The sequence below is a fragment of the Kitasatospora sp. NPDC096140 genome, from assembly GCF_040303045.1.
Classification (GTDB): Bacteria; Actinomycetota; Actinomycetes; order Streptomycetales; family Streptomycetaceae; genus Kitasatospora.
Genome location: NZ_JBEOUW010000018.1, coordinates 56298 through 171640 on the forward strand (window position 1 = coordinate 56298; position 115343 = coordinate 171640).

Consider the following 115343-nt stretch of genomic DNA (forward strand, 5'->3'; position numbering starts at 1 on the left):
ACCAGCAGCAGGTTGGACTCGGTGATCTCGTCGAAGCCGAGTCCCAGGCGCTGCGTGTAGTAGGTGCCCGGGCGCTCGGCCCGGGCGGTGATCTGCCCGGCCAGGCCGGAGTCGTGCCCGGCGTCGAACAGGATGCGGCAGGTCAGCGCGAGCTTCTGGCGCACCGTCCAGCCGCTGTCGGGGATCGCGGCCTGCATCCGGCGGTGGGCGAGGTCCACCAGCTCGGACTTGTCCGCGTCGAACGTGTCGGCCATGCCGTGGTTCTCCTTCACTTCCCAGGGGTGTTCGGCCCTGCGGGGCGGGACGGAGGCGCAGCGGAGCGGGCAGCGCACGGCAGCGGGCAGCGCACGGCGGCGACCCGCGCCGGCCGGACCGCCGGGCGCGCCTCGGCGAGGACACGATGTTCACCATAGGACACAACGTGTCCTGCGTCGACCGTCGGTTCCGGACCGGTGCCGAACCGGTGCCGGCCCGTACACGGCGGTGCTCCACCGAAAGTGACGACGGCTCAGTTCGAACACGGCGCGGGCACGGCTCGGCGCGGCTCGGCGGAGACGGACACCGGGGATCATCATGGGTCCCGGGAGAAGGTTCACCGGGAGGCAGCACATGACCGATGCCGTCGTCGTCGGCTCCGGGCCCAACGGCCTGGCCGGCGCCGTCACGCTCGCCGAGCACGGCCTCACGGTCACCGTGCTGGAGGCCGCCGAGGAGATCGGCGGCGGCGCCCGCAGCGGCGAGAGCACCCTGCCCGGCCTGCTGCACGACCACTGCTCGGCGGTGCACCCGTTCGGCGTGGTCTCCCCACTGCTGCGCTCCCCCGACCTCGCCCGGCACGGACTGGAGTGGGCCTGGCCCGAGGTCGACCTGGCGCACCCGCTCGACGGCGGGGAGGCGGCCGCGGCCGTGCGATCGGTCCGCGACACCGCCCGCGCCCTGGGCGCCGACGCCGACGCCTGGCTGCGGGTGTTCGCCCGGCCCGGCGAGCACTTCGACGCCCTGGCCGAGGACGTCCTGCGCCCCCTGCTGCGGTTCCCCCGGCACCCCCTGCTGCTCGCCGACTTCGGCCGACGGGCCGCCCTGCCCGCCACGCTGCTCGCCCGCACCTGGCGCACCGCCCGGGCCCGGGCCCTGTTCGCCGGCGCCGCCGCACACGCCTTCCGCCCGCTCGACCGGCCCCTCACCTCCGCCGTCGGCCTGCTCCTCCTCGCCGCCGCGCACCACCGCGGCTGGCCGGTCGCCCGGGGCGGCTCCGGCCGGATCACCGCGGCCCTCGCGGCGCGGCTCACCGAACTCGGCGGACGCATCGAGACCGGACACCCGGTCCGCGCGCTGGCCGACCTGCCGCCCTGCCGGATCGTCCTGCTGGACGTCGCGCCCGGCGCGGCCGCCGACCTCTGCGGCGACCGGCTGCCCCCACGCGTACGGCGCGCCTACCGGCGCTGGCGGTACGGGCCCGCGGCGTTCCGCATGGACTTCGCCGTCCAGGGCGGCGTCCCGTGGCGCCACCCGGACTGCCGCCGGGCCGGCACCGTGCACCTCGGGGGCACCCTGGAGGAGGTCGCCCACGCCGAACGGCAGACCGCCCGCGGCCGGCTGCCCGCACGCCCCTTCGTCCTGGTCGCCCAGCAGTACCTCGCCGACCCCGGCCGCTCCCGCGGCGACGTCCACCCCGTGTACGCCTACGCCCACGTGCCGCACGGCTACGACGGGGACGCCTCCTGGGCGGTCCTCGCCCAGATCGAACGCTTCGCGCCCGGGTTCCGCGAGCGCGTGCTGGCGACCACCACCCTGCCGACCCGCCACCTGCCCCGCCACAACCCCAACCTCGTCGGCGGCGACATCAGCACGGGCGCCAACACCGCCCGCCAGACCGTCCTGCGCCCGCGCGCCGCCCTCGACCCGTACGCCACCGGCATCCCCGGCGTCCACCTCTGCTCCGCCGCCACCCCACCCGGCGCCGGCGTCCACGGCCTGTGCGGCATCCACGCAGCCCGCTCCGCCCTGCGACACGCGGGGATCCCGGTGACCGGCTGAGCAGTCGGCGTCGGCTTCGGGGTGTCCAATGCCGACGCCGTCGCCGTCGGGCGGGCGCAGCCGACCGGGCGTGGCAGCGCCCAGCCGGACGGTGGTCGCCGCGAGCATGGGGACTGCGCCGCCGTCCGCCCGGTCGGCGGCAGCGGCAGGCTCCCGGCCCCGAGGAAAGGCGTCGTGCCCGATGAACCGACCGCCGAGGACCGTGCGCCCGCCCCGGCCCGCCGCGCCGGAGGCCCGCGCCAGGCGACGGTGGCTCCTCGTCGCGGGCGTCGCCGCCGCGCTGTTCACCGCCCTCGCCGTGCTGCTGGCCACCCGCGCCTGGGCGCCGTTCCCCTTCGAGCGGGCGGCCGCCGACTGGGCCGCCGACCACCGCCCGGCGGTCGCCCGGAGCTCGGCCGTCGCACTCACCCGGCTCGGCAGCGCCGTGGTGCCCTACCTCCTCGCCCTGGCCGCCGGGGCCGTCAGCGTCCGCGCCACGCCCGCGCCGCGGCCCGTCCGCCGAGCCGCCCTCCAGCTGGCGGCGCCGGTGCTGTGGCTGATCGCGGGCCAGCTCCTACGGCTGGGCCTGATGCACGCCTGCGGACGGCCCCGGCCGCCCCAGGCGGAGTGGGCGACGGACGCGTCCGGATTCTCCTTCCCGTCCGGCCACTCCTTCACCTCCGCCGTCAGCTCCGGCCTGCTCGCCCTGGCCGTCGCCCGGGCCCACCCGGCGGCGGCCCGGACCGCCGCCGGGTGGGCCGCCGTGTTCACCCTGGTGGTCGGCCTCAGCCGGATCTACCTCGGGGTGCACTGGCCCCTGGACGTCCTCGGCAGCTGGCTCCTCGCCGCCGGATGGCTCGCGATCGGCGCCGTGGTCCTGCACCCGCTCCAGCCCACCGCCCCACCGCCGGACACCGGCGGCGCAGCCTGACCCGCTCGGGCCGCGCTCGCCGCGCGCACCCCCGGACCGCTCGCCGGACGCCCGACCGCCGGTGGCGCCCGCCGCGGCTCAGACCGGCGGCTGCGGCCGCGTCAGCCCGCGGTCGTACGCGAAGATCACCGCCTGCACGCGGTCCCGGGCGCCGATCTTCGCCAGGACCCGGCTGACGTGCGTCTTGACGGTCGACTCCGCGAGGACGAGACGTGCGGCGATCTCGCCGTTGGTCCAGCCGTGGGCGATGGCGACGAGGATCTCCCGTTCGCGCTCGGTCAGGGCCTCCAGCTGCGGGTCGGCGGCGGGTACCGAGCCGGGCGGGCGGACCGGCAGGTGGTGGGCGTAGGTGTCGAGCAGTCGACGGGTGATGGCGGGTGCGACGACGGCGTCGCCCTCGGCGACGGAGCGGATCCCGGAGAGCAGCTCCTCGGGGCGCGCGTCCTTGAGCAGGAAGCCGCTGGCTCCGGCGCGCAGGGCGGCGTGGGCGTACTCGTCGAGGTCGAAGGTGGTCAGCACGAGGATGCGGGAGCGGCCGCCGGTGGCGACGATCCGGCGGGTGGCGTCGATGCCGTCCATGCCGGGCATCCGGATGTCCATCAGCACGACGTCGGGCCGCAGGTCGGCGGTCAGCCGGACGGCCTCGGCGCCGTGGGCGGCCTCGCCGACCACCTCGGTGTCGGGTTGGCTCTCCAGCAGCATGCGGAAGCCGTAGCGCTGGAGTGGCTGGTCGTCCACGATGAGGACGGTGGTCACGTCGGGCCGCCTGTCGGGTCGGGGGTGAGGTCGAGTACGGCCTCCACGGTCCATCCTGCACCGGGGCCCGGTCCGGCCGTGACGCTGCCGCCGTACAGCGCCGCGCGTTCGCGGATGCCGGCGAGGCCTTGGCCCTCGCCGCCGGGGTGGGCGGGGGTGCGCACGCCGGGGGGCGGGCCGCTGTCCTGGACGCGGACCCGCAGGCCGTCGGTGACGGCGGTCAGGGTGACGTGGGCCCGGGTGTCGGGGCCGGCGTGCTTGAGGGCGTTGGTGAGCGACTCCTGGACGATCCGGTAGGCCATCAGCTGCATGCCCGGGTCGAGGTGGCCGAGGTCGCCGGCCGCCGTGTAGACCACCTGCGGGCCGGCGGCGCGGATGCGGGCGCACAGCCCGTCGAGGTCGGCGATGCCGGGCTGCGGGGTGAACTCGGCGGTCTCCTCGCCCTGCTCCCGCAGGACGCCGAGCATCCGGCGCAGTTCGCCGAGGGCCTGGCGGCTGGTGTCGCCGATCAGCTCCAGGGCCTCCCGGCCGCGTTCGGGGGAGGCCTGGGCCGCGTAGGCGCCGCCGTCGGCGAGGGTGACGATGACGGACAGGTTGTGGCCGATGATGTCGTGCATCTCGCGGGCCACCCGGGCGCGCTCGGTGGCGGCGGCGAGCCGGCTGCGCTGGTCGCGTTCGATCTCCAGGCGGGCCGCGCGTTCGCGCAGTCCGGCGAGCTGGGCGCGCCGGATGCGGACCGCGATGCCGAGGGCGACGGCCGCCGTCGCGGCGCTGAACAGGAAGAACAGGGCGTCGCCGACGGGCAGCCCGCCGCCGGAGACGGCCACCGCGACCAGGGCGATGGCGCCGACCATGGCGCCGCAGGACCAGGCCAGGTGCCGCAGCCGGCCGTGCAGGGCCAGGCTGTAGAGCGCGACCAGCAGGGCGGCGTCGGCGCGCAGGCCGACGCCCAGCGACCACTGCAGGACGAACACCGCCATGATCGCGACGAAGGCCTCCGTGGGCCGGCGGCGGCGCCACAGCAGCGGCACAACCAGGCCCGCCTGCAGCGCGAGCATCGCGGCCAGCGGCGGCCGGGCGAGGACGATCCGGTGCTCGCGCGGGCCGTCGTCGCCGTGCCAGGGGAACAGGTCGGGCAGGCAGAAGACGACGAAGACGGCGACGACCACGGCGGCGTCGAGCACCCACGGGTGGTCACGGTCGGCCTGGCGCACCCGTTGGCCGATCCGGGCCAGGCGGGCGAACACCGGGCCGGAGAGGATCTCGGCTCCGCCGGACGGGTCCGTGGAGGTGACGTGGTCGCTCACCGGGGGCACCTCCGTGGTTCTGCAAGCGCTCGGCGATCGCGGGGACGATCGCGGAAGGGATCCGGCCCGGGATCGTGGACGGTTTCGCGGACGGGATCGTGAAGGGCGGCGCCGGTCCGTGCCGACGCCGCCCTCCGAGTCTCTCAGGCCCGCGGGTGCCGCGGGCCTCGTGGGTGCCGCGGGTGCCGCGGGCCTGATGGGTGGGTCAGGCGTCGGTGCGCACCAGGCGTACGGCGGCTCCCGCCAGGGCGAGGACCGTCCAGCCCAGGAAGACGACCAGCCCGGCCGTCGGCGAGAGCGTGGTGGCGTCGTGCTGGAGGGCGAACATCGCCTGGCCCGCGTGGCTGGGCAGGTAGGGGCTGATGTGGTCCTGCCAGGAGCTGGGCAGCAGCGCCGTGAGGCCGGGGATCAGCATCAGGGAGGCCACCAGGACCGCGATGCCGCCGGCCACCGAGCGCAGCAGGGCGCCGAGCGCGACGCCGATCACGCCGACCAGCGCGAGGTAGAGCCCGGCCCCGAACAGGCCGCGCACGACCCCGGCGTCGGAGATGGTCATCGCGGCGCGGGTGCTCGCGAGGATCCGGCTGTCGACGAGGAAGGCGGTGAACGCGCCGGCGGTGCCGAGCAGCAGCGCGATCACGCCGTACACGGTGGCCTTGGACCACAGCACCGGCAGGCGGCGCGGCACGGCGGCGAGCGTGGAGCGGATCATGCCGGTCGAGTACTCGCCGGCGGCGACCAGTACGCCGAGGACGCCGAGTGCCAGCTGGGAGAAGTTGGTGCCGAACAGCGACAGGCTGAGCGTGCTCGCGGCGGCGAAGTCCCGGTCCATCGGGCGGCCGTCGCTGATCCGCGACTTGAACTGGGACGCGGCGATCAGGCCGAACGCGACCAGGAACAGCAGGGCGAGGCCGAGGGTGATCCAGGTGGAGCGCAGCGACCACAGCTTGGCCCACTCGGAGCGCAGCACGCGCAGCGCCGTGACCTTGTACGCGGGACGGGCGGCGGGCAGGTCCGTCGGAGCGGACGTGGCGCTGGGTGCGACGGTACTCATGCCACACTCCTGGTGGTCTCGGTGCCGGTGGTGCCGGCGGCAGTGGTGGTGGTGGTGCCGTGGTACTCGACGGCGTCGCGGGTCAGCTCCATGAACGCCTCCTCCAGGGAGACCGTCCGGGGGGTGAGCTCGAACAGGGCGATGCCCTGCTCGGCGGCGGCGAGGCCGATCTCGCGGGCCGTGCGGCCACTGACGAGGAGCTCCTCCGAACCGGCCCGGCCGGTGATCTCCACTCCCGGTCCGGCGAGCGCGGTGCGCAGCCCGGCCGGGTCGGCGCTGGCGACCTTGACCACGTCGCCGCCGGCCTCGCGGACCAGGTCCTGCACGGTGGTGTCGGCCAGCAGCCGGCCGCGGCCGACGACGATCAGGTGGTCGGCGACGAGGGCCATCTCGCTCATCAGGTGCGAGGACACGAAGACGGTGCGTCCCTCGGCGGCGAGCCCGGTGAGGAGGTTGCGGATCCACAGGACGCCCTCGGGGTCGAGGCCGTTGACGGGCTCGTCCAGCATCACGGTGGCCGGGTCGCCGAGCAGGGCCGAGGCGATGCCGAGCCGCTGGCCCATGCCGAGCGAGAACGCCCCGGCGCGCTTGCGGGCCACCGACTGCAGCCCGGTCATCTCGATGACCTCCTCGACCCGGCGGCGCGGGATGCCGTGGGTGTGGGCCTGGGCCATCAGGTGGTTGAAGGCGGAGCGTCCGGGGTGGATCGACTTGGCCTCCAGCAGCGCGCCGACCTCCTGCAGCGGCGCCGCGTGCTCGGCGTAGCGGCGGCCGTTGACGCGGACCGTCCCGCCGGTGGGGGCGTCGAGTCCGACGATCATCCGCATGGTGGTGGACTTGCCCGCCCCGTTGGGCCCGAGGAAGCCCGTCACCGTACCGGGCCGGACCGTGAAGTCCAGCCGGTCGACGGCCGTCTTCTCGCCGTACCGCTTGGTCAGCTGGTGCGCCTCGATCATCGGTCATCCCTGTGCTCCGGGGCCGGGCCGTCCCGGCCGCCCTGGTCTTCCACGCTAGGGGGCGGGGACGGCCCGGACCGTGGTACCGGGGGCCGATCATCGGCGCGCCCGTAGTACCGCGGTACCACGGGCTTCGCGGCGTTCCGGGGCGCCGCTGCCGCGTGGCCGGCGGCCTCCGGTTCAGTGGGAGCCGGTGCGCCGTTCGAGGCGGGTGTCGCCGCGCCGTTCGAGGCGGGTGCCGGTGCGCAGGGTGATCGACATCAGGTCGCTGGGGGTGTCGAGCTCCAGGCGGTGCCAGCGTCCCCGCGGGACGATGACCGCGCGGCCGGCCGTCAGCCGTACCGTCTCCTCGGCGTCCCCGGGCGCGGCGGGGCGGAAGTGTACGCGGACTCCGCCGGTCAGGCAGCAGACCGCTTCCTCGGCCGCGGGGTGCATCTCCCAGTGGTCGGCGTGGACGTCGGCGTCGGTCTCCACGTGGAAGGTGGCGACCTGCCAGGCGCCGGGGTCGCCGCCGGTCATCCGGCGTCCGGTGGCCAGGACGGTCCCGTCGGGGTGGATGTGCAGGGCCGAGGCGAAGAGGTCGACCGCGGTGGTCGGGGTCGTCGTCATGCGGGGGTTCCTTCCGGTTGCTTCTCCGCCGGGGTGGCGGGTCGGGGGCCGGGGGTGTCCGGCCGGCGGCGGGGCAGCACGACGGTCGCCACGACCGCCGCGAGGACGAAGAGGGCGGCGCAGACGGCCAGCCCCAGGGCGTAGCCGTCGTTGAGCGCGCCGGGGTCGGTGGAGGTTCCGGTGCGGTGGGCGGCGACGGTGGCGAGGGCGGCCAGCCCGACGCAGCCGCCGAGTTGGCGCGAGCTGTTGAGCAGCCCGGAGGCCCGGCCCGCTTCGTGCGCGGCGATGCCGGTGGTCGCGGCGGCGGCGACCGGCGCGAGCACCAGCCCGGTGCCGATGCTGGTCACGAGGGACGGGCCGAGGACGTCGGTGAGGAACCCGCCGTCAGGGCTGATGCCGGCGAACCAGGCCAGGCCCGCGGCGGCCAGGAGGGCGCCGGGTACGAGCGCGGCGCGCGGGCCGCGGGCCGCCGTGACCCGGGTGGCGACGACGGTGCCCGCGACCAGCCCCGCCGAGAAGGGCAGGAACGCGGTACCGGTGGCCGCCGCGCCCAGGCCCAGCACCTGCTGCAGGTAGAGGGAGACGAAGTAGAAGGCGGTGAACTGCCCTGCGGCTGCCAGGAACACCAGCAGGTTGGCCCCGGCGACCCAGCGGCTGCGCAGCAGGCCGAGGCGTAACAGCGGTGCGGGCGCCCGGGTTTCGGTGACGACGAAGGCGGCCAGCAGTACGGCCGCGGCGGCGAGCGTGGCCAGGGTGGCCGGGGAGGTCCACCCCCGGGCCTCGGTCCGGACGACGCCGAACACCAGCAGCCCCACTCCCCCGGTCGCGAGGACGGCGCCGGGCACGTCCGGCCGTTCCCGCCGGGCGGGCCGTTCCTCGACGGACCGTACGCCGACGGGCCGTTCGCCGACAGGCCGTACGCCGACGGGCCGTTCGCCGGCAGGCCGTACGTCGGCGGGCCCGGCCGCGGGGAGCAGCGCGAGGGCCACCGCCACGACGGGCAGGTTGACCAGCATGACCCAGCGCCAGCTCGCGTACTCGGTGAGCAGTCCGCCCGCGAGGACGCCGAGGGCGCCGCCCGCCGCGTTGGCCGCGCTCCACACGCCGAGCGCGCGGACCCGGCGGGGGCCCTCGGTGAACGTGGTGGTGAGCATCGCGAGCGCGGCCGGGGCGGCGGCCGCGGCGCCGATGCCCTGGCCGGCGCGGGCGGCGACCAGTTGCCAGGGCTCCTGGGCCAGCCCGCCCGCGAGGGAGCAGAGTCCGAAGACGGCCAGGCCGGTGACGAGCAGGCGCCGCCGGCCGTAGAGGTCGCAGGCGCGGCCGCCGAGCAGCAGGAGGCCGCCGAAGGTGAGTGCGTAGACGTGCACGACCCAGGAGAGGTCGAGTGGTGCGAATCCCAGGGCGGTGCGGATCGCGGGCAGGGCGACGTTGACCACCGACATGTCCAGCGCGAAGACGAACTGCGCGACGGTCACCGCCGCCAGCACCAGGCCGGGGCGTAACGAGTTTTTGTACATGTAAGGAAACTACCCCGGACGATCTCCGCTGTCGAGCGCCGGGGGATGATGGGGGCATGACGCAGCAGCCCGCCGCACCGCGCAAGGCCACCGGCCGCCCTCCCCGCATCTCCCGCGAGGAGGTCGTCGGCGCGGCCCGCCGGATCGTGACCGAGGAGGGCGTCGGGAAGCTGACGATGCGTCGCCTGGCCGCCGAGGTCGGCAGCACGCCGATGGCCCTCTACCACCACGTCCGCGACAAGGAGGAGTTGCTCGTCCTGCTGCTCGACGACCACGCCGCCCGCACCCTGACGCCCACCGGGCTGCCGGCCGAGCCGCGCGAGCGGGTCGTCACCGCGGCGGCCGCCATCCACCGGGCGCTCGCCGCCTGCCCCTGGATCGTGGAGGTGCTGACGGCCGACGACCTGATGTCCACCCACGCCCTGTGGTTCGTCGAGCAGATCGTCGACGGCCTGGTCGACTGCGGGCTCCCGCCCGAACGGGCCGTGCAGGGCTACCGGGCGATCTGGTACTACACCGCCGGCGAGATCGTGGTCCGGGCGACGGCGGCCCGCCGCCGTGCCGCGGACGACCGCCCGACCTACCGCGAACAGGTCTTCGCCGGACTCGACCCGGTCGCGCTGCCCCGGCTCGCGGAGGTCGGCGAGCACTGGGAGCGACTGACCGCCGAGGACACCTACGAGGACGGGCTGCGCTCCCTGGTGGCCGGACTGCTCACCGGCCGCTGAGCCGGCGGGCTCAGCCCTCGCCCTGCTCGCCGAGGATCCGCTCCGCCGCGCGGACCCGGTCCTCGATCCGCTGCCGGTACTCCGCCAGCGCCGGGCCGTGGCTCTCGATGTACCGGGTGTCGTAGGCGGACTGCACGGCCAGCGAGATGCCGACCAGGTTGGTCGACAGCTTGCACGCCACGTCGTCGGAGGCCTGCCCGAGTTCCCGCGCCGAGTGCCGGACGGACACCACGCCGTTCACCTCGGCCGTCCCCGGCAGCAGGGAGGTGTCGGCGAGGACGTCCTGCGGCGTCGGGTAGCGGTAGCCCTTGGTCGCCATGCAGGAACTCCACGCGGCGAAGGCGGCGCGGACGCGCGGATCGTCGGTGGGGACCCCGGGGCCGTGGTCCGGCAGGGCCTGCGGGTCGGGCAGCGGGAGGGCGCCACCCGCGCCGCGGGTGCTCTCGCCCTTGCAGCCGCCGGCCGGAACGGCCTTGCCGGCGTACGCGGGCACCGCCTTCCCGGTCGGGTCCACCCCGTGCTCCACCGTCATCGTCTCCGGCGAGGGCGGGGCGGCCGCGGGTACGGGCGCGGCCGGCGCGGACTGCTCGGGAACCCGGTCGTACCCGCTCACGGCGGCCCGCTCCGGGTCGAAGAAGCCGTACAGCGGGGCGTGCGTGCGGTCGTACCGCAGGGCCTGCTCGTCGAACCCGATGAGGTCGGAGGCCACCGGCGGCAGTCCGAACTCCCGCATGCACCGCGCGTTCAGGGCGTTCGCGGCGGCCTGCAGGGTGGTGACCTGCTGCGGGGTCACCAGGTAGGTGTCGATGGGCCGGACGATCTGCTCCACCGTCGTGATGGTCGCGACGGGGCCGATGGCGGGCACCGCCGCCGCGGCGCCGCCGCCGGAGGCCGGCCCGCAGCCCGCGACGGCCGCCGCCGACACCGCGACCGACACCGCCAGGGCGAGCAGCCCGGCCGCGCGTCGGGTCGTACCGCGCAATGCGTTCATGACGAACCGTCCCTGGGAGCGGCGGCGGGCGCCGGGACCGTGCCCGGCGCCCGCCGCGGTGGAGACTAGGACCAGATGTTGACCGAGTACGTGGTCGAGTTCATGTCGATGTAGGGCGTGATGCTCCACGGGTTGAAGCGCGCGCCGGTGTCACGGCCGCCGCTGGTGTAGTAGTTGGTGTAACCGGTGTTCACACCCGAGCCCACGGCGGAGGTGCCGGTCATCCAGACGCTGAGCGTCTGGGAGCCGCTGCCCGTGAAACCGAAGCAGCGCACCGCGTGGTAGTTGTTCGGGCCACCGGAGTAGACGGTCACCCCGCGGTACTGCGAGGCAGCGCAGTCGATGGGCTTGACCTCGGCGCTGGCCGGCGCGGCGAGCGCGACGGTCCCGGCGAGGATGCCGCCGGCGACGGCGCTGACGACGAGCTTCCGGCTGATCTTCACGCGCGTTCTCCCTTGATCCGCTGTCCTGGAAAGTCCTGGAAGGCTGTTCACGGCAGGCCCGGCCTGCTGGAAGTGCGGTGGTACGGAGTCGGAACCGCGGCGTGTCTCCCACCGGCGGTCTCCGGCCCGCCATCAGGGAATCGCATCGCCGGAGCCCTGGCGAGCGGGCTCCAGCGATCGTCGGGGCCGGCTCCACAGGCCGTCCGGCCGGGCACTCGGGATCCGCGAGAGGTTCCGTCCCGACCAGCGGTGGTCCGCTCCCGTCGAGGGCGCGCCCGGGCGGTCAGTCCCGTGCGGAAGCGGCCTCGGCGGCCAGCCCGACGATCGTCGCGGTCAGGATGCGGGCCAGCCGGGGTTCGACCTCGATGACGGCGTGGGCGAGGCGCGGGTCGCTGCGGTAGAGGGCCGCGACCTCCGCGCCCGGGTTCGCGATCTGCCACATCGCCCCGGCGAGCGAGACGGCGGTGGCGACCAGGTCGACCACGTCCTGGTCGCTCAGGGCGGGCACCTGCGCCCGGACGGCTGCGGTGATCGGCTCGCGGGCCGCGCGGGTGGCGAGCTTGAAGTCGCGCACCGCGTCGAGCGAGACGTGGCGTTCGAGGTTGAGCGGCGCGTGCGCGAGCAGGTCGCAGAACAGCCCGCGAGCCGCGAGGGTGCCGGCGAACGCCCGGGCCACGGCCGCCGGCCCCGGGTCCTCGGCCTCCCGCAGCAGGGCGGACAGCGCGTCCGACCACTCCTGCCAGCCCTCCGCGGTCAGCCGCAGGAAGATCTCCTCGCGCGTCTCGAAGTACCGCAGCAGCGCCGACTTGTGCATCCCCACCGCGGCGGCGATGTCGGTCAGGGAGACGTCCCTGATGCCGCGCTCGCGGCCGAGTGCCCGGGCCGCCTCCAGGATCGAGGCCTCGCGCTGCCGCTTGGCCTCGGGCGAGCGCGCCCGCCGGAACTCCGATGCTGCTGCTTCCACCCGGCCATCGTAGAGCAACGCCGTTGCCGTATTACCGCAACACTGTTGCGCTATTACCGCAACGGTGTTTTACTAATGGCATGGAACAGATCGTGGAACAGATCGTGGAACAGACCGCGGACCAGACGTGGTTCATCACCGGCAGCTCCCGCGGCTTCGGCCGCACCCTCGTCCGCGCCGCCCTCGAAGCCGGCGACAGGGTGGCCGCGACCGCCCGCCGCCCTGATCAACTCAGCGACCTCGTCGAGGAGTTCGGTGACCGGGTGCTCCCGGTCGGGCTCGACGTCACCGACCCGGAGGCCGCCCGCGCGGCCCTCGCCGAGGCGCACGCGCACTTCGGCCGGATCGACGTGCTGGTGAACAACGCCGGCTACGCCAACGTCTCGCCGATCGAGACCACCGAGGACGCCGACTTCCGCGCCCAGTTCGAGACGAACTTCTGGGGCGTCTACAACGTCACCAAGGCCGCCCTCCCGGTGCTGCGCGAGCAGAAGGGCGGCCTGGTCATCCAGTTCTCGTCCATGGGCGGGAGGGTCGGCGGCTCGCCCGGCATCGCCTCCTACCAGGCGGCGAAGTTCGCCATCGACGGGTTCAGCCGCGTCCTGCGGGCCGAGACCGCGCCGTTCGGAGTGAAGGTGCTGGTCGTCGAACCCAGCGGCTTCCGCACCGACTGGGCCGGCTCCTCGATGCTCGTCCACGACATCCCGGAGGCCTACGACGAGACGGTCGGTGCCGTCCACCGGCGGCTGCGGCAGGGCGGCGACGGAGCGAGCACGGCCGGCGACCCCGTCCGCGCCGCCGAGATCCTGGTCCGGATGGCCAAGCGGCGCGACATCCCCCACCACCTGCCCCTCGGCGTCAACGCGGCCGAGGGCTCCATCGCCATGGACCGCGAACTGCTCGCGGACGACACCAAGTGGCGCGAGGTCTCGCGCTCGGCGGACTTCGCCGAGGCCTACCCGGTGCCCTTCCCGCCGGACCAGGCCGACTGACCGACTGACCGACGGGCTGACCGAGCGCCGGGCCGACGGGCCGATTCACCGCCGGACCGGGGCACCGGCGGCCGGCCGCAGCAGCTCCCGCCGCGGCCGGCCCGTGCCCTCAGGAACGCGTCGCGGCCCCCGCCGTCAGCTCCGCCACCAGCCGGGCGGCGAGCGGCACGGGGACACCCTGCCGGTCCGCGGCGCGCAGCAGCGCACCGCCGATCGCGTCCAGCTCCAGCGCGCGGCCCGCCTCCGCGTCCCGCTGCATCGAGGACTTCGCCTCCGCCGGGAAGGCGTCGTACAGCGCCAGGGTGCGGTCCGGGTCGACGGCGGCGCCGCAGAACCGGCCGGCGGCGGCGGCCTCGGCGACCAGGGCCGTCAACTCGGCCCGGTGCTCGGTACGGACCCGGCCGATCGGCAGCCCGTGGCGGGTGGTGAGCAGCGCGAACGGCGCCAGGAAGGCGAGCTTGCCCCAGAGCACGGTCGGCTCGTCCTCGATCACCCGGGTGCGGACGCCGGCGGCCCGGAGCATCCCGGCGAGGTCCGCGAGCCGCCCGGGCGGGCCGGCCAGGTCGATCTCGGTGAACGGACTGCCGTGCTCGACGGCGCCGGGGGCGACCCGGGTCGACTCGACCCGCACCACGCCGGGGACGACCCGTTCCTCGCCGAACCGCCGGCGCAGCTCGGCCACGTGCTCGACCCCGTTGAGCAGCGGCACGACCACGCCGTCGGCGACCGCCTCGGGGGCGATCCGCTCCACCGCCGCGGTCAGGGCGGTCTGCTTGACCGTCACCAGGCAGAGGTCGACGGGTTCGTGCAGTTCGGTGCGCGCCTCGACCCGTGCCGTGAACTCCCCGAACTGGGGGCTGCGGACGTGGATGCCGTCCCGGCGCAGGACGCGTGCGGTCGGCTCACCCGCCAGGCAGATCACGCGGTGGCCGGCGCGGGACAGCACGGCGGCCAGCAGGCCGCCGACTCCCCCGGGGCCGAGCACCGCCACCGTCCGGCGGGGGACGGCGTCGGTCTGCTCGGCGGGGGTGGTGCGGTTCTTCTCGGACGGAACGGACACGGTGGTTTCCTCTCGGCACGTCGTGGGTCGGCACCGCGCGCCCCCACCGTGCGTCCGGATCGCGTCCGGGTCGCGTTCGGATCGCCTCCGGATCGCCGCGGGGTCGAGCCGGTTGCCGCCAGGCCCTGCAGTGATGATCGAATCCGCCCGGCCCCCTGGTCAATCCTCGGGATTCATGGGAACACCCCAAGCGTTCCCTTGGGTTGTCACCGGTGGCACCGATAATGCGGGGCGGCTGCCTGCCGCCGTACCGCAGACTCGAACCGAGCACTTTCAGACCCGAGGATGGTTTTCATGATTGACCGGCCGTTGACGCTGATGGCGGTGCACGCCCACCCCGACGACGAGGCCAGCGGGACGGGGGGTGTCCTCGCGCGGTACGCGGCGGAGGGCGTCCGCACCGTCCTCGTCACGTGTACCGACGGCGGTTGCGGTGACGGGCCCGGGGGCGTCAAGCCGGGCGACCCGGGGCACGACCCGGCGGCCGTCGCCGCGATGCGCCGTGAGGAACTGGAGGCGAGCTGCGAGGTCCTGAAGGTCAGCCACCTGGAGCTGCTGGAGTTCGCCGACTCCGGGATGATGGGCTGGCCGACCAATGACGCGCCCGGCTCCTTCTGGCAGACCCCGGTCGAGGAGGGCGCCGCCCGGCTCGCCGAACTGATGCGCCGGTACCAGCCCGACGTGGTCGTCACCTACGACGAGAACGGGTTCTACGGGCACCCGGACCACATCCAGGCGCACCGCATCACGATGGCGGCGCTGGAACTCACCGACCTGACGCCCAAGGTCTACTGGACGACCGCACCGCACTCGATGGTGCGGCGGTTCGGGGAGGTCATGCGCGAGTTCGGCGCGGACTTCGAGGAGCCGGAGCAGTCCGAGGCCGGCGAGATGCCGGAGATCGGCCTCCCCGACGAGGAGATCACCACCTGGGTGGACACCACCGAGTTCGCCGACCAGAAGTTCGACGCCCTGGCCGCGCACGCCAGCCAGGGCGAGAACATCTTCTTCCTGCGGATGGGCAAGGAGCGCTTCAACGACCTGTGGGGCGTGGAGACCTTCGTCCGGGTCCGTGACACCACCGGCGCGGACGTGCCCGAGAACGACCTGTTCGCCGGACTGCGCTGACCGCTGCCGCAGCCCCGCCGCTCCGGTGCGGCGCGCCGCCCGGCTCGCCCGGCCCTCGGGTCGGCCGAGCCGGGCGGCGCTCCCGTTTCCGCCTCCGCCTCCCCTCCCGATTCCTCCTGCTTCCGCCTCCGCCCGCTTCAGTGTTCGTCTCCGCCTCCGCGCCGGGGGCAGCCACTGTCGGCATTGCTTGCTACCGTGAATGTCAGGAAATATCGGGGGAGAACGCCATGACGGACTTTCACGTCAAACCGGCCGACATGCTGCTGTCGTCCGCCGGGTTCACCGATCTGCAGAACTCCGCGGCCCAGATCTACCGGAGCCTGGTGTTCGCCATGGACGCCACGGCGGGCATGGCGGGCGACGACGAGGCCGGCAGCTCGTTCGCCGCCGCCTACGATCCGGCCGCGCAGAAGCTCGTCGACGCGATGGCCCAGGTGGTCGGCCAGCTCGGCCAGACCTCCAACGGCCTGTACACGATGGCGATCAACTACCTCAGGACCGACGCCGACATCGCAGCCTCGATAATGGCCCCGCAGAAGCTCCCCGCGTCGAGCGCCCCGGAGTGCGACGAGGAGGTCGCCAAGGCCAAGCTCCGCTCCGCGGCCGGGCACAACGACAGCGGCGCCGTCCACGACCTCCTCAAGAAGTTCTGGCCGCAGGGCGATCCGGGCAGGCTCCGGCAGGCCGCGAGCGACTGGAAGGGCTTCGCGGAACTCGTCTCCAGGCTCGGCGCCGAGGGCGACAAGCGGGTCCTGCGCGTCACCGCCTCCAGCACCTCCGGCGCCGTCACCTCCTTCGCGCAGAACTGGGCGAAGGTGCACGACGGCTGCGCCACCGAGGGCCCGCTGCTCAACAGCCTCACCAACGCCGCGTTCAAGCTCGGCCAGGCCTGCGAGGCGTACGCCAAGCAGGTCGAGGACCTGCGCGACACGCTGGAGGACCTCGCGATCACCGCCGGCATCGTCGCCGGGGCGGGCATCCTGCTCACCGTCGTCACCCTCGGCGGGTCCGACGTGGCGGCCGCCGGCGGCGAGGCCGCGATCGCCGCCGAGGCCGGCGCCGCGGCGGTGGCCATGACCGCGGCAGTCGAGGGCAGCGCGGAAGTCGCGGTCCTCGCCGAGGCGGCGGCCGTGGTCGACGCGGCGGCGGCGAGCCTGATCCCCGTCGGCGCCGGGCTGACCGCCGTGGCGACCACCGCCGTCGTCCTGGCCGGGGCGACCGACGCCGCAGCGGCCCCCGCACCCAAGCCGCCGCCGTTCACCGTCACCCCCGGGATGCCGCCGCTTCCCCGCGATCCGAACAGCCCCTTCCCGGCGCTGTCGCCGCAGGACCAGGCCGCCGTCCGGGCCTGGATGACGCAGATGGAGCAGGACGGCCGGACCTTCCCGGCGCTGGGCCCCTCCGCCAAGGGCGACCCCAAGATCGACGCGCGCCGGGCCTATCAGGTCCGGGTCGCCGGATCGACCGAGTACCGGCTGTACACCTCGGTGACCGACCCGGAGACCGGCCGCGAGCTGGGCATGGACGCCGACGGCGTCCGCCCCGAGGACGGCGCCGCGATCGACGCCAAGTACATCGGCCAGCAGAAGAGCTGCAAGTCCCCGTTCCGGCTGAACAACGCCGACGGCGTCTTCGAGTTCGCGTACGAGAACACGATGGACGGCGAGGCGAAGAAGCTGGACAAGTACGCCTCGGCGCTGAACGACCCCCGCAACAAGGTCAACCACCTGGAGCTCATCACCAACGACGCCAAGGCCAGCTCCTACTTCCAGGCCCTGATGACCGCCAAGGGCGTCACCGGGAACGTCCGCGTCGTACCGTGACAGTCGACACGAGACCGATCCGCACCACCGAGAGAAGCGAGAACACCCCGTGGGAGCCACCTTCTACGTCAGCGCCGACCAGGAACAGACCGGGCCGTGGACCTTCACCGGCGAGCAGCTGAAGGAGTGCGTCCGCCGCCACTGGCCGGACGCCACGGTGAGCGGCGCCTTCGAGAACTTCCTGGAGATCCACGCCGAGGTCGAGCCCGGCCGCTGGGCGGAGCTGGCGTACAACCTGCGGCACGGCGCCTTCTCCTTCGAGGACCGGGAGCCGCACTCCGCGCCGCTCACCGTCATCTACACGGCACTGCACGAACTGGCCCCCGCGGTACCGGTGGTGTGGTGGATCGACTACGACGCGGAGCTGGCGCCCCTCGACCTGGCCGGCGGCCGGGAGGCGTTCATCGACAGCTTCCCCGCGTAGGCGCCGCGCCCGACCGCACGTGCCCGTCGGCCTTCCTGACCGCCGGCCTTTCCCGGCCGGTCGCCCGTCGGCTCCTCAGGAGAGTTCGCGCTTGAGGATCTTGCCGGTGGCGGTCATCGGCAGGCTGTCGACGATCTCCACGATGCGCGGGTACTTGTGGCCGGCCATCTGTTCCCGGCCCCAGGCGACCAGTTCGTCCGGGGTGGCCACGGCACCGGGCCCGAGGATGACGAAGGCCTTGACCTCCTCGCCGTGGCTCTCGTGCGGCACGCCGACGACCGCGGCCAGGCTGATCGCGGGGTGCGTCATCAGCACCTCCTCGACCTCGCGGGGGTACACGTTGAAGCCGCCCCGGATGATCATGTCCTTGGCCCGGTCGACGATGTAGTAGAAGCCGTCCTCGTCCCTGCGGGCCAGGTCGCCGGTGCGGAACCAGCCGTCCCTGATCGCCTCGGCGGTGGCCTCGGGCCGGTTGAAGTAGCCCTTCATCACGCCGTGGCCCTTGACCACGATCTCGCCGACGGCACCGGCCCCGGTGACCTCCGCCCAGTCCGCGTCGATCAGTTTGATCTCGACGCCCCAGATCGGCACGCCGATGGAGCCGGGGCGCGGCTCGCGCGCGGGGTCGGAGAAGGTCACCACCGGTGAGGTCTCGGAGAGGCCGTAGCCCTCCAGGATCCGGACGTGGAGCCGCTCCTCGATCCGGCCGAGGAGTTCCACCGGCAGCGCGGCACCGCCGGAGACACCGATCCGCAGGTTGCGGGCGATCCGGTCCACGTCGACGGTGTCGGTGAGGGCTCCCAGCAGGGCCCACCACATGGTCGGGACGCCGGCGAAGAAGGTGATCTCCTCGGTGTCCATCAGCCGCACGACCTCCTCCGCGTCGAAGCGCGGCACGAGGTGGAGGGTCGCGGCCGTCGAGAAGCCGGTGTGCATCTGGACGGTGGAGCCGAAGGTGTGGAACAGCGGCAGGCACAGCACGTGGCTGTCCGTGGCGGGCGTGCTCCGGAACGTCCGGTTGCAGGCCAGGACGTTCATCACCGTGTTGACGTGGGAGAGTTCGGCGCCCTTGGGCTGCCCGGTGGTACCCGAGGTGTAGAGGATGACCGCGGTGTCGGTCGCCTCGGTGGCCACCGCGTCGAAGACCGGGGAGGTGCCCGCGAGGGCCGCGCCCAGCGTCTGCGCGCCCTCGACCGGCGACGGCGCGGCCGGATCGGCGGTGATCACGAAGAAGTCCTCGCAGCTCTTCACCTCGTCGAAGGCCTTCCGGCCCTCCTCGCCGATGGCCAGGCCCGGCGTCCCCTCGAAGCAGAAGTACGCCTTCACCGCGGCGTCGCGCAGGTGGTAGGCCACCTCGCGCGCCTTCAGCAGGATGTTGAGCGGGACGACGACCCCGCCGGCCTTGAGGATGCCGTAGTAGACGATCGGGAACTGCGGCAGGTTGGGACAGCTCAGCGCCACCCGGTCGCCGGGCCGGATCCCCCGCTCCACCAGCAGGTTGGCGACCCGGTTCGCGGCGGCGTCGACCTCGGCGTAGGTGAGCCTGGTCGAGCCGAGGACCAGCGCGTCGCGGTCCGGGTGGTTACGGGCGGAATCCTCCAACAGGACCGACAGGTTCAGCATGGCACCTTCCGAGGGTGTGGATCCGGGCCGGGCCGCGGGCGACGGCACGCGTCATCATGGCCCCCGGAACGGATCACCGCCAGTACCCCGACGGCCGCGGGAACGACCCGGCCCGGTGCCGCCGGACGGGGAGTCCGGGCGGCACCGGGCCGGGTGGCACAGTGGCGCCGTAGCGCTGTCCCGCGTGGTGCGCCGGGCCGTGTGATGCGCAGGGCCGGGCGGAGCGTCCCCCCGGGGGGACGGCCCCGGGTGGAGCGGCCCCGGTGCGGACGGACCGTCAGCCCTGGCAGATGCCGCGGGTGTAGTCGACGGTCGCGGCGGCCTGCGAGTACTGCCACTGCGGCGCCAGCAGGCGCTGGTCGAGCTGCGCGGCGGCGGCGCGGTCCTCGACGACGTAGCCGAAGTCCTGCAGCCAGGCCGGGTAGAGGTTCTTCGAGCCGATGAAGAAGGCGGATCCGTCGACCGAGACCAGCTTGTGGTGCAGCGCGTACGGGTGGCCGTCGGCCCAGGCCGAGCTGGGGGCGGCGCGGAACGGGGCCAGCTGGAGGTTGCTGCACATCGCCGACTTGGCCTTGGCCGGGTCGCCGAGGCGGGCGGTGAGGCGGGCGGCGAGGGTGTCGCTGATCTCGTTCAGGGACTTGATCTGCGAGTAGCCGCCGCTGCCGACCACGCCCCGGTTGGCCGGGTCGCTGACGACGATGCGGACCTTCACGCCGTCGGCCATCTTCGCCGCGAGCAGGTCGAAGAGCCGGGCGTCGTAGCGGGGCAGCGGCGGGCAGGTGCCGGTGACGTCCTGCTGGGAGATGTCGATGCGGCTGCCGGCGCTGGCGATCAGCGCGCGCAGGGCGGGCTCCTCCGGGTTGACCGTCTCGTAGTCGCGGTCGGCGTTGGTGCGGTCGCTCAGGCCGATCGGGCCGCACTTGACGCCGTCGACGCCGGGCACCGCGTCCGGTCGGAAGGCGGAGGCGGAGTCCTTGTCGCGGATCCCGACGCCCAGGCCGCCGACGGCGAGCGCCGAGAGGCCGCCGGTGGCGGGCACCCGGCCGGCCGGCGGGTTGACCCGCTTCTCCAGGTCGGGGGTGCAGGAGGCGCCGTTGGTGGAGGCGAACCAGGCGGCCGAGAACACCCCGGTGTTGCGGCAGGTCCAGTCCCAGAGCGTGTCCAGGTAGGCGCCGGCGGAGGCGGCGGCCGGGCCGTTCAGCGCGAGGTCGACGTCGGTGACCGGGTGGGCGGTGTCGAGGTAGTCGCCCTTCCAGTTGTTGATCCCGCCGGTGATGACGCTCTGCCCGTCGACGACCAGCAGCTTGGAGTGGTTCCAGGAGAACGCGGTCTTGGCGGTGGTCATCGCGGCGACCTCGATGGTGACCCGGCCGGCGGCGTCACCGAGCCTGGCCACCAGGTCGTCCCGGTACTTCGAGGGGAGCGCGGTGATGTTGTACAGCGGCGCTGCCCCGGCGAGCACCCGCACGTGCGGCGCGTTCCCGGCGGCCACCGAGGCCTTGAGGCCGGCCGCGATGGCGTCCTGGAAGGCGCCGTCCGGGAACGGCGCGAGGGTCGAGATGTCGACGGTCCGGGTGGCGCGCGAGATGTTCTCGCGCATCTTGTCGAGCAGCTGGCGGGTTCCGGTGCGCTCGGTGCAGGAGGGGTCGCCCCAGCAGCCCGGGGTCTGCAGCAGCCAGCCGCCCGGGTCGTCGGCGGGCGCGTCGAGCCGGTTGCCCTCGGTCCGCTGCCACACCGTCCCTTCCAGGCCGGGGGACACCTGACGCAGCGTCCGTTCCACCGCGTCCAGGTGCGGGGTGGCGGCGGGCGGCGCGGTCGGGGCCGGGACGGGGGCCGGGTCGGCGAACGCCGGGGCGGCGGGGAGCGCGCAGACGGCGGCGACGAGGGCCAGCGCCGAACCGGCGAGACGGCGGCCGGAACGGCGGGACTGGTGATCGAGCACGTACGGGTCCTTCATGAGGGGCCGGGAATGTTCACCCGGTCGACATCCTTGAATTACCCAAGGGTAACCTGAGTCGGTGTCAGGATCCTGCCAAAGCCGGCCCGGCGCGCTCGCGGCGGGCGGCCGCACAGGCGGGAACGACCGCGCCCCGGGCCGGAGTTGACCGGCCCGGGGCGTGATCGAAATTCCCCGGCGGGAGGGGTCCGGGCCGGCCGAGGGGGTCCGGCCCGGCCGAGGGGGTCCGGCCCGGCCGAGGAGGTCCGGGGTCCGGACCGGCCGAGGGGACGGGATCAGCCGTCGCTCTCCGCGGACGGCAGGTACGCGCCCGGCACGTCGTTCGGCGCGTGGATCCCGCTCTCCCCCGGGTACGGGGTGGTCCAGTTGTGCGTCTGGTACCAGACCAGGTGCTCCATCTGCGCCGGGTTCGCGTGGTCCGGCACGGCGTTCGCGCCCGTCAGCCGCTGCTGCGACTTCCAGGCCTCCCACTGGGCGGCGACGGCCTGCTCGGCCGCCGGCGGCGCGGTCGTGGCCGGCACCGCCGCCGCGCGGACGTCCTGCGCCGCGGGGACGTCGACGCCGCACGCGGGCGGCGTCTTCAGGCCGTCCGTCAGCGAGGTCCGGTTGGGCACCGCGGTGAACGGCGTGTAGTCCGGCTCGGTGGTGAAGGCCGTGGCCATCGGGCTGGCCGCGCTGTCCTTCTGGTTCATCGGGCGGATTCCGAGGATCTGCTCGATGGTGCGGACCATGGTGATCTGCGAGTAGTAGCGGCTGTCGACGGCGCCGTGCTGCGCCCAGGGGCTGATGATCTGGATCGGCGCGCGGTGGCCGTCCACGTGGTCGAGGCCGGCCTGGGAGTCGTCCTCGACGACGAAGATCGCCGAGTCCTTCCAGTACTCGCTGTGCGAGATCTCGTCCACGATCCGGCCCGTCGCCAGGTCGTTGTCGGCGACCTGCGCGGCCGGGCCCGCCGGCCCCCCGGTGTGGTCGCTGGAGAGCCACAGCATGTTGAGGTCGGCCGGGCCGTTCTGCTCGAAGTCCTGCTTCCAGATCTGGTAGCGGTAGAGGTCCGGCACGGCGGTGTCGAACTTGGGGAAGCCGGGCACCGACACGCTGTTGAGCGACGGGATCGGCGAGGAGGACTCCAGCGGGTAGGCGCTGCCCGCGCCGGTCGCGTCCATCGTCCTGGCGTCGCAGTACAGGTTCTGCCAGCTCGCGCCGTCGGGCTTGGTCAGGAACTGGTGGAACTCCCCGAAGTCGCGCACCGTCCGGCTGGCCGCCTGCGCGCCCGTCCACAGGAAGCCCGTCCGCTGGTGGCCCAGGGCGTCGTCCTCGGTGTCGTAGCTGCGCTCGTACTCGCCCGCCGACGACTCGGTGTACTCCGGGTTGTCGGCCTGCATCAGCCAGTTGTGGCCCTCGGCCGAGTTGGTGCCGATGTCGTAGGTGTTGTCGTAGAGCCCGAACTGCTCGGCCAGCGCGTGCTGGTTCGGCGTCACGTTCGCCCCGAACTGGGCCAGCGTCGGGTCACCGTTGCCCTTCGCGACGTCGCCGAAGACCTGGTCGTAGGTCCGGTTCTCCTTGACGATCAGGAAGACGTGCTTGATCGGCGACGGGTCGCCGATCCGGTTCGGCACCGGCACCGGCTTCGCCCGGTGTCCGTTCGCCGTCTTGACCGCGCCGTTGGTCCAGCCGTTCTGCCGGAACACCTGGGCGGTCCGGGAGCGGATCTCCCGGTCGCTCGGCAGGGTGAACTGCGTCAGGCTGGAGGTGGTGTCGTGGGTCTTGTGCGCGCCCGTGCCGTTCGGCCGCCGCGCGTCGATGCCACGGGTGTTGGAGACGACCACCTTCGAGCCGACGGTGGTGACCTCCGCCGGGAAGTAGTCCGTGGGCAGCAGGCCGACGTAGCTCACCGGCTCCTGCGCACCGGCGAAGCGGTAGACCGCCACCGCGTCGGCCCGGCCCAGGGTGACCAGCAGGCGGCCGTCGTCGGTGAGCGTCACGGCGGTGGGCTCGTAGCCGACCGACGCCTCCGGCCACGGCCTGGTGGAGATCGTCTGGACGACCTTGTCGTGCCGGGTGTCGATCACCGACACCGCGTCGCTGCCGGTGTCGGTGACGAACAGAACGCCGTTCTTGGCGTAGAGCGCCGTCGGGTGCAGGCCGACGGCCACGGTCGCGACGGCGGCGGCCGGGTCGGCGAGGTCGATCGCACTGACCGTGCCGGTGGTCGTGGCGCCGGTCTCCGGATCGGCGGGCACCTGGGTGCCGTACGAGTTGAGTGTGTCGTCGTCGGCCGTGGCCGGGCGCCCGCCCTCGTTGCCGACGTACAGCCTGTGGCCGACCAGCGCGATGCCGCGCGGGGCGTTGCCCACCGTCCAGCTGTGCCCGATCGCGCCGGTCGCCGCGTCGATCGCGACCACCCGGTTCTGCCCGTTGACCGCCGCGTAGACCGTCGAGCCGTCGGCGGAGAACACCGCCCCCGACGCCAGCGCGTGCTTGTCGCCGTCCGCGGGTATCGGCACCGCCACCGGGGCGGCCAGGGACCCGTCGGCGTTGACGGTGAACCTGGTGTAGCCGTCAAGCTGGCCCAGCCACAGCTGCTTGCCGTCCGGCGAGTACACCGGGGACTCCTGGCCCACCGCACCGCTGGGGATGTGCAGTTCGTCCGCCTTGGCGCTGCCGACGCGCTGCTGCACCTTCCCGGTCCTGAGGTCCACCACGACCAGCGCCGCGTCCCCGTCGGCGACCGAGGCGGCCAGGTGGGCGCCGTCCGGGCTGACCGCGGACCCCATCAGCTTGCCGTTGTCGATGACCTGCCGGCTCCCGTACGGGGCGATGTACTGGTCGCTGGAGATCACCTGACCGTCGGCGGTGACCTGGCCGACCTGGTCCGTGCCGAACTGCTGGGTGGTCGCGAAAGCCGTGCCCGTGGCCACGGCGACGGCCGTGATGCATGCCGTGGCGAGCGTGGCACGGCGGCCCACGCGGCGGCCGAGAAGGACGAAGTGCTCCTTCTGGGGACGTCGACGTCGCGTTACCTGCATGGCGTCAGCCCTTCGTTGGGTTCGTCGAGCTCATCGGGTCGGTCTGGTTCTGCGGGGTGCATCCGGTTTCGCCGGTTCTTCGCCGTGGTCGCGTCAGTCGGGGGTCGTCGCCGAGGGGAGCAGCTCGATCCGGCCGTCGAACTGCCAGAGCGGGTTCGGCGCGTCGCCGCCCGGGGTGTGCACCAGGAAGTAGCCGTTCACGTCCTTCGGTCCGTCGCCGTCGGCAACCAGGCGCCCGTCCGCGGCGACGTCGAGCTGGTAGACCGCCGTCCCGGGCGCGTCGGTGCCGGGCAGGTGCCAGGTGACGACACAGCGCCAGTCGTTGCCGGGCCCCTCCGGATCGACCTGCCCGTCACCCCGCTCGCACGCCGCCGAGACCCGCAGCTGGGCCTCCGTGACGGCGGGGCGGTGCAGTTGGTCGGTCTGCAGCCGGTACAGGTGCGCGAACACCGTGGCCACCGAGTGCTGGACCTTCGCCTGCGAGATCCCGGACCCCGTCGAGGGCGTCGCCAGGGCGAGCGCGCCGAAGGCCAGCGCCAGCAGCCCGGCCGGCGGCAGCACCCCGTAGCCGAGCGCGCGGCGCCCCCCGCCGTCCTCGTGGCCGGTGGTGAAGTCCCGCCGCACGAACACCCGGTGGGCCAGCGCGGTCGCCACCGCGGCCCACAGCAGGCTGACCGCGACGGCGACCAGCAGCTCGTCGAGCCGCGCCGGGGCGGCGAACAGCCCGTCCCAGGAGACGAAGGCGTAGCCGGGCAGGGCGAGACGCAGCGCCACCGGCAGCGGCAGCATCTGCGCGAGCTGCATCGCGACGGCCGCCAGTGCGGGGACGAGCAGCCCCATCGGCGACCGCCCCAGGAGGACGGAGCCGAGCAGCCCGATCGCGGCCAGCGCCAGCGTGGGCGCCAGCGCGCAGCCCCACGCCAGCAGCACGCGCCCGGCGGCGTCCGACGGTGCCAGCAGGTGCCCGTCGACGCCGACCAGCGGATCGTTGCCGACCGCGGCCAGCCCGCCCGCCGTGCTCGATGCCGCCAGTCCGGCGACCAGCAGCACGATCACGGTGACGCTCGCCGTCGCCTTCGCCGCGAAGATCCGCCCCGGCGAACGGACCGTCATCAGCAGGTGCCGCCACGTCCCGAGCCGGTCCTCGACAGCGAAGACGTCGCCCGCGACCACCGAGGTCAGCAGCGGCAGCGCCCACGTCCCCGCGAACCCCAGCACCACCAGCGGACCGGCCCAGCCGGTGGCGTGCATCCAGCGACCGAACAGCGTGTCGGAGGGCAGCATCCCCTGCTGGGCCACCGCGGCCACGAACAGCCCCGGAGCCGTCCAACAGGCCAGCACCAGCAGCCGGATCCGCCACTGCGAGACCAGCTTGACCAGCTCGAAGCGGTACACCCGGCCCACCGGCACCCGGCCCGCGGCAGGCGTACGGGCGGTGCTCACGCGCGCGACGGACGTCCTCACGGTTTGGCCTCCGGGTGCTCGGTCAGGGCGAGGTACGCGGCCTCCAGCGGCGGGACCACGGGCACGACCTCGCGCACCCGCACCTCCGCCCGCACCAGCGCGGCCACCAACTCCTCGACGGCCCGGCCCGACGCGCGGACCACCAGGGCCTCGGCGCCGCGCCACACCCCGGCCGCCGGCAGCACCCGCACGCCCGCGACGCCGATCGCGACCCGCCGGGCGGTCGGCGGATCGGAGGTGAGCAGCCGGTGGTCCGCCGCGCGGCCGCCGGCCGCCAGGCCGTCCAGCGGGCCGGAGTAGCGGACCCGCCCGGTCGCGAGGATCGTGACCTCGTGGCAGAGCGCCTCCAGGTCGTCCATGCGGTGGCTGGACAGCACGACGGTCACGCCCTCGCCCGCGAGCCGCCGCAGCACGCGGTGCACGTGGTGCTTGCCCGCCGGGTCAAGGCCGTTGGACGGCTCGTCGAGCACCAGCAGCCGCGGCTCCGTCAGCAGCGCCGCCGCCAGCCCGAGCCGCTGCCGCATGCCCAGCGAGAACCCCCGTACCCGGTCGTCGGCGACGTCGGTCAGCCCGACCTCGGCCAGCACCTCGTCGACCCGCCCGGCCGCCGTGCCCTGCCCGCGCAGCGCCGCCAGCGCGGCCAGGTTCCGGCGGGCGGTCAGCGACGGGTACAGCCCGGGGCCGTCCACGAATCCGGCCACCCCGTACGGCGCCGCCGACGCCCGGCCGACCGGTCTGCCCAGCACCTGCAGCTCGCCGCCGTCGGCGACGGCCAGTCCGAGCAGCAGCCCCAGCAGCGTCGTCTTCCCGGCGCCGTTCGGCCCGGCCAGCCCGTGGATCCGCCCGGGCGCCAGCTCCAGCGCGACCTCGTCGAGCGCCACGACATCACCGAAACACTTCGTCAAACCACGTGCGCGTACGGCCGGTTGCGTCTCGTCCATGGCTCCTTCTCGCAGTTCCCCAGGGACCGTAGGGCCTTGACGGGGCGCCGTCAGGAGCGTGTGCTTGAACACCGGGGGAACACCAGAAGGCAGCGCTCGCCCGGTGCGGGGGCCACCCGGACCTGCCGCGCCGGCGTCGGGAGTCGTGCGACCGCGTTCCGTCCGGCGTCGCGTCGCGCGCCGCCCGGGAAGGACGGCCGGCGGGCCGGGCATACGGATGACAGTGGTTCCGCGCCCGCGCCGTCCGCCGCCGCATCCACCGTCTTCCCGGCGCCCAACTCTATGGTGAGGAGATGGTCATGGCATCCACCGAGCCCGTCGTACCGTCCGCGGACGGTACGCCCGCCGGACAGCAGACCGTCCGTCAGCAGACCGCCGGGCAACAGACCGCCGGACAACAGGCCGCCGGCGCCGACCGGATCGGACACCACCTGGACCGGCTCTGCCCGCCCGCGCCCGCCGGGCTGGCCGTCTGGCTCCCGGACGGACACCGCAGCGGCCTGCCGGCCGACACGGCGCAGGCCCTCGACCGGCGGCTGCACCGGGCGCTCGCCGAACCGGTGCGGCACATGGTGGAGGCGGGCGGGCGGCGCTGGCGCCCCGCGCTGCTGCTGCAGATCGTCGACCTGCTCGGCGGCGACGGCGACCGCTTCGGCGTCCTGGCGGCCGCGCTGGAACTGGCCCACACCGGCTCCCTGGTCGTGGACGACGTCCAGGACGGATCGGCGCTGCGCCGGGCGCGACCGGCCGCCCACGAGGTGTACGGCCTGCCCGCCGCCCTGACCGCGGGGACCAGCGCCTACTTCGCCTTCGACCGGGCCGTCGGGCTGTGCGCCCCCGACGACCCGGCGTTGCAGGGCCGGATGCGCGAGGTCCTCCTCGCCGCGCTGCGGGCGGCCCACGCCGGGCAGGCCCTCGACATCCAGGGGCACCGCCGCGAGATGGACCAGGCGCTGGCCGCCGGCGACAGCGGCCCGCTGCGGAGGCTGGTGCTGGCCACCCACCGGCTGAAGTCCGGTGCCCTGGTGGGGGCGTGCTGCGAGATCGCCGCGATCGCGGCCGGCGCCGACGCGGCGGTGAGCCGGGCACTGCTGGACTGGGGAACGGCCATCGGCACCGCCTACCAGGTCGCCGACGACGTCGCCGACCTGCGCGGCGTCACGGACGACCGCGGCACCCTGACCAAGAACGTGGCCGAGGACCTGCGCAACGGCAAGGTCACCCTGCCGCTGGCCCACGCGGCCACCCTGCTCCCCCGCCCCGCCGCCGAGGCCCTGTGGACCACGGTCCGCGACGGCGGCGCACCCGAGGCCGACATCCACGCGGCCCGCGACGCCCTCCTGCGGTGCGGCGCCGTCACGGCGAGCGAACGCGACGCCGACCGGCTGTGCGCCGACGCCTGGCGGACGCTCGCCCCGCTGCTGCCCGCCACCCCGGACACCGCCCGCCTCCGCACCCTCGGCCACCACGCCGTCCACGCCCGCCGGCCCCGCTGATCCCTCCGGCGCCCCTCGGAAGCAGGCGAGGGCCTACCCGTCGAGCCGGATGGTGGCGAGGGTGTCCCAGCAGATCCGCCGGCCGGGCAGGTCGGCACCGGGCACCGGGACGGATTGCCAGAACACCTCGTTGACGATGATCCGGCGCACCGTGAACGGGGCGTGGCCGGGCCGGACCCGGTGGACGGCCTGCGCCAGCTCGTCGGTGTCGGTGTCGGCGGCCGCGTAGGCGGCGGTGGTGTGCAGCACACCGAGCGGGTAGGCGGTGGAGTCGGGCCCGAAGACACGGTGGACGGCGGCGCGGACGCGGTGCTGGAGGGCGGCGAGTTCGCCGTCGGGGTGGAGGTCGAGGCGGACTCCGGTGCGGTAGGCGATCGGCGATCCGGCCTGCAGGCGGAGCGGCCCGATCCCGGCCACCGAGACCCGCAACTCCTCGGCCAGCTCGCGGCGTTCGGCGTCGGTGAAGCTGTCGGCCGGGCCGGAGGTGACCATGTCGAGGGTGATGTGCGCGCGTTCGTCAGGCACCGGCACGACGGGGAAGCCGGCCAGGGCCTTGCGCAGGTCGGCGAGGAGGGTGTGCAGGGCCGATCCGGGCGGCAGGTCCGGCAGAGCGTACACCTGGAGGGCGCGCAGGCCGTCCGGCCAGGGGGCGCGGCCGAAGGTGGGGCGGAAGGGCTTCATGTCATCTCCAGATGGTCGGGGGCGGGGCCGGGAGCGGGCGCGGGGGCGGGGGCGGGGTCGGGGGCGGGGGCGGTCTGGCGGGGCAGGTGGTCGCCGATGCCGTACTGGGCGGCCTGCAGCCGGTAGGCCTCGCGGTACTCGGTGGGCCGGGCCATCAGCTCGTCGTGGGTGCCCTCCTCGATGAGGCGGCCGTGGTCGAGAACGTAGATGCGGTCGGCGCGGGCGGTGGCGGCCAGGCGGTGGGTGATCAGGACGACGCTGACGCCGAGCCCGGTCAGCGCGCGGATCCGGTCGAAGACCTGGATCTCCGCCTTGGCGTCCAGGGCGCTGGTCGGCTCGTCCACCACGACCAGGTGGGGCAGGCGGCCGTCGGGGCCGGGAGTGGTCACCCGGTGGCGCAGCCGGGCGAGGGCGACGCGCTGCCACTGGCCGCCGGAGATGCCGACGCCGCCTTCGAAGCCCTTGGCGAGGAGGGTGTCCCAGCCGCGGTCGAGGTCGGCGAGCACCGGGTCGAGGTCGGCGTAGTCGGCGGCTTCCTCCAACTGGGCCTGGGTGCTGGGGACTTCGGGGCGGCCTAGGAGGAGGTTGGCGCGCAGGGTGAGTGTCCAGCGCTGGAAGTTCTGGGCGAGCAGGGCGATGCCGGCGAACAGGTGGGCGCGGTCGGCGGTGGCGGTGTCGGTGCCGTCCCACAGGATGCGGCCCCGCTGCGGCTGGTAGACGCCGCACAGGAGGTGGGCGAGGGTGGACTTGCCGGAGCCGTTCTCGCCGACCAGGGCGATGACCTCGCCGCGGTGGACGGTGAGGCTGACCCGGTCGAGGGCCGGGGTGTCGCGGCCCGGGTAGGTGAAGGACACGTCCTCGACCCGGATCTCGTCGGGCCGTTCGGGCAGGGGCGTGCCGCCGGCGGGGATCGCGCGGCGGTGCCCGTCGCGGCGCAGCCGTTCCAGGTCTGCGACGAACAGGCCTTCCTCGTACAGGCCGTTGATCTGGGAGACGAGGCCTCCGATGGACGCGGAGCCGGTGCGGATGGCGACCACCGCGGTGCCGGCCACGGCCAGCGGCATCGAGCCGGACTCGACCAGCCAGCCCAGCAGCGCGAACGCGCCGGTGGTGGCGAGCCCGGCCAGGAACGCGGTGAGCAGGTCGGTGCGGGCCTTCGCCCCGGCCAGCCGGGTCTGTTCGCGTTCGGCCGCGCGGGCCATCTGTTCGTAGTGCCGCAGAAGGAACGATCCGCAGGCGTGCACCCGGACCTCGGCGGCGGACCACGGGCGGATCAGCATGTCCGAGATCAGGCTGCCGGCGCGGTTGTGCTGGAGCATCGCCTGCGTGGACAGGTAGCGGCGGCGGGCGGTGCGCACCGCGCCCCAGCCGCGCGGGGCGGTGATGAGCAGCAGCATCGGCAGCAGCGCCGGGTGGAGGACGGACAGCACACCGGCGGCGGAGACCAGCGCGAAGAGGGCGGTGAGGACGGCGGTGGCCTGGCCGATGATGTGCTGGATGGATCCGGCGCCCCAGCGGGCGGAGTCGACCTCGGCCAGGAACTCGGGGTCCTCGATCGCCGCCAGCTCCGAGCGGGAGACGATGCCCAGGAAGTCCACGGTGGCCGCCCGGAACACGGCCGGTTCCAGGCGGCCGGAGGCGAGTCCGGACACGGCGGCGAGTGCCGCCGACAGCGCGGAGACGACGCCGACGGCGACGACCGCCGGAAGCGCCGCGCGCAGGACCGTCGTCACGTCGCCCGGGGTGAGGAGGCTGCCGAGCGCCCGGTTGGTGGCGATCAGCGCGACCGCGGCGGCGACGCCGCGCAGCACCTCCGCCGCCAGCAGGGCCACCAGGGCCAGGCGGTCGGCGGCCCACGCCATCTGCCCGGCCAGTTTCAGGAAGCGGGGCATCTGGCGGGCGACCGTCCGGAACGTCACCTTGGCGCCGGCGAACTCGTGCCGGGCCCAGCCGTAGTCGTAGCGCATCGGGCCGCCGAACAGCAGCTGTTCGCTCTCGGAGGCCGGCGGGGCCGGCGGGACCGGGGGGTGGTCCGTCGTGGTGCTCGTGCGGGGTGCGGTCATGGCACTCCTGCCGTCAGGGGTACGGGCGGTGGCGGGGGCAGGGCCGAGCAGGTCAGCACTGGACGGGGCAGGACACAGCAGGACGGGGCGGGTGCGGAAGGGCCGGGATGCCCAGTGTCCGTGCTGCGCCCGCGCGCCGGGCCGGGCCACGGCCGGATCACCCGAGTGGGTGACGGCGCGCGGTGGCGAGGCCGAGCTGCGCCGTGCCCCGGGCCGCGGTCGGCTCGGGCACGGCCCGGGCGTATCCTGCTCGGTTCGCCTTCCGGCGGGCGCCGACGTGCGTCGGCCGGGTGGGGAGAGGGCGGAGGCTGCGGTGGTCACGGAGTTGTGGGAGCGGGTGCTGCACCAGCGGGGCGCGTACTCGCAGTTGGCGCTCGCGGGTGAGCGGGTGGTGGTGCACGAGCGCCGCACCCGCCTGGTGTGCCTGGGGGCGGCGGACGGCACGCCGCTGTGGGACGTCCCGGCGGTGGCCTGGCCGCGGGCGCTGGTCGTCGTGGGCCGGCGGGTGCTCGTGCTGCCGCAGGACCGCGATGTGCTGGCCTGCCTCGCTCTCACCACGGGAGAGCTGCTCTGGCAGGCCGAGGTGGAGCACTGGACCGGTCAGGTCGCGGTCGCGGACGGCGTGGTGCTCGTCGGCGGCTGGCGCGGGTACACCCCGCTGGCGGCGTTCGACCTGACGGACGGTCGGCCGCTGTGGCGCAGCGGTTCGCGGGCGACGACGGAGCGGCCGGTCGCCTGGGCGGGCGGGTTCCTGCTGGGCCACGGCGCCCGGGCCTGGCTGGTCGATCCGCGGGACGGCCGGGAGTCGGCGTCCTGGGAACTCCCCCGGCCGTTGACGGGTGCCGACGGGCGTCCCGTGTTCACGGTGGTGGACGCGGATCGCTGCGCGGTGGGCTGCGACGGGGGTGCGGTGGTGGTGCTCCGCGCCGACGGGCGGCGGCCCGAGCTGCTGACGACCCACGAGGGCCCGCTGCTGGGTGAGGCGCCGCTGCTCGTGGACGGGGTGCTGTGGCTGCGCGAGGTGCGGGCCGCCGGCGCCGGGTACGTCACGGTCGATCCGCTGGACGGTACCCGCCGGTGGCGGGCCGGCCTGGGCACCCCGGCGGCCCAGGGGGTGGTCGGGACGGCGGGCGGGACGGTGCTCGCGTCGGAGGGCGGAAGGTTGTTCCGCCTGGACGCCGGGGGCGGGGTGGCCGGGCGGGAACGGCTCGGCGGCCGGATCGCGGCCGTTCACGACCTCGGTGCCGGGCGCTTGCTGACCGTCACCCGGAACAGCCTGCGGGCGTGGCGGCTCTGACGACGTGGAAGCACCGCTGCGGGGCTGCCACCCGAGGGCGGCAGCCCCGCGATCCGCACCCCGGCCATGAGCCATGAGCCATGAGCCACGGGCTACGGGCTACGGGCTACGGGTAGGCCACCACCGTCGACGGCGTGGTCGAGCTGCCGGAGGTGGCGGCACCGGTGCCGTCGATGACGTGGTTGTACTGGCCCTTGCCGCCGAGCGAGACCACCAGCAGGTCGTGGAAGCGCACGCCTGCCCGGGTCGGCGCCTCGAAGCCGTGGTCCATCCGGATGGTCGGGTCCACGTTGAAGTAGCAGTAGCTCCCGAGCCCCCAGCCCTCGTGGGCGGTGACGTTGTCGTCGACCTTGTACGCGGCGAAGCCCAGCGTGGATCCGTTCTGGATCGCGGCCTGGTTCGGGGCGTCGTACGCCTTCTCGTTCTGGAAGAAGATCGTGCGGCCGCGTTCGCCCGACCACTCGACGTCGTACTTCTTGAAGTGTTCGACGAACAGCCCGGTGCCGAGCACGTCGGCGCCGCGGACCACGAGGCCGTAGTCGGCCGGGTTGACGTCCCAGCCGACGCCGGTGCCGTGGTCGGCCCGCCAGATCCAGGTGTGGTCCACGATCACGTCGTTGCTGTTGACGACGATGCCGGTGGTGGTGGTGCCGGCGCCCGCACCGCCGACCCGGACGAACACGTCCTGCAGGGTGGTCGGGTCGGCGGCGTGGCCGCCCTTGGCACCGTCCGGGCCGACCCGCACGAGGGCGTCCGACCGGACGGGCCCGGCGTCGACCAGCAGGCCCGCCAGCCGCACGCCGTCGACGTCGGCCACCTGAACGGCCGTCACCCCGTTGTCGGGGACGAGGGTCGCCAGGCCGAGGCCCAGCACCACGGTGTCGGGCCGGTTGATCGCGATCGGCCGGTCGAGGTGGTAGACGCCCGGGGTGAAGAGCAGGTCGAGACCCTGGGCCAGGGCCGCGTTGACGGTCGCGGCGCTCGCCCCCGGCTTGACGACGTAGAAGCGGCTGAGCGGGCGTGACTCGCCCTGCAGCGCGCCGTCCCAGGACACGCCCCGCGCGTTGCTGCGCCGGGCCGGCACGAAGACCTTGTAGTCGGCGCCGTCCAGGTAGAGGAAGGGCTTCTCGCGGGAGACCGGCGTGGTGTCCAGCGTGGTGTAGGGCGGGTTGGGGAAGCTCTGGGCCGGGGCGCCCTGGACGCCGGAGAAGACCTGGTTCCACACGCCGTTGGTGAACCCGCCGATCGCACTGTCGCGGGTGTACCACTGCTGCTGGGAGTAGTTGCCGACGGTGCCGTCGATCCTGCTGTCCGCGATGTAGCCGCCGCTGGCCCAGCCGTACCCGGCGGGCGAGAGGTCGAGGCCGCCCTTGACGTGCATGCGGCGGAACGGGGCCGCCTGGGCCACGGCCCAGCGGTCGGTGCCGCTGACCGGGTTGAGGGCGAGGTTCTCGGCGGAGCGCCAGAAGTTCTGGGTCGCGTTGCCGTTGAACCAGCCGGCGTCGACGGTGACGTCACCGTTGACGGTGGTGTCGTCGGGCCTGAGCCCGAGACCGGCGACCGAGGTGTAGAAGCCGAGTTGGACGTTGAGGCCGGTGTAGGTGCCCGGCTTGAAGAGCAGCGCGTACCGGTCGGAGCCGAACTGGTTGGCCTCCTGCTGGTGGAAGATCCGGTCCACGGTGGCCTGGATGCCGGGCGTCGAGGGGTCGAAGACCAGCACGTTGGGCCCGAGGTCGCCGCCGCCCTGGACCGGGGGCACGTCGGAGGTGTTCACCCGGAACGCCCACAGGGAGTAGCCCCAGTTCGTGCCCCGGGCGAGCCCGGTCATCCGGACGTAGCGGCCGCTGCCGGCGAGGGGCACGGTCTCCGTGCCGCCCGTCCCACCGGCGGTGCTGTACAGGGTGCGCCAGGACGCGCCGTCGTCCGAGACCTCGATCCGGTACGAACGCCCGTACGCGGTCTCCCAGTCGAGGCTGACGCGGCAGACCTGGCGGACCGCGCCGAGGTCGACCTGCAGCCACTGCGGGTCGCTGAAGGCCGAGGACCAGCGGGTCCCGGGGTCGCCGTCCACGGCCGCTCCCGCCGGGGTGCCCGCGTTCTCCGTGGAGGAGGCGACGGCCGGCCGGCCCTTCGCGGCGTCGTCGGTGCCGCAGTCGGCGGAGGCGGAACCGGAGCCGGAACCGGCGGACGAACCGGAGCCGGAGGACGAGCCGGAAGAAGAGGCCCGAGCCGCAGCGGGGGCCGGGCCGGGGCGGGGGCCGGCGGCGGACGCCGGAGCCGGCACCGCCAGGGCCGACACGAGGAACAGGAGCAGGCCCAGTACCGTGCCCGGTACCGAGCGCGGGCGTGCTGAAGAATGCCTCATCGGCATGTCCCTAGGTGAGGTGGGTGGGGGTTCCGGTGGCGCGCGGCAGCGGCCCGTGGGGGATCGCCTCACCGGGCGGTCGGGGTTCACCGGGGATCGACTCGGGGACGTCGCCCGGGCAGCTGTACGCCGGGCCGTCCCTGACGGCGAGTCTCGGGCCGTCGTCCGGCCACTGTCAACCCGCCGGGCCGACTTTCCTCAGGGTGTGAACTATGCGCTGGCGTCGGAGAGATGCGAACGATCGGGGAGCTGCCCGCCGGAGTCCAGGAAGTCCGACAGCGGCAGGGTGGCGGCCCCCGTGGTGACCGCCTCCGGCCCCAGCGTCCCGAGGACGATCAGCGCGTGCTCGTACGGGAAGCGCAGCGCGTACCCGGTGGCCGCGGCGCGGATGCCGGGCAGCAGCCGGGGCCCGAGCAGCAGGCCCGCCCAGCCGCCGATCACGATCCGCTCGGGGTTGAACAGGTTGACCAGGTCCGCGATCCCCGCGCCGAGGTACTCGGCGGCCTCGTCGAGCAGTCCGACGGCGGCCGGCTCCCCCGCCTCCGCGGCCGCCAGCAGCGCCGCCAGCCCCGCCTTCTCGTCGCCGGGCGGGGCCGCCCCCCAGCGCTCGACCAGCGCCTCGGCCCCGACGTAGGCCTCCAGGCAGCCGCGGGCGCCGCAGCGGCAGCGGCGGCCGCCGACGTGCACCTTGGTGTGGCCCCATTCGCCCGCGCTGCTGGTGGCCCCCCGGTAGCGCGCGCCGTCGGCGATGACGCAGGCGCCGACGCCGGAGCCGACGAGCGCGACCACCGCGTGCCGGGCTCCGCGCCCGGCCCCGAACCACATCTCGGCCTGCCCGAGCGTCTTGGCGCCGTTGTCGACGAACAGCGGCAGGCCGGTGCCGGTGCGCAGCAGGCGGCCGAGCGGGACGGCGTCCCAGCCGACGGTCTGACCGTGCACCACGATGCCCAGCCCGTCCGTGCCGGGCGCGCCCTGCTCTACGATGCCGGGCACGCCGACGCCGACGCCGAGCACCGCCTCGGGGGCGGTGCCGGTGCGGTCGAGCACGTCGGCCAGCCCGGCGAGGATCAGCTCCGCCACGTGGCCGGCGTCGCGGCCGCGGTCGGAGAGCGGAAGGTCGCCGGCGGCCAGTTCGGTGCGGGTCAGGTCGAACAGGGCCACCCGGACCTGGGTCTCGCCCACGTCGACGCCCACCAGCCGGAAGCGCCCGGCGGCGACCCGGAGCATGGTCCGCGGGCGGCCGCCGTCGGAGCCCACCGAGCCGCACTCCTCGATCAGGCCGTCGGCCAGCAGCTCGCCGGTCACGTTGCTGACCGAGCCCGCGCTGAGACCGGTGAGCGCGCCCAACTCCTGTCTGCTGAGCGGCCCGTCGAAGTAGAGCCTGCGCAGCACGGTGGCCCGGCTGCCCCTGCGCAGGTCGCGCACCGTGTTTCCGCCTCGCCCGGTCACGGGCACCCCTCCTGTCGGTTCGTCACTCACTGTCCGGTCCCTTGACGCGCAACGACCCGCAGCCGTTAAATCACGCCGTGAAGTAAGCCGCTGCCCAGGGTACTTCCCTTCGCCTTCCGTTTCGCCCGACCCTGTCCGAGAGGGGCGCCACCATCATGCCCAGCAGCCGCACCGCCGCGGCCACCGCCCTGGCCGCCGCACTGGTCCTCACCGCCACCGCCTGCGGCGGCCAGGGCGGCGGCGACAACAGCAGCCCCACGACGCTCACCTACTGGGCGTCCAACCAGGGCACCGGCCTGGAAGACGACCGCCGGGTCCTGGAGCCCGAGCTGAAGAGCTTCGAACAGCAGACGGGGATCAAGGTCAAGCTCGAAGTCATCCCCTGGTCCGACCTGCTGAACCGCATCCTCGCCGCGACCACCTCCGGCCAGGGCCCGGACGTCCTCAACATCGGCAACACCTGGTCCGCCTCGCTGCAGGCGACCGGCGCCCTGCTTCCCTTCGACGCCGCCGCCCTCGACAAGGCCGGCGGCAGGGACCGCTTCCTGCCCTCCGCCCTCGCCTCCACCGGCGCGGCCGGCCAGGACCCGGCCGCCGTCCCGCTCTACTCGATGGCCTACGGCCTGTACTGGAACAAGCGGCTCTTCGCCGAGGCCGGGCTCGACCACCCGCCCGCGACCTGGGAGGAACTGGTCGCCGACGGGCACCGGCTCACCTCCGGGGACCACTACGGCCTCGCGATCGAGGGCGGGAACGTCTCCGAGAACGTGCACCACGCCTTCACCCTCGCCAAGCAGCACGGCGCCGACTTCTTCGACGCGGCCGGCAGGCCCGTCTTCGACGGCCCCGGCACGGTGGCCGCCGTCAAGCAGTACGTGGGGCTGCTCGGCACCGAGCGGATCGCCGCTCCGGGCAACGCCGAGTACGGCAACAACCAGTCCGTCGCCGACTTCGCCACCGGCCGGGCCGCGATGCTGATGTGGCAGTCCGCCGGGGCGAACCTCGCCTCGCACGGGATGAAACCCGAGGACTACGCCGTCGCGCCGGTCCCCGCACCCGCCGGCGCGAGCGGCGAACGGGCCACCACCTCCATGGTCGCCGGCATCAACCTCGCCGTCTTCCGCAACACCCACAACACCGACGGCGCACTGAAGTTCGTGAAGTTCATGACCGGCACCGACGAACAGATCCGGCTCAACCGGGCCTACGGCTCCATCCCGCCGGTCAAGGACGCCCAGGCCGACCCGGCCTTCGCCACGCCCGAGCTCAGGACCCTCGCCGACGTGCTCAGGACCAGCGCCGCGCCCCTCCCCCAGGTCACCGAGGAGAGCCAGTTCGAGACCCTGGTCGGCACCGCGGTGAAGAACCTGATGGGCGCCGCCGCCGCGGGCCGGCCCGTCACCGACGACGCCGTCCGGGCCGAACTCGCCAAGGCCCGGCAGCAGATGCCGGCGCACTGAGGTGTCCGACGCACCGGCCGTCCGCACCGGCCCCGACGCCCACCCGGGCCACCGCCCCGACGCCCACCCGGGCCACCGCACCGACGCCCACCCGGGCCACCGCACCCGCCGCGACCGCGAGGGGAGTCCCGACCGGTCCGGCCGCCGCGCCCGCCGCCGCGCCGCACTGCCCTACGTCCTCCTCCTCCCGGCGCTCCTGCTCGAACTGCTCGTCCACCTGACGCCGATGGTCGTCGGCGCGGCGATGAGCTTCAAACAGCTCACCCAGTTCACCATCCGCGACTGGTCCACCGCCCCGTGGACCGGCCTCGGCAACTACCGGACGTCCGTGGACTTCCACGCCCCGGTGGGCCGCGCGCTGCTGCACTCCTTCTGGATCACCTGCGCCTTCACCGTCCTCGCCGTCGGCCTGTCCTGGCTGATCGGCACCGTCGCCGCCGTCCTGCTGCAGGACGCCTTCCGCGGGCGCGGGCTGCTGCGCGCCCTGTTCCTGCTGCCGTACGCGCTGCCGGTGTACGCGGCCGTCATCACCTGGTCGTTCGTCTTCCAGCGGGACACCGGCCTGCTCAACCACGTCCTCCACGACCAGCTGCACCTCGTCGACGACAAGCCCTTCTGGCTGCTCGGCGACCACAGCTTCGCCGCGCTGGTCACCGTCGCGGTCTGGCGCAGCTGGCCCTTCGCGTTCCTCACGCTCACCGCCGGCCTGCAGAACATCCCGCGCGAGCTGTACGAGGCCGCCGCCCTCGACGGCGCTGGCGTCTGGCAGCAGATCCGCCGGATCAGCCTGCCCTCGCTGCGCCCGGTCAACCTCGTGCTGGTGCTCGTGCTGTTCCTGTGGACCTTCAACGACTTCAACACGCCCTACCTGCTGTTCGGCAGGTCCGCCCCGGAGGCCGCCGACCTCCTCTCCGTCCACATCTACCAGTCCTCGTTCGTCACCTGGAACTTCGGCGCGGGCTCCGCCATGTCGGTGCTCCTGCTGCTCTTCCTGCTGCTGGTGACGGCCGGCTACCTGCTGCTCGCCTCCCGCCGGAGGGCCCCGGGCCGAAGGAGTGCGCGATGATCGGGACGTCCGCGTCCTTCCGGTGGCTGCGCCGGTTCCTGCTCACCGGGCTGGCGGTGTTCGCCGCCACTCCGGTGCTGGTGATGCTCTCCAGCTCGCTCAAGCCCCTCCAGGACGTGCAGGGCCCGTTCCGGTGGATCCCCAGCACCCTGACGCTGCGGCCCTACCTGGACATCTGGCACACCGTCCCGCTCGGCCGTTACCTCGTCAACTCCCTGATCGTGGCGGGCGGTTCGACGGTCTGCTCGGTGCTGGTCGCGGTGCTCGCCGGGTACGCGGTGAGCCGGTACCGCTTCCGCGGGCGCCGGCTGTTCACCGTCACGGTGCTGTCCACCCAGATGTTCCCGGGCATCCTGTTCCTGCTGCCGCTGTTCCTCATCTTCGTCAACGTGGGCAACGCGACCGGGGTGGCGCTGTACGGCAGCCGCGGCGGTCTGATCCTCACCTACCTCACCTTCTCGCTGCCGTTCTCGATCTGGATGCTGGTCGGGTACTTCGACTCCGTCCCCCGCGACCTGGACGAGGCGGCCCTGGTGGACGGCTGCGGGCCGGTACGGGCGCTGGTGCGGATCATCGTGCCGGCGGCGCTCCCGGGCATCGTGGCGGTCGCCGTGTACGCCTTCATGACCGCGTGGGGCGAGGTGCTGTTCGCCTCCGTCCTCACCGACGACCGGACCCGCACGCTGGCCGTCGGCCTCCAGGGCTACGCGACGCTCGGCGACGTCTACTGGAACCAGGTGATGGCCGCCTCCCTGGTGGTGAGCGTGCCCGTCGTCGCCGGGTTCCTGCTGCTCCAGCGCTTCCTGGTGGCCGGCCTGACCGCCGGAGCCGTCAAATGACCGGATCCGCCGGCCCGGCCCCCTCCCCCGCCCCTCGCCCTCCCCTCGCCCGCCGAAAGGCAGCCCCGTGACCGACCTCAGCGCCCTGCCCGCCGACTTCCTGTTCGGGGCCGCCACCGCCGCCTACCAGATCGAGGGCTCGGCGGACGCCGACGGACGCGCACCGTCCATCTGGGACACCTTCTCGCACACCCCCGGCCGGATCGTCGGCGGCGACACCGGCGACACGGCCTGCGACCACTACCGCCGCTGGCCCGAGGACGTCGCCCTGATGCGCTCCCTCGGGCTGGACGCCTACCGCTTCTCGATCGCCTGGCCGCGCGTGGTGCCCCTGGCGGACGGCCGGGTCAACCCCGCGGGCCTGGACTTCTACGACCGGCTCGTGGACGGCCTGCTCACGGCCGGCATCGTCCCGTTCCCGACGCTCTACCACTGGGACCTCCCGCAGGCCCAGCAGGACCGCGGGGGCTGGCCGGCCCGCTCCACCGCCGAACGCTTCGCCGAGTACGCGGCCGCGGTCGGCGAACGGCTCGGCGACCGCGTCACCTACTGGGCCACCCTCAACGAACCCCTCTGCTCCGCCTGGATCGGGCACCTGGACGGCACGATGGCCCCCGGCCTGACCGACCTCACCGCGGCCGTCCGGGCCTCCTACCACCTCCACCTCGGCCACGGCCTGGCGGTCCGGGCGCTGCGCGAGACCGTGCCCGGCGCACGGATCGGCATCGTCAACAACCTCAGCCCGATCGAGCCGGCGAGCGGCTCGCCGGCCGACCGGGCCGCCGCCGCCCGGGCCGACGGCCACATCAACCGCTGGTGGCTCGATCCCGTCCTCGGCCGCGGCTACCCGGCGGACATGCGGGCCGAGTACGGCGTCGACCTGCCCGTCCGCGACGGCGACCTCGACCTGATCGCCGCACCGCTCGACTGGCTCGGCCTCAACTACTACTTCCGGCAGATCGTCGCCGACGACCCCGGCGGCCCGGCCCCCCGGTTCCGCCAGGTGCCCGGCCCCAACCCGCGGCACACGGCCATGCCGTGGGAGGTCCACGCACCGGGCCTGGAACAGCTGCTGCTGCGGCTGACCCACGACTACGGCGTTCGACGGATCTTCGTCACCGAGAACGGCTCCGCCTACCAGGACACGGTCGGGCCGGACGGCGGCGTCCACGACCCCGAGCGCACCGCGTTCCTCCGGGAGCACCTGGCGGCCTGCGCCCGGGCCGCCGCCCGGGGGGCGGGCCCGGCCGGGTACTTCGCCTGGTCGCTGCTGGACAACTTCGAGTGGGCGTACGGCTACGACAAGCGGTTCGGCCTGGTGCACGTCGACTACCCCACCCAGCGGCGCACCGTGAAGACCAGCGGCCGCCGCTACGCCGAACTGATCGCCGCCCACCGCGGCCGGGGCGGCGCGGCCCCCGGCACGCCGCACTGACCGCGCCTCACCCGCCGGGCCCGCGGCTCACCCCGCCAGGGCCCGGCTCCGGACCCGCTGGGCGGCCAGGGCGGTGAGCGCGAGGACCACGGCCGCCGCGACGCCGACCGCGCCCCAGGCGGGCAGCAGGACGGACGCGGGCAGCAGGGCCGCGAGGACGAGCACCAGGCTCGGCCCGTACCAGTCGAGCACGGTGCGGGCCGGGTCTCCGTACCGCAGCGAGATCGCCGCGTTGGCGGTGTAGAAGGCGAGGACCCCGCCGCACAGCGCCCAGCGGGCGCCCGGCGGGAGGTGGTCGTCGGGGTCGGCGACGGCGGTGCCGAGCGCGCCCGACAGCACCGTGATGCCGGCGATCAGCACGAACGGCAGGTACATCACGGTGTCCCGGATCGCCGTGTCGGCGCCGCCCGACTGGGCCCGGTCGAGCCCGCGGGCGGCGCTCTCGGTGCCCCAGCGGAAGAAGGCCAGGGCCAGCTCGGCGACGACCGCGAAGCCGAGGAAGGCGGCGGCCGCCGAGGCGCCGGTGAAGTGGTCGGCGAGGGTGGAGACCACGGTGAAGACGCTCTCGCCGAGCACGATCACCACGAACAGGCCGATCCGCTCGACCAGGTGCTCGATCGACATCCGCTCGTAGAACGTCGCGGTCACCCCGGCCCGGACCGCCAGCAGCGTGGCCTCCAGGGCGATCCCCAGGCCCCACAGCACGAACCGCTCGGGGCTCGGCAGCGCGGCCGACACCCCCCAGATCACGGCCGGCGCCAGGCAGTACGCCAGCGGGCGCCACAGCGGCAGCGGGTTGTCCCGGTGCCGGGCGTGCCCCCACCAGATGCCGAACAGTCCGAGGCGCACCCAGGCCGCGCCGAGCGCGTACGCCCACGCCCGGTCGCCCAGCCCCTCGGGCGCGGCGGCCGCCATCAGGCCGAGTCCGGGCATCACCCCGAGCAGCACGGCCTGCATGCGCGGCGCGGCCGACCCGAAGACGTTGACCGTCACCATCAGGTTCGCCCAGGCCCACCAGGCCGGGAAGAACAGGACGAGGAACGTGCCGAAGTCACCGGCGTCCGGGTCGCCGTGCAGCCCGTGGGCGAGGACCGCGACGGTCACCACGAACACCAGGTCGAAGAACAGCTCGAACCAGCCGGCCCGGTGCTCCTCGCCGTCCACCGGCGCCGCGCTCTCGCTCACGGGCCCCACTCTGCCCCCGGGCGGCGCGCCGCGTGCGCCGACACGGCCGTTCGGGTGGGATCGCGGCGGCGGACGGTTGCGAACCGCCGCGGGTGGGACGCACGGGTGACAGCCCGTCGACGGCGGGCCGACGCGGCGGCCGCCCGACGGACGGCTCCGCCCCGTCCCCCGGAGAGGAGCCCCAGTGGACGAACGACCGGAAGACCGCGCCGCACCGGACGACGGACGGTACGGAACGGACCTCTTCGCGCCCGACGAAACGGGCGAGGGCGAGCGCATCGACTACGGCGCGCTGGCCTACGACGCGACGACCCGGGCCCGGCTGACCGCCCTCGGCGTCGGTCCGGGGTGGCGCTGCCTGGACGTCGGCGCCGGCACCGGCACGATCAGCCACTGGCTGGCCGAGGAGGCCGGCGTCGACGAGGTCCTGGCCCTCGACCGGGACCCGCGGTTCGTCCGGGCCCGCCCGGACGGCCGGCTGCGCACGGCGACGGCGGACGTCACCGACCCGGCGCTGGCACCCGGCCGCTTCGACCTGGTCCACTGCCGGTTCGTCCTGATGCACCTGCCCGGGCACGCCGAGGTGCTGGCGCGCCTGGCCGACTGGGTGGCGCCCGGCGGCTGGCTGGTCGTCGGCGACGCCGTCGACCTGACCACGGCGCACTCGCCGCAGCCCGCCTACCGGCACGCCATGGCCGCCATGTGGCAGGCGCTGCGCGAGCGGATCGGCACCGACGTCACCTGGGTGACCCGCTACCCGCAGCTCCTGCGGGGGCTGGGCCTGCAGGAGGTCGGAGCCGAGGTGCACGTGCCACCGCTGACCCCCGACGCGCCCGTCACCGCCTTCTGGCGCACCACCTGGCTCAGCATGCGCAACGCCCTGGAGGCCGGCACCGCCCTGGAGCCGGGCGAACTCGACCGGGCCCTCGCCTACCTGTCCTCCCCCGAGCTCGCCGACCTCTCCCCCGGCATGATCACCGCCTGGGGGCGCCGGCCGGCCGCCACGGGCTGAACGGGGCCTCCCGGCCGGGGCACGGCCGGGGCGCGGCCGGGGCGCGGCCGGGGCGCGGCCGGGGCGCGGCCGGGGCGCGGCCGGCGTCTCAGGACACGGGGGTGGCGTCCGTGGTGAGCGCCGTCAACAGGGGCTCCAGGAAGCGCTGTTCGAGCCTGCCCGGCGGCAGCTGCTCGGGTTCGACGTAGCTCTGCGCCAGGCCTCCCTCACGGATCGCGATCAGCAGCCGGGCCACCTCGTCCGGGTCCGCGGTGAGGGTGCGTCCGGCCCGGGCGAGGTGGTCGGTGAGCGCCCGGGCGAGCTCGGCGCGCAGCCGGGCGTCGTGCCGGGCCAGCACCCAGGCGGCCTGCCGGTCGCGGATGGCGTGCAGGGTGAACTCGGTGGTGACGAGGTACCAGTCGCGTTCGGCCGGCTCGACCTCGCACAGGACCTCGACCAGCGCCTGCACGGTGAGGTCCTCGGTGGCGATCGAGTCGACCAGTTCGGTCATCCTCCCGACGATCCGGTCGCTGTGCGCGTCGAACAGCGCGAGGAACAGCTCCTCCTTGCTGCTGAAGTTCGAGTAGAACGCGCCCCGGGTGTAGCCGGCCCGCTCGCAGATCTGCTCGATGGTGGCGGCGCGGAAGCCCTGCTCGGCGAAGGTCTCCAGCGCGGCCTGCAGCAGGGCCGCACGGGTGCGCGGTCGTCGCTTGGTCTCACCCTTGGGCATCGGTGGCGTCCCGGTTCACTCGGAGGTCGGCGGTCGGAGGCGGCGGACGGATCCCGAAGCCCGGCGGACGGCCCCGTCGGCCGGATTCGACCCTGCATCGGATCCATTGTCGTATCGGATACAGCATTGTATCTTCTGGGGCCATGAGCACCCCACCGCCTCTTGGCGCGGGCACCCCGCTGCCCGCCTCGCTCGCCGCCGCCGTCGGACCGCTGCCCGCCGGAGTCACCCTGCCGCTGCCGCCGACCTTCGACTCGGTGGCCGCCGAACGCCGGTACCGCAAGGAGCAACTCGCCGCGGGATTCCGGCTGTTCGGCCGGTTCGGGTTCTCCGAAGGGGTCGCCGGGCACATCACCGTGCGCGACCCGGAGCACCCCGACCGCTTCTGGGTGAACCCGTTCGGCATGCCCTTCGGCATGATCAAGGCCTCGGACCTGCTCCTCGTCGACCACGAGGGCACCCTGCTGCACGGCAACCGGCCGGTGAACCGGGCCGCCTTCGTGATCCACTCCCAGGTGCACGCGGCCCGCCCGGACGCGGTCGCGGCCGCCCACGCGCACTCCCTGCACGGCAAGGCGTTCTCCAGCCTCGGCATCAGGCTCGACCCGCTCACCCAGGACGCCTGCGCGTTCTTCGAGGACCACGGGCTGTACAGCGACTACCGCGGCGTGGTGAACGAGGTCGACGAGGGCAAGCGGATCGCCGCCGCGCTCGGCCCGCACAAGGCGGTGATCCTGCAGAACCACGGACTGCTGACGGTCGGCCGGTCGGTCGCCGAGGCGGTCTGGTGGTTCGTCACGATGGAACGCTCCTGCCAGGCCCAGCTGCTCGCCATGGCGGCCGGCACCCCCAAGCACATCGACCGGGAGACCGCGCTGATCACCCGCGGGCAGGTGGGCAGCGACCTGGCCGGCTGGTTCCAGGCCCAGCCGCTCTTCGAGCAGATCGCCGCCACCGACCCGGACCTGACCGGCTGACCCGAGCGGCCCGCCACCGGGCCCGGGTCCGAGCCCGGCACCGAGCCCGGCACCGAGCCCCGCTCCAAGCCCGACCCGCCCTCCCCAGGCCGCTCCGACCGCGTCGGCCGGCCCACCCGACCCGCCGGCTCCGGCCGCCGCCGGAAGGACAGCAGCAGTGGACAAGGAACCGCGGATCGCGGTCTTCGGCGCCGGCAGCATCGGCTGCCACCTCGGGGGCATGCTGGCCGCCGCTGCGGACGTCACCCTGATCGGCCGGCCCGCGGCGATGGCCGCCCTCGACCGCGACGGGCTGACGCTCACCGGCCCCGGCCGCGCCCGGAGGGAGGTGCGCGGGCTGACCCTCGCCACCGACGCGGCCGCCGCCGCGTCCGCGGACTACGTGCTGGTGACCGTCAAGTCCGCGGGCACCCGCACCGCCGCGCGCGAGCTGGCGGGGCGGCTGGCACCCGGCGCGGTGGTGATCAGCTTCCAGAACGGCCTGCACAACGCCGACGAGCTGCGGGCCGGGCTGCCGGGCCACCGGGTGCTCGCCGGGATGGTGCCGTACAACGTGCTGCGCAGCGGCCCGGCCGCCGTCCACCAGGGCAGCGGCGGCGCGCTCATGGTCGAGGACGTGCCGGCGGCCGGCGCGTTCGCGACGGCGGCCCGGGCGGGCGGTCTGAGCCTGGCGCTGCGCACGGACATGCCCGCCGTCCAGGCCGCGAAGCTGCTGATGAACCTCAACAACGCGGTGAACGCGCTGTCCGGCCTGCCGCTGCGCGAGGAGCTGGGCACCCGGGCGTACCGGGCCTGTCTGGCCCGGTGCCAGCGGGAGGCGCTCGCCGCCTTCCGGGCGGCGGGCACCGCGCCCGCCCGGCTCGGCCCGGTGCCGCCGCACTGGACGCCCCGGGTGCTCGGGCTGCCGGACGCGGTCTTCCGGAGGGTGGCGGCCGCGAGCCTGCGGATCGACGCCCTGGCCCGGTCGTCCATGTGGGAGGACCTGCAGCGGGGCCGCCCGACCGAGATCGAATCGCTCCAGGGCGAGGTGGTCGCGATCGCGGCCCGGCACGGTCTGGCGGCTCCGGCCAACGCGCGGCTGGCCGCGCTGGTGCACGAGGCCGAGCGGGCCGGGCCGGGCGCCGCCCGCCGGTGGTCGGGCCCGGAGCTGCTGGCGGCGCTCGGCCCGGCGGATGCTTGACAGAATCAACCTTTCAGGCCTACCGTCGCCCACGTTATTTCATGCGATGAACCATCGGGGCGCCCGCCGCCCCGAGGCGCCGCCAGGCCCGCGTCCCCGGAGACCACGCCCATGACCCCGCACGACCACGGCACCGCCGTCGCCGCCGTCGCCGCCGAGACCGCCCGCTTCGTCGCCGCCGTGCAGCACGCCGACCCGACGCTCCCGGTGCCCGGCTGCCCGGGCTGGACCGTCGCCGACCTGGTCCGCCACGCCGGCAGCGTGCAGCGCTGGTTCACCGTCCTGCTCCGGCAGCGGATCCAGGAGCCCCCGCGCAGCCGCGACGTCGACCTGCGGCTGCCCGAGCGCACCGAGGACTACCCGGCCTGGCTGGCCGAGTCCGCCGAGGAGGCCGCCACCGCCTTCACCGACCTCGACGCGCCGATGTGGGCCTGGGGCGCCGACCAGCACGCCCGCTTCTGGGTGCGCCGGATGCTGTTCGAGACGCTCGTCCACCGGGTCGACGCCGAGGTCGCACTCGGCCTCACCCCCACCGTCGACCCGGTCCTCGCGGCCGACGGCGTGGCCGAGTTCCTCACCAACCTGCCCTTCGCCACCCTCTTCGCTCCCGGGACGGCCGAGCTGCGCGGCGACGACCGGACCATCCGCTTCGCCCGCACCGACGGCGAGGGCGACTGGCTGGTCCGGCTGCGCCCCGACGGCTTCGCCCTGGACCCCGACGGCGCGGACACCACCGCCGACGCCACCCTCCGGGCCACCGCCGCCGACCTGCTGCTCGTCCTCTACGGCCGCCTCGACCGCACCGCCCCCGCCGTCGCGACGTCCGGCGACCAGGAGCTGCTGGACCACTGGTTCGCGCACTCCGCCTTCTGACGCACGCCGATCACGGCCCGCACCCGCCGCGTGGGCGGCCGAAGCCTGACATCAGGCCCCGGCCGCCTCGCCGGCCGCCAGGGCGCGGGCGATGGGCAGGGTGTCGGAGGTCTGCCGCAGCTGGGTGATCCGGCCGTCCCGCAGGGTGAAGAAGTGGGCGAACCGCGAGGTCACCGGCACCCCGCCGGCCGTCCGGCCGACGTACCGGCCGAGCACGATGACCTGGTCGCCGTCCTCGTAGTACGCGTCGCCGACGCACCCGAACTCGCGGAAGTCGGCGAGGAAGGGGAAGAAGTCGCCGAGGATGCGGTCCAGCCCCTCGTACACGCCGCCGCGGGGGAAGCCCTCCGCCACGTCCCACTTCGCGTCCTCGGCCACCACCGACCGGATCACGTCCAGGTCGCCCCTGGCGTCGTAGAAGCGCCGCACGGCGTCGATCTGCGGGGAGTCGGACACGGTGTTCCTCTCGACGGGCGACCGGTACCTGACGGTGCGTCAAGAAGACTACCGCCCAAGGCCGGTGCCGGGCGGCCGAACCGCCGAACCCCGGCAGGGCGCCGCCCCGCCCCGGGGACGGGGGGCGGGGCGGGGCGGCGCCGGTCCTCAGCCCGCCAGGAAGCGCTCCCGGTGGACCTGTTCCTGGGGCACCCCGCCCTGCAGGGCGGCGCGCAGCACGGCGTCGACCAGCGGCGGCGGTCCGCAGACGTACACGTCCGGTGCGGTGCCCGCGAGTTCGGGCAGGGCCGCGGCGAACCGGTCGGCCGGGGTGCCGGTCGGGCCGGACCAGCCGCCGGACGGCTTCCAGACGCAGACGTCGTACCGGAACCCCGGCAACTCCTCGGCCACGGCCGCGAGTTCGCGCACCCCGAAGACGTCCTTCGGCTCGTTGACGCCCAGGAACAGCCGGGCCGGCTGCGGGTCCTGCCATTCGGCCATCCGGCGGACCATCGCCAGCAGCGGGGCCAGTCCGGTGCCGCCGGCCACGAACCAGCGCGGGCGCAGCCCGGTCTCGTGCAGGCCGAAGGCGCCCTGGGGACCGTGCACGGTGAGGCGGTCGCCGGGGCGGGCCCGGTGGGCGAGGTGGGTGGAGAACCGCCCGCCCTCCCGCAGCCGGACGTAGAACTCCAGCCGCCCCTCCCAGTTGCCGGTGTTGGCGAGGGAGTAGGCCCGCTTCACCTCGCTGCCGGGCGCCTGGAGTTCCATGAACTGGCCGGGGTCGAACTGGCAGTCGGCGTCCCCGTCGAGCCGCAGTTCGAGCCGTACGGTGTCCTGCGCGACCGGTTCGAGCGCCGTGATGACGGCCTCCCGGACGGGGATCCCGCCGTACAGGATGCGGGACTGCTCGTACGGCAGGGCGGCGGTCAGCGGCCCGCACGGGAAGGTGCGGCACAGCAGGACGTCGCCGCGCTCGCGTTCGTCCTCCGGGAGGGCCAGTGCGCTGTGGGTGCCCAGCTCGTACCGGCCGTCGGTCACGGAGGCGTGGCACGAGCCGCAGGTGCCCTGGTGGCAGGAGGCCGGCAGGGCGGCGCCCGCCTCCGCCGCGGCCTCCAGCACGCTGGCGCCGGGGGCGCAGGTGAACTCCAGGCGCCCGCCGTCGCTGGTGGTGAGGACCACCGGGGCGGGTTCGGGCGCGCTCACGACGCCGTCCGCTCCAGCGCCGCGGCCAGGTCGGCGCCGGCGTCGCCGGTCACCCGCAGGCCGAAGCGCTCGACCAGGCCGTCGACCAGGGCCGGGGTGAGGAAGCCGGGCAGCGAGGGGCCGAGGTGGATGTCGCGGATGCCGAGCGCCAGCAGCGTGAGCAGCACGGCGACGGCCTTCTGCTCGGTCCAGGCGAGCGCCAGGGTGAGGGGCAGGTCGTCGATGCCGCACTCGAAGGCGTCGGCCAGCGCCGTCGCGATCCTGATGGCCGAGTAGGTGTCGTTGCACTGCCCGAGGTCGAGCAGCCGCGGGATGCCGTCGATCTCGCCGAAGTCGTGCCCGTTGAACCGGTACTTGGCGCAGCCGAGGGTGAGCACCACGCTGTCCCGGGGCGCGCCGAGCGCGAAGTCGGTGTAGTAGTCGCGCCCGGGGGTGGGGCCGTCGCAGCCGCCGACGAGGAAGAAGTGCCGGATCGCGCCCCGGCGTACGGCGTCGACGACCTGGTCGGCGACGGAGAGGACGGCGTCGCGGCCGAAGCCGACGGTGATGAACCGCTCCTCGGCCGGGCTCTCCGGGAAGCCGGGCAGCGCCTTGGCGGCCTGGACCACGGGGGTGAAGTCGCGGCCGGTGAGGTGGCGGACGCCGGGCCAGCCGACCGGTCCGGCGGTGAAGATCCGTCGGCGGTAGCTGACGTGCGGTTCGATGATGCAGTTGGAGGTCATCAGGATCGGGCCGGGGAAGGCGGCGAACTCCCGCTGCTGGTCCTGCCAGGCGCCGCCGTAGTTGCCGGCGAGGTGCGGGTGGGCCTTGAGCAGCGGGTAGGCGTGCGCGGGAAGCATCTCGCCGTGGGTGTAGACGTTGATGCCCTGGTCCTTGGTCTGCTCCAGCAGGGCCTCCAGGTCCCGCAGGTCGTGGCCGCTGACCAGGATCGCCTTGCCGGCGACGGGCGTGGTGCGGACGGCGGTGGGCTGCTGGGCGCCGTAGGTGCCGGTGTTGGCGTGGTCGAGCAGTTCGATGGCCGCCAGGTTGAGCCGGCCGAGGCCGACGGCGCGCTCCAGCAGGTCGGCGGCGTCGGCCGGTCCGCCGGCCAGGTGGGCCAGGGCGTCCTCCACCCCGGCGTACACCTCGGCGCTCTGCCGGCCCAGCACGTGGGCGTGGTGGGCGTAGGCGCAGATGCCCTTCAGGGCGTACAGGTGGAGCGAGCGCAGCCCGACGACGTCCGGGCCGACCAGGGCGAGCCCGGTGTCGACGCGCACGTCCTGCGCCTGGCGCGCGAGTTCGGCGGGGTTCGCGCCGGGCGCCCAGACGGCCGGGCCGGTGAGCGCCTTCGGCTCGTGACCCGCCACGCGCGCCGCCCGCTCGTACCCCGCTCTGACCCGGTCCCGGACGGCGACGGCCTCCTGGATCAGGGCGGCGAAGCGGGTGGGGTTGAAGTTGACGTTGGTGAGCGTGGTGAACATCGCGGAGAGGACGAAGGCCGCCGCGTCGTCGTCCGGGGCGCCGAGGGCGCGGGCCTCGGCCGCGTACTGGGCGATGCCCTTGACCGCGTGGACCAGCAGGTCCTGGAGGTCCGAGGTGGTGGAATCCTTGCCGCAGTTGCCGATCAGGCCGGCGCAGCCGGGGGTGGTGCCGGTGCGGTCGGTCTGTTCGCACTGGTAGCAGAACATGCGGGTCCTCCGGGACTCGTGGGGCCGTCGTGCCGGGCGGTCCGCGGGAGGCCCGCCGTCGGCCCCTCCAGGATCGGGTCGGGGCGCGGGGGCGCCCAGGGTCGGACGACCCGGTCGTCCGGGCCCGGTGGTCCCTCTCCGTCAGTCGGGCGGTGCGGCGTCCGGGCTGCCGTCCTCCCCCGCCCAGGCGCGGTAGGCGGCGACCGCCGTCGACAGGGCGGGGAAGATCCGGTCCGCGCCGACGGAGTCGCTCAGGCCGTACGCGTCGAGCTCGGCCCGCAGGTCCTGCTTGACCCGGGCGAGGGCGAACACGATGCCGCGGTCGGCCAGTTCGAGCCGCAGGGCGTCCAGCGAGTCCAGCGCGGTGATGTCCACCTCGACGTTCGCCTCGGTGTTGAGGACGAACCACCGTACCGGCCCGGGCTGTTCGGCCAGGGCGGCGAGGGCGCGGCGGCGGAGGTTCTCCGCGTTGGCGAAGAACAGCGGGGAGTCGTAGCGGTAGATCAGCAGTCCGGGGATCGTCCGCGCCTCGGGGTAGTCGTCGACGTCGTGCATCCCGGCCACGCCCGGGACGACGCCCAGCACCGCGTCGTGCGGCCGCGCGACCCGGCTGAGCAGCTCGATCACCGACAGTCCGACGGCCACCAGCACGCCGTAGAGGATGTCCAGGGCCAGCACGCCGACCATGCAGCCGAGTGCGAGCAGCAGTTCGCGGCTCCGGAAGGAGGCCAGTCGGCGGAAACCGGCGAGGTCGATCATCCGCACCGCGGCGAACACCACCAGGGCGCCGAGCACCGCGTCCGGAGTGTCGTGCAGCAGCGGACTGAGGAACAGCAGCACGGCGACCACGCCGAGGCCGGCGGCGAGCGCGTACGCCTGGCTGCGGCCGCCCGCCGACTCGGCCAGCGCGGTACGGCTGGCGCTGCTGCTCACCGGGAAGCCCTGGAAGAACCCGGCGCCGAGGTTGACCGCACCGAGGCCCAGCAGTTCCTGGTTGGCGTCCAGCCGCCCCTCCCCGCCGGTCTTCTCGAAGGCGCGCGCGGTGAGGATGAAGTCGGTGTAGCCGACGAGCAGGATGCCCAGCGCGGGCAGCACCAGCCGGTTCAGCTCGGAGAGGTCCGGCAGCTTGGGCACGGGCAGTCCGGCCGGGATCTCGCCGATCACCGCGATGCCGTGGTCCTTGAGCGAGAACGCCGCCGAGACCGCGGTGCCGAGGACGACGGCCAGCAGCGGGCCGGGCAGGCGCGGGAGGAAGCGGGCCACCAGGAAGAGGAAGAGCAGGGTCGCGACGCTGAAGGCGACGGTCGGCAGGTGGGCCTCGGTGATGTCCGCCGCGAACGACCTCAGCTGCGGGAAGAAGCCCTCGCCGCGCACGTCGATCCCGGTGAGCTTGGACAGCTGGTCGACGATCATGATCAGTGCCACGCCGGCGAGGTAGCCGATCAGCACCGGCCGGGAGAGCAGGTCGGCGACGAAGCCGAGCCGGGCCAGCCACGCCAGCACGCACAGCAGGCCGACCACCACGGCGAGGCCCGCGGCCAGGACGGCGTAGCGGCCGGCGTCGCCGCCGGCCATCGGCCCGACCACGGTGGCGGTCATCAGCGCGGTGGTCGACTCGGGCCCGACCGACAGCAGGCGGGAGGAGCCGACCAGGGCGTACAGCACGATGGCGGGCAGGATGGCCCACAGTCCGGTGACGGGCGGCAGGCCCGCCACGCTCGCGTACGCCATGACCTGCGGCACGAGGTAGGCCACCACGGTGGCACCGGCCAGCAGGTCGCCCCGCAGCCAGGCGCGCCGGTAGCGGCGGAGCACCGCGAGCCCCGGCAGGGTGGGCACCACGCGGCGCCATCCTCGGTCGGGTGCACCGGTGGTCATGGTTCTCCTCAGGGACTCCGGAACCCCGTCACGGGCGGGCGGCGACGGCGGCCGTGTCGCGGGCGGCCGGCGACCTGCGGGCCAGGAACTTGCCCAGCTCCCACAGCAGCAGGAGGGCGACGGCGGCCAGCAGCGCCCAGCCGAACTGCCGGGCGTCGATGTCGGTGGTGCCGAGGATGCGGTGGAACGCGTCCATCTGGGTGACCAGCACCGCGAGGACGAACTCGCCCAGGGCCGCCCGGTTCATCTGCTTGCTGTCGAAGGTGTCGGCGCTCAGCGCGGACGCCCGCTCGCTGCGGCACTCGAAGGCCGCCACGATCAGGCAGAGCGCGAAGGCGGTGAACGCGATCGAGTTGCCGACCTGCGCGCTGTGGTAGTGCGCCTCGCCCAGCTTGGTCAGCCCGAGCAGGGCGACGGTGACGGCCAGTCCGGCGAGCCCGACGGTGACCATCACCGGACCGGTCAGCACCGTCTCGCCGCGCGGGCGCGGGGTGCGCCGCATCAGACCGGGGCTCTCGCGGTCGAAGCCGAGGGCGAAGCCGAACGGGGCGTTGACCACGAAGTGGACCCACAGGACCTGTGCCGGGGTGAACGGCTCGCCCGCGGCGATGTTCAGGAGCGCGGCGCCGAGGAAGGTCAGCACGAAGGTCACCAGCAGCACCAGGACGAACCGGATGTACTTGGTGAGGTTGTCGTAGAGCTTCCGGCCCTCCTCCACCGCGTAGACGATGGTGGCGAAGTTGTCGTCGGAGAGGACCATCCGGCTCGCGTTCTTCGCCGCGTCGGTGCCGCTGCCCATGGCGATCCCGATGTCGGCGGCCTTGATGGCCGGCGCGTCGTTGACGCCGTCGCCGGTCATCGCGACCACGTCGCCCTTCTTCTTGAGCGTGGCGGCGAGCAGCACCTTGTGCTCGGGCGCGACCCGGCCGACCACGCCGATGCCGTCGATCCGGGCCAGCCGCTCGTGCTCCGGCAGGGCGGCGAAGTCGGCGCCGAGGACGGCCTCGCCGTCGATGCCCAGTTGACGGGCGATGGCCGCCCCGGTGGTCACGTCGTCGCCGGTCACCATGCGGACCCGGATGTGCGCGGCCTGCGCGCTGGCGACCGCCACCCGTGACTCCTCGCGCGGCGGGTCGACCATGGCCACCAGGCTGGTCATCCGCAGGCCGTCGACGAGCGCCAGGAGGTCGCCGTCCGGGTCGAACTCCGCCGGGTCCAGGTCACGGACGGCCCCGGCCATCACCCGCAGTCCCTCGCCGCCCATCCGCTCGGTCTGCGCCTGGGCGCGTCCGCTGAGGTCCGCGTCCCAGGGGACGACGGCGCCGTTGGAGAGCGCGGTGGCGGCGCGGGCCGTCACCGCGGGCGCCGCGCCCTTCACGAAGCACCGCACCACCGGCCGGCCGTCCGCGTCCTTCGCCTCGTTGAAGCTGGCCATCAGCTTGTAGCTCGGGTCGAAGGGCAGGGTGGCGAGGCGGGGGAAGCGCTCCCGGGTGGCCTCGATGTCCAGCCCGGCCTTGTGGCCGAGGACGAGCAGGGCGCCCTCGGTCGGGTCGCCGACGACCCGGCCCTCGACCAGCTTGGCGTCGTTGGCGACGAGGTAGGGCAGGACGGCCTCCTCGATGCTCGGGGCGGAGCCCGCGGCGTGGTGGATCCGCCCGTCCAGGCGGTAGCCGGTGCCGGAGACGGTGTAGCGGTCCGCGGGGGTGACCACCTCCACCACCGTCATCTGGTTCATCGTCAGGGTGCCGGTCTTGTCGGAGTTGATCGCCGAGGTGAAGCCGAGCGTCTCGACGGACGGCAGCTCCTTGACGATCGCGTTCCGCTTGGCCAGGTTGAGGCTGCCCACGGAGAGGATGACCTGGCTGACCGTCGGCAGCGCCTCCGGGATGGCCGCGATGGCCAGCGAGACCGCGCTGACGAACAGGGCGTCCCAGGCCTGGTCGCGGCTGCGGCCGAGCGCGAACATCACGATCATGGTCAGGCCGGCCGCCGCCGCGATCCACAGCGTCAGCGTGTTGAGCTCCCTGGTGAGCGGTGACTGCTCCTTCTCGGTGGCCGACAGCATCCCGGAGATCTTGCCCAGTTCGGTGCCCTCCCCGGTCGCGGTGATGACGAGCAGTCCGCTGCCGTGGGTCACCGGGGTGTTCATGAACGCCATGTCGGTCTGGTCACCCGGGCTCAGCCGCTCGCCCGTCACGGTGCCGGCGTCCTTCGCGGCGGGGACGCTCTCACCGGTCAGCGCCGACTCGTCGATCTGCAGCGCACTGGCCTCGACGATCCGGCCGTCCGCCGGGACCTCGTCGCCCGCCCGGACGAGCACCACGTCGCCCACGACCAGCTGCTCGGCCGGGATCTCCGCCTCCGCACCGTCCCGCCGCACCCGCGCGGTGGCCTTCATCATCGACCGCAGCGCGTTCATCGCGCTCTCGGCCTTGCCCTCCTGCCGCAGGCCGACGACCGCGTTGAACAGGGTCAGCACGATCAGCAGGATCGCGGTGGTCCACTCCTTGATCGCCAGCGAGACCACCGCCGCCGCCACCAGGATGATCTGCATGTAGCTGCGGTACTGGTCGAGGAAGCGCAGCCAGTTCGGCCTCGCCTTCTCCTCGGGCAGCGCGTTCGGCCCGTGCGCGGCGAGCAGTTCGGCCGCCCTGGCCGCCGTCAGCCCGGTCGCCGGGTCCACGCCGAGCGCCGCCGCGACCTCCCGGGCGGGCCGCGCGTACCAGGGGTCCGGGGGCTCCTGCGGTCCGGGCAGACCGCTCTGCTCCGCCATGTCCACTCCTCAAGTCCGGAAGGCCGACGTCGCCTCAGTCGGTGCGGTGCTCGGCCGCGTACGGGTCGCGCGCGGCGCCCCTGGGGGCCTCCCGCTCCAGGCGGCGCTTGGCGACGAGGAGTTCCTTCCGCGCCTCGTCCCCGACCGTGGGGTACTGCGGATCGATCCCGATCAGCGTGTGGGCGAGCACCGCCGCCGCGCAGATGCGCGCGAACCACTTGCGGTCCGCCGGCACGACGTACCAGGGCGCCCAGGGCGTGCTCGTGGCCGACAGCATCTCGGAGAACGCCTCCTGGTAGTCGTCCCACCGCTCGCGCTCGCGGATGTCGGCCGCGGAGAACTTCCAGTTCTTCTCCGGCAGGTCGATCCGCTTCAGGAAACGGGTGCGCTGCTCCTCCTTCGAGAGGTTCAGGAAGACCTTCACCACCTTGATCCCGTTGTCGGTGAGGTAGCGCTCCCAGTCGTTGATCTCCCGGTAGCGGCGGTGCCAGACCCCGGGGCCCTTGGCCTCCTCGGGCAGCTTCTGCCGGTCGAGGTTCTCCGGGTGGACCCGCACCACCAGGACCTCCTCGTAGTGGGACCGGTTGAAGATCCCGATGTCGCCGCGGGCCGGGAGCCGCTGCGCGTACCGCCACAGGTAGTCGTGGTCCAGCTCCTCCGTCGAGGGCACCTTGAAGCCGCTCACCTTGACGCCCTGCGGGTTCACCCCGCTCATGACGTGGCGGATCGTCCCGTCCTTGCCGCCGGCGTCGAGCGCCTGGAGGCAGAGCAGCACGCCGTAGGTGTCCTGGGCCGCCAGCCGCGCCTGGTACTCCGCGAGCAGTGAGACGCCGGTGCGCAGCAGCTCCGCGCCCTGCCGCTTCTTCAGGCCCGCCTTGTAGCGGGGGTCGAAGTCCTCCGCCAGGTCCACGCTCGAACCCGGCTTCACCCGCAGCGGCTTGACGAACTTCGCAATGCGCTTGGCCGTCCGTGCGTCCGACATCGCCCGTACCACGTCCTCTCGGGAGAGTGCTACGTGCCACGCTGCGGCAGCCGGGTGGACGCGGCAATCCGACGGCGTCCTTCCGGGGCGGCCTGGTCGGCGGTCCGGCCGGGGTCCGGCCGGGGGTCCGGCCGGGGTGCGGCCGGGGTGCGGCCGGCGGTTGTGAAGGCGGGCCCCCGGGCCCCGGGTACCCCGTCCGGTGGCCGGGTGTGGCGGCACCGGGGTGCCGGGCCGACGATGGGCCTGTCGTGCGCACCCCCTCTGACCGGAGACCATCATGGCGACCCTGACGGTATGGCGCTTCCCCACCGCGACCGGAGCCGACGAAGCCCTCGAAACACTGAAGAAACTGCAGCGCCAGGAGCTGATCAAGGTCCAGGACGGAGCCGTGGTCAGCTGGCCGGGCGACGCCCGGAAGCCGAAGACCCGCCACCTGAGCGACATGACCGGCATGGGCGCCCTGGGCGGTGCCTTCTGGGGCTTCCTGCTCGGGCTGATCTTCTTCGTGCCGATCCTCGGGGCCGCGGTGGGCGCGGCCGGCGGCGCGCTGGGCGGCCACCTCGCCCACCTCGGCATCGACGAGGACTTCATCAAGCGGCTGCGGGACAAGGTGACGCCCGGCACCTCCGCGCTGTTCGTCCTCAGCACGGACGCCGTGCTCGACGCCGTCCGGGCCTCGTTCGAGGGCATGCACGCCGAGCTCCTGGAGACGAACCTCTCGCCCGAGGAGGAGGCCCGGCTGCGCGAGGCGTTCACCGAGGGCGAGTGAGGACCGGGCCGCGGGGCGCGTCCTCCGCTCCGGGCGGGGGGCTCCGGGCCGGACGGTCCGGGTGGCCACGGTTCGCCTGGCCGGCAGCCGACGACGTCCGGGCGGTGAGGCCGCCGACGTCCGGGTGCTGAGGAGGAGGCGCGCGCCGTGACGGCGGGCGCCCCGTCGGCATCCCGGGCGCAGGAGATCGTCCGTCCCCGGGCGCGCGCCGTCGGACCGACCGGTGCGCCGACGGCTGCGCCGGACGAGCGCCGGGAGGAATCCGGCCACGACCGGGTTCCCCGGGGGTGATCGTGCGCCACCGAACGGTACGCACCCCCCGGGTGACGACCGCGGCGCCGCCGCCGGCCGCTGCGGGTCCGCCGCTCCGGCGGGCTGCCGCCGCCGTGGACCACCGGCCGGGCCGCGCGACCTGCGCCCGAGTCGATCAGTCCCCCGCCGCCCCGCGACGGGGCGCAGTCGTCCCTGCACCCGGAGCGATCACCGCTGGTGGGGGGCCATGCCATTCATTCCGATCAATATTCCGATGGGATATTCGGCCAAACATCCCGGAGCCTCTGGCGTCCGGCCGAACGCTGACCGCAGACTCTCCCCGGGCCGCTCACCAGGTGCCCAGGTCTCCCACCCGAGGCCTTCACACGAGCGGCCCGTCTCTCCCAGGTTTCTCCCCCGGCCCAGTGGTGCCGTGCGCCCGGACGACGGTGCGCGGCGACGCTGCTCGACGCCTCCTGGAGGATTCCGATGGACATGCGCTACGAGGCGTACTCCTACGCCGACCCGCTCTTCTACGACTCGCCGGTCCGCTGGGCCACGCTGGAGGAGTTCCCCGAGGCGGTCGAACCGGCACCCGCCGGCTGGACGCGCAACGCCCGCGAGGTGTGGGTGGGATTCCAGCCCGACGACCTCCGGCTGCCCGAGCAGGGCTGGAAGATCCACGTCTCGGCGTGCATGGACAACGCCCCGCGGATCCTGGACGTCGTCCGCACCCACTGCTTCACCCACCGCGTGGCGTTCAAGTTCCTGCGCAGCCCGGCCCTGGTCCAGACGCAGAACGCGAAGTACGCCCCGCGCGGCTCCAGCGGCAAGTTCATGACGCTCTACCCGGTCGGCGACGACGCCCTGGAGCGATGTCTCACCGACCTCGACGCCGCCCTCGCCGGCGAACCCGGACCGTACATCCTCTCCGACCTCCGCTGGCGGGAGGGCCCGCTCTACCTGCGCTACGGCGGGTTCGTCGAGCAGTTCTGCCGCACCGAGACCGGCGAACTGGTCCTCGCCTTCCGCGAACCCTCCGGCGCGCTGCGCCCCGACGTCCGCCGGGCCGTCTTCGAGGTGCCCGAGTGGGCACCGGTGCCCGCCGTCCTCGCCCCGGCCCTGGCCGACCCGGCGCGGACCGGCCCGAGCGAGTTCCCGTACGCGGTGGAACGGGCCCTGCACTTCTCCAACGGCGGCGGCATCTACCTCGGCCGGCACAACGACGGCGGCCCGCAGGTGGTGCTGAAGGAGGCCCGGCCGCACGCCGGCCTGGACCAGCGCGGCGAGGACGCCGTCCGCCGGCTCGGACGCGAACACGACGTGCTGCAACGGCTGCGCGGCCTGGACGCCGTGCCGGACGCCCTCGGGTACCTCACCGCGTGGGAACACCACTTCCTGGTCCAGGAGTACGTCGAGGGCGAACCGCTGCACCGCTGGTTCGGGCTCAACTACCCGCTGGTGCACCCGGACGCGGACACCGCCGCCGTCGAGGAGTACCGGACCGAGGCGCTGCGCATCCTCGACGCCGTGACCGAGGGCCTGCGCACGATCCACGACCGCGGCATCGTGTTCGGCGACCTCCACCCGCGCAACCTGATCGTCCGGCCGGACGGCAGCGTCGCCTTCGTCGACTTCGAACTCGCCTCCCCCGTCGACGAGTTCCTCCGGCCCGCGCTCGGCGCAGCCGGCTTCGCGGCCCCGCCCGGACTGACCGGGTTCGCGGTCGACGAGCACGCGCTGGCCGCCATCCGGCTGTGGCTCTTCCTGCCGCTCATGCCGCTGACCGTCCTCAGCCCCGGCAAGGCGGGTGCGCTCGTCCGCGCCGCCCGGCACCGGTTCGGACTGTCCCCGCAGCTGCTGCCCGACCCGCCGGCCCCGGCCGCCGCGGCCCCGGGTGTCTCGGCCCCGGGCGCTGCGGCCGCGGGTACTGCGGCCCCGGGCGCTGCGGTCGCGGGTACTGCGGCCCCGGGCGCTGCGGTCGCGGGTACTGCGGCCCCGGGCGCTGCGGTCGCGGGTGTCCCGGTCGCGGGCGCCGTGGGAGCTCCGGACCACGCCTTCGAGGAGCTGCTGGACGGCGGGCCCGACAGCTGGCCCCGGCTGCGCGCGGAACTCACCGCCGCCATCACGGCCGCCGCCACACCGGACCGCACCGACCGGCTCTTCCCCGGCGACCCGGGCCAGTTCACCCACGACGGACTCGGCCTGTCCTACGGCGCGGCCGGGGTGCTCTGGGCCCTGCACACCACCGGCGCCGAGATCGACCCCGACCACGTCCGCTGGCTGACCGCGGCGGTGCACCGGGAACCCTGCCGGTCCGGCCTGTTCATCGGCGCACACGGCGTCGCCTACGTCCTGGACCTGCTAGGACGGCGCACCGAGGCCCTCGACCTGCTGGAACGGCTCGGCAAGGACGACGTCGACGGCCTCGGCCCCGACCTCGCCGGCGGCCTGGCCGGAGTCGGCCTGACCCTCTGCCACTTCGCGCGGACCACCGGCGACCGGGCCCTGCACGAAGCCGCCGTCGACGCCGCCGAACGCGCCGTCACCAAGCTCGGACTCCACCTGCCGGACGGCGCGGCCACCGGGGCGGGGGCCGCGGCCGGGGCGCGGACCGGGTTGATGCACGGCCCCACCGGAGCCGCCCTCCTGCTGCTGCACCTCTTCGAGGACTCCGGCGACCCGGCGCTGCTGGACCTCGCCCGGCGCGCCCTGGACCGTGACCTCGCCCGCTGCGTCCTCGCCGAGGACGGCACCCTCCAGGTCGACGACGGCACCCGGGTCCTGCCCTACCTGGAGTCCGGCAGCGCCGGCATCGCCGCCGTCCTCCACACCTACCTGCGGCACCGTCCGGACGCCGCGCTCGCCGAACGGCTGGAGCAGATCCGCGGCGCCGCCCGGCCCGAGTTCATCGTCCAGTCGGGCCTGTTCAACGGACGGGCCGGCCTGATCGCGCTGCTGCGGCAGGCCCAGGGCGGGGGCACGGAGCACGCGGACACGATCCGCCGCCACATCCGCCGGCTCGCCTGGCACGCCATCCCCTACCAGGGCCACCCGGCCTTCCCCGGCGAGCAGTTGCTCCGCCTGTCGATGGACCTCGCCACCGGCACCGCCGGCGTGCTGACCGCGCTCGGGGCGGTGTTCGCGGACAGTCCGGCGATGCCGTTCTGGCCCTCCGCGGCGGGCCCGGTCGGACCGCGCGCCAACCCCGCCTGAGCGGCCGGTCGTCCCGACCACCCGACCCGCCCCGACCACTCGGACCAGCCGGACGTCCCGCCCGGTCCGACTGTTCCCACGGCACGCCGAGCGCCACCTCCGGCCGGCTGCCCACCCCGCGGCGTCACCGCCGCCCACGAGTTCCGGCGACTGCCGGGAGCACCGCACCACCACCCGATGGGAGTTCACCATGTCGATCCTGAACCTGCAGGCCCTGGAGACCGTCGAGGAGACCGTCGAGTACCGCTCGGTCCTCAGCTCGCTGAGCGCCGTCAACTGCACCAACAGCACGGTCAGCACCCTGCTCTGCCTCTGAGCAACCGCCGGCCGCGGGCTCGTCCCGCGGCCGGCGTCCGAGGCGGGCCGGCCCCGTGGGTCCGGGGCCCGGCCCGCCGAGGACGCCACCGGGCCCCGGTCACGCGACCGGGGCCCGGTTCCCGTTCCGGCCCCTTCCCGCCCTTCCCGGCCCTCCCGGGCCCGGTCCCGGTTCCCGGGCCGGGCGAGGCACCCGTCCGGAGGTCACCCGTGCCGACCGAACCCTCCCCGCCCGCGGCGCTCCGAACGGATCCCGCCCGTACAGATCCTGACCACACGAATCCTGACCACACGAATCCGGCCCGTACGGCACCCGCGCCGGCCGGCCCGGCACCGCGCGGCGGCCCTCCCCGGGCCGATCCCCCCGGCCCGGGCCCCGCGCGGCCCGCCGGCGGGAAGCGGCGGACCACGGGCCTGCGCCAGGTGCTCGCCCTCACGCACCGCCGGTCGGCCGTCATGGCCCTCGCCGTCGCCACCAGCACGGGCGCGACCCTGGCCCTCCCCGCCGTCCTCGCCCACGCCGTCGACGCGGCGCTGGCCGGCGCGGGCGCCCGGGGCGTCCTGCCGCTGGCCGGGACGCTCGTCCTGCTCGCCGGCTCCGAGGCCGTCGGCCAGTACGCCGGCCCCGCGATCTCCACCGACGCCACCGCACGCCTGCGCGAGCACGCAGTGCGCCGGGTGCTCGCCGGCAGCCCGCTCGGGGCGCACCGGCTCCCGGTCGGCGACGTCGCGGCCCGGCTGACCGCCAGCGCCCCGCAGGCCGCCCTCGCCGCCCCGGCCGTGGTCTACTCCGTGGCCCAACTCGCCATGGCCGTAGCGGCCCTGGTGGCCCTGGCGGTGCTCGCGCCGACCGCCGCGCTCGCCTTCCTCGGCACCGCCCCGCTCGGGTACGCGGCGATCCGCCGCCAGCTGCGCCGCACCACCCGGCTCGGCGAGGGGTACCAGCAGGCGCAGGCCGACATCGCGGTCCGGCTGCTCGACGCCGTCTCCGGCAGCCGCAGCATCGCCGCCGCGCACGCGGTGGACCGCGAGATCGCGCGCGTCCTGCGCCCCGTCCCCGCGCTGTCCCGGCACGGGCGGGAGCTCTGGGACAGTCAGCGCCGGATCGCCTGGTGCTCGGCCCTGCTCGCCCCGGCGACCCAACTCGCCGTGCTGGCGGCCGCCGGAGCCGCGGTGGGCGCCCACGCGCTGTCCGTCGGCGGGCTGCTGGCCGCGCTCGGCTACACCGGCATCGGGCTCGGCGGGTTCGGCGCCGCCCAGAGCCTGCTCGACGTCTCCCGGGCCCGCGCCGGGACCGCCCGGCTCACCGAGCTGCTGGACGCCCCGGTCCGCGCCCCGGGCACCCGTCCGCTGCCGGCCGCCGCAGGCGGCGGCGGACGCCTGGAGCTGCGCGGGGTGGTCGTCCACGGGCCCGGCGGCCCCGTCCTCGACCGGCTCGACCTGACCTTCCCCGGCGGGAGTTGGATCGCCGTGGTCGGTGCCGACGACGCCGCCACCGCCGCGCTCGCCGCCGTCGCCGCCGGCCTGCTCGACCCGGACGAGGGGACCGTCCTGCTGGACGGCGTCCCGCTGCCCGCCGTCCACCCCGACGAGCTGCGCACGGCCGTCGCCTGCGCCTTCGCCGATCCCGCCCTGCCCGGCTGGACGGTCGCGGACGCCATCGGCCTGGGCCTGCCGCCCGGCCCGGCGGAACGCCTGTACCGGGCCGCCCGGGCGGCCGGGGCCGATGTGTTCGTCCGCCGCCTCCCGGAGGGCTACCGCACCTCGCTGAGCCGAGCCCCGTTCTCCGGCGGGGAGCGCCAACGACTGGGAATCGCACGGGCGTTGGCCCGCGACGCCCGGCTGCTCGTGCTGGACGACGCGACCTCCTCCCTGGACGCGGCCACCGAGAACCGGGTGCTGCAGGCCCTGCGGGACGAGGCGGGCGACCGCACCCGGCTGGTGGTCACCCGGCGGGCCGCGGTTGCCGCCCACGCCGACGCGGTGGTCTGGCTCCGCGCCGGCCGGGTCCACGCGCAGTCCACGCACGAAGCGCTCTCCGGCGTGCCCGCCTACCGGGCCCTGTTCGGCGGCGGCCCGCAGGACTGACGCGGTCCGGCCTCCCGGGCCTCCGCGCGCCCGCGGTCAATCGCCGCGCCGTCACCTGCTGCCCGTCACCTCCCGCCACGTCGCCCGCTGCCACCCCCGCCACGTCACCCACGGCCCGTCGCCCGGGAAGGTGCCCCGATGCCCCCGTCCACCGCTCGCCGCCCGGAACGACCGCACCCGCCGGAACGGCCCCACCCGCGGGAACGGCCCCACCCGCGGGATCGACCGCACCGACCGGCCCTGCACCTGCTGCGTTCCGCACTGGCCCGGAGCCGGCCGGCGGTGCTCCGGCTCCTCGCCTGGTCACTGCTCTCGGCGGCGCCGGCGCTGGTGTCGGGCAAGGCGCTGGCGCTGGCGGTCGACCGCGGCTTCATCGCCGGCCGGCCGGCCCAGGCGGCGGGCTGGCTCGCCCTGTTCGCCGTGGTCTCGCTGGCCGGCGCGTGGGCGTCACGGCAGGCGTACCCGTGGCTGGCCGAGGTCGTCGAGCCGATGCGCGACCGGCTGTTGGGCGGGGTGGTGTCCGGCATGCTCCACGACGCCGCGGCCGCGCCCGGGCGACCGGACGGTTCGGGGGCGGTCGCGGTCGCCCGGCTCACCCGTCAGGTCGAGGTGGTCCGGGACACCGTCGCGGGACAACTGCTGGTGGTGTCCCACTTCGCGCTGACGGTGGTCGCCGTGGTGGCCGGCAGCGCCGCCCTCGCCCCGGCCGCCGCCGCGCTGATCGCGGGCCCGCTGCTGCTGTCGCTGCTCGCCTTCGCGGCCCTCGCCCCGGCCACCGCCCGGCGCCAGCGGGAGGCCTTCGCGGCGGAGGAGGAGCTGGCGCGGTCCTGCGCCGACGTCCTGCGGGCGCTGCGCGACCTGGTCGCGTGCGGCGCCCGGGACGGGGCCGAGCGCGAGGTGCTGGCCACCGTCGCGGCGAACGAGGCGGCCGGCCTGGCCCTGGCCCGGCTCGCGGGCGCGCGCCGGCTGATCGTGTCCCTGGGCGCGCACCTGCCGCTGCTGCTGGTCGTCCTGGCGGCGCCGGGCCTGGTCGGCCGGGGGCTGACCCCGGGCGCGGTGGTCGGCGTGCTGGCGTACCTGACGGGCACACTGGAACCGGCCCTGCGGCTGCTGGTGCAGGGCGCCGGCACCTCCTGGCTCCGGCTCGCGGTGGCCGCCGACCGCCTCGCCGGGGCGAGCCGTCCGGAGACCTCCGCGAACGGAACGCCCGGGGACGGAACGCCCGGCGACGGAACGCCCGGGGACGGAATACCCCGCGACCGAGCGGCGGCGCCCGCCGGCCCCTTCCCCGTGGACGGTTCGGTCGTGCTCTCCGGTGTCTGCTTCGCCTACGGCGCCGACGCGGACCCGGTCCTCGACCGGCTCGACCTCGCCCTGCGCGACGGCGAACACCTCGCCGTCGTCGGCCCGTCGGGCATCGGCAAGTCCACGCTCGCCGACGTCCTGGCGGGCGTCGTGGCCCCGGACGACGGCCGGGTGCTGCTCGGCGGGGTCGCGCCCGCCCGGCTGACCGGCCCGGACCTCGCCCGGGCCCGGGTCCTGCTCCCCCAGGATCCGTACGTCTTCACCGGGACGGTCTCGGAGAACCTCCGGTGGCTGTCACCGCACGCCGCGACGGCGGCCGTGCTCGACGCGGTCGACGCCGTCGGCGCGCGGCCCCTGGTGGAACGGCTGGGCGGACCGGACGGGCACCTCGCCCCGGCCGCGCTGTCGCCTGGCGAACGCCAGCTGATCGCGCTGGCCCGTGCGCACCTGTGCGAGGCGCGCCTCGTCATCCTCGACGAGGCGACCCGCCACCTCGACGCGACCGCGGAACGGCGGGTCGAGCAGGCCTTCCGCTCCCGGCCCGGCACGGTCGTGACCATCACCCACCGGATCGGCCCGGCCGCCCGCGCGGACCGGGTCCTGTTCCTGGACGGGTCGCGGCCCCGGCTGGGCACGCACCGCAGCCTGCTGGCCGAGGTGCCCGCCTACCGCCGGCTGACCGGCGAACCGGAGCCCGACGGGCTCACGGCGCCGCCCTCCGGCGGGAGCTGACGGAGCGGGCCGGGGTCAGCCGGGGCCGGGGCCCGCCGGCCCCGGCCGCGCCCGCCGCTCAGCAGCCCGGCCGGATCGTCAGCTCGCTCAGCGTGCCGTCCGCGGGGAAGTCCAGCACCCCGACCAGGGCCGCGGCCACGGACTCCGCGGCGAGGCAGATGCCCGGGTCGTACGGCAGGCCGAGCGCGCCGTGCAGCCGGGCCTGCATGGGGGTGTCGACCTCCCCCGGGAAGACCGTGGTGACCCGCACGCCGTTGCGGTACTCCTCCGCCCGCAGCGACTCGGCCAGCGCCCGCAACGCGAACTTCGAGGCCGCGTAGCCCCCCAGACCGGGCGGCGCGTGCAGCCCGGCGCCGGAGTTCACGAACACCACCCGGCCCGCGGCCGCCCGCAGCGCGGGCAGTACCACGCGCGTCAGCTCGGCCGGGGCCACGCAGTTGACCGCCAGCATGCCCTGCCACACCGCCGGGTCGAGGCCCGCCACCGTGCCGGGCTCCAGCGTCCCGGCGACGTGCATCAGCGAGTCCAGCCGTTCCGGCAGCTCCTGCTTCCCGAGCGCGGCCGCCAGCGTCGTCGGCTCCGCGAGGTCCGCCGCCAGGGTGCGGCTCCCCGGGAACCGCGACCGCAGCTCCTCCGCCCGGGCCTCGTCCCTGGCCAGCAGCCAGAGGTCCTCGCCCCGCTCCGTGAGCACCCCGGCGACCGCCGCGCCGATTCCCGAGCCCGCACCGGTGATGAGATGAACGCCCATGCCGGCCCCCTTACCCACCGTGACCGCGTCGGAACGGCGATTTCCCGCCGTCCTGGCGGCCGGGTCCGGAAGGCCGGAGCCGTCACCCGGTCACTCCGTCATCCCGTCACCCCGTCGATTCGTCGATTCGTCGATTCGTCACGGGTGTTCGGAGGAAGCGGCGGGCTCCCGCTGCGGGCGCTCCGACGGCCGGCACTCCCACTGCGGGTGCTCCCGCTCCGCCCACGCGCGCTCCACCAGGCCGGTCCGCATCCCCAGCCGTGACTCCCGGTCCGCCATCGCCATCCGCACGTGCCCGGCGACCACGGTGGCGATGGCCAGGGCGAACCAGTCGTGGACGAAGGTCGCCCCGGTCCGCCAGGCCGGCGGCGACAGGTGCGTCAGCCACATCAGCAGACCGGTGCCCAGGATCACCAGCATCGATCCGAGCGTCCACTGCGCGTACAGCTTCTGTCCGGCGTTGAACTTGCCCGCCGGGCGCTGCGGTTCGCGCCTGCGCACGGCGCGCAGCCAGGCCCGGTCCGCCGGGGTGAAGCGGCTCAGCCGGGTCGCGTCCGCGCGCAGCGCCCGGGAGGAGAGCCCGAGCAGCAGCGGCACCGGCAGCGCCAGGCCGCACCAGACGTGCACGGTCACCACCAGGTGGCGGCGGCCCACCAGTTCGGCCAGCGGCGCCAGGTAGAGGCAGGCCGCGCTCGCCAGGCAGACCAGCATCAGGGCGGCGGTCGTGCGGTGCACCCAGCGCTCGGCGCGGGTGAAACGGAGGACCAGCTCAGCTCGTCGGCGCATCGTCCCGCCCGTTCGACCGGCCGACCCAGGCGTCGACGTCGTAGCCGTTGCCCTCCCAGTAGCCCGGGCGCACCGCGTCGGTGACGGTGATGCCCGAGAGCCACTTCGCGGACTTGTAGAAGTACATCGGTGCGACGTAGAGCCGCACCGGGCCGCCGTGGGCGTGCGTGATCGGGGCGTCCTGCAGCTTGAGCGCGACCAGCACGTCGTCCCGCCGGGCCTGCTCCAGGGTGAGGCTCTCGGTGTACGTGCCGTCGAAGCAGCTGAACGACACCGCCCTCGCGCCGGGCCGCACCCCGGCCGCGTCCAGCAGGTGCGCGAGCGGCACCCCCTCGAAGGGCGTGTCCGGGACGCGCCAGCCGGTCACGCACTGGACGTCGCGGACGAGCCGCTGCTGCGGCATCGCCTGCAGATCGGCGAGCCGGTGGCTCGTCGGGCGCTCCACCAGGCCGTCCACCGTCAGCGTGTAGGTCTCCGCGGTGCGGGTCGGCACCGAGGAGGCCACGGAGTAGTACCGGAAGACGCCGCCGCCCGGCAGCAGCCCGGTCACCCCGGTCGGGTCCGAGGCGGTGACGGCGTCCTGGGCGCGCTGGAGGTACGGGCCGGCCGCCACACCGGCCGCGCCCAGCCCCAGCAGGCCCAGCACGACCCGGCGGCCCACGGGTGTGCCCTCGGGGCGCTCGGTTCTCTTCACGGCCCGATTGGACCAGGTCGAAGGGGGTGGGCTCAACCCGCCCGACGCCTCCGGCTGCGCCGGGCCCGCGGGCCGCTCCAGCGCCCAGGGCGGCGCGCTCCGCGAACTCCAGCGGCAGGCTGCCGTCCTGGGGGCGCAGGGGCCGCTGCCCTCCGGCTGGGCGGCCGCGGCGGTCCGGCGCGCCTGCGCCTCGATCGCGACCGCCGCGGCCACGGCGGGTGCACGGCCGACCGGTTGGCCCTGACCCCGGACCACGCCGGGGCTCCCCCGGTGCCCCGGCCCGAACCTGAACTCCCCCTGGTGGACCCGGCCGCCGCGGGGATCAGCCCGCCGCGGGCCGCTCGGCCACCGGGGCGGCACCGGAACCGGAGCCGGAGCCCGCCAGGGTGACGGGCAGACCGGACTCGATGCGGCTGAGCAGCCGGCCGCCGTGGACGCCGGGCGCGTCGAAGCCGCGCAGGTCGTCGGGATCGTCGTCGGCGCCGGCCAGGACCTCGGGCACCAGCACCGTCTCGGCGGGGCGGGGCGGTTCGGCGGCGGAGTCGGCGAGGTAGGCCGGTGCGAGGACGGGGCCGTGCAGGGTGCCCGCGACGAGGTCGGGGGCGAACTCGGCGGACAGCACCGTGACCCGGGCGTGCAGGTCCCCGTGGAGCATCACCAGCTTGTCGGTCATGTTGCCGACGAAGGCCTCGACGTGGACGTCGCCGCGGACGAGGAGTTTGGCGTCGCCCTCCAGGTAGACGGCGGCCGCCCTGAGGTCGCCGAGGACGATCAGGGCGGGGCAGCCGTCGTCGGTGTTGAGCACGGCGCCGGTGACGTCGAGGTCGCCGTCGACGATGTAGCCGGTGCCGTCCGGCTCGGCCGCGTCGAGGTCGAGGTGGCCCTCGATCGCCAGCGCGCCGGCGTGGACGTCGTACTGCTCCTCGTAGAGGTTCTCGTAGGAGGAGCGGGGCAGGCCGCGGCGCTCGAAGAGGGCGACGGCCTGGTCCCAACTGTGCGGTGTGGTCGTGAGGTTCATGGGCCGAACTGTGCCATGCGGCACTGTCAGCGGGGGGCGCCGGGGAACGGCTCCGCCCGGTGGCGGGTGCCACCGGGCGGGTCGATCGGACGGCGCGATCAGGCGCGTCGATCCGCCGACGCGACCAGCCGGCGTGACCGGCCGGCGATCAGGCCGTCGGGGCGAGGGTGCCGTCGAAGGTGGCGGCCGCGAGGCCGAAGGACAGCGTCATGCCGATGCCCGAGGTGACGGAGATGGCGCGCACCCCCGGGGCCAGGTCGCGCACCAGCAGGGGCCCGCGGGGGCTGCTGGCGTAGACGCCCTGCCAGCGTTCGAGGACCCGCAGGCGCTCCACGCCCAGCACCCGGGCGACCGCGTCGGTCAGCAGCTCGTGGGTGCGCTCGTCGACGAACGGCGTGGTGGTGGCGTCGTAGTGGTGCGAGTCGCCGACCAGGACCGTGCCGTCCGGGAGTCGGGTGAACATCACGTTGGCGCCGATGTCCAGCAGTTCGCGGCTGTGGCCCAGGACCTCCTCCCGCAGCAGGGCGGCCGAGGGGCGGGAGGTGAAGGCGTCGTAGCGGAGCATCGAGGTGGCCGTCAGCACCGCGGAGGAGGTGCGGAACCCGGCCGGGGCGGCGGCCCGCGCCATGGTGAGGCGGCAGCGCTGGATCCCGTGGTCCTCGGCGATGTCGGGGAACAGGTAGTCCAGGTCGTGGCCGACGCAGATCAGGATGCGGTCGCCGTGGACCGGCCCGCGCGTGGTGTGGACCGTCCCGGGCTCGACGCCGGTGACGGCGGTGCCCCACAGGACCCGGCCCTGCGGCTGCTCGGCCACCCAGCGGGCCAGGCCGGGCGCCGCCTCGCGCGGGTTGACGCGCAGGTCGGCGGGCAGGAACGCGCCGCCCACCAGGTCGCCGGCGGCATCGTCCGCGCGGCCGAGCAGCGCGGCCGTCCGGGCGGCGGTGCGCAGCTCGACGGCGTCGCCGCCGCGCTCGTCGCGCAGCTCCTCCAGGACGGCCGCCTCGGTCGCGGACCGGGCCACCACCAGGGTGCCGGCCTCCTCGGCCCAGATGCCGACGGTTTCGGCGGCGCGCAGCCAGCCGGGCCGGGAGCGCTGGGCGAGGGCGAGCAGGTCGCCGTCCTGGGCGCTGATGCAGCAGTGGCCGAAGTTGCGGACCGAGGCGCCGACGGGCTGCCGGTCGCGGTCGACGACGGTGACGGACAGCCCGTTGCTCAGTGCCTCGAAGGCGTGGGCGAGGCCGATGATGCCGGCGCCGACGATCACCACGTCGCTGCGGCCGGGCGTGCCCGGTGCGTGCGTACGGGAGGAGGCGGGGGCGGTCGTGGGTGTGGTGCTGCTGCTCATGGCTCCAGGTTCCGGGGTCGTCGGCGTCGCCGTCAAGACATGTATGTACAAGTTACCGTCTGTTCACCCGCGCGACGACCACGGGCGAGAACCCTTCACCAGGACAAACGAGCAGGTGGGCCCGCCTTGAGAAGTTCCGCCATCGGGTGTCATAGTCGACTTGTGAAGACAAGTGACGAGCTTCCGCTCCACCAACGGCTCGGCGCCGAGTTCCAACGCCGCATCGAGTCCGGCCAGTGGCCCGAGGGCCTGCCGGTGCCCAGCGAGTCGCAGCTCTGCGCCGAGTTCGGCACCTCCCGCGGCCCGGTCCGCCAGGCCCTGGCCATGCTGCGCCACGAGGGCAGTCTGGTCGGCGGCCGCGGGAAGCCGCCCGTCGCCCGCCGCACGGCGCCCTCCCAGCCGTTCGGCACCTTCCTGTCCTTCACCCAGTGGGCCCGCACCATCGGCCGCGAGCCCGGGCAGACCACCGTCGAGGTGGCCCGCCGCCGGGCGACCCCGGAGGCGGCCGCCCGGCTCGGCCTCGCCGAGGGCGCACCCGTCGTCGAACTGGTCCGGCTGCGACTGCTGGACGACGTCCCGGCCATGCTGGAACGATCCACCTTCGTCCACGAGGTCGGGCGCATCCTGTTCGACTTCGACCCGGACAGCGGATCCGTCTACGACGAGCTGCTGCGCCGCGAGGTCGACCTGCACCGCGCCCGGCACACCATCGACGCCGTCGCCGCCGAGCCGCAGGACGCCGAACTCCTCCGGGTCGCCGTCGGCGCCCCGCTGCTGCGCGTCCGCCGGCTCACCACGTCGAGCCGGGGCGTGCCGCTGGAGGACGCGGACGACCGCTACCTGCCCGCCATGGCCACCTTCACCATCGAGAACACCATCGAAGGCCGAACCGTCATCGGCCGCTACCGCACCGAAGAGGACTGACACCGTGATCGAGCTCGCCGTCCTGGACATGGCCGGAACGACCATCAACGAGGCGGGTGCCGTCTACCGGGCGCTGCGCACCGCCGTCGAGCGCACCGGAGTGGCCGTCACCGAGGCCGACCTCCAGACCTGGATGGGCACCGACAAGCGCGAGGCCATCGCCGCCCTGGTCCGCATAGGCGGGGGCACCCCGACCCCGGAGCTCGTCGAGGACGGCTACGCCGCCTTCGCGGAGTTCCTGCGCGAGGCCTACCGGGCCACTCCCCCGCAGGCCATCGCCGGTGTCGAGGACGCCCTGGCCGAGCTGCGCCGACGCGGCATCAAGGTGGCCCTGACCACCGGCTTCAGCGACGACGTCGCGTACCCGCTGCTGGAGTCGCTGGGCTGGTCCACCGGCGAGGGCGGCAACCTCGACGCCGTGGTCACCTCGGACGAGGTCCCGCGCGGGCGCCCGGCGCCGCACATGATCCACCGGGCGATGGAGAAGACCGGGGTGATCGACACCCGCCGGGTGCTGGCCGCCGGCGACACCGTCGTCGACGTCGAGGCCGGCGCCAACGCCGGGGCCGGCGTGGTCATCGGCGTGCTGACCGGGGAGCTCGGCCGCGACGACTTCGAGGGGCGCCCGCACACCTACGTGCTGGACAGCGTCGCCGACATCCCGGCGCTCCCCGAGGCCCGGCCGACGGCCTGACCGCACCGCCCGACCGCACCGCCCGACCCCGCCGCCGTGATCCCGCCGCTGTCATCCCACTGACCGACCTCACCGCCGGGTGAGCCGCCGAAGCCGTGAGCCGCCGGGGCGTACGCCCGGGCGGCTCATGCGTCGGTCGGTGGGGCTGCGGCGGCGGCCGGTCGGGGCCGCCGCGGCGGACGTCCCGTCAGGACGGGCTGGTGGCCAGCAGCGCGGTGGTGGTCACCTTGTTGTCGCACTCGGCGAAGAGGCCGTCGTCCAGGGCCACCTGGTGCGCTCCCGCGCCGCCCGGCAGGCCCACCACGAGCGTGGGGTAGGCGACCGGCGTGGCCCCGGAGTCGCAGCCGCCGTCGCCCTCGCCCTGCACCTGGACGAAGGTGAGCTTCACCCAGGCCTTCCCGCCCGGGGCCACCCGGACCGGGGTGGCGGTACCGCTGTGGGTCACCGCGAGCGGGGCGTTGTGGTCCGGGGAGCCGTTGGCCGCCCCGGCGACGGTCGGGAAGCCCTGCAGCGTGCACGGGTGCGCCGAGGTGTTGGTGAACGCGACGATCGCCGCTCCCACCCCGGTTCCGTTGGGGCGCTGCTTCGCCTGGTGGGCCTCCACCGTCAGGTCGGTGGCCGCGCAGGCCGCGGCCGTTCCGGCGGACGGGGATGCGGTGGCCGGCGCGGTCCCGGTGGCCGGAGCGCCGGACGCCGTGGCGCCCTTGCCGGGGGCCGGGTGCGCGGTGCTCGGCGCGGTCGGGGCGGGGGCCGCCGCCGTCTGCGTCACGGTGGCTGCCGCGGTCGGCGCCGCGGCCGGCCCGGATCCGTCGTTCCCCGGCCCGCAGGCCGTGACGAGCAGGGCGGCGGTGGCGGCCGAGACGACGGCGACCGCGGCTCTTCGGGTCTGCTTCCGGTACTGCGTGTCCTGCATGGTTCCCCCGAGGGACGGAGACGGAGCGGTGCCGGCCCTGTGCGGGCACCTGCCCCGTACACACCGCCGTTCCGGTGCCGGTTCCCCGGGCGCCCGGGTGTGACAGGACGGTGACGGAATCGGGAGACCCCCGTCGCACGGTGACGACCGGTCGGGCCCGTCCGCTCCGTCCGTCCCGTCCCGTCCCGTCCGGATGATGAGACCCCGTCACCGACCGGTGCGCCCGCGCACGGAACCGTCCGGCACCGGGCCCCGGGCTGCGCCCGGCGGCTCCCCCGCAGGTCAGTGCGGGGTCAAGCTACGGTCAAGGGTTTCGCCGGACGCGCGGCGGGGGCCTATCCTGGGGCCGATTCATACAGACACCTCGTTCGGTGAGGCGTCTTCACGGACACAGGCCACTGATCCCACCCGTCGAGAGACGCTCCGGATCAGGACAGGTCTCCCCGGCCCAAGGGGTGACCCCAAGTGGCTTCCCGTCGCTCGCGACCAGGGACACGCCGTGGAGTGCCAAAGCTCTGACGAGTGGGGGTGCACCCGGTGGTGACGCCGGTCTCCCCCTGCCGTGCCGCCGCGACGCCGATGCGCGGCCGAGATCGGGAGGGAGGCGTGATGGACGGAAGTCCTGGCCATAGTCGGCCCATTCCCGTGCTGTCCTCGCCGTCCTTCCGCCGTCCGAGGCGCCCCCTCCTGCCCTGACCGAACCGGTCCGGCCCCCGCCCTGCCGTCCCGCCCCGCGCGGGACGCCTCGGCGTGCGCCCGGAACCGCCCGCGCGGTCGGGGCACGCGGTGGCGTGCCGTCGGGCGGCCCGCATGCCCCGAACCGTCCGGGGCGAGGGGGTCTTTCCTCGTGGCTGCCACCACCCTGTTCGCGTCCGCCACGGCCCGGCTGCGCGACCGCACGGTCGACGCCGAGCACCGCACCACGGTGTCCCGGGCCGTGCGCTCCTCCCTGGTCTCGCTCGCCGGGCTGATCGGCGGCCCGGTCGCCAACCAGGCCGGCGAGGAGATGGGCCGGGTCGTCGACGTGGTCGCCCGGCTCTACGGGCCGGAGCCGTACCCGCCCGTCACCGGCCTGATCATCCGGATAGGCCGCCGCCGCGCCTTCATCGCCGCCGACGCCGTCGACCGGATCCTGACCGGCCGGGTACGGCTGCGCACCGCCCGGGTGGACCTCCGCGAGTTCAACCGCAGGCCCGGTGAGGTGCTGCTCGCCCGCGACGTGCTGGACCATCAACTCGTCGACGTCGACGGCGTGCAGGTCACCCGCGCCGCCGACCTCTACCTGGCCCCGCTGGCGGCCCGCACCGTCCTGGTCGGCGTCGACGTCTCCCTGCCCACCCTGCTGCGCCGCCTCGGCCCGCGCCGCTGGCAGATCCGCCCGACCCCGGAACGCGTCCTTGACTGGCAGTCCGTCGCACCGTTCGGCGAGCAGGCCACCCACGGGCCCGCCGAGGTGCGGCTGCGCGCCTCCCGTTCCGCGCTGCACCGGCTGCGCCCGGCCGACCTCGCCGACATCCTGGAGGACCTCGGCCGCCACGAACGCCAGCAGCTGCTCGGCTGGTTGGAGCCCGAGCAGGCCGCGGACGCCCTGGAGGAGATGGAGCCGGCCGAGCTGGAGAACCTGCTCCGCGAGGCCCCGCCCGAGCACGCCGCCCGGCTGGTCGACGAGATGGAGCCCGACGAGGCCGCCGACGCCCTGCGCGACCTCGACCCCGGCGAGCGCGAGAACCTGCTCGCCCGGATGACCGCCCCCGGGGCCGCCGAGCTGCGCGCCCTGCTCACCCACCGCGAGGGCACCGCGGGCGGCGCGATGACCACCCTGCTGGTCACCGCCCGCCCCGCGCACACCGTCGCCCGGGTACGGGCGGAGCTCGCCGCGCAGGCCGACCACCGCACCGACATCGACGCGGTGGCCGTGCTGGACGACGACGGCCGGCTGCTCGGCGACCTCCCCCTGTTCGACCTGGCCGTCGCCGAGGACACCACGGTGGTCGCCGATCTGGTGGCCTGGCTGGCCCAGTTCGGCCCGCCGGTGACCGTCCCGCCCGACACCCGGCTCGCCGAGGCCGCCGATCGCCTGATCGCGGCCCGGGCCACCTCGCTGCTGGTGGTCGACCACACCGGCCGCCCGCTCGGCCGCGTGCTGGCCGACGACATCCTCGACACGCTGCTGCCCGAGCGCGGGCGCCTGCACTTCCGGAGGCTCCTCAAGTGACCCGCGACCTCGACACCCGACCGGACGGCGGCAAGCGCGCCGAGTCCGGCACCCGCCCGGACGGCGCGCACCCGGCCCCAGCGCCGTCCACCCCGGCGCCGTCCGCCCCGGCCCGCCGCCGGGGCATCCGCCGGCTGGCCGCCGTCGCGATGATCGCCGGCCCCGGCCTGGTCGCCGCCAACGCGGGCAACGACGCCGCCGGCATCGCGACGTACGCCAGCGCCGGCTCCCAGTTCACGTACGGCACGCTGTTCTTCATGGTGCTGGTCACCGTCGCCCTGGTGATGGTGCAGGAGATGGCGGTCCGCCTCGGCGCCCACACCGGCAAGGGGCTGGGCGCGCTGATCCGCGAGCAGTTCAGCCTGCGCCTGACCGCCCTGGCGGTGTTCTGCCTGCTGCTGGCCAACACCGGCCTGGTGGTCAGCGAGTTCGCCGGGATCGGCGCGGCGTTCGAGCTGCTCGGCGTGCCCAAGTGGGCGGTCGTCCCGCCGGCCGCCGTGCTGCTCTGGTCGCTGGTGCTGTTCGGCTCCTACAAGTGGGCCGAGCGCATCTTCCTGATCATGTCGCTGGCGTTCTTCGCCTACCCCGTCGCCATGGTGCTCGGCAGCCCCGACTGGGGGCGGGTGGGCGAGCACCTGGTCGTCCCGCACCTGGAGCCCGGCAAGGACTTCATCCTGCTGGCCGTCGCGCTGATCGGCACCACCGTCAGCCCCTACATGCAGTTCTACGCCGCCGCCGGAGTCGTCGACCGCGGTGCCAAGCCCGCCGACTACAAGCTGATCCGGGCCGACGCCGTGCTCGGCGCCGTGTTCGCCTGCGTGATCAGCCTGACCATCATCATCGCCACCGCCTCGGCGATCGGCGGCAGCGGCCCCCTGGAGTCCGCCGCGCAGGCCGCCGAGGCCCTGAAGCCGGTCGCCGGGCACGGCGCCGAGCTGCTGTTCGCCTTCGGTCTGATCGGGGCCTCCGCCCTGGCCGGCGCCGTGGTGCCGCTCTCGGCGAGCTACGCCGTCGGCGAGGCGGCCGGCGTCGAGCGCTCGGTCTCCCGCAGCTTCCGCGACGCGCCGCTGTTCCTCGGGGTGTTCACCGCCCAGATCGCCCTGGGCGCCGTGGTCGCGCTGACCCCGGTGGACGTCATCCAGCTGCTGATCGGCACCCAGGTGCTGCAGGGTCTGATCAGCCCGATCGTCCTGGTCTACCTGCTCGTGCTGACCAACCGCCGGGCCGTCCTCGGCGAGGCCGCCAACGGTCCGCGCTACCGCATCGCGGCCACCGCCGTGGTCGTCGGCGTGGCCGCCATGTCGACGATCCTGCTCGTCCAGACCGTCCTCGGCTGGTTCGGCCTCGGCTGAGCCGGCCCGCGCGGGCCCCGGTCGTCAGCGGCCGGCGGCGGGCCGCCGGACCCCGCCGCGAAGACTCCGACGGATTGTCATGACTGAAACACCGTCCGGCCGGGCATAACGAGGACAGCCCACCGACGGGCCCAGCCGACGCTCCCCCACGAGCAACGGCCGGGCCCTTGGCCGGCGCCCGGGCCTGGATGCGACTCCCCCCACGGAGTGGCAACCAGGCCCGCATGGTGTTCAACCAGCGATACGCAGCGTACATGCCATGTCCACTCAACGCTACCGCGCTGCACACCTTGGCATCCGGTGACCTCGCCGACGCGTCCGGTCGAGCCGACGAGCGGCCCGAGCCCCGGACCGGATCGGCCCCCGCCGGATCACGAAGCGGGCACGACCCGGGCACGATGCAGGCACGACGCGGCCACGATGCGGGCACGAGGACGGCACGACGTCGGCGCGACACCACCGTGCTAGAACCGACGCCGGGCCGCAACTCCCGTTGCCCGCCCGGCACTCCGCGCACCGCGCCCCCGTCCCACGCCCCTTCCGGCCACCATCCTGGGAGAGCCATGTCGACTGCCGCACGCATCCGCCCCGCACGCCTCCTGTCCGGCGCACTGGCCGCCGCCCTCGCCCTGCTGCTCCCCGGCACGGCCGGGACCACCCCCGCGAGCGCCGCCACCACCGGGCTGGACGGCGCCTGGGCCTGCACCGTCCCGTCCGGGTACGTCTACGACCAGGTGTCGATGAACCGCTCCTGCAGCGGCGGCGGGAGCTGGAACTCGCCGCAGTTCCACCTGCGCACCCCCGTCGACGGCCTGACGGCCTGTGTCAGCGCGCCCGGATTCGTCTACGACCAGATCACCTGGGGGCTCGCCTGCAGCCAGCAGAGCGGCGTCCAGTCCAACCAGTACCACCTGCGCACGCCGGTCGACGGCCTCACGGCCTGCGTCGGCACCCCGGCGTTCACCTACGACCGGATCACCTGGGGCCTGTCCTGCAGCCTCCAGCAGGGCGTGCAGTCCAACGCCTTCCACCTCCGCACGCCGGTGAACGGCCTCTGGGCCTGTGACGTCCCCAAGGGCTTCACGTACAGCACGACCACCCAGAACACCGACTGCAGCTTCTACCAGGGCGTCCCGTCCACCAAGTTCCTCCTGCTGGGCTGAGCGGGACCGCGGCGCAGCGCGGGAGCGGGGGGCCGGCCGGGCCGGGCGTCCCGTTCCCGTCGCCGCGCGGTCCGTCCGGCGGCGGGCTACTCCAGCAGCCGCCGCAGGATCCGCGCCTCCACGTCCGCCCGGGCGTACGGGCCGTCGTCGGCGGCGTGCAGGTGGCCGCCGATGCGCAGGGTCACGGTCATCAGGCAGCGGGCCTCGACCTCCTCCTCGTCGGGGCAGAAGGAGGAGTAGAGGGAACGGAGGTACGCCATGCGGCGGTTGTCCACCCGCCGCAGGCGCTCGGCGACGGCCGCGTCCCGGCGGGCCCACTCGCGGACCGCCAGGTCGGCGGTGGTGCCCCGGACCGGCCCCTCGGAGGCGGCGACGACCGCGAACAGCCGGTGGAGCCGCGCCCTGGCGTCGCCCCCGCCGCGCTCGACCTCCTCGATCACGCCCTCGGCGACTTCGTACTCCCAGGTGTCGAGCATCTCGGAGAGGAGTGCGTCCCGGTTGCGGAAGTACCCGTAGAAGCCGCCCTTGGTGACGCCGAGGGACTGCGCGAGGACCTCCACCCGGACGGCTTCGGGGCCGCCCGCGACGAGCGCCCGCAGGCCCTCCTCGATCCACTTCTCCCGCGGCGTGCGGATCGCGCCCATGCCGTGCTCCTCCTCGCGTCGAGGGCGAGTATACGGCAGCGTATAAATGGCCCTATGCTGGATCTATACGCCACCGTATAGATTGGGGTCCGGCCGTGAGACTTCCCCGAACCGCGCACACCGACCTGCCCTGGCGGATCCACGGGATCGCCCACGACTTCACGGTCGAGGACGTCTGGGACCTGCCCACCCCCGGCGGACCGGACGACTTCGACCGGCTGGTGCGCCAGTTCGCCGAGGGAATGACCGGCGGGATGCTCGGCGACAGCGCGGCCTCGCGGGCGCTCTTCGCCGTCCGCCACCGGCTCGGCGCCCTGTTCCACTGGGACGAGCCGCGCCCCGGCACCCGGCCGCCGACCCTGCGCGACCGCCTCCCGGCGGACCTCCGGGACGGCCGGCGCGGCCCGGACCTCGGCACGTCCGGGTTCGCCTCCCTCTACCGGCTGGACGACGAGTGGGCCGCCGAGCTGGCCAACCGGACCGTGCACGCGGTGCTGCACCTCGGCTGGGTGCCGGACGGACCGGTCGGCCACCGCGGCCGGATGGCCGTCCTGGTGAAGCCGAACGGGGTGCTCGGCACGCTCTACATGGCCGCCATCAAGCCCTTCCGGCACCTCCTGGTGTACCCCGCCCTGCTGCGCTCCGTCGGCCGCACCTGGCAGGCGAACACACCGGGGAAGAACGCGAACTGACGGTGTGACGGCGGGCCCGGCCGGCGGCGCACGGCCGCCGGTCGGGCCGCTCCCCGAACGGGGTCAGGACAGGTAGTCCTCCAGCCCGCCGTCACGCCGGATGTCCAGGGTGACGCAGTGGAAGCCGCCGCCGAGCACCCGGGAGTGCCGCAGCCGGTGCGGCAGGACGGTGATCCCGGAGTGCTCCAGCAGCTTGATCAGGCTCTCCTGGCCGGACTCGACGATCGCCGTGTCCGGGGAGACCATCAGCAGGTTCATGCTGATCCAGCTCTCGCTGAGCGCGTGCTCGGGCGTGTCCCCGGTGGGCTCGGCCGGCGGGCACCACAGGACGTCCCAGCCGCGCAGCGGCTCCGGGACGGTCTCCGGGCTGATCCGCTCCGGGTTGAGCAGCACCAGCCCCGGCCGCAGCAGCGCGATGGTGCTGTCGATGTGGGTGTAGCCGTAGATGTCGCGCAGCGGGTGCAGCCGCAGGCCGCCGTCGCCGAGCAGGCCGAGGGTGGATTCGAGCCACTGCAGGCCGAGTTCGTTGCCGCTGCGGGAGACCTGGTAGAACACGTCCCGGCCGAGCCGCAGCACGTTCGCGGCGTCGAAGACCGGCTCGGCCTCGCCCAGCAGCGGGAGCCCGTCCGCGTCGTACTCGAAGAGCTCGTCGCTCAACTGCGGCCGGGGGGCGGCCAGCCAGCGGGCGCCGCGGCGCAGGTAGTCCTGGAAGAGTCCGCGCAGCCCGAAGACCTCGAAGTAGCGCTGCCGCATCGGGCTCGCCACCTCGATCACCGTCTCGCCGACCACCAGGGTCAGGTCCCGCGGGCAGTAGGAGTGGAAACCGCCGTCGGCCTTCCAGAGCGGCGAGGCGAACTCGGCCGCGTGGTCGACCGCCTCGGGCTGGTGGACGGTGACGCCGAGGCCGCGCAGGGTGGCCACCAGCGCGTCCAGGTCCTCCTCGGTCTCCTCCACGACCTGCTGCGAGTAGGGCCCGACCTCGATCGAGGCGAGGTCGGCGGCGCTGGTCTTCGGGAAGCAGGACAGCCACGAGGACGGCTCGGTCTGCTCGGGCAGCCGGGCGCCGACAGCGCTGCCGACCACGACCTCCCGCAGTGTGGTGAACTCGTCCCAGCTGTGGACCGGACGGGCCGAATTGGACATGACTCCCCCTTGACACGGGATTTAGGGACGGGCACCGCGGAGCGAGGCCCCCGGGCTGCGCGGAACCGGCCATGGACATCGGTACGGATGGACCGCCGGACTGTCTCCGGTCGAGCGCGGCCTACGGGAAATCACCGGCCGGGCAGCCGAATTCGCCTTTCGACGGGCCGGGATCGACGGTCAAGCTACCCGGCCGGAAGACGGCGGCGCAAGGACCGTGATCGGCACCGCACACGCCGCCCCGACGAACCTCCGACCGATCCGCCCGTTGTTCAACTCCCTTGCCCCGGAGCCGATCAACGCTCGGCTTACGGCCAGGACCCACCCGGCCGTCCCCTCCCGCCGCCCGGCGCTCACCACCGCCACGCCCGGCGGATCCGGCTCCCGCCGGCCAGGGCCAGCAGCGCCCCGCCCGCCGCGGCGACCGACGCCACCGCCAGGTTCTGCCGCTGCGCCCGGCGCCGGTCGGCGGCGGCCGCCCGCTCCGAGGCCGCCAGGAAGGCCCGCTCGACCCCGGCCGCGGCCAGCTCACCGGCCGCCACCCGCCGTCTGAGCTCCTCCAACCGGACGCCGCGGTAGAGCAGTTCCGGATCCCGGTCGGCAGCCGCCCAGCCGCGCGCGGCCGCGGTCAGCCGACGCTGCTCCCCCAGCGCCTCCTGTCCCTCCGCCAGCCACCCGCGCAGTCTCGGCCAGGCCTGCGGGAGGGCGTGGTGGGACAGCTCGACGGTGTCCCGGTCCACCACCACCAGCCGTGCCCGGACCAGCCGTTCCAGCACCTCCGGCACACCGGGATCGTCGAACTCGGCCCGCCGGACCGGCTTGCGGGTGCCCTCGTCACCGCCCGGCACCAGCTCGCCGCAGGACGCCGGCCCGTCGTCCAGCGCCATCGCGCCCGCGCCCGCTCCGGACCCGGGCAACTCCCCGCCCAGCAGCTCCCCGCCGAGCCGCAGGAACACCGCCCGCGCCCGCGCCCGGTCGGCCGCCTCCAGCCCGTTGTACAGCGACTCCGCCGTCCGGGCCAGCGCGCCCTCGAAGCCTCCCGTGGCCTGGAATCCGGCCAGGGTGAGCGCGTTGCCGCTGCGCCGCCGCCAGGTCTCCAGCAGCGCCGCGGACAACAGCGGGAGCGCGCCCGGCTGTTGGGCGGCGGTCGAGATGAGGACGGCCAGCAGGGCGCCCTCGACGGTGCAGCCGGAGCGCAGCGCCGGTTCGGTGATCGCCCGCCGCAGGTCGTCCGGCGCCGGGCGCCCCACCGCCAGCACGCCGAGACGCCCGGCGTCGGCCAGCCCGGGGTGCCCGGCGAGCAGCGGCCCGCTCTGGTCCGAGCGGACCACCAGCACCACCCGGCAGCGGGCCGGGGCCGGCACCGGCAGCCCGGCCCAGGCCTCGACCGGACCGCCCGCGGCCGTCGCCACCAGGGCGTCCAGGAAGCGCGCCCGCTCGGCGGAGTCCCGGCAGCGGGTCAGCAGTTGCTCGCCCTGGTCCACCACGAGCACCGGGTCGCCGGCCGTCGGTCCGGACGCGTCGCGCCTCGCCTCCCCGGCTCGCTGCCCGAGCCGGGCGAGCGCGAGCGCGTACGCCTCCATGGGTCGTTCGCCGGGCGTCAGCAGCGCCACCGGGACACCGCCGCCGGAGGCCGTGGCCCGCCCCGGGCCGCCCCGGGCCCCGGACCGCCCGCCGGCCCCGCCCCGCCCGGCCGCCGCACCGACTGCCGCGCCGACCGCGGGCGAGCCGCCCAGCCGGGCCAGCAGACCGGCTCTGACCAGCGAGGACTTGCCCGCCCCGGACGGCCCGGCCACGATCACCAGACGCCGATCGGCCAGCAGGGCGACCAGCCGGTCCAGCAGCGCCTCGCGGCCGAAGAACCGCTCGGCGTCGACCGCCTCGAACGCCGCCGCGCCGGGGTAGGGGGCGCGCCCGGCGTCCTGGGCGCGCCGCCGGGAGGCGGCCTCGGCGGCCAGCTCGGCGGCCAGTAACTGCCACCGGTGCCGCCACTCCCGCACGTCCCCGTCGCAGGCCTGCACATAGGCGAGGGTGACGGCGAGACTGGGCAGCCGCCGGCCTCCCGCGGCCACCGACAGACTGGCGGCCGAACAGTGCGCCCGGACGGCGAGTTGACGGTACGGCGGACTTCCGGCGCGTTCCCGCAGGGCCCGCAGGTCGCCTGCGAACCGCAGCAGCGGCGCGTCCCCGGGGTCCAGAGGACTTTCCCGACGCGGCACGACGTCCCCCTTCTTCGGTGAAGTGGTGTCCTGAACCTGTGCTCACGTGTCCACGCGCGTCGCACGCGGCTCGTGTCCATCCCCCGGTGATTCATCATGCACAGGACGGTTGGCGTCAAACAATGGTGCGTGCGGGTCGGTTGTTCCGAGTTGATGTTCAATGTCCAGCCGCACGGCGCCGAACAAAGCCGGTGGGATAGAACCGGGACCCGCAGCCTTCGCTGACTTCGGAGACATCCATGAAGTTCACGCGGTACTGCCGTTCCCTACTGTCCACACCCGCGATGGCGGTGGAGCGGTACACCAAGAGCCACCAGTCCGGGGCCGATATCGCCATGGTCGATCTGGAGGATTCGGTCCCACCCGCCCGAAAGGAGGAGGCCCGCCGGCTCGCCGAGGAGTTCTTCGCGCTGCCGTCGACCAAGCTCGCGCGCAGCGCGGTGCGCATCAACACGCTGTCCGGCCCGGACGGTCTGCGCGACCTGATCGCCATCACCCGGTACCGCGTCAAGCCGGACCTCGTACTGGTCCCGATGGCGGAGTCGCCCCGCGACATCGAGATCGCCGCCGGGGCGCTCGGCCGGGACTGCCCGGAGACGGAGTTCCTGGCCGTCGTGGAGACGCCGCTGGGTATCGAGCACGCGCCGGCCATCGCGGCTGCCGGGCACCGGCTGCGCGGGCTGGTCTTCGGCTCGGCCGACTACGCCTTCGCGGTGGGGGCCAGGCTCTCCTGGGACGCGCTGGCCCACGCCCGCGCCCGGGTGGTCAACAGCGCCCGCGCCGCGGGGGTGGAGGCGATGGACGCGCCGTTCTTCGAGGTCACCGACCTCGCCGGGCTGCGCCGCGAGGCCGGGCTCGCCCGGGACTTCGGGTTCAGCGGCAAGATCGCCGTCCACCCGCGCCAACTCGCGCTGATCAACGAGACGTTCAGCCCGGACGAGGAGCTGCTGGCACGCGCCCGCCGGGTGGTAGCGGCGGGTCTGGAGAACGGCCGCTCGGTCACCGTGGTGGACGGGGTGATGGTCGGCATGCCGTTCTTCGAGGCCTCGCAGCGCCTGATCGAGCAGTTCGACCCGCCGAGGCCCGACGGCCCGCCGGAACCCGCCGGATCGCCCCGGCCCCCGCATTCGCGCCAGCCCCCGGATTCGCCCCGGTCGGCCGGACCGCAGCACCCCCAGGGCGACCGGCAGGGCCCGCCCCCGGGCCACGCGCCCACCGACACCCCGAACCACGCGACGGAGAAGTGACGATGACCGAAGAACCCATCCTCGGCCCGCGCCGGTACCGCAACGCCGAGGCCATGCTGGCCAGCGCCGACCCGGTCTGGCAGGCCGCCGCCGCCAACGGCCTGATCGGCATCACGGTGGACTCGGAGTCCAACAACCGGCTGATCGTCCGCGAGACCGGCCACGAGTTCGCCAACATGGTCTCCTGCGCGTACCTGGGCCTGAACAACCACCCGTCGGTCGCGGCCGCCGCGGTGGACGCGCTGGCCGAGTCCCGCAGCACCTGGCTGGTCACCTCGACCACCCGGATCCGGCACAACCTGCTGGTGCGCCTGGAGGAGGAGCTGGGCGAGCTGTTCGGCGCGCACATCCTGCCCGGCGCGTCCTGCACGGCGCTCACCGCCGGCATCCTGCCGCTGATCGCCTCCGGCCACCTGGACGGCGACTGTCGGAGCGGCGGCGGGCCCCGGGTGATGGTCTTCGACCGCTTCTGCCACTTCTGCATGGCGTACGTGAAGCCGATCTGCGCCGACGAGTCGCTGGTGCTGACCTGCCCGCACAACGACCTGAACTACCTGGAGGACATCTGCCGCAAGTACCCGCGGGTCGCCTACGTGGCCGACGGCGCGTACTCGATGGGCGGCGCGGCGGCCCTCGACGGCCTGCTCGAACTCCAGGACCGCTACGGGCTGTTCCTCTACATCGACGACTCCCATTCGCTGTCCATCATGGGCGAGCGCGGCGAGGGCTTCGTCCGCTCCCGGCTGCAGATGAACCCGCTGACCGTCATCGTCGCCAGCCTCGGCAAGGGCTTCGGCACCGGCGGCGGCGTCGCGATGCTCGGCAACCGCGAGCAGTTCGAGTTCCTGCACCGGCACGCCGGCCCGGTCGGCTGGTCGCAGAACGTCGCGCTGCCGCTGGTCGGCGCCTCGCTGGGCAGCGCCGCCATCCATCGGTCACCCGAACTGGCCGACCTCCAGGCGAAGTTGAACCGCAACATCGACCTCTTCGACGAGCTGCTGCCGACCACCTTCGCGGGCAACGGCCTGCCGGTGCGCCGGGTCGACGTCGGCGACGCCGAGCGGGCGGTCAAGCTGTCCGCCCAGCTCTTCGAGCGCGGCTTCTACAGCTCCGCGGTGTTCTTCCCGATCGTACCCAAGGGCGAGGCCGGCCTCCGGCTGATGATGCGCGCCGACATGGACGAGCGGCTGATCCGCGAGTTCGCCGGCCACGTCAAGGAACTCACCGCCGATCTCTAGGACTTGGGGGCAGTCGCCATGGACGCAACCGAGCCCGCCGGCTACCGGCGGATCGGCGAGCGCCGCTACCGCGAGGTGGTCGGGCGCTACTACGAGGAGTTCGAGGTCGGCGAGGTGGTCGAGCACCGCCCCGGGCGGACCGTCACCGAGCTCGACAACGTGCTGATGAGCATGCTGAGCATGAACGACGCCCCGCTGCACATCGACGCCGCCTACAGCGCGCACACCCCCTGGGGGCGGCCGATCGTCTCCAGCCTGGTGACGCTCAGCATCGTCGGCGGGATGACCGCCCGCTCGACGAGCGGGCGCACCATCGCCAACCTGGGCTGGGAGAACATCCGGATGACCCACCCGGTGTTCACCGGCGACACCCTCTACGCGGAGACCGAGACCCTCGCCAAGCGGCTGTCCAAGAGCCGCGAGGGGCAGGGCATCGTGAGCTGCCGGACCACCGGGACGAAGTCCACCGGCGAGGTCGTGGTGGTCTTCGAACGCAGCTTCCTCGTCCCGCTGCGCGGCCACGGCCTGGACGAGGTCGCCGGGTACTGACCGTCCCCGCGGGGAACCGGCCGCCTGCGGGTACCGGCCGCCCCGGGGAGCCGGCCGCGCCCCGGGCCCGACAGTGCGCTGTCGGGCCCGGCGCGCGCCGCGGCTCAGTCCTCGCGGCGGACGTCCACCAGCACCTTGCCCATGGTCTCCCGCGCGGCCAGCGCCCGGTGCGCCGCGGCGATCCCGGACAGCGGTACGGTCCGGTCGATCCGCGCCACCAGACGTCGCTCGGCGGCGAGCCGGAACAGCTGCTCGGCGATGCCGGTGAACAGCACCCGGTCGGCCAGGACGTGCTGGAGCCAGAAGGCCGCCAGCCCCGCCGAGCGGTCGGCCAGCTCGTCCACCGAGAAGCTCTCCTCCGGCCCGCCCCGGGCCCCGACCGACAGCAGCCGCCCGAACGGCGCCAGTGCGGCCAGCCCGGCGCGCAGCACCGGGCCGCCGACCAGGTCCACGAACAGGTCCACCCCGCCCGACCGCGCCAGCCGCTCGGCCAGGTCGGGCTCCGCCGGGTCGAGGGCCGCATCGGCACCCAGCGAGCGGGCGAACGCCCGCTTCTCCGGCGTCGAGGCCAGCGCGGTCACCCGCCCCGCGCCCAACTCCCGGGCCAGCTGCACCGCCAGGTGCCCGACCCCGCCGGCGGCGGAGGTCACCGCGACGTTCTCGCCCGGCCGCAGCCGCCCGGCCAGGGTCAGCGCGCCGTACGCCGTCGCGCCCTGTTCCAGCAGTGCGAGCGCCTGCTCGTCGCCGACGCCGTCCGGCACCTCCACCGTGTGCGCCGCCTCGGCGCGGGCCACCCCGGCGTACCCGCCCCCGGCGCGCAGCAGCGCGGCGACCCGCCGCCCGTCCCCGCGCCGCCGCCCGACCACGTCGGCGCCGAGCACCGCCGGCAGCGGGTAGCGCGCGTACTCGCCGGTGCGGCAGTGCAGGTCGGCGTAGTTGAGCCCGGCCAGGGTGACGTCGATCAGCACCTGGCCCGGCCCGGCCACCGGTTCCGGCACCGTCTCGGTGCGGAACTCCTCCGGCCCGCCGTAGCGGTGGATCACCGTCGCACGCATCCCGCCCACGGCCGCCTCCGGTCTCATCACTTGCGGTCTCATCCGGCGAAGAGCGCGAGCAGCCGGGCCTCCAGGGCACGGGTGGCTTCCGGGGTCTCGGCGAGCACGCAGTACATCACCGAGCCGTCGGCGGGCGCGAAGTCGCAGCTGTAGACCACGCCGGTGCCGGTCCGCGGGTCGAAGGCCAGCCCGGCGTCGGCGATCGCCGTCACGGCCGCCGCGAAGGAGGGCACCTTGAGGCCGGCGAGCTCCAGGATGTAGCGCGAGCCGCGGTGCTCCTCGCGCAGCAGGCGGCCGAAGAAGGCGTCGTGCAGGTGGCTGGAGCCGGTGAGCCGCCCGTTGGTCTCGTGGAAGTAGATCTCGCCCTTGGGGGTCAGCACGGCGTCCGCGCTGACCGTGCCGCGGTAGCCGATCACCCGCAGCGCCTCGCACAACCGGGCTCCCTGCGCGACGAGTTCGGCCCGGACGTCGGCGTCCGGGGTGACCGGCGGGGTGATCTCCCCGATCACCACCGGCTGCATGACCATCTCGCCGCAGCCGGAGAGCACCACGGCCGCGTCGTCGACCAGGAACTGGGCGTACAGCGCCGCGGAGTCGGTGAAGTACCGCTCCACCACGACCCGTTGGCCGCGGCCGCCGGTCAGCCAGGTCCACCGCTCGGCCACGTACGCGGCCACCGCCGCCCGGTCCGGCAGCGGGACGACCCGTTCGGCACCGGCCGCCACCTCCACCCGCTCGTCCCGGGAGAGGACCTCGTTGCCGAACCCGCCCGCCTGGAACTCGACCTTCACCATCACGCTGTGCCCCTGCGCCAGCAGGTCCTCGACGGCCGCCTCGACCTCCGCGGGCGAGCCGGCCACCCGCCCGGGCGGGATCGGCACCCCGGTACCGGCGGCCACCGCCCGGAACCCGGCCTTGCTGTTGACCAGCGCGTTGCCGCCCTGGGCCGCGAAGGGCTGACCGGGCATGGCGTGCGCGAGGCCGAGCGCGGCCGCCAGGTCGGCCACCGCACCGTTCGGCGAGATCGCCAGCACCTCCTCGACGGTGCGGCCGTCCAGGACGCGGCGCAGCTCCGCCCGGAAGCCCGGGTCCGCCAGGCGGTCGGTGGTGAGCATCTGGTCGCCCTCGGCGCCCGGCGGCGGCACCACGAAGGTCAGGCTGTCGGCCCGTACGCCGGTCAGCCCGGTGACGTACGCCAGGTACTCCGGGTCCGGACCCCAGGGCAGCACCAGGACGTCGCCGTCCTCGGCCCACCAGAGCATCCGCTGCGCCCCGCACCCGGCGAACCGCTGCTCCAGCGGCGTCATCCCGGTGAGGTCCCCGACCATCTCCTCGGTGCGGTTGTTCGCGATGCAGAGCGTCGTCATCTGGTGGACTCTCCCGGCGTTCGGCGCTGTTGCGGCCCTGGCCCCACGCACGGCACGGGTGTGGCGTGCGCTACTGGTGTAGCGCACCGGGGTTGTTCTGGTTCGGCCCTCGGTCATTGAACAAAACGCCGAACAACCGGCGGCGCCGCTCCGGGGCGGGCTGCCCCGGCCACCTCGGAGCACCGGTGGCCGGGGCGGCCCGTCCCGTTCGGTCAGCGGGTGCTCAACGACGTTGCAGGGAGCGGACGTTGTCGCCGAAGGTCCAGCCCTTGGAGCCGTCCCAGTTGACCGACCAGGTCATCAGCCCCTTCAGTGAACCGCCGAAGGCGTTCCACGCCTGCCCGACCAGGCCCGGGTCCAGGTAGCCGCCGCCCGCGCCGGGCTGGGCCGGCAGGCCGGGCACCTGCTTGTCGTAGGGCACCTTGACGGTGGTGCCCTGGATGGTCAGGCCGTTGTTCAGGCACGTGGTCTGCACGGTGAAGCCCTGGACGGTGCCGGCCTGGTAGGAGTCGCCGGAGCAGCCGTACATGCTGCCGTTGTAGTACTGCATGTTCAGCCACCACAGCTGCCCGTTGTCGGCGTACTTCTTGATGATCGGCAGGTAGGCGCCCCAGATCGAGCCGTAGGTGACGCTGCCGCCGGTGACGTACGCGGTCTCGGGGGCCATCGTCAGGCCGAAGCCCGCGGGCATCCGGGCCAGCACGCCGTCGATGATGCGCACCAGGTTGGCCTGGGACGCGGACAGCGTGCCGATGCTGCCGCTGCCGGACAGGCCGGTCTCGATGTCGATGTCGATCCCGTCGAAGTTGTACTTCTGGAGGATCGGGACGACGGTCGCCACGAACCGGTCGGCGACGGCGCCGGAGCTCAGGTCGATGCCGGCGGCGGCACCGCCGATCGACATCAGGACGGTCGCCCCGGCGGCCTTGGCCCGGCACATCTCGGCGGGGGTCGAGACCTTGACGCCGGCGTCCATGCCGTCCTGCCACAGGACGGTGCCGTCCGAGAGGATCACCGGGAAGGCGGCGTTGATGACGTTGTAGCCGTGCGCGGCGATCCGGCTGTCCGTGATGGGCACCCAGCCCATGCCGGGGTGGACGCCGTTCGCGGCGCCGTCCCAGTTCTCCCAGTAGCCCTGCAGGACCTTGCCGGACGGCCGGGGCTTCGTGGGGCAGGTGTCGCCGCCCGGCGGGGTGGTGGTGGGCGGCGGGGTCGTCGGCGGGGTCGACGTGGGCGGCGGCGTGGTCGGCGGGGTGGTGGTCGGCGGCGGTGTGGTGGGCGGGGTCGTCGTGGGCGTGGTCGCGGTGGGCGTGGGGCTGCTGCCGCCGGGGCCGGTGAGCGAGACGTCGTCCGCGTAGTACGCGGGCTGCCCGTACCAGCCGTGCAGGTAGACGGTCACCGAGGTGGTGTTCGGCCCGGTGGTGAAGCCGACGCTGAGCAGGCCGTACGAGGCGTTGTTCGGCGTCCAGGTGGACGGCGTGCCGGTGATGCCGGTGCCGGTGGCGCCGAGGTAGACGTAACTGCCCTGGACGTAGGCGCTCAGCGTGTACTGGGAGTCGGGCCGCACGCTGACGGTCTGGGTGCACTGGGCGTCGTCCGAGCCGGCCGGCGTGGCCTTGAGCGCGGCGGCGCCCGAGTGGACCGGACTGCCGACGGCCGCACCGGAGCCACCGGAGCAGGTCCAGCCGGAGAGCCCGTTCTCGAATCCGGGGTTCGCCACCAGGTTGGTGGTGGCGGCCCCGGCCGTGACGGAGCCGACCACGGCGATGCCGGCACCGATCAGGGCGGCGGCGCTCGCCCCGGCGAGTGAGCGCCGCAGCACGGTCGGCCCGTGCCCGGTGCGGCCCGCCCGGTTCACCCGCGGTGCGCGCTGCACGGCCGCCCGCTGCGGGCGCGGCGCGCGGTGCGGTTCGGCCCCGGCCCGGTCGCCGTCGACGCGGCCGGGATCCGGACAGGGGCGGGACCCGCCCGACGGGCGTGGCGTACGCGACTTCCGACGGAACATGCTGTGCTCCCTTCCCGCCGAGCGCCATGGGCATGACCAGCGCGTGGGGGCGTGACGCCCGGCTCTGGGTGAGGTGGGGACATGTGGGGCTGTGCCGGACGGGATCGTAGGAGGGGCGCCCGGGCCCGTCAATAGGTCTGGACCAATTGCAGTAGGCCTGGACCACTTGAGGCTCCCGCCGGAGGGCGGCGGCCGGACCGCCCCGGGCGGCGGGCCGCCCCGGGAACAGGACCGGGCCCGCCCCGACGCGGGGGCGGGCCCGGGGGCCGTCGGACCGTCAGCCGTCGGACCGTCAGCCGTCAGCCGTCAGCCGGCGACCGTCAGCCGGCGGCCACGGTGGCGGCCGTGGCCGCCGTGGCGACGGTCACGGCGGTGATGGCCGCAATGGCGACCTGCATGTTCCGGATCGCCTGGCCGACGGACTCGCCCGCCCAGTCACCCGCGGCGATCTCCCCGAAGCGCAGCTCGACCCGCGCACGCGGGAGGTCGGGGAACGCCAGGCCGTGCAGCCGGGCCGCGTGCAGCAGGGCTATCAGGGTCGCGGTGCGGACGTCCGGGGTCGCGTGGTGCCGGATCACGCCGGCCAGCCGCGCGCGGAGTTCACGCTCGACGGAGCCGTCCGCCTCCGGGTAGCGGCGGACCGGGAAGAGGCCGAGGACCCGGCGGCGCTCCTCGACGACCAGACCGCGTTCGCACAGCCGCTGCACCGCGGAGCGGACCGCCACGGGGTGGTCCTTGGTGAGCCAGTCCGCCGCCTTCGCCTTGCCGGGGGCCTTGCGCTCGACCCATGCGGCGAGCCGCTCCAGGCACTCGTCGAGCAGCGGCTCACCGGTCGGGGTCCGGTCGGTGACGGCGAGCCGGCCCTCGTCGACCGCGATCCGCCCGGCCAGCGCGAGGTCGGCGAGCAGGCCTCCCGCCGCCGCCCACCCGGCGCTCGAACCGTCCTTCGCCACGCCGGACTCGTCGTCCAGCGAGAGCAGCATCAGCTCCTCGGCGAGGGTGACGTGCATGTGCATTCCTTTCCCTGTGCGAACCGGCCACCCGGCAGCGGCTCGACGGCCGCCGCACCCGGGTGTCCTCAGCCGGAACGCGTGCACCGGAAGCCCGGTTCCCACCCGCCCGGCCCGAGCCCCGCAGCCTACGTCGCGCGGGCGCCCGGTGTTCGAGCGGGGCGGGGTCGACGCCACGGTGCCGATGAGTGAGCACCAGGTTCTGACGTCGTCACAGGCGGCGGTCCGATCCTCCCGAACCCGCAGACCGTCGCTCCCGGGAGCAGCGGATCCCGCGCGACCGGCCCCGCCCGGCAGCGGGGACCTCCTGCACACACTCCGTACACACCCCGTGCCGACCGTTCGCTCTGCGCCACCGGGCGCAGCCGGCTTCGCTTCGGCGTCCCGGCGCCCGGCGATCTAGCATGAAACGAGACATTCGGCTCGATACCCGGCGCCACCCCGCGCCAACGGGTGAGGAGGCCGCCATGGCTCAGAACGGCAACGGCGGATTCGGCGAGCTGAGCCGTGCCCGGTACCTGCCGATCTCCGAGCACGGCCTGATCGGTGATCTCCGTACCGCCGCGCTCGTCGCCACCGACGGCACCATCGACTGGTACTGCTGCCCGCGCTTCGACGCGCCCAGCATCTTCGCGTCCGTCCTCGACGCCGACCGGGGCGGCAGCTTCGAACTGTCCGCGGACGTGCCGTCCCGCACCCGGCAGTTCTACTTCCCCGACACCAACGTCCTGATCACGCGGTTCTTCGCCGCGGACGGCGTGGCGGAGATCCAGGACGTCATGCCCGTCGTCGACGAGTCCCGCGAGGCGGACCGCCACCGGCTGATCCGGCGGGTGATCTGCGTCCGCGGGGTGCTCCCGTTCCGGGCGAAGGTCGCCCCGCGGTTCGGCTACGGGGCGGAGCCGCACACGGTCGAACTCCGGGACGGCCACGCGGTGTTCCACTCCGCCGGGCTGTCGGTGGCACTGACCGCCACCGTGCCGGTCGAGACCGACGGCGTCGACGTGTCCGCGCGGTTCAAACTGCTGGAGGGCGAGTCCGCGGTGTTCGCCCTCGACCGGGTGAGCGCCGACGTGGGCCCGCGGGCGTGCCCCGCCTGGGAGGCGCAGCAGCAGTTCGAGGCCACCGTCCGGTTCTGGCGCCGCTGGCTGCACCAGTCGCAGTACCACGGGCGGTGGCGGGAGATGGTGCACCGCTCGGCCCTGGTGCTGAAGCTGCTCACCTACGCGCCCACCGGCGCGATCGTCGCCGCGCCGACCACCAGCCTGCCCGAGCAGGTCGGCGGCGAGCGCAACTGGGACTACCGCTACGTCTGGGTGCGCGACGCGGCCTTCTGCATCTACGCCATGCTCCGTCTGGGCTTCACCTCGGAGGCCGAGGCGTTCATGGGCTTCATCTCCGAGCACGGGATCATGCGGGGCACCGGGGACACCGGTCCGCTGCAGATCATGTACGGCATCGACGGGCGCCGCGAGCTGCCCGAGCGGGAGCTGTCCCACCTGGAGGGCCACCTCGGTTCCGCGCCGGTGCGGGTGGGGAACGCCGCCACCGGGCAGCTCCAACTGGACATCTACGGCGCCCTGATCGACTCGGTCTACCTCTACGACAAGTGGGGGCAGCCGATCAGCAGCGGCCACTGGGACGAGGTCGGCGGCGTGGTGGACTGGCTCTGCGACCACTGGGACCAGCCCGACGAGGGGGTCTGGGAGACCAGGGCCGGGCGGCGCGACTTCGTGTACTCGCGGCTGATGTGCTGGGTCGCGCTGGAACGGGCGATCCGGATCGCGAACCGGCGCGGCCTCCCCGCCGACCTGCTGCGCTGGCGCCGGACCCGCGACACGATCTACCGGCAGATCATGGACCGCGGCTGGTCGACCGAGCGCGGCGCGTTCGTCCAGGGGCTGGACGACGAGGTGCTCGACGCGTCCCTGCTGATGATGCCGATGGCCAAGTTCGTCTCGCCCACCGACCCCAAGTGGCTCTCCACCCTGGACGTGCTCACCTCGGACCTGGTCTCCGACTCCCTGGTGTACCGCTACGACCCGGCGGCCAGTCCGGACGGCCTGCAGGGCTCCGAGGGCACGTTCTCGATCTGCTCCTTCTGGTACGTCGAGGCGCTGGCCCGGGCGGGCCGGCTGGAGGAGGCCCGGCTGGCCTTCGAGAAGATGCTCACCTACGCCAACCACGTGGGCCTGTTCGCGGAGGAGATCGGCCGGACCGGCGAACAACTCGGCAACTTCCCCCAGGCGTTCACCCACCTGTCGCTGATCAGCGCCGCCTTCAACCTGGACCGCGCCCTGGGCTGACGGCCGCCCCGCGGAAACCGGCACGGGCGTCACACGCGTCATCCACCGTCACACGAACCACACCCGACCCGCGCAGAAGCCTCGCGCCGCGCGGGTGTCGCGGACCGGCTTGATCTGCGTACGCTCGCATCCGATCCGGCCCGGCCTGCGGGGGGCGTGGCAGTCACCGTCGGGATCCAGGTCATGCCGCACCTACCGAAGAGATCCCATGAGTTACTGCACGCCCTGCCGACGCCACCTCAACGGCGCGCTCTCCTGCCCCGGCTGCGGCCGGGCCGCCGAACCCACGACCGGGGAGGCGGCGGGCCCGCGGCCCACGCCACCGGGCGAGGGCTCCGCCGACGCGTCCGCACCGCCACGCCGGTCGGCACGCCAGTCCGGACGGCGCTCGGCCCGGCGGCGGCAGGGCAGGCCGCGGGGCACGGTGCTGGCCGTGTCGGCCGCCGGGGTGGTGGTCTGCGGACTGGCCGCCGTCGTGCTGTCCGGCGGCAACTCGGACGGTGCGGTGGCCCCGGCCTCCGCGGGCGCCGAATCGCCCTCGCAGCACACCGCGGCCACCCCCGGCGCCCCGGCCGCACCGGCGCCGGCCACCACGACGGCCACCGCCACGGCCCGCCCGCAGCCGTCGGCCACCACCACCCGGCCCAGACCGTCCGGCACCGCCCCGACCGCGACGTCCCCCTCGGGCCCGACCGTGTCCGCCGCCCCGGTTCCGGCGGACCCGCCCGCGAAGCCCGCCCCGAGCACGCCCCCGCCGAACACCGGCCCCGTCCCGCCGACCTCCCCCACCCAGCACCCGACCGGCCCGACGGCCACACCGAGCTGCACCCGGCTGCTGTTCTGGTGCACCTGAACCCCCTTGGACGCCGCCGCCCGCCCGGCCGCCTCGGGCGCCGTTCAGCCCCGCCCGGTGAGGTCGGCGTGGACGGCGAGGACGGCCAGGTAGCGGCGGTGCACGTCGTCGCGGTCGGCCGGTTCGGACACCGACTCGCGGCCGAGGCGTTCGATCATCCCGGCCTGGGCGAGGAGCACCTCGCGCTGCTGCTCGGTCGTCGTCTCCGACATGATCTCCGCGAGGACGTCGAGCTGGCGGATCAGCACGGCGGGCATGCCGGCGGCGGCCTGGCGGATCTTCTCGAAGGCCCGCTGGACCAGCCGCTCGTAGCTCACGGGGACGGTCATCACCCGGATGTGCCCGCCGGCGTCCCGGTGGACCGGGTTCGGGTGCCAGCCCGCGGCGACCCGGCACAGGCCCTCGCCGAGCCAGTCGACGCAGGTCAGGGCGGTGAAGGTGTCGTTCACGGCGGTGGACAGCGCCCGGATGGCGATCTCCACCAGCTGGTCGACGGCGAAGGCGATGTCCTGGGCGAGCGTCCGGGTCGAGCCGGTGATGTGGGCGCGGGCGAAGCTCCGGGCCACCTCGGGCGCCGCCTCGGCGGGCCAGACCGTGGCGAGCGGGTGCCCCTGCACCAGGAAGTGTCCGGGCCGGTGGTCCAACCGGATGACGGCATCGAGCTCCGTCGCCATCCGCACCAGCGTGCGGTGCCGGACGAACTGCAGGTAGCCGCTGGCCGGCGCCGGGACGGCCGCGCCCGAGCGGTCGAGCCTTGCGTGCAGTTCGGCCGCCGAGGGCCCGGCGGTGGCCCCTGCGGCCCGCTCCGGTTCGCCCGCCCCCGCCTCGATCGCCTCGGAGAGCTCGGCCGCGATGCTGGCGATGACCCTGGGCAGCTGGATCGACGTGGCGATGTGGTGGATGAAGTAGATCAGCACGGCCACGTCGGCCATCACCAGTGCCATGCAGACGGTGATGGACAGGTGCGGCACGAGGTCGCCGTGCGAGGCCGGTCCGATGACGACCAACGAGAGCATCGCGTACACGAACGTGCCGACGAGGGTGCCCAGGGTCAGCTGGGTGGTGCGGTCCCGGATGAAGGTCCGCAGCATGCGCGGGCCGAACTGGGTGGAGGCCAGGGTCAGCGTCACGATCATGATCGAGAACACCACGCCCACGACGGTGATCAGGGCCGCCGCGATGGCGGCGAGGATCTGCCGGGCGGCGTCGGCGGTGCCGCTGACGACCCAGGACGGCAGGTCCACGTCCCCCCGGTAGGCGGCCCGGTCCAGGGACCAGGTGACGACGAACAGCAGCGCGGCGAGCACGACCTCCAGGACCGGCACGACCCACAGGTTCGTCCGCAGCGCCTCCCGGCGCCACTGCGCCTCCAGGTGGACCCCACGGATCACGCCACCACCTCCGTCGCTCCGCTCCGGCGCCGACCGGACGAATCCACCCTAAACACTCGGACGTGCAGGTGACGGGAGGGCGGGGTACGGGGTGGGGGTCCGGGGGGGCGGGCCCGGGCGGTCAGGCGGCGGGGGTGCGGCGGGCGATCAGCATGTCCTGGGTGTGGCCGATGGCGTAGGTGCCGTCCGGGCGGGCGAAGTGGTCCCGGACGTAGGCGGTCAGGGCGGCGCGGGAGGGGCGTGGGTCGAGGGTGGCGAGGTCGGCGACGTTGACCATGAACTCGGCGACGTCCACGGCCTCGGCGAGGTGGGGCGTGCGGTAGTGGAGGTCGAGGGTCTCCAGGGTGACGTCGTCCGCCGGGTGCCGTTCGCGCAGGAGGTCGACGAGGGGGCCCAGGTCGTAACGCACGCCGGTGAAGTGGGCGGCCATCCGCATGCACGGGCTCTCGGGGTTCTGCAGGACGACCAGCAGGGTGCCGCCGGGGGCCGTCCAGTCGAGGGCGCGGGTGACGGTGGCGGGCCAGTCCGGCTCGGGCACGTAGTAGAGCACGTGCGAGAGGTGGACGAGGTCGGCGGGCTCCGGCGGCCGGACGCGGTCGAGCCGGTCCGGGAGGACGAGGGCGTCGGGGCAGGTGGTGCGGAGCTTCTCGCGCATCGCGGCGCTGGGCTCGACGGCCACCGTCCGGTCGAAGGACCGGGCCAGGTGGGCGGTGGTGCGGCCGTCGCCCGCTCCCAGGTCCAGCAGGACCCGGCGGTGCGGCAGGGCGGCGACGAGTTCGCTCAGCCGGGCGTGGGTGAGAGGCTTCTCGTCCGTCCCGGCGAGGAACAGCTCGAACACCCGTCGGTAGTCGGCGCTCGCCACGTCCAGTACGCGGACCGGATCCGCGTCCCTCGTCCTCGTCTCCACCGGGCGGCCTCCCTCTGACGACGTGTGGGGCGCGCCCATTGCACCCCGGCCGACGGCCGCGTACGTGCAGGGACGTTCCTGCCCGCGTGTCGCCGCAGCGGCGCACAGGCGAAGGCGCCGGGTGGCCGCGCCGGGTGGCCGCGCCCCGCGCTAATTCGGTGGCCCGCGCGCGACGGCCGCTCCTACAGTGTCCGCCGGATCAACCACCCTCACAGGAGCCCCAGCCATGCGCGTGCACTACCCCCGGACTCCGCATCTTCCCTGGTCACCCGGGGCGGCGGCGGACGACGTACGGACCGGGGACCTCACCGCGCTGACCGGTGCCGAGGTCGTCGTCACCGAGAAGCTCGACGGCGAGAACACCACCCTCTACTCCGACGGCCTGCACGCCCGCTCGCTGGACTCGGCCCACCACCCCTCCCGCGCCTGGGTGAAGGGCCTGCAGGGCCGGATCGGCGGGCGGATCCCGGACGGCTGGCGGATCTGCGGCGAGAACCTGTTCGCCCGGCACTCGATCCCGTACACCGACCTGGAGAGCTGGTTCTACGGCTTCTCGGTGTGGACCGACCGCGACCACTGCCTGGACTGGGACGACACCGTCCGCTTCCTGCGCCGCCTCGGCGTCCCGGCGCCCCGGGTGCTGTGGCGCGGCCGCTACGACGAACGCGCCCTGCGCGCCCTGAGGTTGGACCTGGACCGGCAGGAGGGCTACGTCGTCCGGACCGTCCGGGGCTTCGCCCGGGGGGAGTTCGGCGAGCGGGTCGCCAAGTGGGTCCGCCCGCACCACGTGCGCACCGACACGCACTGGATGCACGCCGCCGTGGTGGAGAACGGGCTCGGACCGGCTGCCGCGCTGTGGTCCGTACGGTCCGGTGCGCTGCCCGAACTGTCCGCCCTGGCGGCCGCGTTGGGGCTCCCCGAACTGTCCTGCCGGCCGGAGGAGCCGGCGGAGGTGTCGGCCCGGCTGGACGAGCTCGGCCGCGGCGGGGACGCCCGGCTGGCCGGGGTGCTCGCCACCGTGCTGCGCGCCGGGCCCCGGCAGTACCCGGCGGCGCGGCTGGCCGGGCCGCTCGGTCTGCCGCTGGCCCGGAGGGTCGCCGACCTGGTCGCGCTGCACCCCGGCCTGCACCGGCCGTACCCGGACGAGGACCGCCGCGCCGGGCTGGTCCGGCTGTCCTGCGCCGCCGACCTCGGCGTGCTGCACGCCGTCGCCGCGGCCGCCGCCCCGGGGGCGGCGGAGCGCGAGCAGGTCGCCTGGTCGGCCCTGCACGCCGAGGACGCCGGGCTGCTCGACGACGACGGCGGGCCGCTCGCCCGGCTGCGCAGCGGCCTGCGCGAGGCCCTGGCCGGGCTCGACCGGGACGCCGCCGACCGCTGCTGGGCGCAGGCCCGCGAGGCGTACGCACGGGGCAGGATCTCCACCGCGGAGGAGGCCGTCGCGGCCACCTGGCGCCTGCGGGACGGCCGCTTCCCCCGGCTGCTGCACCTGTGCGGCCCGTCCGGCAGCGGCAAGAGCACCTTCGCCGCCGGGCTGACCGGTGTCGGCACCCGGATCAGCCTGGACGACCTGCGCGCCGCCCGGGGCTCGCGCGCCGACCAGCGCGACAACGCCGTGGTGCTGCGCGAGGGCCTGGCCCGGCTGGACGCGGCCCTCGCCGCCCCGGGCTCACCGGGTGCGCCCGGTGCGTTCGGCCCGTCCGGTGCCTCTGAGGCCTCTGGTTCCTTTGGTGCCACCGTCGTCTGGGACGCCACCTCCCTCAACCGGCAGCAGCGCTCCCACGTCCACGCCGTCGCGCAGCGCCGCGACGCCCTGGTCACCCAGGTGGTGCTGGTGGTCGACGAGGACGAACTGCTGCGCCGCAACGCCGTCCGGCCGCACCCGGTGCCGGCCGACGTGCTGACCGCACAGCTGCACCGCTTCAGCCCGCCGCACGCCGGCCAGGCGCACCGCACCTGGTACGTCGGCGCCGGTGGCACCGTGGAAGACACGGCGGGCACGCTCGACGCCGAGGAGGACTGAGGACCGATGCGTCCCATCGAACAGATCTGCCAGCGCATCCGCTGGGACGCCCGGTTCGACCCGGCCCGGTTCACCCTGGGCGTGCGCCAGCGCGACGACCGCACCGAGCGCATCCCGCTGGAGGCGTTCGCCGCCTCCGGGGACATCCCCTGGCACCGGGTGCAGCGGGTCGAGGCCGACGGCGTGGTGGTCTGGGACCGCCCGTCCGGCGTGGACGTGCTCGACACCACCGAGGCCGGACGCCGCACCGCTCCGCGCCGCCTGCGCCCGCCCTTCTTCGCGGCCACGACCCCGTACGCCTGGCGGCCGGACGACGGCTGGCTGGCCGCCCACGCGGAGGCCGCCCACACCCCCGCCCCGGGCGCCGCACACGCCGCGGCCCCGGCGGTCACCGGCCTGCGCGTGGTCACCTGGAACACCCTGTGGGACCGCTACGACGCCGACCGGATCGCCACCGCCCGCCGCCGCCCGCTGCTGCTCGCCGCGCTCGAAGCCGCCGACGCCGACGTCATCGCCCTGCAGGAGGTCGAACCGGCCCTGGTCGCCCTGCTGCTCGCGGCGCCCTGGGTCCGCGCCGGGTACACCCTGAACACCGACCCGCTCGGGCGGGACGTCGACGAGCACGGCCTGCTGCTGCTCAGCCGGCTGCCCGTCCTGGAGGCGGGGAGGCACGCCCTGGGCCCGCACAAGGCCGTCACCGCGATCACCGTACGGACCGCCGGCGAACCGCTGACGGTCGCCGCCGTCCACCTCAGCAGCGACCACTCGTCGGACGGCGCGACCCGCCGCGAGGCCGAACTCACCGAGCTGGCCGAGGGTCTGGGCGGCGTCGAGGGCGAACTGCTGCTGCTCGGGGACTTCAACGACGCCCGCTCCGGCACCTCGGGCCCGGCCGCCGCCCTGGGCCTGCGGGACGCCTGGACCCAGGTGCACGGGCCGTCCGACGACACCCCGACCTTCGACCCGACGGTCAACCCGCTCGCCGCCGTCTCCTCGCTGACCGGCCGCCCCGGCCGGATCGACCGCGTCCTGCACCGCTCCGACAGCACCCGCGTCACCGCCGCCGGGCTGCTCGGCGACCGCCCGACCGCCGACGGACTGCACCCCTCCGACCACTACGGCGTCGCCGTGGACCTCACCCTCGGCGGCGCGGGCGGGGCCGAGGCCGGAGCGGGCGGGTCCGAGGCCGGGGCGCCGGACTTCCTCGCCGCCGCGCCCACCGCCCGCACCGCCGTCGCCTGGCTGCCGCCCGAGGAGCTGTGGCCGCCGATCCAGCGGCTGCGCACCGCGCACGACCCGCAGGTGCACCGCTGGCCGCCGCACGTCAACCTGCTGTTCGGCTTCGTCCCGGAGGCCGAGTTCGACCGCGCGCTGCCGCTGCTGGGCGCGGCCGCCGCCGAGGTGGACCCGTTCACGGCGCGGCTGGAGGGCGTGCACACCTTCGGTCACCGCGAGGACGCCACCGTCTGGCTCGACCCTGCCGCCACCTCCGCCGAGCCGTGGGCGGCGCTGCGGCACGCGCTGGAACGCCGCTTCCCCCGCTGCCGCGGCCGGGCGGAAGGGTTCACGCCGCACCTGACCCTCGGGCGCAGCACCGATCCGCAGCGGGTGGCCGCCGACTGCGCGGCCGGGCTCGACGCGGTCCCGGCCCGGGTCGGCGAGCTGGTGGTGCTCTCCCGCCGGGGCGCCGAGCCGATGCGGCCGCGCGCGGTGATCGCGCTGGGGACGGGCGAGGTGCGTCCGGTTCCCGAGGAGGCGACCGTCTCGCCTCGGCCGGAGTCACCCCGACGGGCAGCCTCCGCAAGGGAGTTGGCCCGGAGCATCGCGGCGGCGCTGCCCGACGGCGCGGTCCACGTCGTCGGCTCGCGCCGGCTGGGCTGTCAGCTGGACGGGGCCGACCTGGACCTGGTGGCGGCCCTGCCCGGCCCGGCCGACCTGTCCGGCGTCCGCGCCCGGATCGCGGCCGCGCTGCCGGACGCCCGGCAGCTGCGCGAGGTGCGCGGCGCCCGGGTGCCGGGGCTGCGGCTGGCCGCGGACGGGCTGTCCGTCGATCTCGTCGTCGTCTTCACCGGCTCGCTCGATCCGGCCCGAGCCGTCGACCGGCGGGCCGAGTTGGGCGAGGCGGAGGCCGTCGCGCTGAGCGCCGTCACCGACGCCGAGGCGATCCTGACGGCACTCGGCGAACGGCACGACCGCTTCGTCCGGCTGGCCCGGCAGGTCAAGGCGTGGGCCCGGGCCCGCGGCCTGGACTCGGCACCGTTCGGCCAACTCCCGTCGCTCGCCTGGTCGGTGCTCGCCGCACGCACCGTCCTGGACGACGAAGGCACCGCGAGCGAGTCCACCGAGAACACGGACGGCCGGGACACGGACGGCCCGGACACGGACGGCCCGGACACGGACGGCCCGGACACGGACGGCGGCCTGTTCCGGCGGTTCGCCGAGACCTGGGCGGGCTGGGACTGGCGCCGGCCCGTCTCCCTCGGCTCCCTCGACTCCCCCGACTCCCCCGACGGCGATCTGACCGACCGCCGGCCGGAACCGCTGACCGTCCTCACCCCCTCCTCCCCCGTCCGCAGCTGCACCACCCAGGTCGGCGCGGACACCCGCGACCTGCTCGCCGAGGAGCTGTACCGCGCCTGGGAACTCGTCACGGAGAGCACCGACCCCTGGCCCGCCCTGCTCGCCCCGCCCCCGCTCCACCGCCGGCACGCCACCTGGGCCGTGGTCACCGCCGCGGAGGAGTCCGTCGGGCTGGTCCGCGGCCGCCTCCGTACGCTCCTGGCCGCGCTGGAGGAGGCCGGCGGCACCCACCTGCACGCCTGGCCGCAGCCCTACCGGACGTCCGACGGCCGCACCCACTTCCCCATCGGCCTCGGCCCCGCCGGCACCCCGCTCACCGCGGACCGCCTCGCCCCGCTCGCCGCCGCCTGGTGCCGCCACCTCCCCGGCGTCCGCATCGAGCATGTCGACGGCGGCGCGGTCCCCACCCTCACCCGCTGAACGCCCCTTCCCGCCGAACGTCCTCGCCCGCCGGACGCCGTCCCGGGCGGGGACCCGAACCGTCGTCAGCCCGCCTCCAGGGCCTCGGCCCGCTCGACCAGGCCGGCCGCGAGGCCGTCGCAGTCCAGTCCGGAGGGTGCCCGCGGGGGCATTGTTAGCCTGTTCTCCATGATCGGAAACGGCAGCAGGTCACAGGTGTCCGGCTTATCGCCGGCGAGCGGTCCGCAGCGCGCCCTCATCATGGCGAGCTTCGTCAGCCGGGTGGGCAACGGGCTGTTCAACACCGCGTCGGTGCTCTACTTCACGCTGGTGGTGCACCTGCCCGCCGCCCGGGTCGGGGTCGGCCTCACGATCGCCGGGCTGGTCGGGCTGCTGGCCGGGGTCCCGGCCGGGAACCTGGCCGACCGGTACGGGCCGCGCACGGTCTGGCTGACGGCCCTCACCCTGCAGGCCGCGACGATGGCCGCCTTCGTCCTCATCCACGACTGGGCCACCTTCACGGTCGTCGCCACCCTGGACCGGCTCGCGGCGGCGGCGGCCGGCGCCGCGGGCGGCGCGCTCGTCGCCCGCGCCGGCGGCGAGCGCCCGGCCGCCTTCCGGGCGAGACTCCGCACCTTCGTCAACCTCGGCGTGGTCCTGGGCACCCTCGGCGCCGCCTTCGCCGTCTCGGTCGGCACCCGCACGGCGTACACCGCGCTCATCCTCGCCAATGCCGCCAGTTTCGCCTGCGCCGCCCTGATCGCCGTGCGCGGCCTCCCGGACTACCGGCCGCTGCCCCGGCCCGAGGAGCACCACCGCGCCGCCGTCCTGTCCGACCGGCCGTTCGTGTCCTTCGTCGCGCTCTACGGCGCGATGGGCCTGCAGTACCAGACCGTCTCGCTGCTGCTGCCGATCTGGCTCTCCGCCCACACCGACGCGCCCCGCTGGACGGTGGCGGCGGTCTACGCGGTCAACAGCGCGGTGTGCGTGCTGCTCCAGAGCCGGATCGGCTCCCGGGTGGAGACTCCGCACCAGGGCGGTCGGGCGCTCCGCCTCGCGGGGCTGTGCTTCCTGGTCAGCTGCCCCTTGATGGCCCTGACCGCGGACGTCCCGGCCTGGGTCGCGCCGGCGCTCGTCGTCCTCGCCGTCGGCGTGCACAGCCTCGGGGAGGTGTGGGAGTCCTCGGGCGGCTACGCGCTCGGCTTCGGCCTCGCCCCCGACCACGCCCAGGGGCAGTACCAGGGCCTCCTCGGCGTCGGCTTCGACACCGGTCAGGCCCTGGCCCCGGCGGTCCTCACGACGGTCGTCCTCGGCTTCGGACATTCGGGCTGGCTGCTGCTCGGCGTGTTCTTCGCAGTCCTCGGCGCGGCCGGCCCGCCGCTGGCCGCCTGGGCGGAACGCACCCGCCGCCCGAACGACGACCCGGCCCCCACGGCACCCGTCCACCCCGACGGGACCCCGCTCCCCGACACCGTCTGAGGCGTATCTCTGTGATGGGCTGAGCAGTTGATCGGATGTGTCCGTCCGGTTGGTGATCAGTGCTGCGATGTGGGACCGGATCGAGCCTGGCCATGCGCACCGACAGACGTGCCGAGCTGCCCGGGCGTCCGCAGTCCGCAGTCCGCAGTCCGCAGTCCGCAGTCCGCAGTCCGCAGTCCGCAGTCCGACGATCGGACCACGCGATAGGGTCCGCGCATGTGGGAGGGACTGGAGACCATCGACTGGGCCGGGCTGCAGCACAACTACGGCTCCGCGGCGGACGTACCCGGGTTGCTGCGGCGCTGCGCCGGCCCCGACCGGGAGGACGCCTGGGAGGCCGCGGGCGATCTGGACAACCTCCTGTTCCACCAGGGTGGTTGGGTCTGCTCCGCCGCCTCGGCCGCCCTGCCGTATCTGGTCCGGCTGGCCGCCCGGCCGGATGTCGTGGCCCGGCGTGAGCGGTTGGAGCTGCTGGACCTGCTGACGAGGCTGAGCGGTGAGGCCGCGCTCGTCGCCGAGGCACAGGTCGATCCGGCGTGGGGGGCGGCCTGGGAGCGGGCGCTGCCCGAGGTGCTGGGTCAGCTGTCCGATCCCGACCCCGCGATCCGCCGGACCGTCGCCGATCTGCTGGGAGGCTGCGGCAGCTCCGGGGCGCGGACGCTGCCCGCCCTCCTGACGCGGTGGGAGGCGGAGGAGGATCCCGCCACCCGCCTCGACCTGGTGATCGCCCTCGGCCACGCCACCCGCCGGGAGCCGACCGCAGGCCTGTCCACCCGGACCACCGCCCTGCTGCGCGGGCTGCTGGACGCGCCCGAACCGCAACTGCGGCTGGCGGCCGTGCACGCGCTGGCCCCGGACGATCCGGGGCTCGCCAGCCGGCACCTCGGCCGCGTCCTGGACGCGGTCCGCGACCCGGGGGTGGAGCTCTGGCGGCAGACCAGCACGGCGGACTGCGGTGTCCAGGGCGTGCAGGGCTGGACGGCCGGCCTGTTCCCCGGCGCCTCGCCCGCGTACGTCCTCGGCCTGCTCGCCGAGCACCCCGACCCGGAACAGCGCACCGGCGCACTGGGCCAGGCGGGCGGGCTGCTCTCCCGCTGGCGCTCGGCGGTGCCCGCCGTGCTGCCCGCCGTCGCGGCGCGCCTGGACGATCCGGACACCGAGGTCCGCTTCCGCTCGGTCGAGTTGCTCGCCTGCCTCGGCAGCGCCGCGGCCGACCACGCCGACGCGGTGGCCGCGCTGCTCGACGACACCGCCACCCGGAGCACCCGGGCGGGCGAAGCCGTCCGCGAGGCGGCGGTGTGGGCCCTGGCGCGGATCGGCGACCCGCGCTGCGTCCCCGCCGTCGTCGACCTGGTCACCGCGGGCGGTCGCGCCACCGCCTTCGGCGCCGCCGGGGTGCACCACGCCCGGTTCGGCACCCACCACTACCCGCAACTCCCCGGCATCCATGAACTGCTGGCCCCGCTCCGGGAGCACGCGGACGCCCTCCTGCCGTCGATCCGCGCCCACCTGCGCGGCTCCGCCCCCACGCTGGCCCGCCCGCTCTGCGAGGTGCTGGCCGGCTGGGGGCCGGCTGCCGCACCCGCCGTGCCGGAGCTGCTCGGCCTGCTCGCGGACGACGCGACCTGGGCCCCGGCGGCGACCGCGCTGGCCGGGATCCGGCAGCCGGCCGGCGAGGAGGCCCTCGCCCTCCTGCGCGCCCGCACCACTGCCGCTGCGGGCTCCAACGCCGCGGGCACCATCGCCACCGGAGCGGACGCGGAACTCGCCGCCTGGGCCTACTGGCGGCTCGGCGGCGAGCCCGGACCCGCACTCGCCGTGCTGGGCCCGGCCGCGACCGACGGCCGCTTCGTGGGCCCCGCGCTGCGCAAGCTCGCCGACCTCGGCCCGCACGCCGCCCCGTACCGGGACCGCCTCCGCGCGCTGGTCGCCGACCCGTACGACTGGGTCAGCGTCGAGGCCGCCCACGCCCTGTGGGCCGCCACCGGCGACACCGACACCGCCGTGCCGGCCCTGTTCGACGCCTGCAGGAACCTCCGCGCCGGCACCTACTACCCGGCCATGCTGCAGGCCGTCCGCCACCTGACCCGCATCGGCCCGGCCGCCCGCCCCGCCGCCGCCGTCCTGGCCGAGGCCCTGACCCGCGACGAACGCCTCAGCACGTCCGGCGCCTGGCGCGCCTTCGTGGACGACGAGACGATCCGCGCCGCCGTCACCGAGCTGTGCCGGGTCACAGCCGCAACGCCCCCGCCGGCGGCCGCATCCGACGCCCGTACGGGGTGAGTGCCAGCACGCCGGTGCCGCGGACCGGTGTGCCCGGCCCGAGCGACAGCGGGTCGAGGCTCAGCTCGCCCGCCAGGCGGGGCGCCAGCTCCAGGAGCTCCCACATCCACTCGTCCTCCGCCTCGTCCTCCTCGTCCTCCTCGTCCGCCTCCGCCGGCAGCCGGCCCGCCACGAGCGGGGGCAGGCCGAGCTCGGCCCGGCGCCGCTGCTCGTACCCGAGCGGCGCGCCGAGCTCCAGGTGCCCGGTGTCCTCGCCCGGTATGTAGGCGAACCGCCGTACGGCCGCACCACGTTCGGCGACCAGCACGGCCGAGCCGTCGTTCTGCGCGCTCCACCAGTACGCCTGGGCCCGCCCGTAGCGGGCGCTCAGGCGCTCGCAGGCCGCCAGGACGTCGTCCGCGCGCTCGGCGTCGCTCGGATCGCACCAGGCGCCGACCACCAGCGTCCAGCCCGCCAGTTCGGGGGTGACGAACACCCGGCGGAGCGCGTCGTGCGGGTCCTCGTCGAAACCGCCGTGGCTGTCGACATCGGCCGCGTACACCCCGGCGGCGAACGGCACCGGGCGCGGCGCGGACAGGCCGAGCAGGCTCATCACGCCGGACTGGTCGCCGGTGGGGACCGCGATCCACGACAGGAAGCAGCAGGCCATCGGCACCGGTGCGTCCTCGGGCGTTTTCACCCGCACCAGCCGTTCCAGCGCCGCCACGTCCCGGGCGGACAGGGCCGCCTCCCCGCCGATCTCCGCCAGTGCCTCCAGTGCCGCCGCCCGCGCGCCGCCGGGACCGTCCCGGCGCACCCGCCGCAGCAGCGGCACGACGCCCTCGCCCCACGAGCAGAACAGCCGCACCGCCGCCTGCCGCACCTCGGCGTCCGGATCCCCCAGCAGCGGCAGCACGCTCGCCGCCTGCGAGCTGCCCGCGTCCCCGCACGCGTGCAGGGCCCGCACCGCCGCGCGACGCACCGCCGCGTCCGCGGAGGCGAGGTCCGGTACCGCCTGTCGAACGTCCATGGTCCGCCACGCTAGCCCGCCGCACTGACAACTCCCCGTCCGGACCGGGCCACCCGTACCGGATTGGCCCGGGACGGCGGCCCGGCCGGCCACTACCCTCGGCCGCACAGCCGATCAGCCACACAGCCGGTCAACCACGCAAGTCGATCAACGGAGAACCCGATGCACCCCGAACTCGCCGCCGACCTCGCGCGGTTGCCCGAACTCCTGGAGGAGACCCGGCAGCACGCCCTCGCCTTCCTCGACGGCCTCGACGAGCGGTCCGTGATCCCGCGGGCGGCCGGTGACGGGTTGCCGACGACGGGCGGTGGCGGGTTGCCCACGGCCGGCGGTGGCCTGCCCGCGGCGCTGGCGGAGTTCGCCGAGCGGTGGGAGCCGCGGCTGTCGGCGAGCGCCGGGCCGCGGTACTTCGGGTTCGTCACCGGTGGTGCGACCCCTGCGGCGCTGGCGGGCGACTGGCTGACCGCCACCGCCGACCAGAACTCCAACTCCTCGCTGGACCCGGCCGGTCAGCACCTGGAGCGCGAGACGGTCGGCTGGCTGCGCGAGCTGTTCGGGCTGTCCCCGGCGCACCACGGCACCTTCGTGAGCGGCGCGACCATGTCGAACACGGTCGGGCTGGCCATCGCCCGTGAGTGGCTCGGCGAGCGGCTCGGTGTGGACGTCGCCGAGGACGGGGTCGGCGCGCTGGGCCCGGTCCGAGTGCTGTCGGGCGGCGCGCACTCCTCCGTCCCCAAGGCGCTGTCGGTGCTGGGCCTGGGCCGGACGGCGCTGCACGGCGTGCCCCTGCTGCCCGGCCGGGAGGCGGTGGACGTGGCCGCGCTGGAGCGGGCGCTGGCCGAGGCCGACGGGCCGTGCGTCGTGGTGGCCAACGCGGGCACGGTCAACACCGTCGACTTCGACGACCTGCCGGCGATCGCGGCCCTCCGCGAGCGGTACGGGTTCTGGCTGCACGTGGACGCCGCGTTCGGCGCCTTCGCCGCGCTGTCGCCACAGCACGCGCACCTGGTGGCCGGCCTGGACCTCGCCGACTCGGTCTGCGTCGACCTGCACAAGTGGCTCAACGTGCCGTACGACAGCGCCGTCCAGTTCACCCGGCGCCCCGACCTGCAGGCCCGGGTGTTCCGGAACGCCGCCGCCTACCTCGGCCCTCTCGGCGAGCACCCCGACCTGGTCCACCTCACCCCGGAGAACTCGCACCGGCTGCGCGCCCTGGCCGCCTGGTTCACGCTGCGCGCGTACGGACGCTCCGGCCACCGGGAGATCGTGGAGCGCAACGTCGCGGGCGCCCGCGCACTCGGTGAGGCGGTCGAGCGGATCGACGGCCTGCGCCTGCTCGCGCCGGTCCGGCTGAACGTCGTCTGCTTCACCCTGGCGACGGATCCCACGCCCGAGCGCCTCGCCGACCTCGCCGCCGAGGTGGCCGGCGAGGCCTTCCTCACCCCGACCCGCTACGCCGACCGGCCCGCCCTGCGCGCGGCGTTCAGCAACTGGCGCACCACGGAGGCGGACGTCCGGCGGACGGCGGAGGCGCTGGCCCGGGCCGTCGGGAAGCCGGCCCCCGACCGGAACGGGGTCTGACCGGGCACAGGCCCTGAACGAATGCGCCCGACCGGAGCAGGGCCCGACCGGCCCCGGCTCAGCTCCGGTTGTGGTCCCCCGTCCCGCCGTCGATCAGCTCCCGCAGGATGTCCACGTGCCCGGCGTGCCGCGCGACCTCCGTCGTCATGTGGATCAGCACCCAGCGCAGCGAGACGGTGTTACCCGACCACGACGTCCCGAGGTCGTCCAGCGCGAGCTCCCGGATGGTCTCGTCCGCACCGGCCCGCGCCCGCGCGTAGAACTCCAGGATGTCCGCCGTCGACTCGTGCGGTTCCACCCGCATGTCGGACATCTCGTCGGCGTCGAGGTCGAACGGCATCGGCCCCGTCTCCCGGCCGAACGTCTCCCGGAACCAACCGAGTTCGGCACCACCGAGGTGCTTCACCAGCCCCAGCAGGTTCGTCCCGGACGGCGTCATCGGCCGGCGCAACTGCTCGTCGTCCAAGCCCTCCAGTTTCCACAGCACCGCATCGCGGTGCCGGTCCAGTGCGACGTGAAGGCTTTCCTTCTCCTCACCCGTGAAGGGCACTCGCTTCTCCATGATCGGACCGTACCAGCCGGCACCGACAACCCGACTCCCCGATCACCGCCCCGGACCGGCCCGCCCCGACCCGTCCCTGCCCGGCGGGGATCACGGGTGCGCCCCGTCCCCGTACACGCCGCCCGCCCGGTCGGTCAGGCCCGCCATGAACTCCGCGTGCGCGAGGTTCATGAACGGAAGCGGCCGCCACCGGCTGCGGTGGTCGGGGTGATCGCGGAACCGCTCCGCGGTCCTGCACAGCCGCGCCCACCACAGGACGCCGTCCTGCCGCATCCGCTGCGTCCACCCTGGCTCGTCCCCGCGGCCCTCCATCAGCACGTCCTCCCAGGCGCCCAGGACGTCCGACAGGAAGATGCAGTCGGACTTCGTGACGTCCGCCAGGCGCTCGGCGGCGAACCGGGCGTCGGTGCCCTCGGGTTGGGCCTCGACCACTTCGCGCAGCCGGGCGTCGAGGAAGGCCCGCAGCGGCGTGACGTCCTCGTAGTGGAGGTCGTCGGAGAACTCCAGCAGTTCCACGGGCCTGCGTTCGCGTGCCATCGTGCGGTGTCCCCTCGGTCTCGGGCGGCGCGGTCGTCGACGGTCCGTCACGGAAACCCGACGGAACGTCACGTTCTCGCCCCGACCATAGCCCCGCCCCGACGGACGTCGCACCGGATTGCCGAACCTCCCCACCCGGTCCGCGGCGCGTGCCATCATGGGCGCCGCCCGCGCAACACGCCCGGCCCGCCTTGACCTTCACACCGGTGTGAAGGCCGATGATGCTCCCATGACCGCCACACCGTTCGACCCGTACGCGCTCCTCGCGCAGAGCCGCCTCGGCATCCTCGCCACCATCAAGGCGGACGGCCGGCCCCAGCTCTCCCCCGTCCTGCCGTTCTACGACCGCGAGGCGAACGCCATCCTGGTCTCCACCCGGGACGGGCTGGCCAAGACCGCCAACCTGCGCCGCGACCCCCGGGTGAGCCTGGAGGTGACCGGGCCGGACGGGCGCTCCTGGGCCACCGCCGAGGGCGTCGCCGCCCTCACCGGCCCGGGCACCGACCCCGACGGACCCGAGGTCGAGGCCCTGGTCGACTACTACCGCCGCGCCGCCGGCGAGCATCCCGACTGGAAGGAGTACCGCGAGGTGATGGTCGCCGACCGCCGGGTGCTGCTCACCATCCCGGTCGACCACGTGTACGGCACCCACCTCTGAGCGGGCCGGACCGGACCGGCCACCGGCCCGGGGCTGCGACGACCGCGCGCCCCGGGCCACGGCTCACCCCTGTGTCGCGGTGACCACCGTGGCGTCCAGGTCCTCGTGCCGGCTCTCCGCCGCCGCCAGCCCGGCCTCCCGCGCCACCGCGAGGGCCGCCGCCACCTGACGCTCACTGGTCTCGAACAGCAGCGCGCCGTCCGCCGCCAGCCACCGCGGCGCCTGCGCGACCACCCTGCGCAGCACGTCCAGGCCGTCCGCTCCCCCGTCGAGCGCCGGCCGGGCCTCGTGCAGCCGCGCCTCGGGCGGCAGCAGCGCGAGGTCGCCCGTCGGGACGTACGGGACGTTGGCGATCAGCACGTCCACCCGGCCGTGCAGCTCCGGGGGCAGGGCGGCGAACAGGTCGCCCCGGTGGACCAGCCCGCCCGTTCCCGCCAGGTTGCGGCGGGCGCAGCGGACGGCGTCCGGGTCGATGTCCGCCGCGTGCAGCTCGACCGGGTGCGCGGCCCCGGCCGCCACGGCGGCGCCCAGTGCGCCGCTGCCGCAGCACAGGTCGAGCACCACCGCGCCCGGGCCCCGGGGCGGGCCGGTCAGCGCGGTGGCGGCGGCCGCCAGGAACTCGCTGCGCCGGCGCGGGACGAAGACGCCCGGGTCGACGGCGATCCGCAGACCGGCGAACTCGGCCCAGCCGACGACGTGTTCGAGCGGACGGCCTTCGGCTCGGGAACGGACCATGGCGGCGAGGTCGGCGGGCGAGGCGGCGGCGGAGAGCAGGACGCGCGCCTCGTCCTCGGCGAACACGCAACCGGCTGCGCGCAGTCGGGAGACCACCGAGGATCGGAGAGCGGCGGAGGAGAAGACCGGCAAGAGAACCCCTTAGGGGAAGACGGGAGGAGGAGGAACGGAGGAGAAGGACTCCGTCAGGGCTCCCGCCAGGGCCGACACCGTCGGCACGCCGCCTGCGCTACGCGCGCGCGGCGCCCGCACGGCCGCACTCAGGGAGCACCCGCTCGGACATTCCGGTAATGGGTCTCACCTCCCTGGGTCGCGGTCACACTCGGCGTCAACCACCTTACCGCACGGCCCGCCGAGGATGATCAAACGTGCTGCGGCCCCCGGCCCTTGCCGCTCGGTCGACCCCGGCCTTGCCGCTCGGTCGACCCCGGCCTTGCCGCGCCGTCGGCCCCGGCGCGCGCGCTCCGTCGGGCGCCCACGGGCAGTCGACCCGGGGGGCGACCCCGGGGGCGCGGCGGAGGGCGCCCACTCCCCGCTTCCGCTCCGCCCGCCGGGCGGGACCGCACTCCGCTCGTCCGGATCCGCGCTCCGGTCGGACGGTTACGCCGCCGGCCGGACGGTCACGCCGCCGGTCAGACGGGCTGCGGCGCCGGTGAGGTCGGCTGGGGCGCCGGCGGCCTGGTGCGGTATCCGTCGGCCCTGCCGGGAGGCACCAGGCAGGGCAGCAACCAGTCCCAGAGGGCGCCGACCCGACGGGCACGCTCCTCGGCGGGGCAGCCGTCGGCGAACACCACCTCCAGACCACAGGCGGCGGTCACGACCAGCGTCTCCGGGCCGAGACCGTCCGAGCGGTCGCGCAGTTCGCCGGCGCGGTCGGCTCCGGCCAGCAGGTCCCGGACGACGCCGGCCCAGACGCCGTGGAAGCCGCGCACACCCGCGAAGACCCGCCGGGGATCCACCGCCCCGGCTGCGCCCGACCCGAACCCGCCCGACCCGGGCCTTCCCGCCCCGAGCCCTCCCGCAGCGGGCCCGCCCGCGGACGGTCCACCTGCGGAAGGGCCACCCGCCCCGGACCCACCCGTCGCATGGTCCGTCTGCCAGCCGCCCGCGCGGCCGAGGCGGAACGCCGCCCGGACCACCGGGTCCGTCCCCAGGGCGTCGACCAGCCAGTACCCGGCGTCGATCAGCGCCTGGAGCGGCGAGTCGACGGCACGGTGGTCGCCGCAGGCCGACCGCAGCGAGCACTCGGCCTGCTCGAAGACCGCTCTGGCCAGTTCCTCCTTGGAGGCGAAGTGGAAGTAGAGCGCCCCCTTCGTCACCCCTGCGGCTGCGGCGATCTCGCCGAGGGTGGCACCGGCGTAGCCGCAGCGGTCGAACAGCCCCGCCCCCGCCTCCACCAGCCGCCCGCGCGTCCGTTCCGACCTCTCCTGGACCACTCGTCCCACAACCCCTCACGACGACAAGCACGTTCCGACCGGACCCCGGCGAACTCCCGGGCGGGCGCCGGGTCCTGCGACCGACCTGCTCAGCCGACCCGGCTGAGTCGGGCTGCCGCCTCCGACAACCCGGCTCCGGCGGCGACGGGTTCGCGCCCGGTCCGCTCCGACGCGGCGGGTCGCTCCGGCGCGGCGAGCAGGATGGAGCGCTGCAGGCGGCGCAGTCCGACCGAGGGCTCCATGCCCAACTCCCGTACCAGGGTGTTCCGCAGGCGCTGGTAGGCCTCCAGGGCCTCGCCGCGCCGTCCGGAGCGGTGCAGGGCGATCATGTACTGGCCGTGCAGGCTCTCGTGGGTGCGGTAGCGGTCGACCAGGACGGTGAGTTCGGCGAGCAGCACGCGGTGCCGCCCGAGCCGCAGGTCGGCGTCGATCCGCTGGTCCAGCGCGCAGAGCCGGGTCTCCTCCAACCGCTTGGCCTCGACGGCGAGTTGGCCGCCGACCGGGACGTCCGCGAAGGCCGGCCCGCGCCACAGTGCGAGCGCCTCGCCGAGCATCCGGGCGGCCAGCGGATGGTCCTCGCCGTCCATCGCCCGGTAGCCCGTACCGGCCAGCCGCTCGAACTCGCGGACGTCCGTCAGCCCGCCGCCGCTGTTCAGCATGTAGCCGCCGGGCGAGGTGACCAGGACGTCCTTGGCGCAGGTCGCCCCCGGGCCGCCGTCCCCCTGGGCGAGCGCCCGGTCGATCAGGTCGCGCAGTTGGAGGACGTACGTCTGCACGGTGGTGCGCGCGCTGCGCGGCGGACGGCCGGACCACAGCTCGTCGGCCAGCACCCCCGCCGGAACCACCTGGTCGGCACGGAGTGCCAACAGCCCCAGCACCTGGCGCGGCTTGGGCGCCGACGGCACCACCGACACCCCGCACACCCGGACGTCCAGCGCCCCGAGCACCCGAATTTCCACGATGACCACCCCAATCACACGGAACGCCGCAGGCTCTTCCGCCGCGGCCGGCACCCGGGTCGACAGCCCAGGGGGCAACTGTCACCAGTGAAAAACAGGACGCGCGGTTTGTCAATACAAAACCGAACGTGCTGTTTGTTTTCAGGTGGGGCCGCCCCGCTCACCCGCTGGATCCGCTCCGCCACCCTCCGTACCGGCCGCAGTGCAAAACAAAGGCGGCGCAGGACCCCCGCATCCCGCCACCGCCACCGCGCCTTCGCGCGCCCACCTCCCGCGGACGGGAGGCCGGTTGATCCGGCGTCAGCCCACGCCGACCCCTGCCTGCTGCTCGACCGGCACCGCACCGCCCTCGTCGGCGCCGTCCCCGTCCACGCCGTCGTCCGACGTACGGGCCGCGGCGATCTCGGCGACCACCTGGGCGCCCCGGTCCGGCCCCATCCGCAGCGAGCCGAGCACACCCGGCACGGCGATGCTCGGCATCAGGTGCTGGAACAGCCCGGACACCCGAAGCTCCAGGTCAGCGCGCCCGGAGAGCTTCTGGGACTGGATCTGGACCCCCGTCCACGCGGCGATGACCAGCCATGCGGTGTCCGCCGGAACGACGTGCGGCAGCAGCTCACCGCGCTCGCCGGCCACGGTCAGCAGCGCCTCCATCCGGTCGATCCACCCGGGGATGGCTCCCCCGCCGAGGTCGTCGAACAGGTCCTGCCCGAGCGAGAGCCGGGCACCCGCGCTCAGCAGCGGGTCACGCGGCATCAGATACGCCACGACCATCCCGGTGTCCACGAACTCCTGGAGCTTGCAGCTCCGTTCGGGAACCCCGTCCTGGGAGAACTGCTCCTCGACCACGCCCTGTGCGAGATCCCGCTTCGACGCGAAATGGAAATAGACCGCACCGCGCGTCACCCCGGCCCGGGTCACCACCTCCCCGATGGTCGCTCCCTCGTACCCGAACTCGTCGAAGACCGATGCCGCCGCCTCCAGGATCAGCCGACGCGTCCGGAGCGCCCGCTCCTGCCGTACCACCGCAACCACCCCGCCCTGAGATCCCGGAAAACAAAACCAAACACCCCGTATCTTAGCTACGCCCCACCCGCAACCGACAAGACGATGTCGGGCAATCCCCCAACCACTCGCCCTTCCCCGCAGTCCGCCGAGCCCCGTCCGACGGTCCGTCACCACGCAACCCGCCGGCCACTGCCGTTCGACTTACCCAGGGAAATCCTTTCGCTCACAAAAACCGAACGATTGGTTTCCTTTCGTCGCGCAGTCGACCTCCCCATGCGCGAGCCACCGCGCAACCTCCGTCCTCCATCGCGGCGTCCTACGGGCGAATCGACCGTGAAGATCGAAACGGTCGGACCACGGGGGGAAAACGTGAAGCTCGGCCCGCTGCGGCACCGTGCCGCCATCTCGACCGCCACCGGACTGGCACTCGCCGCCGTGGCCTCCTGCAGCAGCGCCACGCAGGCCGGCCCCGGCGCCTCCGCCACCGTTCCGCCGAGCGCGGTCAACCTACCGCTCGCGCAGAAGGTCGCGGCCGGTCTGGAACGCATCCGCGCCACGGCGGACAACCCGCCCGGGGACCAGTGGGGCCACTACCGGGACGAGGGCGGCACCATCTGGTACTTCTGGCCCCTGGCCGACGGACGCTTCTGTCACGGCAAGGAGTTCGAGATCGGGGACCAGGACATCCGGCAGGTCAGCTGCACCAGCAGCCCCCTCCCGGACGACGGCACGCCCGCGGTCAACGCCCTGCACGGCCCTGCCAGTGTGGACGGCGGCCGGTGGGTGAGCTTCCTCTACGCGGACCAGGAGGAGGTCCAGGACATCGCCTGCGGCGACCGGCACCTCGCCGTCCGGACCGTCGCCCGGTTCCCGACCGCCCACGGCCCGCGCACGGTCTACGCCGTCAGCACCCCGTGGGCCGCACTGGGCGTCCTGCAAGCCCGCGTCCGCCGCCCGGACGGCACCGTAGCCCCCGACCGCGCCCGGTTCCCGGACGGGAAGGACTCGGCACACGTCCCCGGCGAGCACGTCTGCGAGTGAGAAACCCGCCGGTCCGCAGAATGACCACGCCCACCGACGCCTCCGCGGGATCCGCCGCGCCATCGGCTGTATCGGCGGGCCGGCCTTGTCGGAGCCCGTCCTGAACCGAGTCCTGCTCGTGGCCGTGTACGACCGGACCGACCTGACCCTGCGGCAGCGAGCGCCACTGTTCGGGATCTCCTCGACGGCGGTGTGCGGCACTCGCGCTGGAGGCCGCTCCACGCCCGACTACGGGCGTGGAGCGGCTGCGGACCGTGGACGGCACCCTGATCCTGGTGCGGAACCGCACGGTCGGTGCGTCCAGCCGCGACTACCGGGCAGGCCGGGGCACACGTCGACCTGCCTTCACCCGACCCGCTGCGACAGGCTTCAGGACTCCTTCACGGCAGCGGCGTTGCGGCGGGTCTCGTCGAGGTGGAAGCCGATGTAGCGGGCGAGGATCAGCGGGTCCTGCGGGTTGTCGGCCTGGAAGGTGATGCGGCGCAGCAGGGTGACGCCGTCGAGCCCGACGCCCTCGCGGGCGAGCACGAAGAGGAGGGTGAGGAAGGCCGCGCGGGCGTTGCCGTCGTCGAAGGGGTGGAAGAAGCAGACGTCGAGGTAGGCGCGGGCGGCGCGGACGGTGAGCGGGAGCGCCCCGTCTCCGTCGGTGTCACCGGCGGAACCGGCGACCTCGGCGGGGCGAGCGCTCTCGGCGAGGCAGGCGTCGAAGCGGGCGCGGGTGTCGGGGGCGATGCCGTAGCGCTCCCCGCCGCCCTTGGCGAAGGCCGGCAGGGTGCGGAAGCGCGGCGGCTCCGGTGTGCCCAGCACGTGCTGCTGCCAGCCGCGGAGCAGTTCGAAGTCGAGGGCGGCGCCGCGTGCCGCGTCGGCGCGGAGTCGGTCGAGGGCGGCGAGCAGGCCGTCCGCCCGGGCGGGGTCGATGGAGCCGTCGAAGGCACGGATGTCCTCGGCGGCTCCGTCGCGGGTCGGGGTCACCGGCCCGGACGTCGCCTCCGCCGAGGGTTCCGGCCAGGCCACGTCCGGGCGCATGGCGAGCCAGCGCTCCAGGTGGTCCGGTACGGCCGCGGCCGCGGCGGGCCGGTCGGCGGCCTCGACGGGCCGGTCGGCAGCCGCTGCCACCGGCGGCAGCGACTCCGCCAGCCGCTCGGCGACCTCGTGGACCAGAACGGTGTCGGGGCTGACCCAGCTCGTGAACCGCCCGCCGACCGCCTCCTCGACGAGTTCCCGGGCGGTGTCGGGCGCGACACCCCAGCGGGCGAGGAACCAGGTGAGCACCTGCTTGCAGTGCCCGTACCAGCCGCTGTCGCCGCAGGTGCGGTCGGCCACGTGCAGGATGAGGCCGCGGGCGGCGCTCTGCCACAGGGCCCGCTGCTCCCCGACGGCGGCCGGGTCCAGCGGGTACGCCTCGAACCGTTCGGCGAGGTCCTCCAGCCAGGCGCGCCACTCGCGCACCGCCGCGACGACCCGCCCCAGCGTCTCCTCCGGGGTGGTCACCGAGTGTGGCGGGCAGCACCAGCTGTCGATCGGCCCGCCGTCGTAGTCCCCCTCGCCGATGGCCCAGCGCCAGCCGACGATCCAAACGCCGTAGTGCTGCGCGAGGGCGTAGGACATGGCGCCGGCCCAGGGCGCGGCCACGTTCCGGCTCCACTCGCGCCGCTCGGCGTCGCCCGTGGGGGCGTCGGACGCGGAGGGCACGCGCAGGGCCGGTCCGAGCCCGCGGACCTCCCGCTCGACCGATGCGGCGTCGAAGGGGTGACGGGTCGGGTCCACGTCGTGCCAGCTCAGGCGGCCGGGGGCCAGGTTCGGAATCACCGCGTCAGCTTGGCATACCGGTGCGATGCCGGTTCACGTGGTGTTCGGCCCGGCCCGGTGTCAGGCCGCCCAGGGCAGCCGCAGTGCCTCCAACTCGGCGTCGCCCAGCAGGGCTTCGACGAGGGCCGGGGGCCCGGCGACCTTGGTGGCCCAGAGGTCGTAGTCGGTGCACAGCACCCAGGAGCGGTCGGCGGCCCAGAGGTTGGAGGGGCTGGAGTCCACGTCGTCGGTGTCGTAGAGGAGTTCGGCGTCGCCGAGGCGGCCCTCGCGCACGTGGTGCTTGTCGAAGTCGTCGGCCGCCATCATCAGCGGGTTGTAGTAGGCCAGGCAGCGGGTGTCCGGGCCGGCCGGGCTGTG

At 74.7% G+C, this 115343-nt stretch carries 93 protein-coding genes and 1 riboswitch (2 of these 94 cut by a window edge); of the genes, 40 read left to right on the plus strand and 53 right to left on the minus strand.

All coding sequences use genetic code 11. From position 1 onward, the window contains the following. On the minus strand, positions 1-254 hold the 5' portion of the coding sequence (locus tag ABT048_RS20200; protein ID WP_350522794.1) for an aldolase. Its footprint begins 568 nt before the window's first position; the window shows 254 of its 822 coding nt (coding positions 1-254); its start codon is at positions 252-254; its stop codon lies beyond the left edge, outside the window. 355 nt (positions 255-609) lie between these two features. Between ABT048_RS20200 and ABT048_RS20205 the strand changes: the two genes are divergently transcribed. Both ABT048_RS20205 and ABT048_RS20210 read left to right on the plus strand, forming a co-directional pair. After that, positions 610-2037: a phytoene desaturase family protein gene (locus ABT048_RS20205; protein ID WP_350522795.1), complete on the plus strand. Its 1428-nt coding sequence runs from the start codon at positions 610-612 to the stop codon at positions 2035-2037. A gap of 181 nt (positions 2038-2218) precedes the next feature. Next, positions 2219-2947 carry a phosphatase PAP2 family protein gene (locus tag ABT048_RS20210; protein ID WP_350522796.1) on the plus strand — a complete coding sequence of 243 codons (729 nt, stop codon included), beginning with the start codon at positions 2219-2221 and terminating at the stop codon, positions 2945-2947. Between the two features lie 78 nt (positions 2948-3025). Here the strand turns inward: ABT048_RS20210 and ABT048_RS20215 are convergent, their stop codons facing one another. The 6 genes from ABT048_RS20215 to ABT048_RS20240 form a co-directional block, all read right to left on the minus strand. Continuing rightward, positions 3026-3703 carry a response regulator gene (locus tag ABT048_RS20215; RefSeq protein WP_350522797.1) on the minus strand — a complete coding sequence of 226 codons (678 nt, stop codon included), beginning with the start codon at positions 3701-3703 and terminating at the stop codon, positions 3026-3028. Next, positions 3700-5010 carry a sensor histidine kinase gene (locus ABT048_RS20220; protein ID WP_350522798.1) on the minus strand — a complete coding sequence of 437 codons (1311 nt, stop codon included), beginning with the start codon at positions 5008-5010 and terminating at the stop codon, positions 3700-3702. The genes ABT048_RS20215 and ABT048_RS20220 overlap by 4 nt, the downstream gene beginning before the upstream one ends. A 205-nt stretch (positions 5011-5215) precedes the next feature. After that, entirely contained in the window at positions 5216-6064 is an 849-nt protein-coding gene (locus tag ABT048_RS20225) for an ABC transporter permease (RefSeq protein WP_350522799.1), read from the minus strand. Next, the gene (locus tag ABT048_RS20230) at positions 6061-7020 is read right to left on the minus strand and encodes an ABC transporter ATP-binding protein (RefSeq protein WP_350522800.1); all 960 of its coding nucleotides are present in this window, start codon (positions 7018-7020) and stop codon (positions 6061-6063) included. Before ABT048_RS20230 ends, ABT048_RS20225 begins: the two co-directional genes overlap by 4 nt. 180 nt (positions 7021-7200) lie before the next feature. Next, a complete protein-coding gene (locus tag ABT048_RS20235; protein ID WP_350522801.1) occupies positions 7201-7629 on the minus strand; it encodes a cupin domain-containing protein in 429 nt (142 codons plus the stop codon). Then, on the minus strand, positions 7626-9146 hold the full coding sequence (locus ABT048_RS20240; RefSeq protein WP_350522802.1) for an MFS transporter: 1521 nt from the start codon (positions 9144-9146) through the stop codon (positions 7626-7628). The genes ABT048_RS20235 and ABT048_RS20240 overlap by 4 nt, the downstream gene beginning before the upstream one ends. A gap of 56 nt (positions 9147-9202) precedes the next feature. Here ABT048_RS20240 and ABT048_RS20245 point away from each other — a divergent pair, with 56 nt between their 5' ends. Continuing rightward, positions 9203-9874 (plus strand): TetR/AcrR family transcriptional regulator, encoded by a 672-nt coding sequence (locus tag ABT048_RS20245; RefSeq protein WP_350522803.1) that lies wholly within the window; start codon positions 9203-9205, stop codon positions 9872-9874. A gap of 10 nt (positions 9875-9884) precedes the next feature. On the opposite strand, the gene ABT048_RS20250 is transcribed toward ABT048_RS20245, so the two are convergent. The 3 genes from ABT048_RS20250 to ABT048_RS20260 all read right to left on the minus strand — a co-directional run bounded on the left by ABT048_RS20250 (position 9885) and on the right by ABT048_RS20260 (position 12272). Then, positions 9885-10865, minus strand: coding sequence for a hypothetical protein (locus tag ABT048_RS20250; RefSeq protein ID WP_350522804.1), 981 nt, complete (start codon positions 10863-10865; stop codon positions 9885-9887). Positions 10866-10930: 65 nt separating this feature from the next. Beyond that, positions 10931-11308, minus strand: a complete 378-nt coding sequence (locus ABT048_RS20255; protein WP_350522805.1) for a hypothetical protein — start codon at positions 11306-11308, stop codon at positions 10931-10933. Between the two features lie 283 nt (positions 11309-11591). Beyond that, complete coding sequence (locus tag ABT048_RS20260) at positions 11592-12272, minus strand: TetR/AcrR family transcriptional regulator (protein WP_350522806.1); 681 nt, start codon at positions 12270-12272, stop codon at positions 11592-11594. A gap of 80 nt (positions 12273-12352) precedes the next feature. Between ABT048_RS20260 and ABT048_RS20265 the strand changes: the two genes are divergently transcribed. Continuing rightward, the gene (locus ABT048_RS20265) at positions 12353-13264 is read left to right on the plus strand and encodes an SDR family NAD(P)-dependent oxidoreductase (RefSeq protein ID WP_350522807.1); all 912 of its coding nucleotides are present in this window, start codon (positions 12353-12355) and stop codon (positions 13262-13264) included. Between the two features lie 109 nt (positions 13265-13373). Here ABT048_RS20265 and ABT048_RS20270 read toward each other — a convergent pair whose 3' ends face one another. Then, complete coding sequence (locus tag ABT048_RS20270) at positions 13374-14324, minus strand: ketopantoate reductase family protein (RefSeq protein ID WP_502894041.1); 951 nt, start codon at positions 14322-14324, stop codon at positions 13374-13376. Between the two features lie 294 nt (positions 14325-14618). On the opposite strand from ABT048_RS20270, the gene ABT048_RS20275 reads away from it, so the two are divergent. The 3 genes from ABT048_RS20275 to ABT048_RS20285 all read left to right on the plus strand — a co-directional run bounded on the left by ABT048_RS20275 (position 14619) and on the right by ABT048_RS20285 (position 17699). Continuing rightward, on the plus strand, positions 14619-15452 hold the full coding sequence (locus ABT048_RS20275) for a PIG-L family deacetylase (RefSeq protein ID WP_350522808.1): 834 nt from the start codon (positions 14619-14621) through the stop codon (positions 15450-15452). A 227-nt stretch (positions 15453-15679) separates the two neighbouring features. Further along, entirely contained in the window at positions 15680-17275 is a 1596-nt protein-coding gene (locus tag ABT048_RS20280) for a restriction endonuclease fold toxin-2 domain-containing protein (protein WP_350522809.1), read from the plus strand. 49 nt (positions 17276-17324) lie between these two features. Next, positions 17325-17699, plus strand: coding sequence for a hypothetical protein (locus tag ABT048_RS20285; RefSeq protein ID WP_350522810.1), 375 nt, complete (start codon positions 17325-17327; stop codon positions 17697-17699). 75 nt (positions 17700-17774) lie between these two features. Here ABT048_RS20285 and ABT048_RS20290 read toward each other — a convergent pair whose 3' ends face one another. The 5 genes from ABT048_RS20290 to ABT048_RS20310 form a co-directional block, all read right to left on the minus strand. Continuing rightward, a complete protein-coding gene (locus tag ABT048_RS20290; protein WP_350522811.1) occupies positions 17775-19322 on the minus strand; it encodes a long-chain-fatty-acid--CoA ligase in 1548 nt (515 codons plus the stop codon). A gap of 277 nt (positions 19323-19599) precedes the next feature. Continuing rightward, the gene (locus tag ABT048_RS20295) at positions 19600-21264 is read right to left on the minus strand and encodes a phospholipase D-like domain-containing protein (protein ID WP_350522812.1); all 1665 of its coding nucleotides are present in this window, start codon (positions 21262-21264) and stop codon (positions 19600-19602) included. 290 nt (positions 21265-21554) lie between these two features. Beyond that, entirely contained in the window at positions 21555-24305 is a 2751-nt protein-coding gene (locus ABT048_RS20300; RefSeq protein WP_350522813.1) for a bifunctional YncE family protein/alkaline phosphatase family protein, read from the minus strand. Positions 24306-24398: 93 nt separating this feature from the next. After that, positions 24399-25748: an ABC-2 transporter permease family protein gene (locus ABT048_RS20305; RefSeq protein WP_350522814.1), complete on the minus strand. Its 1350-nt coding sequence runs from the start codon at positions 25746-25748 to the stop codon at positions 24399-24401. A 17-nt stretch (positions 25749-25765) separates the two neighbouring features. Then, the gene (locus tag ABT048_RS20310) at positions 25766-26710 is read right to left on the minus strand and encodes an ABC transporter ATP-binding protein (protein WP_350522815.1); all 945 of its coding nucleotides are present in this window, start codon (positions 26708-26710) and stop codon (positions 25766-25768) included. A 299-nt stretch (positions 26711-27009) separates the two neighbouring features. On the opposite strand from ABT048_RS20310, the gene ABT048_RS20315 reads away from it, so the two are divergent. Next, positions 27010-28206: a polyprenyl synthetase family protein gene (locus tag ABT048_RS20315; RefSeq protein ID WP_350522816.1), complete on the plus strand. Its 1197-nt coding sequence runs from the start codon at positions 27010-27012 to the stop codon at positions 28204-28206. A gap of 33 nt (positions 28207-28239) precedes the next feature. On the opposite strand, the gene ABT048_RS20320 is transcribed toward ABT048_RS20315, so the two are convergent. Both ABT048_RS20320 and ABT048_RS20325 read right to left on the minus strand, forming a co-directional pair. Beyond that, complete coding sequence (locus tag ABT048_RS20320) at positions 28240-28887, minus strand: 2'-5' RNA ligase family protein (protein ID WP_350522817.1); 648 nt, start codon at positions 28885-28887, stop codon at positions 28240-28242. Continuing rightward, a complete protein-coding gene (locus tag ABT048_RS20325; protein ID WP_350522818.1) occupies positions 28884-30950 on the minus strand; it encodes an ABC transporter ATP-binding protein in 2067 nt (688 codons plus the stop codon). The genes ABT048_RS20320 and ABT048_RS20325 overlap by 4 nt, the downstream gene beginning before the upstream one ends. 313 nt (positions 30951-31263) lie before the next feature. On the opposite strand from ABT048_RS20325, the gene ABT048_RS20330 reads away from it, so the two are divergent. Then, positions 31264-32247: an outer membrane protein assembly factor BamB family protein gene (locus tag ABT048_RS20330; protein WP_350522819.1), complete on the plus strand. Its 984-nt coding sequence runs from the start codon at positions 31264-31266 to the stop codon at positions 32245-32247. A gap of 106 nt (positions 32248-32353) precedes the next feature. On the opposite strand, the gene ABT048_RS20335 is transcribed toward ABT048_RS20330, so the two are convergent. Next, on the minus strand, positions 32354-34612 hold the full coding sequence (locus ABT048_RS20335; RefSeq protein WP_350522820.1) for a pectate lyase-like domain-containing protein: 2259 nt from the start codon (positions 34610-34612) through the stop codon (positions 32354-32356). 210 nt (positions 34613-34822) lie between these two features. After that, positions 34823-36061 (minus strand): ROK family transcriptional regulator, encoded by a 1239-nt coding sequence (locus ABT048_RS20340; protein ID WP_350522821.1) that lies wholly within the window; start codon positions 36059-36061, stop codon positions 34823-34825. 155 nt (positions 36062-36216) lie between these two features. Between ABT048_RS20340 and ABT048_RS20345 the strand changes: the two genes are divergently transcribed. The 4 genes from ABT048_RS20345 (at position 36217) to ABT048_RS20360 (ending at position 40861) form a co-directional block, all read left to right on the plus strand. Further along, entirely contained in the window at positions 36217-37521 is a 1305-nt protein-coding gene (locus ABT048_RS20345; protein ID WP_350522822.1) for an ABC transporter substrate-binding protein, read from the plus strand. Position 37522: 1 nt separating this feature from the next. Then, on the plus strand, positions 37523-38587 hold the full coding sequence (locus ABT048_RS20350; RefSeq protein WP_350522823.1) for a carbohydrate ABC transporter permease: 1065 nt from the start codon (positions 37523-37525) through the stop codon (positions 38585-38587). Beyond that, on the plus strand, positions 38584-39426 hold the full coding sequence (locus ABT048_RS20355) for a carbohydrate ABC transporter permease (RefSeq protein WP_350522824.1): 843 nt from the start codon (positions 38584-38586) through the stop codon (positions 39424-39426). The genes ABT048_RS20350 and ABT048_RS20355 overlap by 4 nt, the downstream gene beginning before the upstream one ends. 67 nt (positions 39427-39493) lie before the next feature. Beyond that, a complete protein-coding gene (locus ABT048_RS20360) occupies positions 39494-40861 on the plus strand; it encodes a GH1 family beta-glucosidase (RefSeq protein WP_350522825.1) in 1368 nt (455 codons plus the stop codon). 27 nt (positions 40862-40888) lie between these two features. On the opposite strand, the gene ABT048_RS20365 is transcribed toward ABT048_RS20360, so the two are convergent. Continuing rightward, the gene (locus ABT048_RS20365; protein WP_350522826.1) at positions 40889-42046 is read right to left on the minus strand and encodes a low temperature requirement protein A; all 1158 of its coding nucleotides are present in this window, start codon (positions 42044-42046) and stop codon (positions 40889-40891) included. 184 nt (positions 42047-42230) lie between these two features. On the opposite strand from ABT048_RS20365, the gene ABT048_RS20370 reads away from it, so the two are divergent. Beyond that, positions 42231-43058: a class I SAM-dependent methyltransferase gene (locus tag ABT048_RS20370; protein ID WP_350522827.1), complete on the plus strand. Its 828-nt coding sequence runs from the start codon at positions 42231-42233 to the stop codon at positions 43056-43058. An 88-nt stretch (positions 43059-43146) separates the two neighbouring features. Here ABT048_RS20370 and ABT048_RS20375 read toward each other — a convergent pair whose 3' ends face one another. After that, positions 43147-43767, minus strand: coding sequence for a TetR/AcrR family transcriptional regulator (locus ABT048_RS20375; RefSeq protein WP_350522828.1), 621 nt, complete (start codon positions 43765-43767; stop codon positions 43147-43149). A gap of 143 nt (positions 43768-43910) precedes the next feature. On the opposite strand from ABT048_RS20375, the gene ABT048_RS20380 reads away from it, so the two are divergent. The 3 genes from ABT048_RS20380 (at position 43911) to ABT048_RS20390 (ending at position 46797) form a co-directional block, all read left to right on the plus strand. Next, positions 43911-44744, plus strand: coding sequence for a class II aldolase/adducin family protein (locus ABT048_RS20380; RefSeq protein ID WP_350522829.1), 834 nt, complete (start codon positions 43911-43913; stop codon positions 44742-44744). Positions 44745-44901: 157 nt separating this feature from the next. Continuing rightward, positions 44902-45924: a 2-dehydropantoate 2-reductase gene (locus tag ABT048_RS20385; RefSeq protein WP_350522830.1), complete on the plus strand. Its 1023-nt coding sequence runs from the start codon at positions 44902-44904 to the stop codon at positions 45922-45924. 111 nt (positions 45925-46035) lie between these two features. Beyond that, entirely contained in the window at positions 46036-46797 is a 762-nt protein-coding gene (locus tag ABT048_RS20390; RefSeq protein WP_350522831.1) for a maleylpyruvate isomerase family mycothiol-dependent enzyme, read from the plus strand. A gap of 51 nt (positions 46798-46848) precedes the next feature. Here the strand turns inward: ABT048_RS20390 and ABT048_RS20395 are convergent, their stop codons facing one another. From ABT048_RS20395 to ABT048_RS20420, 6 genes are all read right to left on the minus strand, one after another. Continuing rightward, complete coding sequence (locus ABT048_RS20395; protein ID WP_350522832.1) at positions 46849-47253, minus strand: nuclear transport factor 2 family protein; 405 nt, start codon at positions 47251-47253, stop codon at positions 46849-46851. A 147-nt stretch (positions 47254-47400) separates the two neighbouring features. Next, on the minus strand, positions 47401-48435 hold the full coding sequence (locus ABT048_RS20400; RefSeq protein WP_350522833.1) for a 2Fe-2S iron-sulfur cluster binding domain-containing protein: 1035 nt from the start codon (positions 48433-48435) through the stop codon (positions 47401-47403). Continuing rightward, positions 48432-50102, minus strand: coding sequence for a hydroxylamine reductase (gene hcp, locus ABT048_RS20405; RefSeq protein WP_350522834.1), 1671 nt, complete (start codon positions 50100-50102; stop codon positions 48432-48434). The genes ABT048_RS20400 and hcp overlap by 4 nt, the downstream gene beginning before the upstream one ends. Before the next feature lie 141 nt (positions 50103-50243). Further along, positions 50244-51980, minus strand: a complete 1737-nt coding sequence (locus tag ABT048_RS20410) for a SulP family inorganic anion transporter (protein WP_350522835.1) — start codon at positions 51978-51980, stop codon at positions 50244-50246. Positions 51981-52008: 28 nt separating this feature from the next. Next, the gene (locus ABT048_RS20415) at positions 52009-54753 is read right to left on the minus strand and encodes a cation-translocating P-type ATPase (RefSeq protein ID WP_350522836.1); all 2745 of its coding nucleotides are present in this window, start codon (positions 54751-54753) and stop codon (positions 52009-52011) included. Positions 54754-54787: 34 nt separating this feature from the next. After that, entirely contained in the window at positions 54788-55735 is a 948-nt protein-coding gene (locus ABT048_RS20420; protein ID WP_350522837.1) for a polyphosphate kinase 2 family protein, read from the minus strand. A gap of 277 nt (positions 55736-56012) precedes the next feature. Between ABT048_RS20420 and ABT048_RS20425 the strand changes: the two genes are divergently transcribed. From ABT048_RS20425 to ABT048_RS20445, 5 genes are all read left to right on the plus strand, one after another. Continuing rightward, complete coding sequence (locus tag ABT048_RS20425; protein ID WP_350522838.1) at positions 56013-56504, plus strand: DUF1269 domain-containing protein; 492 nt, start codon at positions 56013-56015, stop codon at positions 56502-56504. A 741-nt stretch (positions 56505-57245) separates the two neighbouring features. After that, a complete protein-coding gene (lanKC, locus tag ABT048_RS20430) occupies positions 57246-59972 on the plus strand; it encodes a class III lanthionine synthetase LanKC (protein WP_350522839.1) in 2727 nt (908 codons plus the stop codon). Between the two features lie 190 nt (positions 59973-60162). Further along, positions 60163-60288: a SapB/AmfS family lanthipeptide gene (locus tag ABT048_RS20435; protein WP_350522840.1), complete on the plus strand. Its 126-nt coding sequence runs from the start codon at positions 60163-60165 to the stop codon at positions 60286-60288. Between the two features lie 422 nt (positions 60289-60710). Beyond that, the gene (locus ABT048_RS20440; protein ID WP_350522841.1) at positions 60711-62375 is read left to right on the plus strand and encodes an ATP-binding cassette domain-containing protein; all 1665 of its coding nucleotides are present in this window, start codon (positions 60711-60713) and stop codon (positions 62373-62375) included. Between the two features lie 282 nt (positions 62376-62657). After that, positions 62658-64412, plus strand: coding sequence for an ATP-binding cassette domain-containing protein (locus ABT048_RS20445; protein ID WP_350522842.1), 1755 nt, complete (start codon positions 62658-62660; stop codon positions 64410-64412). Between the two features lie 58 nt (positions 64413-64470). Here ABT048_RS20445 and ABT048_RS20450 read toward each other — a convergent pair whose 3' ends face one another. From ABT048_RS20450 to ABT048_RS20460, 3 genes are all read right to left on the minus strand, one after another. Further along, the gene (locus ABT048_RS20450; protein ID WP_350522843.1) at positions 64471-65160 is read right to left on the minus strand and encodes an SDR family oxidoreductase; all 690 of its coding nucleotides are present in this window, start codon (positions 65158-65160) and stop codon (positions 64471-64473) included. Positions 65161-65298: 138 nt separating this feature from the next. After that, positions 65299-65946 carry a cytochrome b/b6 domain-containing protein gene (locus ABT048_RS20455; RefSeq protein WP_350522844.1) on the minus strand — a complete coding sequence of 216 codons (648 nt, stop codon included), beginning with the start codon at positions 65944-65946 and terminating at the stop codon, positions 65299-65301. Further along, positions 65930-66676, minus strand: coding sequence for a molybdopterin-dependent oxidoreductase (locus ABT048_RS20460; protein ID WP_402799377.1), 747 nt, complete (start codon positions 66674-66676; stop codon positions 65930-65932). Before ABT048_RS20460 ends, ABT048_RS20455 begins: the two co-directional genes overlap by 17 nt. Between ABT048_RS20460 and ABT048_RS20465 the strand changes: the two genes are divergently transcribed. Continuing rightward, a complete protein-coding gene (locus tag ABT048_RS20465; protein ID WP_350522846.1) occupies positions 66648-66884 on the plus strand; it encodes a hypothetical protein in 237 nt (78 codons plus the stop codon). The genes ABT048_RS20460 and ABT048_RS20465 overlap by 29 nt on opposite strands. A 78-nt stretch (positions 66885-66962) precedes the next feature. On the opposite strand, the gene ABT048_RS20470 is transcribed toward ABT048_RS20465, so the two are convergent. Together ABT048_RS20470 and ABT048_RS20475 are read right to left on the minus strand one after the other, a co-directional pair. After that, a complete protein-coding gene (locus ABT048_RS20470; RefSeq protein WP_350522847.1) occupies positions 66963-67658 on the minus strand; it encodes a hypothetical protein in 696 nt (231 codons plus the stop codon). 148 nt (positions 67659-67806) lie between these two features. After that, on the minus strand, positions 67807-69003 hold the full coding sequence (locus ABT048_RS20475) for a TIGR03364 family FAD-dependent oxidoreductase (RefSeq protein WP_350522848.1): 1197 nt from the start codon (positions 69001-69003) through the stop codon (positions 67807-67809). 162 nt (positions 69004-69165) lie between these two features. Here ABT048_RS20475 and ABT048_RS20480 point away from each other — a divergent pair, with 162 nt between their 5' ends. Both ABT048_RS20480 and ABT048_RS20485 read left to right on the plus strand, forming a co-directional pair. Then, on the plus strand, positions 69166-69927 hold the full coding sequence (locus ABT048_RS20480; RefSeq protein WP_350522849.1) for a GntR family transcriptional regulator: 762 nt from the start codon (positions 69166-69168) through the stop codon (positions 69925-69927). 4 nt (positions 69928-69931) lie between these two features. Beyond that, positions 69932-70621: a phosphonatase-like hydrolase gene (locus ABT048_RS20485; RefSeq protein WP_350522850.1), complete on the plus strand. Its 690-nt coding sequence runs from the start codon at positions 69932-69934 to the stop codon at positions 70619-70621. A 187-nt stretch (positions 70622-70808) separates the two neighbouring features. Here ABT048_RS20485 and ABT048_RS20490 read toward each other — a convergent pair whose 3' ends face one another. Then, positions 70809-71534, minus strand: coding sequence for a DUF4232 domain-containing protein (locus tag ABT048_RS20490; RefSeq protein ID WP_350522851.1), 726 nt, complete (start codon positions 71532-71534; stop codon positions 70809-70811). A 356-nt stretch (positions 71535-71890) separates the two neighbouring features. Next, a riboswitch (M-box (ykoK) riboswitch) is annotated at positions 71891-72069 on the plus strand. 312 nt (positions 72070-72381) lie between these two features. Between ABT048_RS20490 and ABT048_RS20495 the strand changes: the two genes are divergently transcribed. The 3 genes from ABT048_RS20495 (at position 72382) to ABT048_RS20505 (ending at position 76264) form a co-directional block, all read left to right on the plus strand. Beyond that, complete coding sequence (locus ABT048_RS20495; protein ID WP_350522852.1) at positions 72382-73749, plus strand: magnesium transporter MgtE N-terminal domain-containing protein; 1368 nt, start codon at positions 72382-72384, stop codon at positions 73747-73749. Then, the gene (locus ABT048_RS20500) at positions 73746-75101 is read left to right on the plus strand and encodes an NRAMP family divalent metal transporter (protein ID WP_350522853.1); all 1356 of its coding nucleotides are present in this window, start codon (positions 73746-73748) and stop codon (positions 75099-75101) included. The genes ABT048_RS20495 and ABT048_RS20500 overlap by 4 nt, the downstream gene beginning before the upstream one ends. A gap of 563 nt (positions 75102-75664) precedes the next feature. After that, positions 75665-76264 (plus strand): hypothetical protein, encoded by a 600-nt coding sequence (locus ABT048_RS20505; RefSeq protein ID WP_350522855.1) that lies wholly within the window; start codon positions 75665-75667, stop codon positions 76262-76264. 86 nt (positions 76265-76350) lie between these two features. Here ABT048_RS20505 and ABT048_RS20510 read toward each other — a convergent pair whose 3' ends face one another. After that, positions 76351-76908, minus strand: a complete 558-nt coding sequence (locus ABT048_RS20510; RefSeq protein ID WP_350522856.1) for a TetR/AcrR family transcriptional regulator — start codon at positions 76906-76908, stop codon at positions 76351-76353. 95 nt (positions 76909-77003) lie between these two features. Between ABT048_RS20510 and ABT048_RS20515 the strand changes: the two genes are divergently transcribed. Continuing rightward, on the plus strand, positions 77004-77600 hold the full coding sequence (locus ABT048_RS20515; RefSeq protein ID WP_350522857.1) for a DUF2867 domain-containing protein: 597 nt from the start codon (positions 77004-77006) through the stop codon (positions 77598-77600). A 63-nt stretch (positions 77601-77663) separates the two neighbouring features. On the opposite strand, the gene ABT048_RS20520 is transcribed toward ABT048_RS20515, so the two are convergent. Both ABT048_RS20520 and ABT048_RS20525 read right to left on the minus strand, forming a co-directional pair. Further along, positions 77664-78743, minus strand: coding sequence for an inosamine-phosphate amidinotransferase 1 (locus ABT048_RS20520; RefSeq protein ID WP_350522858.1), 1080 nt, complete (start codon positions 78741-78743; stop codon positions 77664-77666). Between the two features lie 353 nt (positions 78744-79096). After that, a complete protein-coding gene (locus tag ABT048_RS20525; RefSeq protein ID WP_350522859.1) occupies positions 79097-80962 on the minus strand; it encodes an nSTAND1 domain-containing NTPase in 1866 nt (621 codons plus the stop codon). A 239-nt stretch (positions 80963-81201) separates the two neighbouring features. Between ABT048_RS20525 and ABT048_RS20530 the strand changes: the two genes are divergently transcribed. The 3 genes from ABT048_RS20530 to ABT048_RS20540 are packed head-to-tail and all read left to right on the plus strand — an operon-like array spanning position 81202 to position 83996. After that, positions 81202-82209 (plus strand): HpcH/HpaI aldolase/citrate lyase family protein, encoded by a 1008-nt coding sequence (locus tag ABT048_RS20530; protein WP_350522860.1) that lies wholly within the window; start codon positions 81202-81204, stop codon positions 82207-82209. Positions 82210-82211: 2 nt separating this feature from the next. Further along, positions 82212-83447, plus strand: coding sequence for an aminotransferase class I/II-fold pyridoxal phosphate-dependent enzyme (locus ABT048_RS20535; RefSeq protein ID WP_350522861.1), 1236 nt, complete (start codon positions 82212-82214; stop codon positions 83445-83447). 18 nt (positions 83448-83465) lie between these two features. Beyond that, on the plus strand, positions 83466-83996 hold the full coding sequence (locus tag ABT048_RS20540) for a MaoC family dehydratase (protein ID WP_350522862.1): 531 nt from the start codon (positions 83466-83468) through the stop codon (positions 83994-83996). 104 nt (positions 83997-84100) lie between these two features. Here ABT048_RS20540 and ABT048_RS20545 read toward each other — a convergent pair whose 3' ends face one another. From ABT048_RS20545 to ABT048_RS20560, 4 genes are all read right to left on the minus strand, one after another. Beyond that, complete coding sequence (locus ABT048_RS20545) at positions 84101-85051, minus strand: quinone oxidoreductase family protein (protein ID WP_350522896.1); 951 nt, start codon at positions 85049-85051, stop codon at positions 84101-84103. 38 nt (positions 85052-85089) lie between these two features. Continuing rightward, positions 85090-86418: a preATP grasp domain-containing protein gene (locus tag ABT048_RS20550; RefSeq protein WP_350522863.1), complete on the minus strand. Its 1329-nt coding sequence runs from the start codon at positions 86416-86418 to the stop codon at positions 85090-85092. A 223-nt stretch (positions 86419-86641) separates the two neighbouring features. Beyond that, the gene (locus ABT048_RS20555) at positions 86642-88240 is read right to left on the minus strand and encodes a carbohydrate binding domain-containing protein (protein ID WP_502894044.1); all 1599 of its coding nucleotides are present in this window, start codon (positions 88238-88240) and stop codon (positions 86642-86644) included. A gap of 503 nt (positions 88241-88743) precedes the next feature. Next, positions 88744-89433 (minus strand): GOLPH3/VPS74 family protein, encoded by a 690-nt coding sequence (locus ABT048_RS20560; protein WP_350522865.1) that lies wholly within the window; start codon positions 89431-89433, stop codon positions 88744-88746. A 467-nt stretch (positions 89434-89900) separates the two neighbouring features. On the opposite strand from ABT048_RS20560, the gene ABT048_RS20565 reads away from it, so the two are divergent. Beyond that, positions 89901-91739 carry a glycoside hydrolase family 15 protein gene (locus tag ABT048_RS20565; protein ID WP_350522866.1) on the plus strand — a complete coding sequence of 613 codons (1839 nt, stop codon included), beginning with the start codon at positions 89901-89903 and terminating at the stop codon, positions 91737-91739. A 213-nt stretch (positions 91740-91952) separates the two neighbouring features. Here the strand turns inward: ABT048_RS20565 and ABT048_RS20570 are convergent, their stop codons facing one another. From ABT048_RS20570 to ABT048_RS20580, 3 genes are all read right to left on the minus strand, one after another. Then, positions 91953-92588, minus strand: a complete 636-nt coding sequence (locus ABT048_RS20570) for a hypothetical protein (protein ID WP_350522867.1) — start codon at positions 92586-92588, stop codon at positions 91953-91955. A gap of 48 nt (positions 92589-92636) precedes the next feature. Next, the gene (locus ABT048_RS20575) at positions 92637-93983 is read right to left on the minus strand and encodes a DUF2254 domain-containing protein (RefSeq protein WP_350522868.1); all 1347 of its coding nucleotides are present in this window, start codon (positions 93981-93983) and stop codon (positions 92637-92639) included. A 121-nt stretch (positions 93984-94104) separates the two neighbouring features. Then, positions 94105-94890: a class I SAM-dependent methyltransferase gene (locus tag ABT048_RS20580; RefSeq protein ID WP_350522869.1), complete on the minus strand. Its 786-nt coding sequence runs from the start codon at positions 94888-94890 to the stop codon at positions 94105-94107. Between the two features lie 226 nt (positions 94891-95116). On the opposite strand from ABT048_RS20580, the gene ABT048_RS20585 reads away from it, so the two are divergent. The 4 genes from ABT048_RS20585 to ABT048_RS20600 all read left to right on the plus strand — a co-directional run bounded on the left by ABT048_RS20585 (position 95117) and on the right by ABT048_RS20600 (position 103651). After that, on the plus strand, positions 95117-96910 hold the full coding sequence (locus ABT048_RS20585; RefSeq protein WP_350522870.1) for an RNA ligase family protein: 1794 nt from the start codon (positions 95117-95119) through the stop codon (positions 96908-96910). A 6-nt stretch (positions 96911-96916) separates the two neighbouring features. Beyond that, the gene (locus ABT048_RS20590; protein ID WP_350522871.1) at positions 96917-99910 is read left to right on the plus strand and encodes an RNA repair domain-containing protein; all 2994 of its coding nucleotides are present in this window, start codon (positions 96917-96919) and stop codon (positions 99908-99910) included. Positions 99911-100105: 195 nt separating this feature from the next. Beyond that, the gene (locus ABT048_RS20595; RefSeq protein ID WP_350522872.1) at positions 100106-101368 is read left to right on the plus strand and encodes an MFS transporter; all 1263 of its coding nucleotides are present in this window, start codon (positions 100106-100108) and stop codon (positions 101366-101368) included. A 216-nt stretch (positions 101369-101584) separates the two neighbouring features. After that, positions 101585-103651, plus strand: a complete 2067-nt coding sequence (locus ABT048_RS20600; protein WP_350522873.1) for a HEAT repeat domain-containing protein — start codon at positions 101585-101587, stop codon at positions 103649-103651. Here the strand turns inward: ABT048_RS20600 and ABT048_RS20605 are convergent. Further along, a complete protein-coding gene (locus tag ABT048_RS20605; RefSeq protein ID WP_350522874.1) occupies positions 103599-104660 on the minus strand; it encodes a HEAT repeat domain-containing protein in 1062 nt (353 codons plus the stop codon). The genes ABT048_RS20600 and ABT048_RS20605 overlap by 53 nt on opposite strands. Before the next feature lie 162 nt (positions 104661-104822). On the opposite strand from ABT048_RS20605, the gene ABT048_RS20610 reads away from it, so the two are divergent. Further along, the gene (locus ABT048_RS20610; protein WP_350522875.1) at positions 104823-106241 is read left to right on the plus strand and encodes a pyridoxal phosphate-dependent decarboxylase family protein; all 1419 of its coding nucleotides are present in this window, start codon (positions 104823-104825) and stop codon (positions 106239-106241) included. A 58-nt stretch (positions 106242-106299) separates the two neighbouring features. Here ABT048_RS20610 and ABT048_RS20615 read toward each other — a convergent pair whose 3' ends face one another. Both ABT048_RS20615 and ABT048_RS20620 read right to left on the minus strand, forming a co-directional pair. Then, positions 106300-106803, minus strand: coding sequence for a DinB family protein (locus ABT048_RS20615; protein ID WP_350522876.1), 504 nt, complete (start codon positions 106801-106803; stop codon positions 106300-106302). Positions 106804-106893: 90 nt separating this feature from the next. Further along, positions 106894-107340: a hypothetical protein gene (locus ABT048_RS20620; RefSeq protein WP_350522877.1), complete on the minus strand. Its 447-nt coding sequence runs from the start codon at positions 107338-107340 to the stop codon at positions 106894-106896. A gap of 229 nt (positions 107341-107569) precedes the next feature. On the opposite strand from ABT048_RS20620, the gene ABT048_RS20625 reads away from it, so the two are divergent. Continuing rightward, the gene (locus tag ABT048_RS20625; protein ID WP_350522878.1) at positions 107570-107998 is read left to right on the plus strand and encodes a PPOX class F420-dependent oxidoreductase; all 429 of its coding nucleotides are present in this window, start codon (positions 107570-107572) and stop codon (positions 107996-107998) included. Between the two features lie 63 nt (positions 107999-108061). Here ABT048_RS20625 and ABT048_RS20630 read toward each other — a convergent pair whose 3' ends face one another. The 4 genes from ABT048_RS20630 to ABT048_RS20645 all read right to left on the minus strand — a co-directional run bounded on the left by ABT048_RS20630 (position 108062) and on the right by ABT048_RS20645 (position 112154). Next, positions 108062-108865, minus strand: a complete 804-nt coding sequence (locus tag ABT048_RS20630) for a putative protein N(5)-glutamine methyltransferase (protein WP_350522879.1) — start codon at positions 108863-108865, stop codon at positions 108062-108064. A gap of 500 nt (positions 108866-109365) precedes the next feature. Next, on the minus strand, positions 109366-110169 hold the full coding sequence (locus ABT048_RS20635; protein ID WP_350522880.1) for a TetR family transcriptional regulator: 804 nt from the start codon (positions 110167-110169) through the stop codon (positions 109366-109368). 89 nt (positions 110170-110258) lie between these two features. Continuing rightward, positions 110259-111128, minus strand: coding sequence for an AfsR/SARP family transcriptional regulator (locus ABT048_RS20640; protein WP_350522881.1), 870 nt, complete (start codon positions 111126-111128; stop codon positions 110259-110261). 300 nt (positions 111129-111428) lie between these two features. Further along, positions 111429-112154 (minus strand): ScbR family autoregulator-binding transcription factor, encoded by a 726-nt coding sequence (locus ABT048_RS20645; protein WP_350522882.1) that lies wholly within the window; start codon positions 112152-112154, stop codon positions 111429-111431. 351 nt (positions 112155-112505) lie between these two features. Here ABT048_RS20645 and ABT048_RS20650 point away from each other — a divergent pair, with 351 nt between their 5' ends. Further along, positions 112506-113177: a hypothetical protein gene (locus ABT048_RS20650; RefSeq protein ID WP_350522883.1), complete on the plus strand. Its 672-nt coding sequence runs from the start codon at positions 112506-112508 to the stop codon at positions 113175-113177. A gap of 369 nt (positions 113178-113546) precedes the next feature. On the opposite strand, the gene ABT048_RS20660 is transcribed toward ABT048_RS20650, so the two are convergent. Together ABT048_RS20660 and ABT048_RS20665 are read right to left on the minus strand one after the other, a co-directional pair. Beyond that, positions 113547-114986 carry a Fic family protein gene (locus ABT048_RS20660; protein WP_350522884.1) on the minus strand — a complete coding sequence of 480 codons (1440 nt, stop codon included), beginning with the start codon at positions 114984-114986 and terminating at the stop codon, positions 113547-113549. A 60-nt stretch (positions 114987-115046) separates the two neighbouring features. Then, on the minus strand, positions 115047-115343 hold the end of the coding sequence (locus tag ABT048_RS20665) for a hypothetical protein (RefSeq protein WP_350522885.1). 516 nt of this gene lie beyond the right edge of the window; 297 of the gene's 813 nt are visible here — the last part of the coding sequence; its start codon lies beyond the right edge, outside the window; the stop codon is at positions 115047-115049.

Coding starts and splice junctions, on each gene's coding strand:
- ABT048_RS20310 (WP_350522815.1), bottom strand. CDS start 26,710: ATGGACGAGACGCAACCGGCCGTACGCGCACGTGGTTTGACGAAGTGT.
- ABT048_RS20375 (WP_350522828.1), bottom strand. CDS start 43,767: ATGCCCAAGGGTGAGACCAAGCGACGACCGCGCACCCGTGCGGCCCTG.
- ABT048_RS20420 (WP_350522837.1), bottom strand. CDS start 55,735: ATGTCGGACGCACGGACGGCCAAGCGCATTGCGAAGTTCGTCAAGCCG.
- ABT048_RS20470 (WP_350522847.1), bottom strand. CDS start 67,658: ATGAACCTCACGACCACACCGCACAGTTGGGACCAGGCCGTCGCCCTC.
- ABT048_RS20560 (WP_350522865.1), bottom strand. CDS start 89,433: ATGCACGTCACCCTCGCCGAGGAGCTGATGCTGCTCTCGCTGGACGAC.
- ABT048_RS20230 (WP_350522800.1), bottom strand. CDS start 7,020: ATGATCGAGGCGCACCAGCTGACCAAGCGGTACGGCGAGAAGACGGCC.
- ABT048_RS20610 (WP_350522875.1), top strand. CDS start 104,823: ATGCACCCCGAACTCGCCGCCGACCTCGCGCGGTTGCCCGAACTCCTG.
- ABT048_RS20320 (WP_350522817.1), bottom strand. CDS start 28,887: ATGAAGCCCTTCCGCCCCACCTTCGGCCGCGCCCCCTGGCCGGACGGC.
- ABT048_RS20510 (WP_350522856.1), bottom strand. CDS start 76,908: ATGGGCGCGATCCGCACGCCGCGGGAGAAGTGGATCGAGGAGGGCCTG.
- ABT048_RS20300 (WP_350522813.1), bottom strand. CDS start 24,305: ATGCAGGTAACGCGACGTCGACGTCCCCAGAAGGAGCACTTCGTCCTT.
- ABT048_RS20535 (WP_350522861.1), top strand. CDS start 82,212: ATGACCGAAGAACCCATCCTCGGCCCGCGCCGGTACCGCAACGCCGAG.
- ABT048_RS20600 (WP_350522873.1), top strand. CDS start 101,585: ATGTGGGAGGGACTGGAGACCATCGACTGGGCCGGGCTGCAGCACAAC.
- ABT048_RS20390 (WP_350522831.1), top strand. CDS start 46,036: ATGACCCCGCACGACCACGGCACCGCCGTCGCCGCCGTCGCCGCCGAG.
- ABT048_RS20590 (WP_350522871.1), top strand. CDS start 96,917: ATGCGTCCCATCGAACAGATCTGCCAGCGCATCCGCTGGGACGCCCGG.
- ABT048_RS20475 (WP_350522848.1), bottom strand. CDS start 69,003: ATGAGCAGCAGCACCACACCCACGACCGCCCCCGCCTCCTCCCGTACG.
- ABT048_RS20210 (WP_350522796.1), top strand. CDS start 2,219: ATGAACCGACCGCCGAGGACCGTGCGCCCGCCCCGGCCCGCCGCGCCG.
- ABT048_RS20250 (WP_350522804.1), bottom strand. CDS start 10,865: ATGAACGCATTGCGCGGTACGACCCGACGCGCGGCCGGGCTGCTCGCC.
- ABT048_RS20625 (WP_350522878.1), top strand. CDS start 107,570: ATGACCGCCACACCGTTCGACCCGTACGCGCTCCTCGCGCAGAGCCGC.
- ABT048_RS20240 (WP_350522802.1), bottom strand. CDS start 9,146: ATGTACAAAAACTCGTTACGCCCCGGCCTGGTGCTGGCGGCGGTGACC.
- ABT048_RS20425 (WP_350522838.1), top strand. CDS start 56,013: ATGGCGACCCTGACGGTATGGCGCTTCCCCACCGCGACCGGAGCCGAC.
- ABT048_RS20605 (WP_350522874.1), bottom strand. CDS start 104,660: ATGGACGTTCGACAGGCGGTACCGGACCTCGCCTCCGCGGACGCGGCG.
- ABT048_RS20280 (WP_350522809.1), top strand. CDS start 15,680: ATGACGGACTTTCACGTCAAACCGGCCGACATGCTGCTGTCGTCCGCC.
- ABT048_RS20205 (WP_350522795.1), top strand. CDS start 610: ATGACCGATGCCGTCGTCGTCGGCTCCGGGCCCAACGGCCTGGCCGGC.
- ABT048_RS20355 (WP_350522824.1), top strand. CDS start 38,584: ATGATCGGGACGTCCGCGTCCTTCCGGTGGCTGCGCCGGTTCCTGCTC.
- ABT048_RS20345 (WP_350522822.1), top strand. CDS start 36,217: ATGCCCAGCAGCCGCACCGCCGCGGCCACCGCCCTGGCCGCCGCACTG.
- ABT048_RS20545 (WP_350522896.1), bottom strand. CDS start 85,051: ATGCGTGCGACGGTGATCCACCGCTACGGCGGGCCGGAGGAGTTCCGC.
- ABT048_RS20325 (WP_350522818.1), bottom strand. CDS start 30,950: ATGACCGCACCCCGCACGAGCACCACGACGGACCACCCCCCGGTCCCG.
- ABT048_RS20620 (WP_350522877.1), bottom strand. CDS start 107,340: ATGGCACGCGAACGCAGGCCCGTGGAACTGCTGGAGTTCTCCGACGAC.
- ABT048_RS20505 (WP_350522855.1), top strand. CDS start 75,665: ATGTCGACTGCCGCACGCATCCGCCCCGCACGCCTCCTGTCCGGCGCA.
- ABT048_RS20455 (WP_350522844.1), bottom strand. CDS start 65,946: ATGCGCCGACGAGCTGAGCTGGTCCTCCGTTTCACCCGCGCCGAGCGC.
- ABT048_RS20550 (WP_350522863.1), bottom strand. CDS start 86,418: ATGACGACGCTCTGCATCGCGAACAACCGCACCGAGGAGATGGTCGGG.
- ABT048_RS20490 (WP_350522851.1), bottom strand. CDS start 71,534: ATGCAGGACACGCAGTACCGGAAGCAGACCCGAAGAGCCGCGGTCGCC.
- ABT048_RS20435 (WP_350522840.1), top strand. CDS start 60,163: ATGTCGATCCTGAACCTGCAGGCCCTGGAGACCGTCGAGGAGACCGTC.
- ABT048_RS20315 (WP_350522816.1), top strand. CDS start 27,010: ATGGCATCCACCGAGCCCGTCGTACCGTCCGCGGACGGTACGCCCGCC.
- ABT048_RS20615 (WP_350522876.1), bottom strand. CDS start 106,803: ATGGAGAAGCGAGTGCCCTTCACGGGTGAGGAGAAGGAAAGCCTTCAC.
- lanKC (WP_350522839.1), top strand. CDS start 57,246: ATGGACATGCGCTACGAGGCGTACTCCTACGCCGACCCGCTCTTCTAC.
- ABT048_RS20225 (WP_350522799.1), bottom strand. CDS start 6,064: ATGAGTACCGTCGCACCCAGCGCCACGTCCGCTCCGACGGACCTGCCC.
- ABT048_RS20245 (WP_350522803.1), top strand. CDS start 9,203: ATGACGCAGCAGCCCGCCGCACCGCGCAAGGCCACCGGCCGCCCTCCC.
- ABT048_RS20565 (WP_350522866.1), top strand. CDS start 89,901: ATGGCTCAGAACGGCAACGGCGGATTCGGCGAGCTGAGCCGTGCCCGG.
- ABT048_RS20275 (WP_350522808.1), top strand. CDS start 14,619: ATGATTGACCGGCCGTTGACGCTGATGGCGGTGCACGCCCACCCCGAC.
- ABT048_RS20520 (WP_350522858.1), bottom strand. CDS start 78,743: ATGTCCAATTCGGCCCGTCCGGTCCACAGCTGGGACGAGTTCACCACA.
- ABT048_RS20265 (WP_350522807.1), top strand. CDS start 12,353: ATGGAACAGATCGTGGAACAGATCGTGGAACAGACCGCGGACCAGACG.
- ABT048_RS20450 (WP_350522843.1), bottom strand. CDS start 65,160: ATGGGCGTTCATCTCATCACCGGTGCGGGCTCGGGAATCGGCGCGGCG.
- ABT048_RS20415 (WP_350522836.1), bottom strand. CDS start 54,753: ATGGCGGAGCAGAGCGGTCTGCCCGGACCGCAGGAGCCCCCGGACCCC.
- ABT048_RS20540 (WP_350522862.1), top strand. CDS start 83,466: ATGGACGCAACCGAGCCCGCCGGCTACCGGCGGATCGGCGAGCGCCGC.
- ABT048_RS20410 (WP_350522835.1), bottom strand. CDS start 51,980: ATGACCACCGGTGCACCCGACCGAGGATGGCGCCGCGTGGTGCCCACC.
- ABT048_RS20380 (WP_350522829.1), top strand. CDS start 43,911: ATGAGCACCCCACCGCCTCTTGGCGCGGGCACCCCGCTGCCCGCCTCG.
- ABT048_RS20290 (WP_350522811.1), bottom strand. CDS start 19,322: ATGCTGAACCTGTCGGTCCTGTTGGAGGATTCCGCCCGTAACCACCCG.
- ABT048_RS20335 (WP_350522820.1), bottom strand. CDS start 34,612: ATGAGGCATTCTTCAGCACGCCCGCGCTCGGTACCGGGCACGGTACTG.
- ABT048_RS20530 (WP_350522860.1), top strand. CDS start 81,202: ATGAAGTTCACGCGGTACTGCCGTTCCCTACTGTCCACACCCGCGATG.
- ABT048_RS20585 (WP_350522870.1), top strand. CDS start 95,117: ATGCGCGTGCACTACCCCCGGACTCCGCATCTTCCCTGGTCACCCGGG.
- ABT048_RS20235 (WP_350522801.1), bottom strand. CDS start 7,629: ATGACGACGACCCCGACCACCGCGGTCGACCTCTTCGCCTCGGCCCTG.
- hcp (WP_350522834.1), bottom strand. CDS start 50,102: ATGTTCTGCTACCAGTGCGAACAGACCGACCGCACCGGCACCACCCCC.